The organism is Streptomyces sp. NPDC045021 (assembly GCF_056432645.1).
Genome location: NZ_JBWKIQ010000014.1, coordinates 112265 through 205105 on the forward strand (window position 1 = coordinate 112265; position 92841 = coordinate 205105).

Genomic DNA, 92841 nt, shown 5'->3' on the forward strand with positions numbered 1-92841 from the left:
GGCTCGCTCGTCGACAAGTCGCTGGTCCTCGCCGACCTCACCGACGACGGCGCCCGCTACCGGATGCTGGAGACCATCGGTGAGTACGCGGCCGAGCGGCTCCACGAGTCCGGCGAGCGCGCGGCGGTCGAGCGCCGCCACATCAGCTGCTTCCGCGAGTACATCAGGACCGCGGACCCGGAGCTGCGCGGCCACGACCAACTGCTGTGGCTGGCACGGCTGGAGCGTGAGCACGAGAACGTACGGGCCGCGCTGCGCCGTGCGGTCGACCTGGGCGACGAGCAGGAGGCACTGCAACTGGTGCTGTCCTGCGGCTGGTTCTGGGAGATGCGCAACTACCACACGGAGCAGCTGACCTGGCCGGCCGTCGTGTCGGCGATGGGGCCCGACCCGTTCGCCGAACCGCCCACCCTGGAGCCGGTGGAGCGGGGTCCGCTGGACGCGCCGCCGCCGATGGGCCGCGAACAGCTGTACGAGGCGCGCCGCTGGGTGCGGATGATGGAACTCGTCTCCAACGACGGGGACATGGAGAACCGCTGGGGCGACCCGGATGTCGCGAGGGCCGGACGGGCGGTCCTGGAGGCCTATCCGCCGAACCTGCCGCAGACCGCCCGGCGGCCCGGACTGATGAGCCCCTTCGCGGCGTTCCTGTCCGGGGAGTTCGACCGGCTGCAGGAGCTGGTGGACAACCTGGTGCTGAGCTGCCGGGAGTTCGGGGGGCCCTGGGAGCTGGCGTTCGCGCTGCAGATCCGGGCCAAGATGATGAACGACGTACTGGAGAAGCTGGACCAGTCGATGGCGGACGTCCGGGAGAGCCGGGACCTGTTCCGCCAGGTCGGCGACCGCTGGGGGATGACCGAGGCGCTCGCCGCCGAGGCCGAGGCGACCGCGAACGGCGGCCAGTGGGAGCGCTCGGCCGAGTGCTGCCGTGAGGCGATCGGGATGGCCCAGGAGCTGGGTTCGTACCAGCAGGTGCCGATCCTCAGCGTGCGGCTCGCCGAGATGATCATCAACATGGGGGACATCGACGAGGGCGAGTCGATGCTCCGGGCGGCGATCGAGGACGCCGCGTCGTTCGGCGCGGTCGCGGGCGGCGCCGCCTTCTACGGGCGGATCCTGCTGGTCGCGCTGCTGGGCCGGCGGGGGGACCTCGACGAGGCGCACCTGCTGATCGACGAGATGATGGCGGTTCCGCCGGTCGGAGTGCCGCAGTTCATCCACGGCATGCTGCACGGCATCAAGGGCTGGCTCATCTGCCGCGGCGGCGACCCGGAGCGGGGCATGCTGCACCTGCGGGAGGGTCTCGACCACCTGGGCCAGAGCGTGCTCACCGAGGTCATCGCCCCGCGGATCGGCATGCTGCTGGTGCCGGTGGCGGTGACGATCCTGGTCGCCCGGGTGCACTCCGGATCGGCCCCGCAGGGCGGGGCCGCCACGGCGGTCCGGGCCGCCACCATGCTCGGCGCGCACGACGTGCTGCGGCCCTCCGCCCCCTCCCCGCTGGAGAAGGTGGAACTGGCGGACGCCCAGCGGGAGTTGCGCGAGCTGCTCGGCGACGCCGCGTTCGAGACCGCATACGCGGCGGGCGACGGTCTCTCCGCAATGGAGACCATCGCCCTGATGCGTGACGGGGACTGACACGGAGGCCGGCCCGGACCGGGCCGGCCGGTGCCGGTCACGTCTTGTTGCGGAACTTCCGCACGGCCAGCGGAGCCGTCACCACGGTGATGCCGACCGTCCAGGCCAGGGTGATCAGGACGGAGTGCGCCACGGGCCCGCCGTTCATCAGGTTCCGGGCGGAGTCCGCAAGGTTCGACAGCGGATTGACGTCGGTGAAGCTCTGCAGCCAGCCCGGCATCGTGGTCGTGGGTGCGAAGATCGACGATCCGAACTGCAGCGGCATCAGGACAAGCATGGCCACCCCCTGTACGGCCTGCGCGGTCTTCATCGTCAGCCCGAGCAGGATGAAGATCCACATGAGTGAGGCGCCGAAGACCATCGAGAGCGCGACCGCGGCCAGCAGGTGGAACACGGACGTCGAGATGGACAGGCCCAGGATGAATCCCATGATCAGCAGGATCGTGGTGGCGACCAGCATCCGGCCGATCTCCACGATGATCTTGGCGATCAGTACCGAGGACCGGGCGATCGGCATGGTGCGGAAGCGGTCCATCACGCCGGTGCTGAAGTCCTGGTTGACACCGGTGCCGACGGCCATCGCGATGTTCATGCCCATCATCGCCATCAGCCCGGGGATCACGTAGTTCACGTAGTCCTGCTGGTGGCCCTTGCCGGAGATCGCGCCGCCGAAGACGAAGACGAAGAGCAGCGTGAAGATGATCGGCATGAGCACGGCGTCGAACATCGACTCCGGGTCTTCCTTGATCTGCAGCATGTTGCGGCGCGCGAGCGCCCCGATGTGCCGCAGATTGGCGCGTACGCCTATCCGGCCCTCGCCGGCCTGCGCCTTGACGGGCGCGGTGGTGGTGATGACTGCGGCGCTCATGCCGCTACCCCCTCTTTCACTTCGGACTTCTCGGAATCGGCGTCGGAGTCGGAGTGCTCCGTGGCGCCGGTCCGCGCGCCCTGGTCCGTCTTCTGGCCGGTGATGGAGAGGAACACCTCGTCCAGGCTGGGGAGATGCGTCCCTATCCCGGCGATGGAGAAACCGCGCGCGCCCAGCAGTCCGACCACCGAGGTCAGTTGCTCGTCGCTGAGGATCGGCACGTTCAGCACGCCGTCCTCGTGGTCGATGGTGGCGCCGGCCACCCCGTCCAGGCCCGCTTCGGCGAGCGCCGCGGACATCGCGGGCAGCGTCACCGTGTCGCTCGGCCGGATCTGCAGGGTCCGCCCGCCGACCTTGGCCTTCAACTCGTCGACCCGGCCGTTGGCGATCACCCGGCCGCGGTCGATGACCGTCAGCTCGTCGGCGAGCTGCTCGGCCTCCTCCATGTACTGCGTGGTCAGCAGGACCGTCGCGCCCTCGGCGACCATCCGCTTGACCTCGGCCCACACCTCGTTGCGGGTGCGCGGGTCCAGGCCCGTCGTCGGCTCGTCCAGATAGAGCACCGACGGGTTGCCGATCATGGAGGCCGCCAGGTCCAGCCGGCGCCGCATACCGCCGGAGTACCCGCTCGCGGGCCGCTTGGCGGCCTCGGTGAGCGAGAACCGCTCCAGCAGCCCGTCGGCGCGGGACCGCGCGTCCTTGCGGGACAGATCGAGCAGCCGCCCGATCATGTACAGGTTCTCCCGGCCGGAGAGCTTCTCGTCCACCGAGGCGTACTGCCCGGTCAGACCGATCACCCTGCGCAGCTGCCGGGGCTGCCTGAGTACGTCGTATCCGGCGACGCGGGCACTGCCCGCGTCCGGCTGGATCAGGGTGGAGAGCACCCGTACCAGCGTTGTCTTGCCGGCGCCGTTCGGCCCCAGCACACCGAGAACGGTGCCCTGCCGTACATCGAGGTCCACACCGTCCAGGGCCTTTGTCTCGCCATAGTGCTTGACCAGCCCCCGTACCTCGACGGCGGCGCCCACCGTGTCACTCTGTCGCGTCGTCATGCACCAACCATGGCGTGGCCCACTGACAGCGGACCGACAGGACACCGACACCGCCCCCATGGGGCTGACACGGCGATCACACGGGGATCACACCGGTGTCAGACGGTCGGAACGGTGAGCAGGTGCTGTCCGGTGGAGGTGATGACGTCGAAGCCGGAGATGTCGGCGGGGGAGAGGCCCGCCGCGCCCTGGACGGTGAGCGGTGCGGGTTGCTCGGTGGTGCCGTACCCGGCCGCCGGGACCGACCAGGTGGCGACGGTCTGCCGGCTGCCGTCCCGGCCCACAGCGACAAGACTGCAGGTCAGAGGGCCATTGACGCCGGAGAGCCGGAGATCGACCTGGGTGCCCCACTTCTTGCCGGTGACGCCGACGGTGGCATTGGCCCCGGTGGCCGGGTCGCCCGCCGTGAACTGCGCGGCAGCGACCGGCGTCGCGGTGTCCTGCTGGGTGACGAGGACCCCGACAGCGGATCCGCAGAGGGCCAGCACTCCGCAGGCCGCCAGCGCGAGCACCAGCCGCCGGCTGCGGCCGGGCCGCCGCCGCGCGGTGCGGTGCGTCGCGGGCTGTGCCGGGGGCTGCGCGACCGGCCGGCTGGCCGCCGGCTGGGCATACGGCTGCACGGGCTGGGGGAACGGCTGGGCGGGCGCCCGCGCGGACGTCGCTCCGGACGGCCACTCCCGCACCGGCTCCGGTACGCCGCCGCTCTGCCGCAGCTCGCCGAGGAGCGGTACGAGTCCGCTCAGCTCGTCCAGCTGCCGTCCGCACTCCTCGCAGTCGACGAGGTGCAGCTCGAAGCGCGTCATGGCGTCGTCGTCCAGCGCGCCGATGAGGTAGGCCCCGACGTCCAGGTGCGGGTCGAGGGGCGCCCCGGGCCCGGGTGCGTACTCGGTCATGAGGTGGTCACCCCTCTCTCCTCCAATGCGTTCCTGAGCGCCCGCAGGGCGTAGAACACCCTTGAGCGCACTGTGCCGGCCGGTACGCCCAGCTCGTCCGCCGCCTCGGTCACCGTACGACCCGCGAAGTACGTCTCGATCAGCACCTGCCGGTGGGCCTCGGTCAGATCGCCGAGCGCGTCGGAGATCGTCATGAGCCGCAGCGACCGGTCGAGTTCGTCCTCGGCGGGCAGCTGGTCGAGTGCGGCCGGCGGAGCCTCGGGCGGACGGGACTGGCGGCTGCGATGGCCGTCGATCACGATACGTCGGGCGACGGTCACCAGCCAGGGCCTCAGCGAACGGGCCGCCGGATCGAGCCGTCCCGCGCTCTTCCAGGCCCGCAGCAGCGTCTCCTGGACGACGTCCTCCGCCAGATACCGGTCACCGCCCACCAGGTGCAGCACAAATCCGAGCAGCGCGCCCGCGTGTTCGCGGTACAGCGCTCGCATGAATTCTTCTTCCGGGAGCGGCCCGGTGGGATCCCCGTCCACGGCGGCATCCTGTCGTACCGGGCGCCGCGGCGCGAGTGTCTGCGATGAGTGGTTGCGCATCAGTACCCGTTCGACCCGGTATCGGTGGGTGCGGGCGTCTGCGCCGCGCCGCCTGCCTTCTTGCCGTCGGGAGCCACCGCGAACCAGGTGCCGTCGACGCCCTGGCCATGGGTGTCGCCGGCCTTGGCGTCACCGCTGTAGCGGTACAGCGGCCAGCCGCCGAGGGTGGCCTGCTTGCTGCCGTCGGCGCGGGTGACCGTGCCGACGAGGTGCAGGTCGACGCCCTTGACGGTGGTGACCGCGGCGACCGGCGGCCAGGTGGCCGCGCACTGTCCGGTGCAGTTGGACGTGGGCGGAGCGGCCTTGTCCTTGTCGAACCGGTAGAGGGTGAAGCCCTGGGCGTCCGTGACGATCGCGCCGAGCTTGGCGTCCTGCGCCGCCGCCAGCCCCGCACCGGCCGTTGTCGACGAGGACGAGGCCGGGGGAGGCGGGGTGGTGGTGCCGCTGCTGCCGGAATTCGAGGATCCACATGCGCTGAGTGCCAGCAGCGCGGCGGCGGCGAACGCGCCGGCCGCTGCCGTCCTGCTGGTGCGGGTGATGGGCATGATGACTTCCCGTACTGTGCGGGGGTCGCCGCCGTGGGCGGCGCTCACCCTGTAGTACGCATCCCGGGCCCGGACGACTCACCCGCCGGCGAACAAGTCGTCCGGATCCGGAACGGCCTGCTCCCTAGTGGAAGCTGTGCTCCTCGGTCGGGTACGCCCCGCCGGTCACGTCCTCGGCGAACGCCTTCGCCGCGTCGCCCAGCGCCGACCGCAGCTGCGCGTACTGCTTGACGAAGCGCGGCACGCGGTCGCCGGTCATGCCCGCCATGTCGGTCCACACCAGCACCTGGGCGTCGCACTCGGGCCCGGCGCCGATGCCGATGGTCGGGATGTGCAGCGACCGGGTGACCTCGGCGGCGAGCCCGGCCGGCACCAGCTCCAGGACGACTGCGAAGGCGCCCGCGTCCTGTGCCGCCTTGGCGTCACGGAGCAGCTGGTGGGCGGCCTCGTCGCCGCGGCCCTGGACCCGGTAGCCCATGGCGTTGACGGACTGCGGGGTCAGGCCCAGGTGCGACATGACCGGGATACCGGACTCGACGAGCAGCTCGGTCTGGGCCAGCGAGCGCTGGCCGCCCTCCAGCTTGACCGCCTGGACACCGGCCTCCTTGACCAGTCGGGTGGCGCTGCGCAGCGCCTGGACCGGCCCTTCCTGGTACGAGCCGAACGTCAGGTCGCCGACGATCAGGGCGCGACTGGTGCCCCGCACGACGGCCGCGGACAGCATCGTCATCTGGTCCATGGTGACCGGGACGGTGGTGTCGTAGCCGAGGTGGCAGTTGCCCATCGAGTCGCCGACCAGCAGCACCGGGATCCCGGCCTCGTCGAAGACGGAGGCGGTCACGGCGTCGTAGGCGGTGAGCATGGGCCACTTCTCGCCGCGGTCCTTGGCGGCGGTGATGTCGCGGACGGTGATGCGGCGCGTGCCCGTGCCCCCGTACAGCGCGCGGACGCTGTCGGATTGCTTCTGGGCAGCCGGAATCTGCGTCATTGCAACGGCTCCTTCAGTCATCTCGAGGCACCCTGACGGCGTCCCCGGATCCCTTCCATGCTGGCACGTGTGGCGGCCTACGCAAAGAGCCCCCCTATTTTTACCCCTGCTTTACGATACGAGACGGTCCCGTATCGGAAATGAGGGCTAGCGTGGGGCCATGTCCATATCCTCGAGTCAGACCCGAGCCATCCCCGAGGCGATCCACCGCCGTCGATGGGCGGTGCTCACCGTCCTGCTGTTCAGCCTCCTGGTGGTGGTGCTGGACAACTCGATCCTCAATGTGGCGATGAAGACGATCGCCCAGCCCGCCCCCACCGGCCTCGGGGCGACCCAGAGCCAGCTCGAGTGGGCGATCAACTCCTACACCCTGGTCTTCGCGGGGCTGCTCTTCACCGCGGGTCTGCTCGGTGACCGGCTGGGCCGCAAGAAGGTGCTGCTCTTCGGCATGCTCGTCTTCGGCGTCGGCTCCGCGCTCTCCGCGGTCTCCGACTCGTCGGGGCAGCTCATCGCCTTCCGGGCGCTGATGGGCTTCGGCGGCGCGTTCATCATGCCCGCGACCCTCGCGATCATCATGAACGTCTTCGAGCGCGACGAGCAGCCGAAGGCCATCGGCATCTGGACCGGTGTGGTCGGCCTGGCCATCGCGATCGGCCCGATCACCGGCGGTGCGCTGCTGGAGCACTTCTGGTGGGGCTCGGTCTTCCTGATCAACGTGCCGATCGTGGCGGTCGCCCTGGTCGCGATGGTCATCATCGTGCCCGACTCGAAGGACCCCAACCCGGGCCGTCTCGACCCCGTCGGCGTGCTGCTCTCCATCGTCGGCCTGGTCCTGCTGATCTACGGCATCATCAAGGGCGGCCAGCTGGGCGACTTCACCAGGCCCCAGGTGTGGCTGACGATACTGGCCGGGCTCGTGGTGATCGCCGCCTTCGTGGTCTACGAGAAGCGCAGCGACCACCCCGCCTTCGACGTCACGTACTTCCGCAACCGGCAGTTCTCCGCCTCCGTCGCCGCCATCGGCCTGGTCTTCTTCGCGCTCATGGGCGTGACGTTCTTCGTCGTCTTCTACACGCAGAGCGTGCGCGGCTACAGCGCCCTGGAGTCCGGCGTGCTGCTGCTGCCGCTCGCCGCCGCCCAGATGATCTTCGCGCCGCGCGCCCGGCTGGTCGTCGACAGGTTCGGCCCCCGCGCGGTGTGCGCGATGGGGCTGGCGCTGACGGCCGTCGCGTTCCTCGGCTTCCTGCTGCTCGACCAGGACACCCCGATCTGGATCCTGGAAGTGCTCTTCTTCCTGATGGGTACGGCGATGGCACACGTCATGCCGCCCGCCACCGTCATGATCATGTCGTCGCTGCCGCGCGAGAAGGCCGGCTCCGGATCCGCCGTCAACAACACCTTCCGGCAGGTCGGCGGCGCGCTCGGGGTGGCCATCCTGGGCTCGCTGCTCTCCACCACCTACCGGGACGGCATCGACAGCCACCTCACCGGCCTCCCGGCGCCCGCCAGGCACGCGGCCGGCGAATCCATCCAGGCCACCTACGGCGTCGCCGAGAACATGGGGCCCGCGGGCAAGGCGCTGCTCCAGCCCGCCAACAACGCGTTCATCCACGCCATGCACATCACCGCGATCGGGTCCGCGTCCGTCGCGATGGTCGGCACCCTGGTGGTGTTGGCCTTCCTGCCGCGCAAGGACGCCGTGCCGAAGCAGGGCGGAGAGCGGGCCCCGGAGGCGGTCGGAGCGGAGCGATGACCGAGGCGGGTACCGAATCCGCGCCGCGCGGCCGCCCGCGCAGCGCCGCCGCCGACAGCGCGATCACCGAGACGGTGCTCCGGATGCTGGAGGAGGGGGTCACGATAGGCGAGCTGTCCATCGAGGGCATCGCCCGCGACGCCGGGGTCGGCAAGGCCACCGTCTACCGGCGCTGGCCGGGCAAGAACGCGCTGCTGATGGATGTTCTGAACTCGATCGACGAGCCGACGCCCGACCTGGCGGGCGAATCGGTACGGGACGACCTGGTCGCCATGGTCGACGCCATCCGGCGGCGCGGTCTGGCCAAGCGCTCCTCGGCCGTGATGCGCAACATCCTCCTGCAGTTCCAGCAGGTCCCCGAGTTGTGGAGGCAGTACCACGACACCGTGGTCGTCACCCGCCGCGACGCCATGCTCCAGGTGCTGGAGCGCGGGGTGCGAACCGGCGAGATCCGGGCCGGACTCGACCTGGAACTGCTCGGCGACATCTTCGCCGGCCCGATGCTGAGCCGCGCCATGATGCGGCCGGGCGCGTCGCTGGAGGACGGGCTCTCGGAGCTGATCGTCGACACGGTCCTGGAGGGCGCGCGCCCGCGTTGACCGCGTTGACCGTTATGTACGCGTCTTGTCACAGGGGACGGTGGCGGCGGGTTCCGGTGGAACCCGCCGCCCCTTCCGGCCCGTCGGTTCTTATGTCGATCCCTTAGGGTCGGCATTGCACTCGGCAAGGCAGTGAGGACCCCCCATATGACCCAGGCGCACATGACCGACGCAGCCACGGACGGCCCCGAGCCGAACCGTTCAGCCTCAGGAGCGCGACGGCGTTTCGGCTGGCAGCGCGACGGTATGTGGCGCAGAGGCATCATCACCGCGGCGCTCGCGGTGATCCTGGCACTGGTGTTGTTCCTCCACTCCGACGTACCGAACCGGATCGGCAACCTGGGCAGCCTGCTGGAGACGTTCCTGCCCTGGCTGGGCCTGGCCCTTCCGGTGCTGCTGGTGGTGGCGCTGGTCCGCCGCTCGGCGACGGCGCTGATCGCCGTACTGCTGCCGGTCCTGGTGTGGTTCAACCTTTTCGGCGGACTGCTCACCGACAACGAGAAGTCCGGCGGCAACCTGACGGTGCTCACGCACAACGTGAACGCCGACAACCCGGACCCGACCGGTACCGCGAAGGACGTCATCGCCGCCGGCGCCGACCTCGTCGCGCTGGAGGAACTGGCGTCCGGTCAGGTCTCCACGTACCAGGCGGCGCTCGCCGGCGCCTACCCCTACCACTCGGTGCAGGGCACCGTCGGCCTGTGGAGCAAGTACCCGATCCAGGGCGTGCACACGGTCGACATACGGCTCGGCTGGACGCGGGCGATGCGGGCCGCCGTCTCCACCCCGCACGGCCAGATCGCGGTCTACGTCGCGCACATGCCGTCGGTGCGCGTGAAGTTCAACGCGGGCTTCACCGCCGGGCAGCGCGACAGCGCGGCCGACGCGCTCGGCGAGTCCATCGTGCAGGAGCCGTTGAGCAAGGTCGTGCTGCTCGGCGACCTCAACGGCACCATGAACGACCGCTCGCTGGCGTCCGTCACCTCGCAGATGCGCTCCACGCAGGGCGCGGCGGGCAACGGCTTCGGCTTCAGCTGGCCCGCCGACTTCCCGATGGCCCGCATCGACCAGATCATGGTCAAGGGCATCGAGCCGATGTCGTCCTGGACGTTGGGGAAGACGGGCAGCGACCACCTTCCGGTCGCCGCCCGCCTGCAGATCTGAGCCGGGGAAGGTCAGTTCTCCGCGCGGCCCGTCTCTCGCCACCGCGAGGTGATCGGCAGCCGCCGGTCCTTGCCGAAGCCCTTGGCCGAGATCTTGGTGCCCGGCGGGTACTGCCGGCGCTTGTACTCGGCCGTGTCGGTCATCTTCAGGATCCGGGTCACCAGTTCCGGGTCGAAGCCCGCGGCGATGATCGCGTCCCGGCCCTGGTCCCGGTCGACGTAGAGCTCCAGCACCCGGTCGAGCACGTCGTAGTCGGGCAGTGAATCGGTGTCGACCTGGCCGGGGCGCAGCTCCGCGCTGGGCGGCTTGCTGATCGAGTTCTCGGGGATCGGCGGGGTCTCGCCCTTCGCCGCGGCCGACGCGTTCCGCCAGCGGGCGAGCCGGAAGACGGTCGTCTTGTAGACGTCCTTGATGGGTCCGTACGCGCCGACCGAGTCGCCGTACAGCGTCGAGTAGCCGACGGCCAGCTCGCTCTTGTTGCCCGGCGCGAGCACGATGTGGCCCTCCTGGTTGGAGATGGCCATCAAGGTGGTGCCGCGCAGCCGGGACTGCAGGTTCTCCTCGGCGAGGCCGGTGAGTCCCAGCGAGGCCATGTACGCGTCGAACATCGGCGCGATGCGGACGGTCCGCAGGTGCAGTCCGGTGCGGCGGGCCAGTTCCTCGGCGTCGCCGATCGAGTGCTCCGAGGAGTACTGGGACGGCATCGCGACGCCGTACACGTTGGCGGGCCCGACCGCGTCGCAGGCGATGGCGGCCACCAGCGCGGAGTCGATGCCGCCGGAGAGCCCGATCAGCACCGACCGGAAGCCGTTCTTCGTCACGTACGCGCGCAGTCCCGTGACGAGGGCGCTGTAGACCTCCTCGTCGTCGGTGAGCCGGTCGGCGTAGCCGCCGGCCACCTCGGGCTCGTAGCGCGCGACCGGCTCGGCGGAGAGCGTGACGTGCTCGATCTCCAGACCGTCGTCCAGGACACCGGACGGCACGGCGCCGGCGGCGGGCAGGTCCAGGTCGACCAGGACGCACCCCTCCTCGAACTGCGGGGCGCGGGTGATCACTTCGCCGGTCGGCGAGACGACGATCGAGTCGCCGTCGAAGACCAACTCGTCCTGGCCGCCCGTCATCGCCAGATAGGCGAGCGTGCAGCCGGCCTCCTGGGCGCGCTTGCGCACCAGCTCCAGGCGGGTGTCGTCCTTGTCCCGCTCATACGGCGAGGCGTTGACCGACAGCAGCAGCCCGGCGCCGGCGGCGCGGGTGGCGGGCACCCGGCCGCCGTCCTGCCACAGGTCCTCGCAGATCGCGAGCGCGACGTCCACGCCGTGCACACGGATCACCGGGAGGGTGTCACCGGGGACGAAGTAGCGGAACTCGTCGAAGACGCCGTAGTTGGGAAGGTGGTGCTTGGCGAAGCGCAGCGCGATCCCGCCGCGGTACAGCACCGCCGCCGCGTTGCGCGGGGCCCCGGCGGGCTGCCCGTAGCGCGGTTGGGCCTTCTCGCTGCGGTCCAGGTAGCCGACGACCACGGGCAGCTCCCCGAAGCCCTCGGCGGCCAGCCGGCCGGCCAGCTCGACCAGCGCGGACCGGCTGGCCTCGACGAAGGAGGACCGCAGCGCGAGGTCCTCCACGGGGTATCCGGTCAGCACCATCTCGGGGAACGCCACCAGGTGGGCTCCACGCTCGGCCGCATGCCGGGTCCAGTGCACTACCGACTCGGCGTTCCCGGCGATGTCACCGACGCAGGAGTCGATCTGATTCAAGGCGAGGCGAAGTTGAGGCACCCCTCCAGTGTAATCGTCACTCCGACGCGATGTCCTGGCCGGGAGGCGTGTCCGGCAGCACATCGCGTCGGCCCGGCACGTCCGGTCAGGCGCCGGGCGCGACGGCGGTCCGCAGCCAGACGGCCGTGTCGGACGGCAGCAGATCGCCGGCGAGCGGGCCGCTGGCCAGCAGGACGGCGGTGTTCAGCGGCAGCGCGACAGCCTGGTCCGAGAGGTTGACGACGCAGGTGAAGACGTCTGTACGGCGGAACGCCAGCACTCCGGGAGCGCCCTCCAGCCAGCGGATCGGGCCGTCCCCGAGACCGGGCTCGGCCCTGCGCAGCCGCAGCGCGAAGCGGTACAGCTCCAGCATCGAGGCGGCGTCACCGGTCTGTGCCCCGGCGCTGCGGTCCGCCCAGTCGGCGGGCTGCGGCAGCCACGGCGGCTGCGCCGCGCCGTCGGGACTGAAACCGAACGGGGGCTCCTTCCCCGACCACGGCATCGGGACGCGGCAGCCGTCCCGCCCCGGCACGCTGCCGCCGGAGCGCAGGTACATCGGGTCCTGGAGCCGGTCGGCCGGAATGTCCTCGACCTCGGGCAGCCCCAGCTCCTCGCCCTGGTAGATGTAGACCGACCCCGGCAGCGCCAGCGTCAGCAGCGCGGCGGCGCGCGCCCTGCGGGTGCCGAGCGCCAGGTCGGTCGGGGTGCCGTGGGCCTTGGTCGCGAAGTCGAAGCCGGTGTCGGACCGGCCGTAGCGGGTCACCGTGCGGGTGACGTCGTGGTTGGAGAGCACCCAGGTGACGGGCGCGCCCACCGGCTCGTGCGCGGCGAGCGTCGTGTCGATGGACGCGCGCAGCAGCGCCGCGTCCCAGGGGCAGGACATGAAGTCGAAGTTGAAGGCGGTGTGCATCTCGTCGTGCCGCAGATACCGCGCGAACCGCTCCGCGTCGGGCATCCACACCTCGCCGATCAGGGCGCGGCTGCCGGGGTAGGAGTCGGCGATCCGGCGCCAGGAGCGGTAGATGTCGTGCAGCTCGTCGCGGTCGTCGTAGGGGTGCTGGCCGTCCCGGTCCTCGGTCAGGTCCGGCAGCGCCGGGTCCTTGACGGGCAGGCTCGCGGAGTCGATGCGCACCCCCGCCGCGCCGCGGTCGAACCAGAAACGCAGCACGTCCTCGTGCTCGCGCCGCACGTCCGGGTGGTCCCAGTTGAGGTCCGGCTGCTGGCTGTCGAACAGGTGCAGGTACCAATCGCCGGGGGTTCCGTCATCGTTGACGGTCCGCGTCCAGGGCACACCGCCGAACTGGGACGGCCAGTTGTTGGGCGGCAGCTCGCCGTGCTCGCCGCGGCCGGGCCGGAACCAGAACCGTTCCCTGGCCGGGCTGCCGGGGCCGGCCGCCAGCGCCTCGCGGAACCACGGGTGGGCGGACGACACATGGTTGGGGACGATGTCGATGATGCTGCGGATCCCCAGGTCGAGCGCTTCGGAGATGAGCTTCTCGGCCTCGGCCAGGGTGCCGAACACCGGGTCGATGTCCCGGTAGTCCGCGACGTCGTAGCCGCCGTCGAACATCGGGGAGGGGTACCAGGGGTTGAACCAGAGGGCGTCCACGCCCAGCTCGCCGAGGTACGGCAGCTTGGCCCGGACACCGGCGAGGTCTCCGATCCCGTCGCCGTTGCCGTCGGCGAAACTACGCGGGTACACCTGGTAAATGACCGCGTTGCGCCACCAGTCGCCCGCAGCGGGGTGGTGGTCGGAGACGGGCGGGCGGGTGTCTGCCACGGAGACGTCCTTTCGGGCAGGAGGGACCCCGCCGCCGGCCTTCGAGCGGGGATGGGGCATGGGACCGGCGGCGGAGTTCTGAGGGGTTCAGTCCTGGCGAAGCGCTGGTCAGCCCTTGAGGCTGCCCGCGGTCAGACCGGACATGATGTTGCGCTGGAAGAGCAGGAAGATGGCGATCGTCGGCAGTGCGGAGATGGCCAGCGCGGCGATGAGGACGTTCTGCGGCACGCCCTGCGACAGGGAGTTGATCCCGATGTTGATCGGCTGCTTGTCCGTGTCGGGCTGCACGAGCATCGGCCAGAGGAAGTCCTTCCACACGTTGACCACCGCGAAGATGGACACCACGCCGAGGATCGGCCGGGACATCGGCAGCACGATCGACCACAGGGTCCGCAGCGGACTCGCCCCGTCGATCGCGGCCGCGGCCATCAGGTCCTCGGGAATCGAGTCGAAGAACCGCTTCAGAAGGAAGATGTTGAACCCGTTGGCGACCGTGGGCAGCCAGATCGCCCAGGGCGTGCCGATCAGGTTGATGTGCAGCAGCGGCAGGTCGAGCACGGTCAGGTACTGCGGCACGATCAGGACGGCGGCCGGGATCATCAGGGTGGCCAGCATCATGCCGAGGATCAGGTTCCCCAGCACCGGCCGCAGCTTGGAGATCGCGTAGGCCGCGGCCACGTCGAAGACCAGCTGGAAGGCGAGCGCGCCGAATGCGTAGTACATCGTGTTGAAGAGCAGCCGGGCGATCTTCAGCTGGCTCCACGCCGTCTTGTAGGTGCCCGGCTTCGGGTCCTTGGGGAAGAGCGTCGGCGGATTCTGGAGCACTTCCTGCGCGGATTTGAAACCGCCGGAGACCATCCAGTAGAGCGGTCCCAGGAAGACCAGGGTGAAGACCACGACGACCAGGGAGAGAACGGTCCAGTAGATGAATTTCCCGCGGGGCCTGTTCAGCGCGGCCGCGGATATCAGGGTCCGCTGCTGTGGTTGGTTCGCTGCCATGTCCTTCTCCCCGTCCTAGTCGCTGTCGCGGCTGAGCCGCGCGTACAGGCCGGAGAATCCGCCGAGTACCACCAGCATGATGAGTCCGAGCGCCGAGGCGCTGCCGAAGCTGTCGTACCGGAAGGCGTACTGGTACACCATGTAGACCACGGTCCCGGTGGAGTTCTCCGGGCCGGCGCCGCCGGTGAGCAGATAGACGTTGGTGAACTCCTGCATCGTCGCCACGATCTGGAGCAGGAGCATCAGCGACAGGACCGACCGGGTCTGCGGGATGGTCACGTGCCAGATCTTGCTCAGCAGCCCGGCGCCGTCCAGGTCGGCGGCCTCGTACAGCTCACCCGGCACGTTCTGCAGCGCCGCCAGGTAGATGAGGGTGGCGCCGCCGGCGCTCATCCAGGTGGCCGCGATCACCACGGAGATCATCGCGGTGCTCGACGAGTCCAGCCAGGCCTGTTCCGGCAGGTGCAGGAAGTGCAGGATGTGATTGAAGAGACCGTATTCCGGGTTGTAGAAGTACTTGAAGAGAAGCACCCCGGCGACGGGGGGCAGCATCACCGGCAGATACACCAGGATGCGCAAGTACGCCTGCGCGTGCCGGAATTCGTTGAGGACGATGGCGATGACGAACGGCACCGCGAATCCGATCACCAGGGCGTAGAGCGTGAACTGCATCGTGTTGCGCCAGGCCGGCCAGAACCCCGGGTCGTTCCAGACGGTTTCGAGGTTCTTCCAGCCCACCCAGGTGGTCTCGCCACGTCTGGTCTTCTGGAAGCTCATGATGACTTCGCGGATCATCGGATACCAGGAGAAGAATCCGAAGCAGAGCACCGCGCCGATCATGAATGCGTGCGCCTGCAGATCGCGGCGCAGTCTCCGGCCGAACCCCGCGCGGGCATTCTCGTCCGGAAGTCCGGGCCGGCGCCTGGAACCCTTCGGCGACGAATGCCCGGTACCGCGTTTGGCCTTGTTGTGGGAGACGGTGGTCGCCGCCATGGGAACTCCTCGACTGGGGCCGGGGGCACCCCCGGTGGGCACAGCGGATACTGATCGGCGGTCGGTTGCCGCGGTGCGGGGGCCGGCGCTCCGGCCGGCCCCCGCGCACGCTGCTACTGGCTGGCCGTCAGCAACGTGTTGACCTGCGTCTCAGCGGTGGAGAGGAGCTTGCCGACGTCGGCGTTCTTGTTGGTCAGCGCACCGGACATCGCGTTGTCCAGAACCGTGTAGATCTTCTGGGCGTTCGGCGGCTCGGGCTTCACCGGGACCTGGGCGGCCACGTAGGTGGCGAAGTTCTCGACCGGTACGGTCGCGCTCGCGGCCTTGGTGGAGGTGTCCTTGTCCTTCGACGCGCCGGTGAAGAAGAACGGCTGCGGCAGTCCGACCGGGATGCCGTCCGTCTTGTTGCGGGCGTAGTTGAACTGGCCCTTCTCCAGGGTCAGGAACTTGAAGTTGACCCAGGCGATGCCGGCCTTGATCTGGTCGGGCGTGGCCGACTTCTTGAACATGTAGTCGGCGCCGCCGAACAGCGAGGTCTTGCCGCCGGGGATCGGCGCCATGCCGAGGTCCTCGAACTTGGCCTGGTACTGCTGGACGACGAGCGGGATGTCGTCAGGAGCACCGACGTACATACCGACCTTGCTGGTGCCCATGGCCTTCTGGACGTCGCCCCACGCGAGTCCGGGAGTGGCGGGCATGCTGTTGTCGGTGAAGCGCATGTCGTGCAGGGTCTGCAGGAGGGTCTTGCTCTCGTCCGTGTTGAAGGCGGCCTTCTTGCCGTCGTCGGAGGTCACCTGGCCGCCCAGGCCGTAGAGCTCCGAGGTGAAGTGCCAACCGCCCTGGTTGCCGCCGGCGTTCTCGATGAAGCCGTGGATGCCCTGGCTGCCCAGCTTGTCCTGGATCGTCTTGGCCGCGGCCCGCACGCCTTCCCAGGTGGTCGGGGGCTTGTTGGGGTCGAGACCGGCCTGGGAGAAGATCTTGCGGTTGTAGATCAGGCCCATCTGGTAGTTCGACGTGGGCAGGCCGTACAGCTTGCCGCCGTCCTTCAGTACGTTCATGACGTTGGGGTCGATGTCGTTCAGGTTCGGGACGGTCTCCGGCGTGACGTACGCCGAGATGTCAGCGGCCTGGCCCGCGTCCAGTACCTGGTCCTTGTCGGTCATGTACGTGTAGAAGGCGTCGGTTTGCGTGCCGCCCTTCATCATGGCCGTGAACTTCGCCGGATCCTCGCACGGGAAGGCGTCCTTGCTGTTCACCGTGACGTTCGGGTACAGCGCCTTGAACGCGGCTATGTCGTCCGTCCACTGCTTGCGCTCGGCCGCCTTCGTGGTGGGCGGCATGCAGTCGACGCTGATGGTGACCTTGGTGCTGGGGTCCAGCTTGGCGCTTGCGCTCTTGTCGCCTGAGCCGGGGTCGTTGGCGCTGTCCTTGCTGTCGGAACATGCCGCGGCGGTCATACCGACGCCGGCGACCAGCATGACGGCCACCAGTGTCCGGTAGCGGTTTGTCTTCATTGATCAACCCTTCCCCTGAACCACTGCGCGACGATGCTCCGCGCTCTGAGATCTGCGAACCCTGCGCGGTTGCGTGGCGCGGGGTGTGCGCCGCCGTCTCGGGTGGCCTCAAGGTACTGAACCCGATAGATGTCCGCAAGATTTCGCGCGAAGCTCGCAAAGACACGACTTGATTACGAAGCCGTTTCCCAGCCAGTGGTGTCGGGGAGGGTTGCCAACGACTGCCGGAGCCCGGACGGGCCTCAGCGGGCGGTCGCTTCCACCTCCGGCTGCTGGGGGGCGGCGGCCCGCGGCGCGGGGCCCGTGGAGCCGCGTACGACGAGCTCGGGTTCGAAGAGCAACTCGTCGTGGTCGACGGGGGTGCCGCTGATCTGGCCGCTGAGCAGGTCGACGGCGGCCCGGCCCATTGCCTCGATGGGCTGGCGCACGGTGGTGAGCGGCGGATCGATGCAATTCATGAACATCGAGTCGTCGTAGCCGATGACCGAGAAGTCCTGCGGCACCGACAGCCCGCGGCGCCGGGCGGACCGGATGGCGCCCAGCGCGATCGGGTCGCTGGCGCAGATGACGGCGGTGACGCCGCGCTGGATCAGCCGGCTGGCCGCGGCCTGCCCGCCCTCCAGCGTGAACAGCGCGTGTTCCACGGCGGTGTCGGGGAGTTCGGCGCCGCGCTGCGAAAGCCAGCGGCGGGCCGCGGCGAGCTTGCGCCGCGACGGCACATGGTCGGGCGGGCCCAGGATCAGGCCGATCCGGTCATGGCCGAGCGATGCGAGATGGGTCATCCCCTGTTCCACCGCGACGGCGTCGTCGCAGGACACCCTCGGGAAGTCGAGATCGTCGATGGCGGCATTCATCAGCACAGTGGGCAGATTGCGCTCGGCGAGCCGGGCGTAGTGCTCGTGCGACGACTCGGCCTGGGCGTACAGGCCGCCGAAGAAGATCGCCCCGGAGACGTGCTGCTGCAGCAGCAGCTCCACGTAGTCGGCCTCGGACACCCCGCCGACCGTCTGGGTGCAGAGCACGGGCGTGAAGCCCTGCTGCGCCAGGGCTCCGCCCACCACCTCGGCGAAGGCCGGGAATATTGGATTGGAAAGCTCCGGGAGCACGAGCCCGACAAGCCGGGCACGCTCCCCGCGCAGCTGGGTCGGTCGTTCGTAACCGAGCACATCGAGTGCGGTCAGCACTGCGGCTCTGGTCGCATCGGAGACTCCGGGCTTCCCGTTCAGCACTCGGCTGACGGTCGCCTCGCTCACCCCGACCTTCTTTGCCACCGTGGCAAGTCGTCGTGTCATGCCGTCAATTCTAGTACAGGTTACGCAAGTTTCTTGCGGGAAATTTGCGCCAATCCTGCAAGGCCCGGTGTCCGGGGATCACCCCGGCCACCGGTGATCCGTTACTGCCGGTAGCCGAGGACCGTCATCATGCCCACCTCGGCGTGGTAGACGTTGTGGCAGTGCATCATCCACAGCCCGGGATTGTCCGCGTCGAGGTCGACGGTGAGTTTCTGGCCGGGCAGCACGATAGCGGTGTCCTTGCGGGCGCCGCCGCCCGGCAGCGAAAAGGTGTGCCCGTGCAGATGGACCGGATGCCACATCCGGGTGTTGTTCGCGAACGACAGCCGGACCCGTTCGCCCTGCCGCACGTCATGGCGGACCGCCGGATCGTACGCAGCGCCGTCGAAGGCCCAGTTGTAGGCCGGCATGCTGCCCGTCAGCCGTACCTGGACCGTGCGGTCCGGCGTCTGGCCGGGGTCCTTCAGGGCCACCGACGGATCGGCCCGCAGATCGCCGGCCTGGAGGAGTTCGCCGGACAGCTCCTGCGGGCGGGCGGCGGCGGTCGGCGCCGCCCCGCTGCCGGTGCGCAGCACGTCCAGCGCCGCCGCGCCCTTCCCCTCAGCGAGGGCGACCAGCGGGAAGACGCCGTCACCTGCCGTGACCAGCACGTCGTACCGCTCGCCCATACCGATCAGCAGCGCGTCGGTCTCCGCGTGCACGACGGGGTAACCGTCGGTGTGCGTGACGGTCATCCGGTGCCCGCCGAGCGCGACACGGAAGGCGGTGTCGCCGCCCGCGTTGATGAAACGGATCCGGATCCGGTCGCCGCGCTTGGCGGTGAAGCCGCGCGGGGCCTGCGGGACGCGCCCGTTGACGAGGTAGTACGGGTACTTCACATCGCCCGGGTCGCCGTCGAGCAGGTCGCTGGAGGCGCCCACCAGCATGCGGGTCGGCCCGGCCGGGGCGGCCGGGTCCGGGCTCGCCGGATCGTCCATGCCGGCCATGCCACCCGCGCCACCCGTGCCGGAATGGTCCGTCCGGCTCCGGCCGCTGCCGCCGGCATTCGTACTCGCGCCCTTGGTGAGCTCGGCGAGGACCGCCTCCGGGGTGCTGCCGTCGACGCCGTCCACCCAGTCGTCCAGGACGACGATCCATTCCTTGTCGTACTTCAGCGGCTCCTTCGGGTCCTCGACGACGAGCGGCGCGTACAGCCCCCGGTCCAGCTGCGTGCCGGAGTGCGGGTGCAACCAGTACGTGCCCGGCCGCGCGACCGCGAAGCGGTACGCGAACTGTGCGCCGGCCTTGATGGGTGCCTGGGTCAGCCCCGGCACCCCGTCCATGTCGTTGCGCAGGGCGAGCCCGTGCCAGTGCGCCGACGTGGCCTGCGGCAGATGGTTGGCGAGCGTCGCGGACAGGGTGCCGCCCGCCGTCACCCGGATCGCCCTGCCCGGCAGTTCGCCGCCGTACGTCCAGGTCCTGACCGTGGGCCCGCCGAGGTCGACGACACCTTCGACGGCGGTCAGCCGGACGTCACTGACCGGTCCGCCGCCCGCTCGGGCCTTCTCCGCGGCGGCGACCTCCGGCCCGTCGGGCGCGAGGTAACCGTCGCCCGCGACCTCGGAGTTGCCGCGCCCGGGATGTCCTGACGCTTCCATGCCGCCGGAACAGCCGGCGAGCAGACCGCCCCCGACGACGGCGATTCCCGCGCCGAGCACGGCGCGGCGGTGGTAGGTACGCATAGCTGAATACCCCTCATGGGTGTCGATGGATGGGCAGGACGGAACGCGCGACCGTCCCCGGGGCACAGGCGCCCGGGGTGGCCAGGGCGGCGTCCTATATGCGCAGCACCGGCAGGCGGGAGAGGGGTATCGCTGTGGCGGCGGTACCGAGCGCGGCGAGGCAGATCGTCAGCGGGCTCGTGCCACCCGCCGGATGGCCCACCGTGTGCATGGCAAAAATCCCGAGGAGGAGGGCGGCGAACAGCAGCAGCCGGCGCGTCATCGCATACCCCTCTCCGGTATGGGAACCTGACAGGACCCTACACAAGCGCACCGACAACAGGACGTTGGTCCCGCCGGGTGTCCGCCGGATCACCGTCCCCCGTTACGCAGGGCGCAAAACAGCAGGCAGTATGGGCACAGCAGTACGCCCACACCGGCTCGTGTGTTCGGACGAGGTCCGAAACGCGCCAGAAACCGTGTGGTGGGATGCTCATGTGCCCGAAGTGCCCCGCGGCGCGGGAGCAGGCAGCCTGATCAGCGAGGATGGGTGGAAATGGATAAGCAGCAGGAGTTCGTGCTCCGTACACTTGAAGAGCGCGACATCCGCTTCGTGCGGCTGTGGTTCACCGACGTGCTCGGCTACCTGAAGTCGGTCGCCGTCGCCCCCGCCGAACTGGAGCAGGCCTTCGACGAGGGCATCGGCTTCGACGGCTCGGCGATCGAGGGCTTCGCCCGGGTCTACGAGTCGGACATGATCGCCAAGCCCGACCCCAGCACGTTCCAGATCCTGCCGTGGCGCGCCGAGGGCCCCGGGACCGCCCGGATGTTCTGCGACATCCTCATGCCGGACGGCTCGCCCTCGTACGCCGACCCGCGCTACGTCCTCAAGCGCGCGCTGGCCAAGACCTCCGACCTCGGGTTCACCTTCTACACCCACCCCGAGATCGAGTTCTTCCTGCTCAAGGACAAGCCGCTCGACGGCAGCATCCCCACCCCCGCCGACAACTCCGGCTACTTCGACCACACTCCGCAGAACGTCGGCATGGACTTCCGCCGCCAGGCGATCACCATGCTGGAGTCGATGGGCATCTCGGTGGAGTTCTCCCACCACGAGGGCGCCCCCGGCCAGCAGGAGATCGACCTCCGGTACGCCGACGCGCTGTCCACCGCCGACAACGTCATGACGTTCCGGCTGGTGATGAAGCAGGTCGCGCTGGAGCAGGGCGTGCACGCGACCTTCATGCCCAAGCCGTTCTCCGACTTCCCCGGCTCGGGCATGCACACCCACCTCTCGCTCTTCGAGGGCGACCGCAACGCGTTCTACGAGTCGGGCTCGGAGTTCCAGCTCTCCAAGGTCGGCCGCTCCTTCATCGCGGGCCTGCTCAAGCACGCCGGCGAGATCTCCGCCGTCACCAACCAGTGGGTGAACTCCTACAAGCGCATCTGGGGCGGCTCGCAGCGCACCGCGGGCGCCGGCGGCGAGGCCCCCTCGTACATCTGCTGGGGCCACAACAACCGGTCCGCGCTCATCCGCGTCCCGATGTACAAGCCCGGCAAGACCGGCTCCACCCGCGTCGAGGTCCGCTCCATCGACTCCGGCGCCAACCCCTACCTCGCCTACGCGGTGCTGCTCGCCGCCGGCCTGAAGGGCATCCAGGAGGGTTACGAGCTCCCGCCCGGCGCCGACGACGACGTCTGGGCCCTCTCCGACGCCGAACGCCGCGCCCTGGGCATCGAGCCCCTCCCGCAGAACCTGGGCGAGGCCATCACCCTGATGGAGCGCAGCGAACTGGTCGCGGAGACCCTCGGCGAGCACGTCTTCGACTTCTTCCTGCGCAACAAGAAGCAGGAGTGGGAGGAGTACCGCTCCGAGGTCACCGCCTTCGAGCTCCGGAAGAACCTGCCGAACCTGTAAGCGCAGGTCAGCAGGGGTTCCCCTCGCTGTAGCGACATCCGGGCCAGCGGCACTCTGCCGCTGGCCCGGAGTGGTCTCACAGCTCCTGGGCCGTCTCTGGGCCGTCCGGCACGGATCCGGTGGCTTCGTAGACGCTGTCGACGGCCTTCCGCGTCCGCCCCTCGCTGCTGGGCATCAGGTGCGTGTAGACCCGGAGCGTGAACCCCGGATCGCTGTGGCCGAGGTAGTGGCTGAGCGCCTTCACGTTCTCGCCGGCGTCCAGCAGGACCGACGCGTAGAAGTGCCTGAGAGCGTGCATGCCGTGCTCGCGGGCCGCTTCGTGGGTCTCGCCCTTCTCCGGCACCGGGATCACCCCTGCCGAGACGAGGGCGGGTTTCCACATCCGGGTGTTGAAATCGTTCCGCCTGACCGCGCCCCCGTCCGTCCTGGAGAACATGAGCCGCTTGGTCAGGGGCGGGCCGTCCGGCGTGAGCCAGGGGAGCGTGACCGCGACGGGCGGGAAGCGCTCCGCGTGAGCCTTGAGCACCCGCCCCACACGCTCGGGCAGGGGTACGTCACGTTCCTTGCCACGCTTCGGCGGCGCGAACACCAGCTTTCCGTTGATCAGCTTCACCTGGTAGCCAACGTGCAGCCATCCCGTGAGGAACCCGATCTCATCGATCGGGAGCCCGAAGATCTCCCCTTGCCGCAGGCCGCACCCGCCCCCAAGGTCCGTCATCGCCTGAAAGCGGTCCGGCAATCCGGCGCGAACAGCGAACAGCCGATCGGCCGCCCACGGAGTTACCCGCGGGGCGGTCGATTGCGGTGCCCGGACGGATTTCGCGCGGCACGGATTCTTCGGCAGGTGTCCGTCGTCCACGGCCGCGGAGAGCACAGCCGAGACGCTGCTGAAGATGACACGACGGTAGGACGCGACGGGGAGTGCGCTCTCCAGTCTGCTCAGCCACTCCCGGATGTGCTCCGGCAGGAAGGATCCGAGCGGGCGGGACCCGATGTACGGGAAGGCGTGCAAGCGGAGTTGGACCTCCACCACGGTGCGGGTAGTCATATCCGTGGCCTGCGACGCAATCCACTTCTCTCCGTACTGCTGGAAGGTAGTTCTGCCGGCGGCTGGGTCGATGTACCGCCCGCGCGACATGTCCGCCTCGATCCGCGCAAGCCACTGCTCCGCCTGCCGCTTCTGCTTGTCCGGGAAGGACTGACTCTTCTCGGTGCCGTCCGGACCGACGTACCGGGCCCGGTAGCGGAGCCCGATGCCGTAGCGGTCGCTTTTGACGCGGCGGGGAATCCCAACTGCGTCTTTCTCGGTCTTGTACCAGCGGTCTTGGATGTGGCCAGCCATGGTGAGCTGATCCTTTCGGCGTGGTGGTGAAGCGGACGTGAGCGCAGATCGGCCGGACAGCCTGTTGGCTGACCGGCCGATCTGCGGTGGGGGAGAGGCGTTAGGAGGTCTCCCGCGCCTTGCGGTCAGCGACCCATGCGTGGACAGCGACGGGGTCGTAGCGCAGGTGTTTGCCAACCCGGAATCCGGGCGGCCCAACGCGCTTGCGGCGCCATTCGTAGACAGTCGCGATGCTCGGGAGCTTGAAGATTCGCTGGATGTCTTCGGGGGTGAGGTAGCAGTCCGGGAGCCCGGAGCGCAGGGCGGTACGCGGGTCACTCTTGGTGGGCGTTGCCATGGTTCGGTGTCTCCTCGGGCCGTTTGCGGAGCGGGGGCGGGGGCGTTGCGCCTGTCCGAGGTGGGGATTTCTGCGTCATTGCGTCATCGGCGTCATTCGCGCTTCTGACCTGCGGTTTTGTGTGACGTAGCGGTTGGGGTGTGCGTCATGGGTGCGTCATTGCATGACGCAGATGACGCAGGATGACGCAGGCGCTTCCGTCTGCGTCATGGCTGTCACCGCAGGTCAGGGCACGTGTTTCGGTCCGCATGACGCAGATGACGCAGGATCTTCCTTCTTAGGAAAAAAAGAAGGGGCTGTCTGTTGTGGTCCGGTGCGCCTTCGAGCGTGAGGAAGGAGCCGCTGCGCGGCGCGACCTCTGAACGGCGTTCCGCCGAACAGCAAGAGGAGCACCCCCCGGGGGGGGCTGGTGCTCTTCTTGCTTGTCCGGGTGAGCGCGTGAATCGCGGGTCAGAATGCCTGCTGCTGCTCGGGTGGGGGCGGGGCGGCGGGGCGGGTCATTTCGAGGTAGCGGCCTTCGCTGGTGCGGCCGGTGTCGATGACGACGCCGCGTGCGGCGAGCGTCGGTTGGAGGCGCTTGAGGCGGTCGGAGAGGACTTTGCCGGTGGTCGGCCACCCTTTGGGCAAGGGCCGGCAGTCGTCACCGCTGTGCAGGCGGCTGAGGCAGTGCAGCCACTGCGTGGACGTCATCCGCTGCTCCGCGCCCGGGTCGAGGGTCTCGGCGTGCTTGAGGACGGTCTGCGCGAGCAGGTCGCCCTCGATCACGTCGTCGTTCAGCTCGTCCAGGCTGGACAGGTAGGCGGTGAGCGCTCCGAGGCCGGCTGCAGCGTCGAGTTGCGCGCACAGGTGCGCGAAGTCCGCCATCCGCAGGTCGGTGGGGGTCTCCACGTCCATGGCGCGGACCTTGACGGTGAGGTCCAGGAGCGAGCCGAGGATGACCGGCAGCACTTCCGCGTACTCCGCCCACAGCTCTGCCTCGGTGCGCCGGATGCGGGGCCGCACCAGGCGCAGTGGCAGGAGGCGTTCGGCGAGGTCGGGGCGGATGACGCCAACGTCGATGCCGGTCAGCAGCAGGGGGCGACGGAAGCCGAGGCGGAAGACGTCCCCGTCACTGAACAGGGCGCGCTTGACGCTCTCGGCGCCGGTCACGATGCAGCACATGGCGTCGGACAGGTCCGGGGTCATGTGGGAGAGGTTGTCCAGGGCGGTGATCCATCCGGCCGCTACTGCTGTGATCAGGTCGCCTTCGTCCTTCGGGGCCCGGCGCAGGTCACCGCACATGCCCTCGATGATCCGCAGCAGCATTCGCCCGGCGGTGGACTTCCCGGCCCCCTGGGGGCCGGTGAGGAACGGGGCGGGGACGGGCGCGGACGGCCTGAGGCAGCCGATCAGCCAGGCGATGGCCAGGCATTCGGTCTCTGCGGTGGCGAAGTTGCACAGCCGCATGAGCAGGTCGATGCCTTTGCCGCCGGTGTCTTTGGTCGGCAGGGGCAGTTCTCCGGTGAGCTGGGTCCGCCGCCAGCACACCTCCCGGGGATCGGGGGTGAGGATGTCCCAACCGCTGGGGTGGATACGGACGGACTGCCCGTCATCACGGCCCAAGTCCAGCCACGTCGCCCCATCGAACCCCGGGGCCACTCGGATGTTCACCGCGTGCGTCTCCTCGTACAGCGCGAGCGCCTCGATCAGGTCCAAAGCCTCCTTGAGGGCGGTGCCGTTGAACACGCCGACCCCGTCCCGGTACATGCCGACGATCAGTTCCTGGCGGTGGCTGCCGGTCGTGCCCTGCGAGCGCATGGGACGGGCGACGGGGTGGCCGTTGCGCTGCGCGTACACGGTCCCTTCGGCGGTACGGAAGTACCGAAAGTGCGCCTGCGCGTAATCGGTGATGATCTCGCGGGCCGGAGTCTTCTCGTCCTCGGCCATGTCACATCCCCAACCGGTTAAGAGCGTTGCTCCACGCGTCGGTGCAATGCCGGGCCGATTCACCCTTGACCTGCGCGACGGTGAACAGCCGGGCGGTATGCGCGTCGGTGAGGCAGCCGCACCGGCCGTGCACGGACAGCACCGCGAGGAACGTCCGGTACACGGTCGCGTGCACCGCCTCCCGGGCCTCGGTGATGCGCTGCTCGGCCATGGCCAGGCCACGGGCGAGGTAGGCGGGCGTGCGGTGCGGGCAGTCGCCGTCGCTGGCCCGCGCAGGCACGGCGGTGACCGCCGGTCGTGCGGCGCAGGGTTCCTTCATGGCCAGCGCGAGAACGGCCGCCGGCAGGGGTGCCGGGGTGCCGGTGCCCCAGCCGAGCCAGCGGGCGTAGGCCATGGTCGATTTGATGTCCACGCCGGGCCGTACGGCGTTCGCGGATGGCATGGTCCCTTGGTAGATCCAGTGCTCGCCCCGGGTGGTGGCTACGACGCGGGTGGCGGGCAGGGCTTCGCGGGCCCATGCGATGGCCCGAGCGTTGTCCAGGTCCACGACCGTCAGCCCCGCCCCACCAGGGTGGTAGGCGAGCGTCTGAGCCTGCCGCCAGCATGCGGCCCATGGGGCGGAGGTGATGACGTCGGTGTCGGTGGTGGCGGCGGCCCAGGCGTGGCAGACCGCCGGGCACCGGCAGGGGCCCGGCGTCTTCATGTTGGGCCGTCCTCCGCAGGCGTTGCCGGCGCAGGTCTGGCAGTTCCCGAACGGCACCTTTCCGGCCCGTAGCGGAAGCACGGGCAGGCCGGCTGCGGCGAGGTCCCGTGCGGTGTTCAGCAGCTCGTTCATGCCGCCGCCTCCGCCGTGCTCGCAAGGAACGCGCCCGCGATCCAGCGCGTGTACGCGGGGGGCAGGGCTTCGCGCAGGTTGAAGTGGTCGGCGGACCAGTCGATCCCCTTCGCCTGCTGGATCTCCGGCACGGTGCCTTTGCCGCCGCCCTTGCCGTACGCGGCGATGTAGGGGCCGTCGTAGTACGCGCCGTGCCGCCAGCCGCGCACGCGTCCTCGGTGGGCGGGGTGGGTCGGCCGGGGGGTGCTCCACCCGCCGAGTTCGAAGTACCGGTGCATGAGCACGGCAAGCCCGAACTGTTCGCCGCACAGTCGCAGGTCTTTGCGGACCTCCGAGCCGGCGACGTTCTCCATCGCGTAGGGCCGCCCGGTGGCGTCGAGCGCGGTGCGGGTCGGGGCGATCAGCCGGGGGTGCTCGCGCCCCAGCAGCGCATTGCGGGCGGCGTTGCTGCCCTTGGTGGGGGCGCCCTCGCCCTGGCAGGGCGGGGAGGCGTGGATGAAGTCGTACTGCGCGCCGTGGGCCCGGATGTACTCGACGGCGTCGCCCTGGATGAAGGCGTCGCCGCAGTAGTCGGGCATGGGACGCAGGTCGATGCCGGTGACGTGGAAGCCGGCCTGCTGGTAGCCGCGCGTCGCGCCGCCGATACAGCAGAACGCGTCCAGAACGCGGGGGCGCCGGATGTTCGTAGGTTGGGTCATGCTGGATGTCTCCTGTTCTGTGATGAGAGCGGGTGAGCCGGGGCGACCGCGAATCTTTGGCGAGAGAGGCGGTCGCCCCGAGCGTCATTTGCGGGCGAGTCGGAGCGTGATGCCGCTTCCGATCCCGATGGGGCCGATCGCGCCGGCCACCAGTGCGGCGGTGTGGACGGCGAACTGGAACAGGGCCAGGGCGGCGGCGATGGTGCCCATGGCGCCGAGCGCTGCGGCCATCCCGACCGCGAGCGGCATCAGGTAGGTGCGGGCCGACCGGGGGGCGGGAACGGTGGTGTGGACGACGACGATCGGTCGCCCTTCGCGCTGTGCCTGGCGGTAGATCTCAGCGGGGATGTGCGGGGCGATGCCGGGTATCGGGGGCGGCGGACGATGGCGCATGGTGGTGCCTCCTGAGGCTTTGTGGTGCCGGGTGGAGACGTGCCGCGGGCCGGTCCCCCGGCGTGACGGGGACCGGCCCGCGATGCTCACCGCGGTCACGGTGAGTAGCTGTAGTGGGTAGTGCCTACTGGCTACTGCCTAGTGGCAAGTAGCCAGTAGAAACAGCCCGTGAGAGGCGAGAATGGGCAGTAGACGGGCTTCTACTGGCAAGGTGGGCAGTAGCCACTACCCAGTAGGCAGTAGCCGCCAGTGACCGCCTCAGGCGTGATCCGGATGGACGTAGACCGAGCGCGGCCCGTTCTCCCGGTAGATCAACTCACCGCGCTCCGCGGCTGCTTTGAGCGCGTCACGGACGGCCTGACGGCTACGGCGGACCAAGTCCGCGACAGCCGAAGGCTTCATGCCCATGGGCCCGGTGGACTCGATCGCGTCGATCGCTTCCGCCAACCACTCCGGCCCACCCGCAGATGCGCCGGCGTCCTCGGCCGGCTGGAGCGCGGACAGGTTCAGCCCCGGACGGGCGGGCGGCTGCTCCGTCCCCGGATCAGGGGTCGGTTCGGCGGTGGTGCCGAACTGCGCGTCGATCTCCCGCATGAACTGCGCCGCCAACGCGTCCGCTTCACCGTTGTCCGTGCCGCGCAGCGCCGACAGGTTCAACCCGCCCCCGGCCGTGGCCGGTCGTACCGGCGCTTCGGCGTCGACGCCTTCAGTGAGGTGGTCGCGCATCCATGCAGTTCGGGTGACATCCCACCGCCGGGCGTAGGCGGGGCCGGCGGCCCGGGCGGAGGTGTCGTCCAGGATCGGGTGGCGGTCGGAGGTGGCGGCGACGATGTCGCGGATCTGATTGGGCAGGATCCGCCAGTTCTTGAACAGCGCGACCGGTGATTCCGGGGTGCCCATGAACCCCGACCCCTTGTAGGGGGCCTGATCCACCCGCAGGCCACGGCTACCCGGGAACTGTTTGCCCAGGTCCATGCCCTCCGTCTCCCCACCCGTCAACGCCACCCGCACTTTCGCTTCCCGGCGGATCATGAGGTTGCCCAGCACGGATCCTGTGGCGCCGAGCGCGGTCAGGACGGTGCGTAGACCCATGGCGCGGGCGATGCGGATCACCTCCAGCATCTTCTCCGCCAAGGCCCGCATGGTCTTGTCGCTGCTGGCCAGGATCTCCGCACCTTCATCGATCACGATCATGATCTGAGGGATCTTCGCGCTGATCGGCAGCAGGTCTGTGTTCGCTTGCGACAACAGGTCCTGGTACGCCATCTTGCGATGCTTCGCGATCTTCACTGCGGCATCGAGCATGGTCAAGGCCTCGTTGTACGTCCCGGCCAGCCAGTCCACCCCGGGGCGCATTCCGTCGGTGGTCTGGCCCTGGGAGTCCAGGGCGGGGCGGACCCAGGGGAGGCCGGCGGATCCGGCGTTGAGGTCGATGACCCAGGTGAGGATGTCGGTGGCGCGGGCGAACCCGGCCAGGATCACGTGGACCATGTTGGTCTTGCCCGACCCGGTCGGCCCCACCACCAGCGCGCACTGTTCGCGCAGGTAGGCGCTGATCTGCTCCGCGTTCGTCCGGTAGCCCCAGGGGATGCCGGTGTAGATCGACAACGGGGCATAGTCGGTCGGGTAGGTCAGTTCCGCGGCCAGCACGTTGGCGGTGGTCACGTCGATCAACACCCGCCCCTGATGCACCCCGGGCAGCGCGGTGGCGGTGCAACCGTGCGGCAGGTTCGCATCCGCACTCAGCCGCGCCGACTCACCCGCGATCCGGTCATACGTCGTCCCGCCCGGCGGGAGTTCCGCGTCGATGGTGAACCCGGTTCCGGTGGGCCACATCTCGACCGCCAGAACTCGGAGCATGATCCCGCAGACCCGGTTGACGCGGTCCACCCACTCCGCGGCGATCGCCCGCCGCTCGGCGCTGAGTTCTGCGGCGACCTGGCGTGCTTCGACCGCGAGCGCTTCCTCTTCGCGGGCTTCCTCGTACAGGTTCGTTGACCGCGTGGCGGCTCCCATGCCGACACCGATGGTGGCGAGGGAGCCGATCGCGGCCCAGGTCAGGGGGCCGGTGGTCATGGCCCAGGTGGTCCATCCGGCGGCGATGAGCCAGGACGCGGAGCGGGCGGCGATGGTGCGGCCGGCGTTGCGCCACCGCACCCCCGCCACCGTGTGTCCTACCGCCCCGGCCACCCCGATCACCAGCGCCCACCCCGGCGGCATTCCGGTGGCCGCGCCGGTCGTGGCGACGGCAAACGCCCCAGTGGTGGCGGACAGGGCCCCGCTCACGGGGCCGTGGCCTGCTGTCCAGTCCAGCGGAATGCCCCCTGTTCCCTGCTGCTTCGTCATGCTCTTGCCGGTCGTGGTGGTGCTCATACGTTCCAGCCCTTCTCGGCCTCAGGCCCGTTGCGGGGGTCTTCGTGGCGGGCGATGTCCTGCTCGTGCGCGGTGCGGAACACCTGCGGCAGTTCCTCGGCCGCGGCAGCCGCAGCCATCAGGGCCTGGAAGATCTCGCCGAACCCGGCGGCGACCTCCTTCTCCAGCGGGAACTCGGTGTCGGAGCGCTCCGCGAGGATCCGCAGCGTGTTGGCCACCGCGGTCAGCGCCTCGGGGAGCTGATCGACCATGGCCAAGATCTCCATGCACCCGTCCGGCTCGTAGGAGGAGGCGGAGGACTCCATCTCGGAGGCGAACTGTTCGAAGTTGAACCCAGACACGTGCACTCCCTCAGGGACGATGTGCTGCGGCGTACTCGGAACGTGCTGGTCAGGGCGCTCCACCTGATCGCCGACCTCATTCGGGTCCTGCTGCGCTGCGCCCTCAGCCGCGGCTTCCTCGGCCTCCTGCTGCGCACGGATCTCCGCATCACGGGCGGCCTTGTCGCGCTGGGCGTTGGCGACGATGCGCCGGAACAGCCGGCGGCCCGGGTAGAGCAGCCACCGCCACCCGATCCTTCGACCCAACGGCGTGGACAACGCCCCCAGCACACCCAGCGGCGCGGCCAGCGCTGCGGCCAGGAGCCGGCGTCCTTGCATGCGGGCTGCGGAGCGGGCCATCGCGCGCCGCGCCCGCCGGCGTGCTGGAGCGCTACGGACCGCGGACCGTTGGGCGACAACTGTCTGTCCGGCGTTGTGGTCGCGGGCCGCGCGGGTCTTGGCCGCGAGCGCGGTCCGTGCCTGGCCTGCGCGTCCCAAGCCTTTGGCAAGGGTCTGAGCCGCCCGGCCCCTGCCCGCCGATTTCGCGGCGCGGTGGTCTGCCTTCGCGCCCCGGCGGTTGTCGGCGACCGCCCGGCGGGCGGCGGTGCTCTGCGCGCGCTGACTGGCACGGGTCGGCGACCCGCTGTTCTGCGCGGTGCGCAGCGCCTTGACCTGCGCTACCCGCCCCGTACCGGCAGACCGGCCAGACCCGTGCCCCGTAGTAGCGGCCCGGTTGGCCCGGTTGGTCTTGCGGTGCTTGGCCGCCGCGGTCCCGCCGGACCTCAGACCGGACGTTCCCGCACGGGACGTGCCGGACCGGCCACGGCCCTTGCCTGCGCCCGCCGCACCAGAACGGCCCTGCGCCGGCACCCGTCCAGCACTGCCGGTGCGAGTGCCTCGGCCGGTCGCTGCGGCCCGGGAGGTGATGCGCCTGCGGGCGGCGCGGTCCCGACGGTGGTTGCGGGTGGCTGCCACCGTGCCGACAACCACCGCCCCGGTCATAGCGAGCATCACGCCGAGCGGCCCGCCCGCCAACGCGGCGGCGGCGAACACGCCGACTGTGGTGTTCGCGCTGGTCACGGCCAACGGCACGGCCGGAACACCGCCCACGGTGTGCGCGACTGCGGGTGCGGTCGGGGCGGGTGTTGAAGCGGCGGTCGTGTCGGGGGGATTGGGGGGTGGGGCAGTCTGCGGGGTTGCTACCGGTTGTGTGCTGACCTCGGTCATGCTGAGAGCACTCCTTAGGGAGAAAGGGGGCCCGACCGGTGCTGTAGGAGGCTGTTGGTCGGGCCCCGCCACGGGGGAAGGTGCAGTTCAAGCGGTGCGCTGTTCGTCGGGGTACGCGCAGGGCACGCACATGCCGAGCGAGGCCGGGATGCAGTACCCGGCATCGGTGCGGCAGATCGGGCAGGTGCGCCGGGCGGCCATCGCTTTGGCCAGCGCCATGCGTTTGCCGGGGGTCATGGGCCGGACGGGCTTGGCGTCCGCGACCGCGTACAGGAACCCGACCAGAGGACTGCGCCGGTAGCGCGGTCGCATGATCTGCGCCCGCACCGGCTGCCCACCGGGGCGCAGGCCTTGGGCCCGTAACTGTCGGCGGGTCGCCATCCCCTCCGGCGCGAGCCGCCAGGGGTAGGTGGGTATGCCGTGCACCGCGCCGGTCGGGTCGTAGCACGCGCCGAACGAGGCGGTCATAGCGCGACGTCCGGGCCATCGTCCGAAAGCTCGTTGGGGACGGAGACCAGGTGCGGGCGCTGGGGGATTGCGTCGGCTTCTGCGTGCGGGTGGCGGGTGATGCCGTCGGCTTCCAGGCGCTTGTAGACCTTGTGGACGTAGGAGGTGGAACGGGTGGACATCACGGCCGCCGGGGCGAGGGGGATGCCGTCCTCCCAGCACGCCCGGATCACATCCAGCGCGTCCTCGGCCGACAGCTTCACCTCTTCCTCCACCGAGGTGGATGCCGGGGGGACGGTGAGCGCATGCACCTGCTGTGCACCACAGATGACCAGCAGCGATGCGGGAGCCACTACCAGGACCGGCTCAGCGACTGGAAGGGCGGCGGGCGGGGTGGAAAGGGTGGTGGACACGGGGTGGACGGGTGGGCTGTCCACTCGGTCCACCTCGGCGGTCAGGGTGCTGATTTTGGCGAGGATCGCGCGCCGGTAATGCGTGATTGCTTCGGCGAGAACGATCAGGAGAACCGGGGGAATGGAGTGCAGCACCAGCCCCGCCGGGTCGAGTTGCCGCGGGACGCCGAACGCGGTGCCGGCGGGCCACAGCGAGGCCCAGCAGTTCATGACCCAGGTGCCCAGGCCGGCGAACCACCGCAGCGCGGATGCCCACCCCGAGGGGTGCACCCCGTACTCCGACAGCCGCCCATCCACGATCAGGACCGCGCCCAATGCGACGGCCACCATCGGATCCAGCAACCAAGCGATCCACACGGACACGTGGTGCTGGATCGCGAACAAGGTCACGTTCGTCGCGGTGAAGGTCAACGCCACCACGGCGACCGTGACCAGCACCTTGGTCAGCCCGGCCTGAAGGCGGTTCAGGGAGTCGACCTGTGCGGAGGGCAGGGCGTTCAGCATCACCGTTCGCCATCCATCGTCTGCTGGATGCGGAGAGTGGCGTTCAGTACGACCGGCGATGTGGGGTCGTCGTCGGAGAGGCTGTACTCGCTCCACTTCCACTCAGCGTCCGGCAGCGCCCCGTATCCCAGAGCGGCCAGAACCTGCTGACGCTCGGTGAGCGTCGGTGCCGGTGCCGCGCGCTTCCAGTAATGCTCCGGCCACAGATCGACCGTCGTACCTGCGAGCGGCACGTACAGGTGCCAGTGGCCGCCGTTGTTGGACAACATTGCCGAGCGGGGTGTGGGTTCCATCAGGCCACCTCCGTCGAACCGGCCAGGCCCTGGTTCTCCAGCTCCCGGCGGGCGACTAGCACCCGCCGGCGGGCCCGGCGGATCCGCCGCTCATCGAACGGCGACGGCGCCCGATCCAGCACGGCAATCTGCGCATCGAGCAACTCGATGTCCGCCAGAATCGCCGGCATCTCTACGTCGATGGCCGCAAGGTCAGCAGCCGACGGCTCACGGTCGAAGTCAGCGGCGGTAACAGCCGCCTGAGCAGTGCCGATGTACCTCATGGGTCGTGGTTCCTTCCAGAAGAACGGCCCGAACAGCGGCCCCGGTGTTCCAGCACCGGGGCCGCACGCCGTAATTGGGTGAGTGGAGCGCCCCGGGCGGGATTCGATCCCGCGCCCTCACGGCTGGATACCGGGGCTGAACTGGTGATCTGCGTCATCGTTGCTGCTCTGACGCCAGCAGGGCGGCGCGTGCCGGGTGGCACCCCGCAAGGGGTGTTCTCCAGAGCCAGCACGCAGGAAAGTGGCCGCCAAGACGACATCACCCGGTCGCCACGGAGGCGGGGAATCGAACCCCGCCAATCAAGCTCACTGTTGAGTTCTCAAAGGTCAGACGCTTCCTTCGACCCCGTTTCACGGGAGGCCTCTGGGCGTTGCGGTCCTGCGGGTGCGCCAGTACAGACGACCTATGTAGGTAACATAGGTCACTTGCTTGAACGTCAAGCTACCTAGGTTGGTTTCTGTGTGTCAAGGCCTCTCGCCCCGAATGGGCAAATGACCTAGGTCAGGTACGCTCTAGGGATGGATGCGAAGCCTGAGAAGAAGCCCAACGCCAAGGAGATCGCTGCCTCGTTCCGCAACGACATCGCTGACGGGGTGTACGGCCCCGGTGCGCGGTTGCCGGGTGCCAAGGGCTACGCCGGAAAGCTCGGTGTAGCGCTCATGACTGTGCAGAACGCGTACGGACGGCTCGCGGAAGAAGGGCTGGTTGAGGGCCGGCAAGGGAGCGGCACCTACGTCGTCGATCCGGCGGCGGGGGAGCCCACTGCGCAGCAAGCGGCTTCGAGCATCCGCGAGCTTCAGGCTGAGCTGACGCACGTCACGTCCCAGCTCTCCGAACTGCGTAGCCGGGTGGAAGCCCTGGAAGGCGGCGGTTCCGTCAATCCGGCTGGACCCGCCGTCTGAGCCCGTCCGTTGAATCCCGGCTGTGTTCATATCGCCTCCTCTGCACTCAGTACGTGCGGTCTGTTGGTCTGCGTCGATAGGCTGGAAACTGCCTCTGCAACCTTTGTAACCGGGCTGCCTGACTGACCGACAGATGCTCAATGTGGCCACCCGCGGGCGGTCACATAAGCCTCATGGGGAGGACCGCGTGGGACAGCGTCCGAACGATCTGACACCGCACGCCAGCCCTCTGCACTACCTCGGTGCGGAGATGCGTTCGTGGCGGAATCAGCGCGGTCTGTCCCTGGGGAAACTGAGCAAGCTCATCCGGTTCAACACCAGCTACATGGCCCGTGTGGAGCGCGGCGGCCAGGGTGCGTCTGTCGAGCTGGTGAAGGCGTACGACCGGGAGCTCCAGGCCGGCGACTCGCTGAACCGGCTCCAGCGCTCGATTCTTGAGGGCGCCAGCCTGGACGCGCTGCTTCGTGGCCATGTGGCTAATCCGGGGACCCATGTGGCCAAAGAGCCTGTGGCCCTGGCCGCGCGAGCGGCCTTAGAGGCACCGTCGGAGGAGGGGATTTCCGTCCCCGTTCGTACCGACGACGGAAGGATCATCTTCGTGTCACTGTCTCGCCGCGCCATGATCGGGGCACTTGGAGCGGGAGCCGCGCTTGCTGCCACGTCTGACCTTCCGGCAGCCGCAAGCGTTCCCCGGCAGCCCAACCTCCTGTTGTCTGGCGCGGACCCGATCGAGCACCTTCGGGAGACCCGGCGGGTGCTCATCGACAACGACAACCTGTTCGGCCCACACCGTGTGATTCCGTTGGTGCAGCAGCAAATTGCCGCCATCAAGTCTCTGAGGGCCGATAGGCGAGGTATCGACCGTCGCCAGCTCATCCAATTGCAGACCCAATACTCGGAACTCTGCGGATGGCTCTACCAGGACGTCGGGGACTTCCGCGCCGCTCAACACTGGATGCATGAGGCGCTGGAGGCGTCGCATATGTCCGGCGACCCGGAATTGACGGTCTATGTGCTGGCCCGGCGCGGCCAGCTCGCAGGCGACATGCGGGACCCCATCGAAGCCGTCGACGTGGCCGAGGCTGCCGAGGACCTGGCCGCCCCTCGTAGCCGGCTCGCTGCCGTGGCCGCGACCTATGCCGCTCACGGGCACGCCTTGCGCAACGACGCAGCAGCTTGCCAACAGGCGTACGACCATGCGCGTGATCTGTTGGGGAGCATGGACAGTGACCCAGCTTCCCCCTGGGGGGTGTGGCTGGACGCTCCCTACATAGAGGTTCAGCGTGCCCACAGTCTCGCCATTCTCGGGGACCATCGCGCCGCGGCAGAGGGGTTCCGCAGCGCGATCGTCAGGCTTCCCCCCGGGTACCACCGTGACCGCGGGGTCTATCTGGCCCGAGAGGCTGCAGCTCATGCGGGGGCTGGAGAAGCGGAGCAAGCGGCCGCGGTAGGCGCTCAGGCCCTGAGTATCGGGATCGAGACCGGGTCCGCGCGAATCACTCAGGAGCTGGCCCGGCTCGATGGCGATCTCGACAAGTGGCGGGCGGTACCCGCCGTTGCAGACTTCAAGAGCGCGATGGACGACGCTCTGATCCACCAGACATGATCTCGGCGTCCAAGCGCCCGCAACGAACCCTCTAGGAGACCCGCTATGCCCCGCCCGTATGTGCTCCTGAGCGCCGCCACCTCAGTTGACGGCTACCTGGACGACTCCAGCGCCGAGCGATTGCTCCTCAGCAACAGCGCCGACTTCGACCGGGTGGACCAGGTGCGCGCGGAGTCGGATGCCATCCTCATTGGCGCCGGCACGATGCGCGCCGACAATCCACGCTTGCTGGTCAACAGCGCGGAACGGCGTGCCGCCCGGGTGTCCGCCGGCAAGCCTGAGTACCCGCTGAAAGTCACTGTGTCGGCGAGCGGCAACCTCGAAGCCGACCTGAAGTTCTGGCACCACGGCGGCGAGAAACTGGCCTACACGACAGACACAGGAGCGGAGAAGCTGCGCGAGCGCTTGGCAGGCCTGGCCGACGTCGTGTCTACCGGCGCTGACATCGACTTCGGCAGGCTTCTCGACGACCTAGGAGCCCGGGGAGTCGAGCGGCTGATGGTGGAAGGCGGCGGACAGATCCACACCGCGTTCCTCTCCCAGGGTCTCGCTGACGAAATTCACCTCGCCATTGCGCCCCTCGTAGTCGGTGACCCGCAGGCACCCCGGTTCCTTCAGGCTGCCAATTATCCGGGCGGGTCCACTCACCGGATGCATCTGGCGGAGGCCCGAACCATCGGTGACGTAGTGCTGCTCCGTTACCTTCCCAAGCAGGAGAGCAACGCGTGACAACGACCGACGATCGACACTGGATGACCGCGGCAATCGAACTGTCCCGCCTTTGTCCGCCGGCAGAGGGCGCCTATTCCGTGGGGGCCTTCATCGTCGACGAACACGGCGAGGAAATGGCGCGAGGGTACTCACGGGAGACCGACCCGCACGTACACGCCGAGGAGTCAGCGTTGGCAAAGCTCCCGTCCGATGACGCCCGGCTCGCGGGCGCCACGCTGTACAGCACCTTGGAGCCTTGCAGCCAACGGAAGTCGCGCCCTCGCACCTGCACGGAACTGGTTATCGCGTCCGGGATTCGCAGGGTCGTCATCGCGTGGAGGGAGCCGCCTCTTTTTGTCGGCGATTGTATCGGCGTGGAGACGCTGCGCGAAGCGGGTGTCTCGGTTATCGAACTTTCGGATATGGCAGCCCAAGCGCGTGCCGTGAACGCGCATCTTCCTGGCTTGACTAGCTAGGTGATCAAATCCTTGCTGCTCAACGCGATCGGCTCGTCCACCCACAGTGATGCCTGATGGCCCTGCCTCACCCCGGCCCTCGGGATCGTGTGCGACTTCTAGGAGCCGCCCGGCCGATCATGCGGCTCGTTAGGGTGCCGGTGTGTCGACACGGGCACCCTCGATGATCTGGCGGCGCTTGCGGACACGCTGCTTACATAAGTACTTCAGACAGGGAATTCGCAACCCCTTGCATTCCATTTATTTGCCATCGACAGTAGCTAAATTTCTTTCCTCCCGCCTCAGCTCGCTCTCGAAGTCGTTCTATAAGAATTTCTCGCGGCTCAAATCGACCAATGGCGAAAATCGCGTAGGAATATTCGGAATGCAAGAAGTTCTCCCCATAGCGCCGTAGTCGATTGTCTTCACCCACGACCTCTTGAGAATAGATGCAATAGAAAGCTACGGTTACATCTCCGCGAAGAAGAACAAAATGGGGCGAAGATAGAGATCTAGTATTTTGGGGGCGCACCTGATCCTCCCCATAAAAATTCTCCACCTCGCTTTTGAGCTGCGACACAAAAGCTCTGTGAGTTGCTGCGATCACACTCGGGTCTCGACGCGCGGCGGGGTCGTAGGCGGACATTACCTCTAGTGCAGATCGAGCCTCTTCGGGCGGAGCCGCTTCAATGGCGATTACGGCCTCATGCCGTCTTGCCTCTAGGTTGACCTCATTGTCACCGAATTTAGCCCGAGTGATCGGTGATCCAGTTATGGACATCACGACCAACACGGCGCCAATGGCGATAAGCGCTGTAGGGCCGGACTCGACCTCGCGGAAGAACACTGCCGTTCCGCCTCCGCCGATCATCGCAACACCGACCAGGGCGGCGCTAAATCGCTCCCATGACGAAAGCGGCCTAGACCGGCTCTCCTCGCGCGGTCCCTCCGGAGTGGTGGCTTCGTCCTCGCCCATGGCGTGAGCGTAGGTGCAGGAGGCTGCACGTGGGCGGTGTTCCATTAAACCTGCTGGCTTTGGGGTGGCCACGTCATGGAACCGGACAGCCCTCGCTCGGCCAGCCCACCGTCACCTCATCAAGGTCCACGTGGAGCATCTCAGTTGGGGCTCCGAGAACATGATCGGTGGCGGCCTCCTGTTCAGGGATCCTCAACCTGGCTTGGGTCGATTTGGGCATACCCGCCGCTCTTTTGCGGAAGCCAGAGTTGGGTTGTTGCGGGAGATGTCGAGGATGTAGAGGTTTCCTCAGCCTCCCGACTCTGTCGTTCCCGCCCCTCCCGATCGAGCCGCCGAGCTTCGCGTCGAGCGCCCAGTTCATCATCGATCTCTTCAATCGCCCGGCTAAGCGCATAGATCGCATGATTCAGCTCCGCGTCGTTAACGCGCTTCCCGGCCTGCCTCATTTTACTCCGCTCCTGCCCTTCGAGATCCCTTCTAATGTCAAGCAACTCGGAGAGGTCGTAGTCGCGGTATCGGCTATCGCTCAAAGAGAACACCTCATTCGAAGTGATCAATAGTCATATGTGCCGGCGGATGGCGGGGTAACGTGCACCGGGAGTGGCGGTTTCTACATTACCCTCCATGGCGTAACTCTGCGCACATAGTTGATGTGGCGTCGAAGGGGCCGCGGCCACAGCCAGCACCGGTAGAGGGTCGTCCCCTGGCCATGCATGATCTGACTGCAGGGGAATTTCAAGATTCGTGCAGTATCCGCGAGAACTTGGACAGAACACCCATCCCTGGAAACCGCCCTCCGACAGGATTTTCCGCCCGGGGGCTCAATGTGAGACAGGGTCACTGCGGGGCCGTCTGGGGGCCGTCCGAGGTCAACCAAGGACCACAAACAACAACCATTGACAACGGCTTTCAGGCCGCTCACCGCGGATTCCGTAGCTTTCTCCCGCGCCATGTAGGGCGGGGTGTCAGTTCCTGCGCAACAAGAAGCAGGAGTGGGAGGAGTACCGCTCCGAGGTGACGGCCTTCGAGCTCCGCAAGAACCTCCCGAACCTGTAGGCGCAGGTCGACGAGGGACTCCTCGCAGCGACGGCAACGGGCCGGCGGCATCATGCCGTCGGCCCGTTGCCGTTTCGCGGCTCGTGGTGGCTACGCGGCCGGCTCGATGTTCTGGTTGACGTGGAAGAGGTTGTGCGGGTCGTAGGTCCGTTTGACTGCCGCGAGCCGGTCGTAGTGGTCGCCGTAGGTGGCCCTGACCCGGTCCTGGCTCTCGCCCTCGCCGAGGAAGTTGACGTAGCCGCCTCCCATCGAGTGCGGGTGCAGGTCGTCCCAGTAGTTGACGGCCCACTCCTTGACGGCCCCGGCGTTGGCCGGGTCGGGGTCGATGCCGGCGATGACGCCGGACCACGTGGCGTCCCGGTAGGCCCACGCGGTGTCGCCCGGGGCGAGCTGGTGCGCGGCTCCGTCGACCGGGTAGAGGTGCATGGTCGACAGATCGGTGGGGAGGTTCTCGGCGTACTTGGCGTGCACGTCGATGGCGTCGTCCGTGATCCGGTCGAAGAAGTCCCCGCGCCAGTACCACTGCAGGCCCTTCGGGAGCAGCTCGTCGAACATGCTCTGCATCATGGGGTAGGGCATCGGGGTCGAGAAGTGGAAGGCCGGCGGGCCCGCGTCGTTCACCGGGGCCAGGGCCTGCTCCATGCTGTCCGGGTCTCCCGTCCAGCACCACACCACGCCGCACATCTTGTGGCCGTGGATCTCCTCGGGGAACGGGGGACCGGGCGGGACGGTGAGTGAGGCGAAGAAGCCGTTCAGGTCCTCGGGCGCCTGCGGCAGGAAGTCGCGGTACCAGCGCAGCACCTCGTGGACGTGGTCGACCGGCCAGAGGCTGATCGCGAGACCCACGGTGTGCACCGGATGCAGCCGGAAGCGGAACGAGGTGACGACGCCGAAGTTCCCGCCGCCGCCGCGCAGCGCCCAGAACAGGTCCGGGTGCTCGTTCTCGCTCGCGGTGACGAAGCTGCCGTCTGCGAGCACCACATCGGCGGCCACCAGGCTGTCCATCGTCAGACCGTACTTGCGGGTGAGGTGGCCGTGTCCGCCGCCCAGGGTGAGCCCTCCGACGCCGGTCGTCGACATGATGCCGGCGGGCACGGCCAGCTCGAACGCGTGGGTGGCGTGGTCGAGGTCGCCGAGCTGGCTTCCGCCGCCCACCCGGGCGGTCTTGGCCGCGGGGTCGACGCGCACCCAGCGCATGGGCGACAGGTCGACGGTGACGCCGTTGTCGACGAGACCGAGGCCGGGGCCGCTGTGCCCGCCGCCCCGGACCGCGAGGTCCAGGCCCTGGTCGCGGATGAAGTCGACCGCGGCCATCACATCGGCCGCGTCGGAGCACTGCACGATGGCAGCCGGGCTCTTGTCGATCATGGCGTTGTAGACCTTGCGGGCCTGCGGGTATTCCAGATCCTGTGGGCCGATGACCGGACCGCGCAACGCGGTCCGCATCGCTTCAAGAGTGCTGCCGTCCATGGCCATCTCCTCGGCGAGAATCGGACCGCCTCCCCACCCGGCCGTTCACCGGCCGGGTCGCCGGTGAGCGGTTGTGCGCCGACGCCCATGAACCGTCCGTCAGCCGTGGGGCATCGCGGCCCCCACAGCCGATACATCCAGGATCCCGCCGGTCGGGAAGGATCGCATGTCCGCCGGATGCCCGGCTCCGGCAGGAAGAGCACCATGGGGTCATGGACGGACGCATCGGCGACATCAGCCCGGCCGGACGCCTCGCGGAACCCACCGAGGGCATCAGCCAGGAGGAACTCGCCCTCGCCGCCCGCAACCACGGCCTCCCGCTGGAGGCACTGCGCTACGACGTGACCCCGCCGGGACTGCACTACGTACTGATCCATTACGACATTCCCGCCGCCCGGGAGGACGACTGGCGGCTCACCGTGGGAGGCAGGGTCCGGACGCCGCTGGCGCTGGACCTGGAGACCCTGCGGTCCTTCCCCGCCGTCACCCACCGCGTGACGATGGAGTGCGCGGGCAACGGCCGGGCCCGGCTCACCCCGCGGCCGGTGAGCCAGCCCTGGCTGGTCGAGGCGGTCGGAACGGCCGAGTGGACCGGGGTGCCGCTGCGGGTGCTGCTCGCCGAGGCCGGGGTGGAACCGGACGCCGTCGAGGCGGTTTTCGGCGGAGCCGACCACGGCGTGGAGCGCGGTGTCGAGCAGGAGTACCGGCGGAGTCTGCCGCTGGCGGTGGCTGCCGGCGCCGATCCGGACGTGCTGGTGGCGTACGGCATGAACGGCGGGCCGCTGCCGCCGCAGCACGGCCATCCGCTGCGGCTGGTGGTTCCCGGCTGGTACGGGATGGCGCACGTGAAGTGGCTTCGTGAGATCACGCTGACCGACACCCCGTTCACCGGATTCCAGCAGGCGGTGGCGTACCGCTACCGGCAGCAGGCCGACGATCCGGGCGAACCGGTCACCCGGATCGCCCCGCGGGCGTTGATGATTCCGCCGGGGTTCCCGGACTTCATGTCCAGGGTCCGCGTCGTACGCCCCGGCACGGTGCTGCTGGAGGGCCGGGCCTGGTCCGGGATGGCCCCGGTCACGAAGGCCGAGGTGAGTACGGACGGCGGGCGCACCTGGGCCGAGGCCGAGCTCGCCCCGCCGGACGGATCGGGCTGGGCCTGGCGGGGGTGGCGGGCGTCCTGGACGGCCGCGCCCGGCAGCCATGTGCTCAGCGCCCGGGCCACCGACGCGGAGGGCAACACCCAGCCCCTCGCCCAGCCGTGGAACCGCGGCGGCTTCGGCAACAACCTCGTCCAGCGGATCACCGTCCACTGCCTTCCGGACGATCCCCGGGACGACCTTCCGGACGACTGACGCGGGCCGTCGGCGTTCCCGCGTTCAGCCGATGTAGGCGGGCGCGAGGGCCGCCGGCGTCAGGGTGCGGGGGGTGCCGGTGCCGTCGGCGGGGACCGTGTAGAGGTCCGCGCCGAAGTCGCCCGGCAGCGAGTACGCGACGGTGCGGTCGTCCGTCCAGACGGCCTGGTCGTCGACGCTGCGGGTCTCGGCCAGCGGGGTCTCGCGCATGGTGGCGAGGTCGAGGGCGTAGAGCCGCCAGGGGGCGTCGGGGGACAGGCCCGGGACGCGCTTCTTGAAGACCAGGCGGGTGCCGTCGGGCGACAGCGACGGGCATTCGACGTTCGCGCGCAGCGTCGTCACGGTGCGGGCCGCGATGTCACCGTGCACGAGGTACGTGGAGCCGCCGGTGGCGAGCGTCGCGTAGAAGTGCCGGTCGTCGGCGAAGGTGACGCCCCAGAAGTTCACGTCGGTGGCGCGGTAGCGGTGGCCGTCCTTGAGGATCGTGTAGTCCTCCAGGCTGGCGTCGAGCGCGCCGGTCCTGAGGTCGAGGATCGAGGTGCGGGTGGAGAAGTTCGTGCCCGCGTAGGAGTCGCCGCCGACGAAGACCGTCCAGGCGGCGAGGTGGCCGCTGGGCGAGACCCGGGCGCGGGTCGGGATCCCGGTCAGCGGATAGCGGCGGGTCTCCTTGAGGTGGGCGTCGAGGACGACGGCGCGGTAGGTGTCCTGGACGGTGCCGTGCACGGACTGCAGGCAGATCCCGGTGCCTGCGGCGGCGTGGAAGCGCAGGCAGCGGACGCCCGAGGCGGTACGGGTCGCCCCGGGCGAGGCGGCGGGCACGGTGGCCAGCTCGTCACGGTGCGGGCCCCACGCCATGTTGCGGAAGACCATGAGACGCGGCCCGGCCGGGGCCAGCGACACCGCGCCCTGGACGACCGGCGGGCCGCCGGCCTGTTCGGTGTTCCTGCGGGCGGCCCGGTCCGAGGCGTGCCAGATCGCCGCGCCCGCCACGCAGGCGAGCACGGCGACCGCCGCGACGAGGATCAGCAGCCGGTTCCGGGTGGTCATGGCGCCGGCTCCACTCACGGTCAGCTGGTCCAGATGCCGGTGATGTCGGAGGCCGAGGCGGCGTTCCCCGCGTGCGAGGTGCCGTACATGTCCTCGATGGTGCGCAGCACGTTGTAGTGGTTGTACGTGGTCGACGAGGTGCTGCCCGGGATGACGCTCTGTCCGTACAGGACGGTGGGGATGCGGTTCCCGGCGAGCCGGTTGTCCTCGTCGAAGGTGACGATGAGCAGGCTGTTGTGGGTCTTGGCCCACGTGGCGTAAGCGCCCAGATTGTTCTTGATCCAGGTGTCACCGGTGCCGACGGAGCAGTCGTGCATGTCGCTGCACAGGTTCGGCACGACGAAGGAGACCTGCGGCAGCGTCGTGTAGTCCGACGGGAACTGCGCGAACGTCTTGGCGCTGGAGGTCGGCACGTTGCTGAAGCCGAACCAGGGGTTGTGCTTCTGCGCGTACTTGCCGCTGCTGCAGGTGGTCGAGCCCTGGCTGGGGAGCGTCTCGTTGTAGCTGCCCCACGTCTTGCCCGCCGCGATCAGCTCGGAGCCGAGGTTGGGCGCGGAGCTGAAGCCGGGGGTGATGCAGCTGTCGCCGGTGATGCCCTGGTTGCTGCCGGAGAAGATCTGGTAGTAGTTCGGCTGGCTCGGGTGCGTGACGCCGTACGAGGAGGTGAGGTTCGCGCCGCCGGTCTTCAGCGAGTTGATGTAGGGGGCGCTGGAGCTGCCGATCACCTGGTTGTACGCGTGGTTCTCCATCATCACGACGATCACGTGGTCAGGAGTGGGGACGGCGCCCGCGGCATGCGCGGTGGACGCGCCGCCGAGGCCGGCCCACAGGCCGACGGAGGCGCCGGCCAGTCCGAGGGCTGCGGCGAGGGCGGTGAGGGGACGACGCGGTACGGATATCGACAAGCCGGGCACGGCTTACCTCCGGTGGAGGGGGGTATGGGGGCGCGGAGCGCTGTCAGCGTAGGAGTGGCCGCCGGAACTGAGAAGATCCGCCGACGTGAATGGCCGGGAAACGAATGGTGCGGCCCCGCCGGGACCGGCGCCGCCGTCGCGGAACGGCGGGCGAACCGTCCGGCGCACGCCGTTCCGGGTCGGCGGCCTGGCGGTTACGCTCAGCTGGGACCTTGATCGCAGGCATGACGGACCGGAGGCGAGATGTCGCTGCCGCAGGGGCGCCGGAGCAGTACGTTCTCCCGGCTGCTGCGCCACGGGTTCACCGATCCGGCGGCGGCCGAGGTACTGGTGGAGGCCGCGGGGCTGACCGCGGTACGGACCGACCCGGTGCTCCTGGACGCGCTCGGCGCGACGGCGGACCCCGATCAGGCGCTGCTGGGCCTGGTCCGGCTGGTGGAGGTGCTGGACGAGGGCGAGCGGCGGACGCTGCTGGACACCCTGACCAGCGCCAAGCCGCTGCGCGACCGGCTGCTCGGCGTGCTCGGCGCCTCCGAGGCGCTCGGCGACCACCTCGGCCGTCACCCGCGCGACTGGCACGCGCTGGTGACGTACGAGTCCTCCGACCTGCACCCCGGCGTTGCCGAGTTCGAACGGGGGCTGGCCTCGGCCACCGACCCGGACCTGCTGCGCGCCGCCTACCGGCGCTGCATGCTGGCCATCGCCGCCCGTGATGTGTGCGGCACCAGCGATCTGGTGCAGACGGCCGCGGAGCTGGCCGACCTGGCCACCGCGACCGTGCGCGCGGCGCTCGGCATCGCCGCCGCCGAGGCGCCGCAGGACGCGGCGCTGTGCCGGCTCGCGGTGATCGGCATGGGCAAGTGCGGCGGCCACGAGCTGAACTACGTCTCGGATGTCGACGTGATCTTCGTGGCGGAGCCGGCCGAGGGCGCCGAGGAGGTCGAGGCGATGCGGGCCGCGACGCGGCTGGCCGCCCGGATGATGCGGGTCTGCTCCGACACCACGGCCGAGGGCACCATCTGGCCGGTCGACGCCAACCTGCGGCCCGAGGGAAAGAACGGCCCGCTGGTACGCACGCTTTCCAGCCATGTCGCCTACTACAAGCGGTGGGCCAAGACCTGGGAGTTCCAGGCGCTGCTCAAGGCCCGGCCGATGGCGGGCGACCGCGAGCTGGGCCTCGCGTACGTCGAGGCGCTGTCGCCGATGGTGTGGCAGGCCGCCGACCGCGACCACTTCGTCACCGACGTCCAGCAGATGCGCCGCCGCGTCGTGGAGGGCATCCCCGCCGCCCACGTCGAGCGGGAGCTGAAGCTCGGCCCCGGCGGGCTGCGCGACGTCGAGTTCGCCGTCCAGCTGCTCCAGTTGGTGCACGGCAGAACCGATTCTTCACTGCGCAGCGGCACCACGCTCACCGCGCTCGCCCAGCTCGCGGCGGGCGGCTACGTGGGCCGCGCGGACGCGGCCTCGCTCGATGCCGCCTACCGCTTCCTGCGCCTGATGGAGCACCGGATCCAGCTCTACCGGCTGCGCCGGACCCATCTGGTGCCGGAGGACGAGGCGGGGCTGCGCCGGCTGGGCCGGTCGCTGGGATTCCGTGCCGACCCCGTCGCCGAGCTGAACCGGGAGTGGAAGCGGCACGCCGTCGAGGTGCGCCGGCTGCACGAGAAGCTCTTCTACCGGCCGCTGCTCGACGCGGTCGCCCAGCTCGAACCGGTCGAGACCCGGCTCAGCAACAGCGCTGCCATGCAGCGCCTGCAGGCGCTCGGGTACGCCGATCCGGCCGCCGCCTACCGGCATCTGGAGGCGCTGGCCAGCGGCGTCAGCCGCAAGGCCGCCATCCAGCGCACGCTGCTGCCCGTCCTGCTCGGCTGGTTCGGCGACTCCGCCGACCCGGACGCCGGGCTCCTCGGCTTCCGCAAGGTCTCCGACGCGCTCGGCAAGACCCCCTGGTACCTGCGGCTGCTGCGGGACGAGGGCGCCGCCGCCGAGCACCTGGCCCGGGTGCTCTCCTCCGGCCGGCTCGCCCCCGACCTGCTCATGCGGGCCCCCGAGGCGGTGGCCCTGCTCGGCGCCCCCGAGGGGCTGCGACCGCGGACCGCGGCGGCGCTCGAACAGGAGGTGCTGGCCGCGGTCGGCCGCGCCGACAGCCCCGAGCAGGCGGTCACCGCGGTACGTGGCGTGCGGCGGCGCGAGCTGTTCCGGACGGCGGCGGCCGATGTCACCGGCGAGCTGGACGTGGACGCGGTGGGCACCGCCGTCACCGACATCAACACGACCACCGTCGTGGGCGCGCTGCGGGCGGCGATGAAAGCCGTCGACGCGGCGGAGGGGCCCTTGGTGACCCGCTTCGCCGTCATCGGCATGGGCCGCTTCGGCGGCCGCGAACAGGGCTACGGCTCGGACGCCGACGTGATGTTCGTCCACGAGGCGTTCGAGGGGGTCGACGAGTCGAGGGCCGCAGGACAGGCCCTCAAGATCGCCAACGAGCTGCGCAGACTGCTGCAGATCCCCACCGCCGACCCACCGCTGATCATGGACGCGGATCTGCGCCCCGAGGGCAAGAGCGGCCCGCTGGTACGCACCCTCGGCTCCTACGCCGCGTACTACCGGCGCTGGTCGCTGGGCTGGGAGAGCCAGGCGCTGCTGCGCGCGGACCCGATGGCCGGGGACCACGGGCTGGGCGAGCGGTTCATCGCGCTGATCGACCCGCTGCGGTACCCCCCGGGCGGGCTCGAAGAGGACGCGGTCCGCGAGATCCGGCGGCTCAAGGCCCGGATGGAGTCCGAGCGCATGCCGCGCGGCGCCGACCCCACCACCCATGCCAAGCTCGGCCGCGGCGGCCTCTCCGACGTCGAGTGGACCGTCCAGCTCCTGCAGATGCAGCACGGCGGGCGGCTGAGCGAACTGCGCACCACCCGCACCCGCCGGGCGCTGTCCGCGCTGCGCGCCGCCGGACTGGTCGGCGTCGAGGACGCGGCCGTCCTCGACGAGGCGTGGGTGCTGGCCTCCAGGGTTCGCAACGCGGTGATGCTGGTACGCGGCCGCCCCGGGGACACCTTCCCCGGCGACGGCCGGGAGCTCGCCGCCGTGGGCCGCTGCCTCGGCTACTCGCCGGGTCACGTCGGCGACATGGTCGAGGAGTACCGCCGGACGACCCGGCGGGCCCGCGCGGTCGTCGAACGGCTCTTCTACGAGTACGAGGCGTGACGTCCGCTACGGGGTGTGACGTCCGCAATGAGACGCGGCGACTGCTACGAGGCGTGACGACTGCTACGAGACGTGACGACTGCTACGAGACGTGACGACCGCCGCTGTGCGTGACCGTCAGCGGCGGCGGGCGGTGGCCGGGTACCGCGGCAGGCGGTAGACGAAGCGGCCGTAGAGCGCGTGGACCAGTGCGAAGCCGGCAGCCAGGCACACGGCGCCCCCTATGGCGTCGAGCCAGAAGTGGTTGGCCGTCGAGATGATCACGACCAGGGTCGCCAGCGGGTACAGGACGCCCAGCACCTTGGCCCACAGCGGCCGCGCGAGGACCGCGATGGTGATGCCGCACCACAGCGACCAGCCGATGTGCATGGACGGCATCGCGGCGTACTGGTTCGACACGTGCGCCAGGTCGCCGGAGGCCATCGAGCCCCAGGTGTGGTGCGCCTTGACCGTGTCGATGAAGGTGATGCCGTGCATCAGCCGGGGTGGCGCGAGCGGGTAGAAGTAGAAGCCGACCAACGCGAAACCGGTGGTGATGAACAGGACCGTGCGGGCCGGGCCGTAGCGCCCCGGATGCTTGCGGTAGAGCCACACGAGGACGCCGACGGTGATGACGAAGTGCAGCGTCGCGTAGTAGTAGTTCATGCCGACGATCAGCCATGTCACCGAGTTCACGGCGTGGTTGACGCTGTGCTCGACGGCGAGCCCGAACTGGTTCTCCAGCTTCCAGATCGCGTTCGCGTGCCGCATCGCCGCCGACTGCTGCTCGGGCACGGCGTTCCGGACGAGCGAATACACCCAGTAACTGACCGCGATCAGTGCGATCTCGAACCACAGACGCGGTCTGCGCGGAGTGCGGAGCCTCGACACGAGGGTATGGCGGGGTGCCGCAGGGCCCTCGCTCGGCGCTCCATCGGAATCAGTGGAACCGATGGAGCGCGGCGGGGTGGCCGTACGGCCAGCCAGGATCTTCGCGGTCGGTTCCCCCATGGATGAATAGTCTGCCAGACATGGGGGACCTTGCCGATCAGACCCCGGATGGATCCTGTGCATTCGATGTCTGCCTTCCGGCCGACTGCTGGACCAGAAGCGCGGGCGTCTGACCGCTCGGAACCGCGGCCGTTGAACCGCGAACGACCAGCTCGGGGAGGAAAACGAACTCGCTGTGCGGGGCGGGGGTGCCGCCGATCTCCTCCAGCAGCGCCCGCACCGCCGCCTGCCCCATGGCGGCCACCGGCTGCCGGATGGTGGTCAGCGGCGGATCGGTGAAGGCGATCAGCGGGGAATCGTCGAAACCCACGACGGAGACGTCTCCGGGCACCGACAGACCCTGCTGCCGGGCGGCCCGGATGGCGCCGAGCGCCATCATGTCGGAGGCGCAGACGATCGCGGTGCAGCCGGAGGCGATGAGGGCCGTCGCGGCCGCCTGGCCGCCCTCCAGCGTGTACAGCGAGTGCTGGATCAGTTCCTCGGACTGCTCGGCGGTCAGGCCCAGCACGTCCGCCATGCTGCTGATGAAGCCCTGGATCTTGCGGAGCACCGGCACGAAGCGCTTCGGTCCGACCGCCAGTCCGATTTTCTCATGTCCGAGTGCCGCCAAATGGGTGACGGCCAGCCGCATCGCGCCGCGGTCGTCCGGAGAGACGAACGGCGCCTTGATCTTGTCCGAGAAGCCGTTGATCAGGACAAACGGCACGCCCTGGCCGTGCAGCCTGGCGTACCGCTCGGTGTCGGCGGTCGAATCGGCGTGCAGGCCCGAGACGAAGATGATCCCGGCGACGCCGCGTTCCACGAGCATCTCGACCAGCTCGTCCTCGGTCGAGCCGCCCGGCGTCTGGGTGGCCAGCAGCGGGGTGTACCCGTCGCGGGTCAGTGCCTGACCGATCACCTGCGCGAACGCGGGAAAGATCGGGTTCTCCAGCTCCGGGGTGATCAGGCCGATCAGACCCGCGCTGCGCTGCCGCAGCCGGACCGGTCGTTCGTAGCCGAGCAGATCGAGCGCGGCCAGCACGGATTCACGGGTGGTGGCGGATACGCCGGGCTTGCCGTTGAGGACGCGGCTGACCGTTGCTTCGCTGACACCCGCCTGGGTTGCGATGTCAGCAAGCCTTGCGGTCACAGCACCGGATGCTAGGGGACGGATGGCCGCCACGTCAGATCGCCCACCAAATCGTGGTGTCCGCGGGGATGACGGCGTTGGCTCCGTCCGCCGTGAATCCGGCGCCGGAGAGCAGCGCGCGGCCCGGCGCCGGGATGGTGACGGGGGCTCCGGAGACGTTGGCGGTGCAGACGAACGAGCCGTCGGCGCTGTCCCGGCGGAACACCAGCACGCCCTCCGGCGCCTCCAGCCAGGTCACCTCGCCACCCGCGCCCAGGGCGGGGTGTTCACGGCGCACGGCCAGCGCCTCGCGGTAGAACTCCAACGTCGAGGAGGGGTCGCCCTGCTGGGCCTCGACGCTGAGACCGGCCCAGGCGTCGGGCTGCGGCAGCCAGCTCGGGCCGCCCTCGACCGGCCCGAAGCCGTACGGTGCCCGGGTGCCCGACCACGGCAGCGGTACGCGGCAGCCGTCGCGGGTGCCGTCCTGGCCGGCGTTGCGGAAGAACGCCGGGTCCTGACGCACCTCGTCCGGCAGGTCGGTGACCTCCGGCAGGCCCAGCTCCTCGCCCTGGTACAGGTAGGCGGAGCCGGGCAACGCCAGCATCAGCAGGGTCGCGGCACGCGCCCGGCGCAGGCCGAGCGCCTCGTCGCCGTCGGCGAAGCGGGTGGAGTGCCGCACCACGTCGTGGTTGGACAGCACCCAGGTGGCGGGCGCGCCGACCGAACCCATCGCGGTCAGCGAGGTGTCGATGACGCGGCGCAGCGCGGCGGCGTCCCAACCGGACGTCAGGTACTCGAAGTTGAACGCCTGGTGCAGCTCGTCGGGGCGCAGGTACAGGGCACTGCGCTCGACGGTCGGCGTCCACGCCTCGGCGACGGCGATCCGCTCGCCCGCATACTCGTCCAGGATCTTGCGCCAGCTGCGGTAGATCTCGTGCACGCCGTCCTGGTCGAAGTACGGCATCGACGCGGTGCCCAGCAGCTTGAGCTGCTCGTGGGAGCCGATGTCGGGCAGGCCCGCCGCCTTGACCATGCCGTGGGCGACGTCGATCCGGAAGCCGTCGATGCCCAGGTCCAGCCAGAACCGCAGGATCGAGCGGAACTCGTCGTGCACGGCCGGGTGGTCCCAGTTGAAGTCCGGCTGCTCGGGGGCGAACAGGTGCAGGTACCAGTCGCCGGGGGTGCCGTCATCGTTTACGGTCCGCGTCCAGGCCGGTCCGCCGAAGATGGACTCCCAGTCGTTGGGCGGGAGTTCGCCGCTGTCGCCCTTTCCGGAGCGGAAGTGGAAGCGCTCGCGGATCGGCGATCCGGGACCTTCGCGCAACGCCTGCTTGAACCACTCGTGCTGGTCGGAGCAGTGGTTCGGGACCACGTCCACGATGACCCGCAGGTTCAGCTCGTGGGCGGCCCGCACCAGGTCGTCGGCGTCGGTCAGGGTGCCGAACATCGGGTCGACGGCGCGGTAGTCCGCCACGTCGTAGCCGCCGTCGGCCTGCGGGGAGGCGTAGAACGGCGACAGCCACACGGCGTCCACCCCGAGCGACTGGAGGTAGGGCAGGCGGGCCGTGATCCCGGGCAGGTCGCCCATCCCGTCGCCGTTGCCGTCGGCGAAGCTGCGCGGGTAGACCTGGTAGATCACCGCGTCACGCCACCAGTCTCTGCGCCCGGCGTCGGCGGCGTTGTCGGCGGCGGAGCGGGGCGCGTCGGTGAGGTGCTGGCTCATGGATTCCCTTGATGTGTGCGGGGAACGACAGGTGGCGTTGGTGTGCGCGTTGCCGCTGCGATGGACCGGGAGGCGGGTCAGGACTTGGCGGCGCCGGCGGTGAGGCCGGAGACCAGGTGGCGCTGGACCAGGAAGAAGACGAGTGCGGCCGGGATGGCGATGATCACCGCGGCGGCGGTCATCGAACCCCACTGGGCACGCTGGTCGGTGACGAAGGTGCCGATGCCGACGGCCAGGGTGTAATTCTCGTTGCTGGACATGAACTTGCTGGCATAGGCGACCTCGCCCCACGCGGTCAGGAAGCTGTAGAACGCGGTGACGGCCAGCCCCGGCCGGGCCAGCGGCAGGATGAGCCGCCAGAACGTGCCGAACGGCGTCAGACCGTCGATCCGGCCCGCCTCGTCGATCTCGTGCGGGATGGTGTCGAAGTACCCCTTCAACATCCAGGCGCAGAACGGCACGGAGATCGTGCAGTACGTCAGGACCAGGCCGGCGTAGCTGTCGAGCAGGCCGAGCCGTCCGAGCAGGTTGTACAGCGGCACGATGAGCACGGCCATCGGGAACATCTGCGTGGTCAGGAAGGTCCACATCAGCTGCTTGTGACCCGGGAACTTCATCCGCGAGATGGCATAGCCGGCGCTCGCCGACAGCATGACACCCACCACGGTCGTCGCGGCCGCGACGATCACCGAGTTGAGGAACCACTTCGGGAAGTTGGCGTGCAGGATGGTCCGGTAGTTCTGCAGGCTCAGGTGGTGCAGGATCTCGCCCGGGTCGGTCCACGCGTTCGACGGTCCGAACGAGATGAACGCGATCCACAGGGCGGGGAAGACGGCGATCGCGGTGGCGGTCAGGAGCGCGCCGTGCAGGCCGATCGAGGCGAGGGGGCTGCGCTCACCCCGCTTGCGGCCCGGCCGGGCGGCGGCCACGGCGTCCGTGCGGGGGGCGTCGGCGGTACCCGTCTGGCTGGTGGAGACTGTCGCACTCATCGTCATGGCTCCTTACGCCTGCTCGGTCTTGGCCTGGTAACGCCGGTAGAAGGTCGAGAAGACCAGCAGGACGGCGAGGATGACCATGCCGTACGACGCGGCACCGGAGTAGTCGGACACCCCGGTGAACGCCCGGCGATAGGCGTAGGTCACGAGGATGTCGGTGTCCCCGGTGGTGTTCTGGCCCAGCAGCAGGAAGATGATCGGGAACATGTTGAAGGTCCAGATCACCCCGAGCAGGATCACGGTGCTGCTCACCGGGCGCAGCCCCGGCACCGTGACGTTGTGGAACCGCTGCCAGGGGGTCGCACCGTCCATCTCGGCGGCCTCGTAGAGCTCCTTGGGTACGGACTGCATGCCGCCCAGCAGGGCGACCATCATGAAGGGCACGCCCACCCAGACGTTGACCATGATGACCGCGACCTTCTGGGCGAACGGGGTGCCCAGCCAGTTCTGGGCCGGCAGGCCGACGTGGGTGAGGATCGAGTTGAACACGCCGTACTGCGAGTTGAGCATCAGCCGCCAGGCGAAGACGCCGACGAAGGCCGGTATCGCCCAGGGCAGGATCAGCGCGAGGCGGTAGAAGAGCCGGAACTTCACCGGACGGTTGAGCAGCAGCGCCATGCCCATGCCGATGGCGTAGGTGAAGGCGACGCAGGTCACCGTCCAGATCACGGTCCAGGTGAGCCGTGGGTAGAAGTCCCCGTCCGCGCCGGAGATGATCTTCCAGTAGTTGTCGAAGCCGACCAGGTGGTACGACGCGGGGATGTGGACAGGGCCGATGTTCGTGGCGACGTTCGACTCGGTCGCGTTGGTGAACGACAGATAGGCGCCGTACCCCAGGGGGTAGAGGACCAGGACACCGATCACGACGACGACCGGGGCGACCATGGCCCAGGCGTACCAGTGCTTGTCCCACGACCGTTTGAACGACGTCGCGAGTCCGGCGCGCGGGGCCTTGCCTCGCGGTTGTTTGTCAACGGTTGCGGTGGTCATCGCTCATCGGCTCTTTCCACGAATACGGATGATGCTGCGGTCGGCGTGTGGCTGGGTGGTGCCGCGGCCCCGGAGCGCCCCTCGGAACGGGGCGGGCGGGGTGGCTCGTTCCCCGGGGCCGCGCGTTCGGCCCGGCCCGGACGGCCGGGCGCGTGGGCCCCTGCCCTCCCGAAGGAGGACGGGGGCCCCGGCCGACCGGACCGGAGTCTGGTGCCGGTGGAGCGGTGGCTACTTGGCGACCGTGAAGCCCGGCAGAAGCTTGCCGAATTCGGCGGCGGCGGCGTTCAGGCCGGCCTGGACCGAGACCTGGCCCTGCAGGATCTTCACGTACTGCTGCTGGAGCGGGGTGAAGAGGCTGCCGACCTGGGGGAGCGCGACGCGCGGGCGGGCGGTGTCCATGATGCCCTTGAAGCCGGCGATCTTCGGGTCGGCGGTGACCGCGGGGGTGTAGGCCGAGGTACGCGTCGGCAGGGTGCCGGTCTTGGTCGCGATCGTGACCTGGCTGGCCGAGGAGGTCATGAACTCGGTGAAGAGGTAGCTGGCGTCCAGGTTCTTGGAGCCCTGGTAGACCGCGAGGTCGTGGCCGCCGGTCGGCGCCTGCGGCTTGCCGGTGGAGCCGGCCGGGACCGGGGCGTAGCCGAGGTTGGACTCCTTGCCCTTGAAGGCCGAGCCGCTGACGTCGTCACTGACCGACCAGGGGCCCTGCACCAGCATGGCGACCTTGCCGTTCTTGAACGAGGTCTGCATGTTGTCGTAGGCGCTGGCGAAGTCGACCTTCTCCGAGGAGGTGTCGTAGATCTCCTTGGCCTTGGTGACCGCCTTGACCGCCTCGGGGGAGTTGACCGTGATCTTCTTGGCGGACGCGTCGGCGAGGTCGGTGCCCTCGCCGAAGAGCATCGGCATCAGGAAGTACGTGTCCGGGTTGAGGTAGGTGCCGGTGATCCCGGTCTTTTCCTTGATCGTCTTCGAGACGGAGATGAACTCGTCCCAGGTGGTCGGCGGCTTCGCGATGCCGGCCTTGGCGAAGATCTCCTTGTTGTACAGGAGGCCCAGGGTGTCGGTGACCGACGGGACGCCGTAGGTCTTGCCCTCGTACTTGGTGGTGTTGAGCGGGCCCTGCGTGAAGTCCGCGGTGTCCTTCAGGGCGGCGGTGCCGTCCAGCGGGGCGATGTAGTGCAGGGAGGCGTACTCCGGGATCAGGCCGACGTCGGCCCTGACCACGTCGGGGGCGCCGTTGCCGCTCTGCGCCGCCGTCTTGAACTTCTGCTCGACGTCCGCGAACGGGACGTTGACGTACTTGACCTTGATCTTCGGGTACTTCGCCATGAAGTCCTTGATCAGGGCCTGGTAGACAGGCGCCTCGTTGGTGGCGTCCGAGGTGTCCCAGTACGTGATCTCCCCGGAGACGCCGGCCGGGTCCTTCGCCGCGTCGCTGGTGCTCTTGTTGTCGCTGCTGCCGCCACAGGCGGTGGCCCCGAGAACGATGGCCGCGGCCATCGCCACGGCGGATATGCCGCGTCGCATACCTGTCTCCTTGATGAGGGTAAAACCCGGTTCACCCTGGAGTGGGTGATGCGCGCCGCTTGTGCTGTGCGGCTGCTCGGGCTGGGCAGGAACGTAACAGCGATGTAAGTCCTTGCGAAAGAGTCTGCAAGAAAGATTCCGCAAGGTCAGCCGAATGTGACGTCCCCGTTACCTGCAGATGTCCGGTGCAGGCCGGGGGGCTGAAGAAGTCCGTTGCAAGGTCTTGCTGCAAGGGGCGGGCAGCGATAGCGTCCGCAGCGCCCGGCGGTGCCGCCGGGCGGCCGCGGGACTCGGCGCGTAGTGCCCCGGCACGAGCTTTTCCGTACCGAGGAGACCCGCCCGTGTCCGTACCCGCACACATACGACGTGTGGCAGCGACGGTGGTGTCGGCGCTGCTGCTGGCCACCGTGCCGGCCGCCGTGCCCGCCCTGGCCGCCGCGCCACCCGCCCCACCCTCCGACGCGGCGCTCGCCGCCCAGCCGGCCCGCCACGACCTCACGCGTGAGCAGTTCTACTTCGTCCTGCCGGACCGGTTCGCCAACGGCGACACCCGCAACGACACCGGCGGCCTCACCGGCTCCCGGCTGGTCACCGGCTACGACCCCACCGACAAGGGCTTCTACCAGGGCGGCGACCTCAAGGGCCTGACCGGGAAGCTCGACTACATCAAGGGGCTCGGCACCACCGCCATCTGGATGGCGCCGATCTTCAAGAACCAGCCCGTGCAGGGCACCGGCAAGGACGCTTCGGCCGGCTACCACGGCTACTGGATCACCGACTTCACCCAGGTCGACCCGCACTTCGGCACCAACGACGACCTGAAGAAGCTCATCGCCGCCGCCCACGCCAAGGGCATGAAGATCTTCTTCGACGTCATCACCAACCACACCGCCGACGTCGTGGACTACAAGGAGAAGGCGTACTCGTACCTCTCCAAGGGCGCGTTCCCGTACCTGAGCAAGGACGGGACGCCCTTCGACGACACCGACTACGCTCCCCCAACCTCCGGCCGGGAGGGGCCCCCAGCCGCGGCGGGCAAGGACTTCCCGGCCGTCGACGCCGACTCCTTCCCGCGGACGCCCGTCGTGGCCCCGGAGAAGAAGAACCTCAAGGTGCCGGCCTGGCTCAACGACCCGTCGATGTACCACGACCGCGGCGACTCCACCTACGCGGGCGAGAGCACCGACCAGGGCGACTTCTCCGGCCTCGACGACCTGTGGACCGAGCGCCCCGAGGTCGTCGAGGGCATGACGAAGATCTACGAGAAGTGGGTCGAGGACTTCGCGATCGACGGCTTCCGGATCGACACCGTCAAACACGTCGACCTGCCGTTCTGGACCCAGTGGGCCACCGCGCTGGACACGTACGCCGCCCAGCACGGCCGGAAGAACTTCTTCATGTTCGGCGAGGTCTACTCCGCCGACACCGCGATCACCTCGCCCTACGTCACCCAGGGCCGGCTCGACGCCACCCTGGACTTCCCCTTCCAGGACGCCGCACGCGCCTACGCCTCCCAGGGCGCCTCCGCGGCCAAACTCTCCGGCCTGTTCGCGCAGGACTACCGGTACACCACCGACAAGGCCAACGCCTACGAGTCGGTGACCTTCCTCGGCAACCACGACATGGGCCGCATCGGGACCTTCCTCAAGCAGGACAACCCCGGCGCCACCGACGCGGAGCTGGTGCGGCGCGACCGGCTCGCCAACGAGCTGATGTTCCTCAGCCGCGGTAACCCCGTCGTCTACTACGGCGACGAGCAGGGCTTCACCGGGGCGGGCGGCGACAAGGACGCCCGGCAGACCATGTTCGCCTCCAAGGTCGCCGACTACCTCGACGACGACGAGCTGGGCACCGACCGCACCCACGCCAGTGACGCCTACGACACCGGGGCGCCGCTGTACCGGACCATCGCCGCGCTCTCGAAGCTGACCAAGGAGAACCCGGCGCTGCGCGACGGCGTGCAGACCGAGCGGTACGCGGCCGACGGCGCGGGCGTGTACGCGTACTCCCGCACGGACGCCAAGACACGGACCGAGTACCTCGTCGCGGTGAACAACGCCGCCGAGGCGAAGACCGTTGTGGTACCGACCGGTGCGGCCGGGGCGGACTTCGGCGCGCTCTACGGCGCCACCGGCACCGTGCACAGCGGCGCCGACAGCAAGGTCACCGTGACCGTTCCCGCGCTCTCCTCCGTCGTCTACAAGGCGGCCGAGCCGCTCGGCGCCCCCGCCACCCGGCCGTCGATCGCGCTGCACGCCCCTGCCGCCGGCGCCACCGGCACCGTCGAGCTCTCCGCCGACGCGACCGGCGGGCAGCTCGACCGGGTGGTCTTCGCCGCCCAGGTCGGCAACGCCAAGTGGCAGGTGCTCGGCTCCGCCGACCACGCCCCCTACACCGTCACCCAGGCGCTCGACGCCGCCGTCCCCGCCGGAACCGCACTGCGCTACAAGGCCGTGGTGATCGACTCCGCCGGGCACACGAGCAGCGCGACCGCCGCCACCACCAGCGGCGCACCCGTCCAGCAGACGCCGCCCAGCGCCGTGTCCCGCGACTACGCGGTCGTGCACTACAAGCGCACCGACGGCGACTACACCGACTGGGGCCTGTACACCTGGGGCGACATCGCCGACGGCGAGGGCACCACGTGGCCGGCCGGCAAGCCCTTCACCGGGCGCGACGCCTACGGCGCCTTCGCCTACGTCAAGCTCAAGCCGGGCGCGTCCAGCGTCGGCTTCATCGCCGTCGACAAGAACGGCGTCAAGGACACCGACGCCGACCGGTCCGTCGATCTCACGAAGACCGGCGAGGTGTGGATCACGCAGGGCAGCACCGAGGTGCTGAACGCGCCACCCACGGGCGCCTACCCGCCGCAGGACACCACCAAGGCCGTCCTCCACTACCAGCGCGCCGACGGCGACTACACCCACTGGGGCCTGCACACCTGGACCGGCGCCGCCACGCCCACCGACTGGACCAAGCCGCTCCAGCCGACGCGGATCGACGCCTATGGTGCGGTGTACGAGGTGCCGCTCGCACCGGGCGCCACCTCGCTGAGTTACATCCTGCACAACGGCGACGCCAAGGACCTGCCCTCCGACCAGTCCCTGGACTTCGCCTCCAACGGGCATGAGGTGTGGCTGTTGGCCGGAACGCCGAAGTACCTGCTCCCGCAGCCCAAGGGCACGGGCGCCGACCTCGACCTGACCAAGGCGCAGGCCCAGTGGATCGACCGCGACACCGTCGCCTGGCACACCGACGCGAGCGCGTCCGCCAGCCAGCAGCTCGTCTACGCCCCCGACGGCGGCATCACCGTCAAGGACGGCGCCCTGTCCAGCGAGGGCCACTGGCTGCGCCTGTCACCGGTCGCGGACGGCCTGACCGCCGCCCAGAAGGCGAAGTACCCGCAGCTGAAGGAGTACGCGGCCTTCACCGTCGACCCGCGCGACCGGGACCGGATCGGCGCCGCGCTGCCCGGCCAGCTCATCGCCACCCAGCGCGCCGCGAACGGGGCGCTGCTCGCCGCCACCGGCGTGCAGACGCAAGGAGTGCTCGACGACCTGTACGCCGCGAAGGCGCAGCGCGCGACGCTCGGCCCGGTCTTCGACCACGGCCGGCCCACCCTGTCGGTCTGGGCACCCACCGCGCACAGCGTCGCCGTGGAGATCGACGGCAGGACCGTCCCCATGCGGCGCGACGCCGGCAGCGGCGTCTGGTCGGTGACCGGCGGGCGCGACTGGACGGGCCAGCAGTACCGGTACGCGGTCACGGTCTGGGCGCCGAGCGTCCAGAAGCTGGTCACGAACCTGGTGACCGATCCGTACTCGGTCGCCCTGACCGCCGACTCCGTCCGCAGCCTCCTCGTCGACCTGGCCGACCCGAAGCTCGCCCCCAAGGGCTGGCAGCGGCAGGCCAAACCAGCGGCGGTGCCGTTGGCCCAGGCGCAGATCCAGGAGCTGCACATCCGTGACTTCTCCGTCGCGGACACCACCGTCCCGGCCGCGCAACGCGGCAAGTACACCGCCTTCACCGCCACGGGCTCGGCGGGCATGACGCATCTGCGCGCGCTGGCGAAGGCCGGCACGGACTACGTGCACCTGCTGCCCGCGTTCGACTTCGCGACCGTCCCGGAGAAGGCCGCCGACCAGGCGGTCCCGGAGTGCGACCTCGCCTCCTTCCCCGCCGACTCCGAGAAGCAGCAGGAGTGCGTGGCCAAGGCCGCGGCCAAGGACGCCTACAACTGGGGCTACGACCCGTACCACTACACGGTTCCCGAGGGCTCCTACGCCACCGACCCGGACGGCGCCGGCCGCACCACCGAGTTCCGGCAGATGGTGCAGGGGCTGAACAACGCGGGGCTGCGGGTGGTGATGGACGTGGTCTACAACCACACCTCCGCCTCCGGCCAGGCCGACACCTCCGTCCTCGACAAGATCGTGCCCGGCTACTACCAGCGGCTGATGGCCGACGGCAGCGTCGCCAACTCCACCTGCTGCTCCAACACCGCGCCGGAGAACGCGATGATGGGCAAGCTGGTCGTCGACTCCATCGTCACCTGGGCGAAGGAGTACAAGGTCGACGGCTTCCGATTCGACCTCATGGGCCACCACCCCAAGGCGAACATCCTCGCGGTCCGCAAGGCGCTGGACGCGCTGACGCCCGCCAAGGACGGCGTCGACGGCAAGAAGATCATCATGTACGGCGAGGGCTGGAACTTCGGCGAGGTCGCCGACAACGCCCGCTTCGAGCAGGCCACCCAGGCCAACATGGCCGGCACCGGCATCGCCACCTTCAGCGACCGGGCCCGCGACGCCGTACGCGGCGGCAGCCCGTTCGACGCCGACCCCGGCGTGCAGGGTTTCGCCAGCGGCCTCTACACCGACCCCAACTCCTCGACCGCCAACGGCACTCCCGCCGAGCAGAAGGCCCGGCTGCTGCACTACCAGGACCTCATCAAGGTCGGGCTGAGCGGCAACCTGAGCACGTTCTCCTTCACCGACTCCGCCGGCAAGCAGGTGCGGGGCTCCGAGATCGACTACAACGGCCAGCCCGCCGGATACGCGGCGGCGCCCGGCGACGCGCTCGCCTACGTCGACGCGCACGACAACGAATCGCTCTACGACGCCCTGGCGTTCAAGCTCCCGGCCGCCACGACGGCCGCCGACCGGGCCCGGATGCAGGTACTCGCCGAATCGACCGCCATGCTCTCCCAGGGCCCGGCGCTCTACCAGGCGGGCAGCGACCTGCTGCGCTCCAAGTCCCTGGACCGCAACTCCTTCGACTCCGGTGACTGGTTCAACGCCATCCACTGGGACTGCGCCACGGGCAACGGCTTCGGCCGCGGCCTTCCGCCGGCCGCCGACAACCAGCCCAAGTGGCTGTACGCCAAGCCGCTGCTCAACTCCCCGGCCCTGCGCCCCGGCTGCACCGAGATCACCGGCGCCTCCGCCGCTTACCAGGACCTGCTCAGGATCCGCTCCACCGAACCGGCCTTCGCCCTCACCTCCGCGGCCCAGGTCCAGGACCGGCTCTCCTTCCCGCTGTCGGGCCAGGACGAGACCCCGGGCGTCATCACCATGCGCCTCGGTGACCTGGTCGTGGTCTTCAACGCCACGACCACCCCGCAGAGCCAGCGGGTGACCGCCCTGTCGGGCACCCCCTACACCCTGCACCCGATCCAGTCCGCGGGCTCCGACCCGGTCGTCAAGCACTCCGCCTACGACGCAACCACCGGATCCTTCACGGTCCCGGCCCGCACGGTAGCGATCTACACCAAGCACTGACCGCCAGGAACAGCAGACAGGGCCCGCCTCCCCTCCAGGGAGGCGGGCCCTGTCAGTCCGCGAGCCGTTTCTCCAGGAGGGTTACCGCGTAGGCGCTGCCCTTGCCGCCGTTCTTGAAGGGCTGTTCGCCGGTCACCGTGTAGCCGGCCGACTCGTAGTACGCGCGCAGGCGTGGGTTTGTCGATACGCAGTCCAGCCGGCTCAGCCGGCGGCCCGTTCGGGCGATGCGGTGTTCCGCGTGGGCGAGCATCGCGCGGCCGAGGTTCGGCGGGGCGGTGGTGCGGTCGGTCATCAGGCGGTGGATGTAACCCGCGACCGGGGGCTGCGGGCCCCAGGCGGGTTCGTCGTCCCACCACAGTTCCCAGCCGCCGACCGGGGCGCGGCCGCCGGTGTCGGCGAGCCAGACCCCGCCCTCCTTCATGCGCAGCAGGAAGTGGTCCTCGCTCTTCTCACCGGGCTTCCACTGGTCGATGCCGTGCTGCCGCATCCAGCGGGCGGCGCCGTCGTACAGGGCGACCAGGGCGGCCGCGTCGTCCTCGGTGGCCTGGCGGAAGATCACACCGTCTCGTTCAAGATCGCTCATGGGCGCCATTGTCACCCGGAGCCCCCAGCCGGAACCGGCCACCCCCGAGGGGGCGTCCAGGGGATCATGAACGCCACCTCCGTCACGATCCGTGACGCCCGTCCCGGCGACCTGGACGGTATCGCCGACGTACACCGCAGGGCCCGGGCCACCTACTACGAGGGGCACCTCCCCGAGGAGGAGTACAACGGCCCCGAGGAGCTGAGCCGCTGCCGGGCGGGCACCGAGCGGGCGATCGGGTCGGCCGACCGCAGGGTGCTCTGCGTGCTGCGCGAGGACCGGATCGTCGCCTTCGCGGTGCTCGGATTCCGGCCCGGCGAGGAGAAGCTCTTCCAGTTCCATGTCGACCCGGACCTCTGGCGGGCGGGCCTCGGCAGCGCCCTGCACCGGGCCTGCGTCACGGCCTGGCAGGACGTCGCCGTGTCCGCCGTCCGGCTGGAGGTCTTCGGGCCCAACCTGCGAGCCCAGGCGTTCTACGCCCGCCAGGGCTGGGTCGAGGAGAGTCACGTGGGCGACCACGTCACGATGACGCTCCCCGTACCCGGCCGGGATTTGTCAGACACGGCCTAGCCCAGCGCGTCCAGCGTCGTGCCGGTCGTCAGCCGTCCCGTCAGCTTGGCGTTCGCGCCGCGTTCCGCGCGGACGGCGAGCAGCGGGCCGTCCGCGCTCGCGCGGACACCGCCCGACGCCGAGACCTTGGTGACGTCGCGGCTGCCGGCCGCGAGCAGGAACCAGTGGCCGGCCGGGGACTTCCACATGACGCCGGCCAGCACATGCTGGCCGAACCGGCTGCACGCGTTGGTGTCCCGGGCCTCCGCGGCCACCGCCGCGGGCGCGGTCGGCGCCGAGCCGGGCGGCTGGAACTGCACCATCGCCGTGCCGGGGCCGCGCCAGGTGTCCGCGCGCGTGCAGACCCAGGACGCGGCGGCGCCGCCCTCGGGCAGCTTCTGCTCGGCGAACTCCCAGTTGTCGACGGCCCGTACGCCCTGGCCGCGCAGCGCCCCCAGCCGGCAGGCGCTGTGCGCCCAGTTCAGCAGGGCCTGCGACCCGGTCGCCTCGCGCGGCTGCCGGGCCGGGGCGGAGGAGCCGCCCGACGGAGGCGTGTACGTGAGATGGACCGGCGTCAGATCGCCCAGATCGGTCAGTAGGAAGGTGTGCTGCTCCGCGATCCTCGCCGAGGAACGGAACTGCAGCACCGGCCACACCGTCCCGCACGCGCCCGCCGAAGCGCCCGCGCCCGGGGTGCGGACCGGGTCCGTGACACCGTCGGCCGCGACGTGCAGCGGCTGCACGACCCGGTTGGGCTGGAGCAGGTCGCGGGTCTGCGTCTCGTCGACCCAGGGGGCGGTCAGAAAGCGGGTGTTGCCGTCGACGCGGCCGACGACGACGGCCGCACCGGTGGCGACGTCCGCGTCGTCCACCCGAGCGAAGTCCAGCGCCGCGAAGCCCTTCCCGTCGTGCGGCTCGGCGTACCGGACGATCCGCATCCCGTCGTAGAGCACGACCACGGCCGCCTCGCCCACATCGCCCGCGTACAGCAGCTGCGGGGGCTGGGCGGGCAGGCCGCGCGACGTGCCGGGGGTCGCCGAGACCTGCACGCGCTCCCCGGGCCGCGACCACACGGCGAGCGCGCGGCGCAGCAGCTCGGTGTCGTCCTTCCGGCCGCCCCGGGCGGGCCAGGCGGTGAAGTCCATCCGTGACGTGTGCTCCCACAGGGCGCCGTCGGCCCGCACCAACGCCGTCGGCTCCAGTGGGCCGGCGGCAATGGCGGGCGTTCCGGAGGCGTACGATCCGGGGCCGCCGTCGTCGGAACCGGCCAGCGGCAGCAGTACCGCCGCGACCACCACGGCCGCGACCGCGACGCCCGCGGCCCGCATGTGCTGCCGTCTGCGCAGCAGGTCGGTCGGCCGGGCCTGCACCGTGCACGGGTCGAACTCGCCCCCGCCGAGCAGCGCCCGGACCGGCTCGCCGCCCGCACCGGCGGCCGCGGCCGCCTCGGTGACCGCCGTGCCGGCATCGGCGACGCCCGCCGCGGCCAACACCTTTCGGACCTCGCGTTCGGCCAGCCCCTCCAGGGCGCTCAGCGCGAACGCGGCACGGGCGGGGCTGCCGAGCTCGGAGAGCGAACGGTCCAGGGCGAGTTCGTCCGTGCCGCCCGCTTTGGGGTGCAGCCGCAGCCCCCACACGTGCGGCAACGGCAGCCAGCCGCGGGCCGCGTGGGCCCGCTTCCGCCACCCGTCCTCCGCGCCGTACGCCACCGCCCCGCGCAGCACCTCTTGACGCACCAAGGAGTACGCCGCATCCGGCGGGCCGCCGCGCGGCCCGGCCGCACCGGCGGCGACCGGTTCGGGCGCGCGCCGGCCGCGGGGCAGCGCCCGCTGTACGAGGGTGTGCGCGGCCAGCACCCTGCGGTGCCGGCCGAGGACGGCCGGCAGCGTCAGATAGGCGAGCCGTACGAGGTGCGGATAGTTCTCGACGATCGAGGCCTCGGCCTCCTCGACCTCCACGGCCTCGGCTTCCAGGGGCCTCGCGCTCTTCGGTGCGGCCTTCGCAGGGCTCTTCGCCGGGCTGTTCACCGGGCCTCACCTCGCGGCGCAGCTACGGGCCGGCCGCCCGGCGCGGTACCCGACCCGGTACCCGCGCGGGTGTGCGGGGAGTGCCCCCCGAAAGAGCGCAGAACTGTCGCTTCCCATGTGTCCACACGCCGTCAAACGAGTGAATGGTGCGATGGTCACCCATGCGGGGTACGCCGCCCGGCCGGGCGCGGGCCGTGCGCGGGCCGGGGCGGGTCGTGGGGCGGCACCCCGGGAGCCGCGCACTATGCGCGATCCTCCCTCGCACGGCGGCGCGTCGCCGTTCAGCGTGACGTCCGATTTCCGCCGGATCCGGGCCGCTTCCGGAGCGATCGTTGATCCATGACCAGCACCCACGAAGCCACGGCGACCAACACCCACGAGGCCACGGCCTTCCGCACCACCGCCATCGACCCGGCCCTGCTCACCCGGCTGCGGGACACCGACGACGCGGGCCGGGCACCCGAGTTGAGCACCGACGAGGAAGGCGGCGCCCCGCTGCGCTGCTGCCTGCGGCACGCCGCCCCCGGAGACCGGATCGCGCTGCTCTCCTACGCCCCGCTGCGCCACTGGGCGGCGGAGACCGGCGCGAACCCGGGCCCGTACGTGGAACTGGGGCCGGTGTTCGTGCACGCCGACGCCGACCGCTGCCCCGGCCCGCCGACCGGCGCCGGCTACCCGGCGGCGATGCACGGCGCCGGCCGGGTCTTCCGTGTCTACAGCGCAGACGGCCGCATCCTGGGCGGCCGGCTCGTCCGGCTCACCGACGACGAGGTGGCGGCGGGCGCCGCGGACGCGGAGCTGGCCGCGATGTTCACAGACCCCGAGGTCGCCCTGGTGCACGTCCGCGCGCTGGAATTCGGCTGCTTCCTGTTCGCGGTGCGCCGGGCAGCGTGAACCCCGTCGCCGTGAGCCGTGAACTAGTGGCCCGCGGTGAGCTTGACGACCACGACTGCCGCGCCGATCGCCGTGTCCAGCGTGCCGGCGACCAGCGCGGCCACCAGGCCGCCGCCCATCCGGACGCCGCCGACGAAGCCCCAGGCGAAGAGCCCGACGACATCGACGGTGGCGGCGGCGATCAGGGCGGTGTGCAGGGACATCGCCCCGGTCGCTGACACGCCGATCAGGATCAGCGGGCCGACGGCGCTGAGCAGCAGCGGGCTGCTGACGTAGAGCAGGCGGCGGAACTCCGGCCAGGTGGTGGAGCGGTGGTGGACGGCGCGATGTCCCTGGTCGTCGGCGACGAGGGTGGCCAGCCACAGGCCGAGCGAGGTGGCGGTGACGGAGACGGCGGCATCGCCATCCGCGAGGCCGTCGACCATCGTGAGGCCGACAACGACGGCGATCATGGTGATCGTCGCGTAGATCCGCTCCTTGAGCCGTTCCGCCACGACCTCGGTGGCGGATGCGGAGCCGGCGGGGACTCCGGGGGGAGGTGTCTCGTGCATCCGGTCAGTCGAGCACGGGGGCGGCCGCCCGCCGGGCGGCGGCGCGCACGGACCTCAGGAACTCAGGAAGGAGTCAGGAACACTCAGGAACGGTCCAGGTAGGCCAGTACGGCCAGCACCCGGCGGTTGTCGTCGTCGGACAGCGGCAGGTCGAGCTTGGCGAAGATGTTGGACGTGTGCTTGGCGACGGCCCGTTCGGTAACCACCAGCCGCTCGGCGATCGCGACATTGGACCGGCCCTCGGCCATCAGCCCCATCACTTCGCTCTCGCGGGGGGTCAGCTTTCCCAGCGGCTCGTTGCGCACATTACGGGCCAGCAGCTGCGAGATCACCTGCGGGTCCATCGCCGTACCGCCGCCGGCCACCCGCCGCACCGCGTCGATGAACTGGTCCGCGTCGAACACCCGGTCCTTCAGCAGGTAGCCGACCCCGCCGCTGCCGTCGGCGAGCAACTCCCGGGCGTACAGCTGCTCCACGTGCTGGGAGAGCACGAGCACCGGAAGGCCCGGGATCTCGCGCCGCGCGTACAGCGCGGCCTGCAGCCCCTCATCCGTGAACGACGGCGGCAACCGCACATCCACCACCGCCACGTCGGGCCGCAACTCCACCAGCGCGCGCTGCAGTTCCGGCCCGTTGTCGACCGCGGCGGCGATCTCGAAGTCATACGCCTCCAGCAGCCGGACCAGCCCGTCGCGCAGCAGGAAGAGGTCTTCGGCGAGGACGACGCGCACGGCAACTCCAGGGTGGCGGGGGGCGGGGCGGTGCTGGGCCCCGCCGCGCTGTCGGCGGGGCCCTCCCGGCGCAGCCAGCGCTGATGGGATACGGCCACCGTAGCGGCCGCCACTGACAGCCGGCCCGGGACGGCCGGCCCGAAGTCAGCTGCGGCGCCGATCCGTCACCCGATCCGTTTCCCCCAGTGGGCGGTCCTGCGGCCCTCCTGGTTCATGCAGAACTTCACCGGCGACCACGCGCACGCCCGGACCGTTCGAGCGGACGGGACCATCCGCACCGCGGCCGGCGAGGGTCGCGTCGGGTTCGTCGACGCCGACGACATCGCCGCCGTCGCCGTGACGAGGTCCATCCCCCGGCTGGATCGAACTGTGGGACGAGCACGGGATCCTCGAGTTCCCCTTCGCGGTTCTCCTGGTCCATCTCCCGATGCGTCTCGCGTTCCAACTCCCGCTCCGCGAACGCGCGGAAGAACACCTCGCCGGCCGGCAGCGGATGACGCGTGAGCAACTGCGGACCCAGCTGGCCGCCTTCACCGCCAGAGTCCTGGAGCCCCGCACCGCGCCCCGTCCCGCACGCGACAGTGAATCTTCATCCGGCTCTTAACCCCACCTCACACGGCTGTCACACCGCTGCCCCACAGTGAAGGGCATGTCCGTCCCGCCGCCGCCCGCCTCCGAGCAGAGTCCGGTGGCCGCGGCGAACGAGGCGATCCGACGCTTCGTCAGGGAGCGGTCCGGCGGTACCTGGACCCGCGCCGAACTGGCCGAACTCGACCGGCTGCGCCGGGCCTGGCGCAGCGCGCGATCCGGAGACCGAAGCGGCCCCTGAGCCGATACGGGGGCCGGGGGCCGCTCCTGCCGGGCGATTCCGGGGAGCCGGCCAAAGGCCGCGGTCTCTGGGCCCTAGTTCGGCCGGCCGGCCGCCGGGGCGGCGAGCGCGCACGGCAGTTCCATGGTCACCATGGTCGGGCCGCCCGCCGGGCTGTTGACGGCCAGGACACCGTCGAAGGCGCCGAGGCGGCGTTCGATGCCCTGCAGGCCGGTGCCGCGGGAGACGTCGGCGCCGCCGCTGCCGTCGTCGGTGACGGAGGCACGGAGCATGCCGTCCTCGTGCCGCAGGTCGATCCAGATGCGCCCGGCGCCCGAGTGCTTGGCGGCGTTGGTGAGGAGCTCGGAGACCGTGAAGTAGGCGGCCGACTCCACCGGAGCCTCGAAGCGGCCGGACAGCTCGACGTTGACCTCGGTCGGGATCGGGCCGCGCAGCGCCAACGCCCTGACGGCGTCGCCGAGTCCGCGCTCCGCGAGGACCGGCGGGTGGATGCCGCGCACCAGGTCGCGGAGTTCGGTGAGGGCGTCGGCGGAGGACTGCCGGGCCTCGGAGAGGATCTTCCGGGCCTTCTCCGGGTCCTGCTCGATGAGGTGCTCGACGATGCCGAGGCTCATCCCCATGGCGACGAGCCGGGCCTGCGCGCCGTCGTGCAGGTCCCGTTCGATGCGTCGGAGCTCGGCGGCGGAGCTGTCGACCGCGTCGGAGCGGGTCTCCGCCAGCCGGGCCACCCGCCGCTTGAGCGCCTCCTCCTGCGCCGCCGGGGTGGGGGCGAGGAAGGCCCGGGTGAGCAGGGCGTGGCGGTGCAGCAGCGTCGGGGAGAAGCGCAGGCCGAGCAGGATCCAGACGGTGCCGAGCAGGGCGGCGAGGACGGCCGTCGTCTGGTCGGAGACCGGGATGAACGCGTACCAGTAGGTGCCGCCCGCCGACACGATCGGCCGCCACACAGAGGCGGCGAGCACCCAGCCGAAGGCGCCCTCCACGAACAGCCCGGCCGTGATGAACGCGAGGATCGCGCCCGCCGTCATGTCGACGAGCAGCCACTGCAGGTCACGCCAGGTGGCGGGGTCGGTCAGCACCCACTCCAGGCGCCGCCAGCTGCCGGCGACCCCCGGCCGGAACTCCGGAGCGGGGCGGTACGGGCGGGCGATCTCGACACCCGACCAGCGCAGCGCCAGCTCCCGGCGGTGGTCGGCCCGGTCGCGCACCCTGGCGATCATCCATGGAGTGGTGAAGATGCCGATGCCGAGGCTGATGAAGGAGATCGACAGCACGGCGAACACGAAGAGAACGATCGACTCGATGAGGCCCAGCACTGCCAGGGCGAGCCCTCGTATGCCTGCCAGCCCCGCGTTGCGGATGTTCATGGCCGCCCTCCCCGTTCGTTCGACCGTATGCGTCGCCATCTTGGCACCACCCACTCTGCCGACGGCGTCCGCGCAGGTCACTGGCGGTGGCCCCCCAGTGGGGTGTACCTGGCAACACCATCGGGCTCGGGGGTCTGGACGGCTGGGGCGGGCGGCCGCGGATTTCTACCTTCAAGGGGTCGGAAAAATCTACCGAATCCTTGGGGGAGTGACGAGATGAAGGACAATCTCGCGGCACGGCTCGGCGCCTGGAGCGCCGGCCACCGCAAGACGGCGATCATCGGCTGGCTGCTGTTCGTGGTGGTGGCCTCGGTCATCGGCGGCATGGTCGGTACGACGCAGATGAAGTCGTACGAGAACGGCGCCGGCGACTCGGCCGCCGCCGACAGGATCCTGTCCGAGCACGGTCTTGAGCACCCTGCCGGCGAGATGGTCCTGGTCCGCTCCGAGGGCCCGGGGCAGTGGAAGGAGGCGGCGCAGGCGGTCGCCCAAGGGGTCCGCGCCACCGGCGAGGTCGGGGCGGTGCAGGCCGCGCTGCCGTCCAAGGACGGTCGCTCCGCGCTGATCCGCTTCGAGATGAAGGGCAAGCAGGAGGACGCGGGAGACCGCGTACAGCCGGTGCTCGACGCGGTCGAGAAGGTGCGCGACGGCCACCGGGACGTCCAGGTCCACGAGTTCGGGGACGCCAGCGCCGGCAAGTGGCTCGGCGACGTCATCAGCAAGGACTTCGCGAAGGCCGAGTGGACCGCAGTACCGCTCGCGCTCGGCATCCTGCTGGTCGCCTTCGGCGCACTGGTCGCCGCGCTGCTGCCGGTCGGGCTCGCCGTCACCGCGTTCATCGGGGCGAGCGGCCTGCTGGCCGTCGGCAGCCACAAGTTGCACATCTTCGAGTCCACCAGCTCCGTGATGCTGCTGATGGGCCTGGCCGTCGGCGTCGACTACTGCCTGTTCTACCTGCGGCGCGAGCGGGACGAGCGGGCGGCGGGACACGACGCCGAGACCGCGCTGCGGATCGCCGCGGCCACCAGCGGCCGGGCGGTACTGGTCTCCGGGCTGACGGTGATGGTCGCGATGGCGGGCATGTTCCTGTCCGGTCTGCTGCTCTTCAAGGGCTTCGCGATGGCGACCATCCTCGTCGTGTTCACTGCGATGCTCGGCTCGGTGACGGTGCTCCCCGCCCTGCTGTCGCTGCTCGGCGACCGCGTCGAGCGGGGCCGGCTGCCGCGCTTCGGACGCGCCTCCCGGGCCCGCCGCGCGCTCAAACAGCGTCGTCCCGCTGGTCGAATCTCCGGCGCCGTGCTGCGGCCCGTCATCGCCTGCCCCAAGACCTTCGCGGTGCTGGGCGCCGGAGTGCTGCTGGCGCTGGCCGTCCCCGCGCTGGGGATGCACACCGAATCGCTGGGGATGGACAAGCAGGTCCCGGCGGACGCCCCGCTGCGCACCGCGTTCGAGCAGATCACCACGGCCTTCCCGGGCGGTCCCGCGCCGGCCAGGATCGTCGTGCAGGCCAAGGACATCGAGGCGCCCGGCGTCCGGTCCGCGATCGCCGGCTTCACGTCAAAGACCGCCGCGTCGGCCGAGTTCGGCAAGGGCGTCACCACGGCGGTCCACGCGGACCAGGACATCGCGGTGATCGAGGTGCCGCTCGCCGGCGACGGCAGCGACGCCGTCTCGAAGCACGCCCTGGCCACCCTGCGCGACGACCTCGTGCCGAACACCTTCGGCCCGGTCGCCGAGCACGCCTACGTCACCGGGGACCTGGCCGGTTCCGTCGACTTCAACGCCCAGCTGAAGAGCGGCATCGTCCCGGTCTTCGTCTTCATCATGGGCGTGACGTTCCTGCTGATGCTGTTCAGCTTCCGCTCGGTGACGGTCGCGGTCACCTCCATCCTCCTCAACCTGCTCTCGGTGGGCGCCGCGTTCGGTGTCATGACCGCGGTCTTCCAGCACGGCTGGGGCGCGTCCCTGGTCGGCACGGAGTCGGTCGGCGCGATCGAGGGCTGGATGCCGCTGTTCGTCCTGGTGGTCCTGTTCGGCCTGTCGATGGACTACCACGTGTTCGTCGTGTCCCGGATCCGTGAGGCCCGCGACCGGGGGATCAGCACCACCGAGGCGGTGCGCGAAGGGGTGCGCTCCACGGCTGGCGCGGTCACCAGTGCCGCCGCGATCATGGTCGCGATCTTCGCCGTCTTCGCCACGCTGTCGATGCAGGACATGAAGCAGATGGGCGTCGGCCTGGCCGTGGCCGTGTTCCTGGACGCCACGGTGGTGCGGGTGCTGCTGCTCCCGTCGGTGATGGTCCTGCTCGGCGAGCGCAACTGGTACCTGCCCCGGTGGCTGCGCTGGCTGCCGAAGGTGTCCCACGGCGAGGAGGCCGTCCCGGCCCCGCCGGCCCGGGACGCGTATGCGGCGGGCGCGCCCTCCGGCGTTCGCTGAGGTCCGCCGGCGACAGCACAACGGCTGAGGGGCCCGTCGACTCGACGGGCCCCTCAGCCGTTCAGTACCTACCGGTGAAACTTCCGCACTTACCGGTGAATCTTCCGCTGCGGCGGGATCAGACCTGGCCGGCCTTCTCCAGCGCGGTGCAGCAGGTCTCGACGATGAGGCGGGTCACCACGTACGGGTCGACGTTCGCGTTCGGACGCCGGTCCTCGATGTAGCCCTTCTGCTCGACCTCGACCTGCCACGGGATGCGGACCGAGGCGCCGCGGTCGGAGACGCCGTAGCTGTACTCGTTCCACGGGGCGGTCTCGTGCAGGCCGGTCAGGCGCTCGTCGATGCCGGCGCCGTAGTTCTTGACGTGGTCGAGCGGCTTGCTGCCCTCACCGAGCGACTCGCAGGCGGTGATGATCGCGTCGTAGCCCTCGCGCATGGCCTTGGTGGAGAAGTTGGTGTGCGCGCCCGCGCCGTTCCAGTCGCCCTTGACCGGCTTCGGGTCGAGGGTGGCGGAGACGTTGAAGTCCTCGGCGGTGCGGTAGAGCAGCCAGCGCGCGATCCACAGCTGGTCGGAGACCTCCAGCGGAGAGACCGGACCGACCTGGAACTCCCACTGGCCGGGCATGACCTCGGCGTTGATGCCGGAGATCGCCAGGCCCGCGGCGAGACAGTTCTCCAGGTGCTTCTCGACGATGTCGCGGCCGAAGATCTCGTCGGAGCCGACACCGCAGTAGTAGCCACCCTGCGCGGCGGGGAAGCCGGCGACGGGGAAGCCGAGCGGCCGGGCACCGTCGAAGAAGGTGTACTCCTGCTCGATGCCGAAGATCGGCTCCTGGTCGGCGAACTGCTCGGCGATCGGGGTGAGCAGCGCACGGGTGTTGCTCTCGTGCGGCGTCATGTCGGTGTTGAGCACCTCGCACATCACCAGGACGTCGGCTCCGCCACGGATCGGGTCCGGGCAGGAGAACACCGGCTTGAGCACGCGGTCCGACGCGTGACCCACGGCCTGGTTGGTGCTGGAACCGTCGAAGCCCCAGGTCGGGAGCTCGGCGCCGTCGGCCAGGATCCTCGTCTTGGAGCGAAGCTTGGCGGTCGGCGAGGTGCCGTCGATCCAGATGTACTCAGCCTTGTAGGTCACGGGGCGCCATCCTTAAGCCACTGTCTTCGCGGGTGCAGTAGTGCACTGGAACGAGGGGTGTCGGCCGAACGCCGTTGATCGAGCCGGTGGCAGCATGGCAAGAACGTTTTTCCCGGCTGTGTCCCTTGTGTTAACCCCGTGTGAACGCGCCCCTGTGACCTGCGCCCAATCCCAGCAGAAGAGCTGCCAGGTGCCCGGCGTCGGTGAACGTACGCCCCTCGCGCACCAGGGGTCGCACGGCGAGCCCCAGCACGCCCGCCGCCGCGACCACCCGTGCGGCGCGGTGCGGGAGCGAGACGGCGGCGGCCCCGGCCACCGCGTTCAGGCCGTAGCTGGCCCCGACGTCCACCGCCGACCGCGTCTCCTTCGAGGCGTCCGCCGCGCGGAGCCCGCCGTATACCAACAGGCTCGCTCCGAGGTGGCCGACGGCGAACACCGTGGCCGTCCGGCGCGACCCCCAGACGGTCTCGGCCCCGCCCAGGATGGCGAGGAGAATCGCCCCGTATGCCGGATCGAGCGGCCGTTCCACCAGAAAGGCACTGGTCAGGAGGGTGTGCCAGCGACCGGCCCGTAGGTTGTCGACATTGGTGGAGTGCGCGCGCAGCAGCGCCTCGCGGTCCGCCTCCGGCAGCGGCCGCAGCGCGTAGGCACCGGACTGCACGGCGGCCACATAGGCCGCGGCCGCCCAGGGCGCCCTGCGGGCGGGGCCCCGGGTGCCGGAGCGGCGTCCGGGGCCCTGGGTGCCGGGGCGGCGTCCGGGGAGATCAAAGGTGGGCACCGGTCCATCATCACTGAGTACGCTGCCGGAATGCCGCACATAGCCGTGGACTACTCCGCCACCCTCACCGACACCTTCGACCGCCAGGGCTTCGCACAGGCACTGCATCCCCTGGTCGCCAAGATCGCGGACGCGCAGGTGTCCGGCTGCAAGACCCGCTTCCGCCCGCTGGACGAGATCGTCATCTCGGACGGCGGGACCGACGAGGCGATGATCCACATCCAGGTCGCGCTGCTGGACGGCCGCACCCCCGAGACCAAACTGGAGCTGAGCACCGCGGTCCTCGCGCTCGCCCGCGAGCACACCGCCGCGACGCCCGGCCTGACCGTCCACAGCTCCGTCGAGATCCGTGACCTCGACCGCGCCAGCTACCAGCGGCACTCCTCATGACGTTCCGCGTCGGACTGCTCGGCACCGGCCCCTGGGCGGAGATCGCCCACGCACCCGCCCTGAGCGGCCACCCGGAGGTCGAGTTCACCGGCGTGTGGGGCCGCAGGCCGGAGGCGGCCGCCGAACTGGCGGCACGTTTCGGCACCCGTGCCTACGACGACGTGGACGCGCTGATCGCGGACGTGGACGCGGTCGCGATCGCGCTGCCGCCGGACGTCCAGGCCCCGCTGGCCGCCCGCGCCGCCGCGGCCGGCCGCCATCTGCTGCTCGACAAGCCGCTCGCGGCGACCGTCGGCGAGGCCCGCGCGGTCGTCGCGGCCACCGAGGCGTCCGGTGTCGCGTCCGTCGTCTTCTTCACCGTCCGCTTCGACCGGACGACGGGGGAGTGGGTCGACGAGCAGGCCGCCGCGGGTGGTTGGTTCACCGGCCGTGCCGACTGGCTCGGCTCGGTCTTCGCCGGTGGCGACAGCTCGTTCGCGGCCTCCCCGTGGCGCCGCGAGAAGGGCGCGCTGTGGGACGTGGGACCGCACGCCCTGTCCGTACTCCTGCCGGTGTTCGGCGAGGTCACCGACATCGCGGCCGTCAGGGGCAGCGGCGACACCGTCCACGTGGCGCTGCGCCACGCGGGCGGGGCGGCCAGCACGGCCACCCTCAGCCTGACAGCGCCGGAACCCGCCGCCGGTGTCACCGTCGAGCTGCGCGGAGAGCGCGGCGTGCACACGCTCCCCGAACTCGGCGAAGGCGCGGTGGAGGCGCTGCGACGGGCCATCGACGCCCTGATCACCGCCGCCCGCACCGGCCGTGCCCACCCCTGCGACGCGCGCTTCGCGCTGACCGTCACCGAGACGCTCGCCGCGGTGGAGGAAACGCTCGCCAAGCACTGACGGAAGCTGACGGGCCGGACGCCGGGCGGGTTCCGCGAACCCCCCCGGAGTCCGACTCCGGCCACGCCCATTTGGCGCCCGACTCCGGCCACGCCCTTCCGACGCCCGACTCCGGCCACGCCCCTCCGGCGCCCAACTCCGCCCCGGCACCCCGCCGCCCCGCCCGACTCCGGCCCGCCACCCTGACCGGCGCCCGACTCCGGCCCGGCACCCCGCCCGGCTCCGGCCCAACGCCCTTCCGGCCCTAGCCGTCCGCCGCCCGCGTGTCTATCGTCGAAGGCATGGCTGCGGACTGGTGGTCGATCGAGATCTTCAACGCCAGGACCTCCGCCGCACGGTGGCGCGACGCCCACGCGGAGTCGCTCATCGAATCGGCGGTCACCAACGGGGCGTTGAGCTGGGAGTGGCACGCCCACTCCTGGGGCGTCGTGCTCGAGGTCCGCTTCCGCGAGGAATGGCAGTGGGAGTCCTGGCGTCAACTGCCCGGCACGGTGGCCGCCCTCGACGCCGCCCCCGACCCGGTCAACGGCCTCCTCGTGCACCGCGGACAGGGCGGCGCGTCGGGCGACCGCTCGCCACGCCGACCCCGCATCACACCGAGCGCGGGAGCCGTCGTCCTGCCGGAACCCGAGCCCGGTGACCGCTGCCCCGAACTGCTGGGCAACGCCGCCCAGCCCTCCGGCGGGCTGTTCGCGGCGGCGTCGCGGCCCTAATGCCCTGATGCCCTAATGCTTGACCAGCCCGTCCCAGCCCCACTTCGGCACCGGCCCCGGGTTGCCCGCTTCGACGCCCGGCTGCGAGACCGAGCGCGCGATGTGTGTCCCCCACTCGATGTACTCGGCGAAGCGCCGCTGCAGCAGCTCGTCGTCGGGCAGCTCCTTCTCAGCCGTGGCGATCATCAACTCGGCCCAACGGGCGCGCTGTTCCTCCGTGATGGACAGCCCCAGGTGGTTACGGATCAACCCGTGGTGGCCGCCCAGCTCGGCGCTGTAGCCGGCGGGGCCGCCGAACACCTCCGACATCCACACTGCGACATGCTCGACGTGCGTCGGCGTGAAGTGCGCGAAGACCGGTGCGAGCAGCGGATCGGCGCGGACCACCACGTAGAAGGACTCGGTCAGCCGGCGCAGGCCGTCGATCCCGCCCAGCGCCTCGTAGAAAGAGCCGCGCTCCGTGCCCGCGCCCGTGCCGCCGGACGCTTCCGAACCGGCGCTCATGCCCGGCCCCCGGAGACCACTGAGGTGCGCTCGTAGTGCTTCATCTCCTCGATGTCGCCGATGTACGGGCGGATCGCGGCAAGGAACGGAGGGAACTGCGGACCGCCGCGAAAGCCCTGCTCATGGGCTTCCACCGAGGTCCATTCGATACGCAGGACGTAGCGGTCGGGCTCCTCGACGCTGTGCGAGAGCTCGTAGCCCAGACACTGCGGCGCGAGGTCCAGCTGCTCGGCGGCGGTCGCGTAGGCCTTCTCGAATTCGGGACGGCGCCCCGGGTCGGTGATGCGGTAGCGGATGTATTCGACGGTCATCGTGCATCCTTCTTCGCTCAGGATCGGGGATCCCGCGACGGGATCTCGGCGGGATCTCCGGCCAGGATCACCCGCCAGGGCCCGGAAACCACGGTCTTTCGCGGTCGGCGGATCAAGCGGATGGCGGGAATCCGCCCTATGGCGCCGGACCGCGGGAAGAAGCCGCGCGCCCCGGGCCTTGTAACCGGGTATGACGGCAATGAAGGCAATCGTGCACACCAGCAGCGGCGGACCGGAGGTCCTGTCCCTGACCGAGCGCCCGATCCCCGAACCGGGGCCGGGAGAGGTACGGGTCAGGATCCATGTCTCCGGCGTCAACCCCACGGACTGGAAGTCGCGCCAGGGCGCGACGGGCGGGCCGGCCGACGGGGCCGAGCAGGTGCCGAACCAGGACGGTGCCGGGGTGATCGACGCCGTCGGCGAGGGCATCGCCTCCGAGCGCGTCGGGCAACGGGTGTGGATCTGGGAAGCCGCCTGGCAGCGCAGCGAGGGCACGGCGCAGGAGTACGTGGTGCTCCCGGACCGGCAGGCCGTGCTTCTGCCCGACAGCGCGTCCTTCGACCTCGGCGCGAGCCTCGGCATCCCGGCGCTGACCGCGCACCGCACCCTCACGGTCGCGGACGGCGGACCCGACCGCCTCGCCCCCGGCGCCCTCGAAGGCCGCACCGTTCTGGTCGCGGGCGGCGCGGGCGCGGTCGGCAACGCGGCGATCCAGCTGGCCCGCTGGGCCGGAGCCACGGTGGTGACGACGGTCAGCAGCACGCGGAAGGCCGAGCTGGCCCGCGCCGCCGGCGCCCACCACGTCATCGATTACCGCACCCAGGACGCCGCCGCGACCATCCGGCTCCTGGTGCCCGACGGCGTCGACATCGTCGTCGAGGTCGCCCCCGCCGCGAACGCCGTCATCGACCACGCCGTCGCGGCGCCCAACGCGGTCATCGCGTTCTACGCCAACAACGGCGGCGACGAGATCACCGTCCCGGTCCGGGAGGCGATGGTCCCCAACCTGCGCTGGCAGGGCATCCTCGTCTACACCGTCCCGGAGCGCGCGAAGGCCGACGCCGTCGCCGATGTGTCGGCCGCCGTCGCGGACGGCGCGCTGCGCGTGGGCGAGGACGCCGGGCTGCCGCTGCACCGCTTCCCGTTGGAGAAGACGGGCGACGCGCACGCTGCCGTCGAGAACAACGCGGTCGGCAAGGTCCTCATCGACGTGACCGCCGGATGAGCGGCACGCCGCAGTAGCCGTACGGCTCGCCGCACGGCTCGCTCTACGGCTCGCCGGTGGTACGGCTCAGTAGGTGACCGTGATGCGCCGGGCGGGTCCGTCTACCCGGATCCGCCCGCCGTACGGAATGACGACCTGCGGGTCGGTGTGCCCGAGGTCCACGTCGAACACCGCCATCGTCTCCGGCGCGTACTCCGCCAACGCCCGCAGGACCGCGGCCCGTTGGTCGGCGCGGTACCGCTCGCGGCCCGCAGCGTCGAGATGGTCCTCTCCGAGGATGTTCCAGGCCCTGGCCCGTCCCATCAGCAGTGCGGGGAACTGCCGCAGCAGCCCGCGCTCGCCCATGTTGCGCAGGATCCGGTAGACCTCCGCCGCCTGCGGCATCTCCTCCGACGTCTCCAGGAACAGCACCTCGCCCCGGTGGCTTTCGGCCGGCGCCGTCTCCCGCCCCGCCATCAGCAGCCACGACAGGATCTCCAGGTTCCCGCCCCAGCCCGTGCCGTCCACGACGCGGTCCGGCCGATGCCAGGTCCAGCCCTCGCAGGGCGTCATCCGCGGCGCCTCGTCGAAGGTCGCCGGATCGTCCCAGGACCGGTTGACCTCGTTGAACTCGCCGGCCGGCGCGAGCTCGTACTCGCCCGAGGTGAACAGCGCGGCCCGCAGCGAGTCCGCCGTCACCGGGTGCATAGCCCCGGGCCGCCCGAGCTCCACCATCACGGAGCCGCCGTGGTAGCCGACGATGCCGAGGCCGTACAGATGGTGCAGCAAGGTGGTGTTGTCGCTGTAGCCGAAGAACGGCTTGGGGTTGGCGCGGAGCAACTCCGCGTCCAGGTACGGGAGTACGGTGATCTGGTCGTCGCCGCCGATGCTCGCGATCACGGCCTTGATCTGCGGATCGGCGAACGCGGCATGCAGATCGTCCGCCCGCTCCCGCGCGGTGGAGCCCATCTTCCGGGTCGCCGGATACTCCACGACCCGCAGGTCGAACTCCTTCTCCAGCCGGCTCAGGCCGAGTTCGAACGGCAGCGGCAGCAGGCCCGGCAGGCCGGACGACGGGGACAGCACCGCCACGCGGTCGCCGGGGCGGGGCTTGGCGGGGTACCGGAGGCTGGTCATCGATCGAGGGTAGTGGCGGGGGCCCGGGCCGGTCGAGGCGATTGCGGGGTAGCCCCGGCCGGTGGAGGCGATTGCGGGGCGGCGCGTACCCCCGAGGATGAGGCCGAGGCCGCGTTCCCGTTCCCCGTGCGGCGCCGTCCGACGGCGACGCCCAGCAGCACGACGAGCGCCCCCACCGGCTGGTTCCACGTCATGCCCTCGCCCAGCAGCACCGCCCCCGCCACCACCGCGACCAGCGGCATCAGATACGTGACGGTGGACGCGGCAACCGCCCCCGCGCGGCGGATGATCCGGTAGTTGAGCAGATACGCCACCCCGGTGCCCAGCGCGCCGAGCAGCAGCAGGGCGACGACGGCGGACGGCGTCCAGCCGTCGGGACCGGTGGCCGGCAGCCCGCCGGAGACGAGCGGCGCCAGGACGGCGGCCTCCACCGTCGCGACCACGACCTGGGCGGCGGAGAGCGAAACGGTGGACTCGGGACGCCCGGCCAGGAACCGCTGTGCGTACGGGAAACCCACCGCGTAGCAGCCGGCCGCCGCGAGGCAGGCCAGCTGGCCCGCCAGGTCCGAGCCGTCGGCGCCGCGCCACACCCCGAGGACCACCAGCACGCCCGCGAAGCCGATCGGCATCCCGAGCAGCCGGCGTGCGCCCGGCCGCTCGCCGGGCAGCACGACGGACACCACCAGCATCGTCAGCAGCGGCGTCGCGGCGTTGAAGATCCCGGCGACGACCGAGGAGACCCGCTGCTCACCCCAGGCGAACAGCGTGAACGGAGCGACGTTCACCAGCGCCCCGGTCACCGCCAGGTGCCCCCACACCCTGGCGCCGCGCGGCAGTGCGCCGCCGGTGGCCCGCAGCCACACCAGCAGCGTCACCGCGCCGATCACCAGCCGCACCAGCGTCACGTAGGCGGGCGGCAGGACGCCCACCCCCACCTTCATCATCAGGAAGCTGCTGCCCCAGATCACGGAGAGCAGCACGAGCGCGTCCCACCAGCGCTCCCGGCCCCGGCTCTGTCCCTGTCCCGGTCCGTGTCCGCCACGCGTTTTCATGATGTCCATGCCGGAAAAGTAGGGGCGGGACGTTTTGGTGGGCGCCGAAGTGTCGCGGGCGGATGATGGGCACCATGACCGGCTCGCACACACCCACCACCCTGGCGACCCTGGCCGCACTGCTCGCCGACGAGACCCGCGCCTGCGTCTGCCTCGCGCTGCTCGACCGCCGTGCCTGGACGTCCGGCGAACTGGCCCGGCACTGCGGGGTCGCGCCGTCGACCATCAGCGAGCACCTCACCCGGCTCGTCGACGGCGGCCTGCTCGTCCAGGAGCGGCAGGGCAGGCACCGCTACGTCCGGCTCGCCGACCCCGACACGGCCCGCATGATCGAGGACCTGGCGGCCCACGTCACGCCGCCGAAAGCGCCGGCCGGCGGGCTGCGCGCCCACTCGGCGGGCCAGGCCCTGGCCAGGGGCCGCACCTGCTACGACCATCTGGCGGGGCGGCTCGGCGTCGCGATCACCGACGCGATGACCGAGCGCGGCCTGCTCAGCCAGGACGCCGGCTTCTCCCTCACCGGGCCCGGCCTGGCCTGGCTCACCGGCCTCGGCGCCGACCTGTCCGCGTACGACGGCCCCACCCCGCCCTCCCGCCGGCCCCTCGCCCGGCCGTGCCTGGACTGGACGGAACGCCGCCCCCACCTGGCGGGCACGGCCGGCGCCGAGCTGTGCCGCCTCGTCCTCGACCGGGGCTGGGCCACCCGTATCGGCACCCGTCGCGCCGTCCGCGTCACCCCGCTGGGCCTGGACGAACTGCACCGGACGCTGGGCATCGAACCGGAGCGCCTGGAGGCCGCGTGACCACCGGCACACCTCCGCGCCGGGCCCCCGGCACCAGGCTGTCGGACAATGGAGCTGGATCATCCCGATCCGCATCTCGATCCATGTCCCGATCCGTGTCCTGATCTGCCTCCCGACCTACGTCCTGATCTGTAACCCGATTCCCGATCAGTGCCCCGATCCGCGCCGCCCCCATCAGCCGCTCGTATCAGCCCCCATCCGCCGCCCCGAACCGCCGCAGGGAGAGACTTGTCCGCCGTCCGCGCCGTGCTCGCCCTGCTGGGGACGGGCGCCGCCCTGCTGGTGACCGGGTGCTCCGCGACGAACGACGCCGAGAGCGCCGGGCCGACGCCCGTCGCATCCGCTCCTGCCAAGCTGTGGCCCGACCGGCCGCCGGCCACCGAGCCGCCGGGCGACCCGGGAACCGAGCGACCCGTTCGGGTGCCCGGCATACCCAAGGTGACCTCCGGGGACATCAGGAGCGTGGACCCGGTCGCCGTCATCCAGGCCGAGATGGCCGCGGCTCCGGACGCGCTCTCCGGGGCGGACGCGCTCGACGAGGACACCGCGGCGAAGGCCGCCGCCTGCACGGCGGGCGCCGCCGGACGCGCGGGATGCCCGATCCGCACCCCCGAGTACTACGACCTGACGGGCGACGGGAAGGCCGACGCCGTCCTCGGCATCGACATGGCGGACGGCTTCCTCGCACTGCGCTGCTACACGCTCGACCACGGCGTGCTCACCCGCATCCTCGCCACCGTGACGAAGCCGATGTCCGTGGAGGTGGCCGGCGGGAACCTCATCGTTCAGGAGCCCACCCCCTCCGAGGGGTACGAGCAGCACACGGTCTACACCTGGGACCCGCAGGCGCGGGCCATGGCGATCCAGAGCGACGACTACCGGCGCGCCACCCCGCCGGGCCAGGGCGGCCGGCGCGGGAACGGTCCCGTCAGCGACGAAGCCGACTCCTCGTGGAAGCGTTCCCGATGACGCCGCGCGGGCGGCTGCCGTCCTGGACGGCGACCCTCTACTGGAAGGCCGCTGTCTTCATCACCGCGATGTGCTGCGTCGTCGCGGTGGTGCTCGGCACGCTCGTGCACGTCATGGTCACGCGGCAGACCGTCCACCAGGCCCGTACCGCCGCCCTGAGCAGGCTGGACACCGCCACCCAGGCGTACATAGCGGGCGACCCGCTGCGCCGCGGCGCAGGGCTGAACCCGCCGGACCTGCCCGACCGGCTCCGGGACCTCGCGCTGCGCGGCGAGCGCGGCACCATGTTCGGCGACTCCGACGGCCGCCGCACCATGTGGGCGGCTGGTCCGGCCGGCGGAAAGGCGTTGGCCGTACAGCTCGACTACACCCGCAGCGCGGAGACCATCAGAGGGCTGGACCGGGCCATCATCCTGTCGTCCGCCCTGGCCATCGGTGGCACCCTGCTGATCGGGATCTTCGCCGTCTCCCGCGTCACCCGGCGCCTGCATCGGACGGCGGCCGTCGCCCGCCGGATCAGCGCGGGCGACCTCGACGCCCGGGTGGCCGATCCCCGCACCGCCGGTCCCACCAGCGCCCAGGACGAGGTCGCCGCCGTCTCCGCGGCCCTGGACGCCATGGCCGCCTCGCTCCAACTGAGGCTGCAGAGCGAGCAGCGCTTCACCGCCGACGTGGCCCATGAGCTGCGCACCCCGCTGGCCGGTCTGCACGCCTCCGCCGAACTGCTGCCGCCCGGCCGTCCCACCGAACTGGTCCAGGACCGGGTCCAGGCGCTGCGCCGGCTCACCGAGGACCTGCTGGAGATATCCCGGCTCGACTCCCGCACCGAGAAGGTCGAACCGGACGCCCACTACCTGGGGCTGCTCGCCGAACGCGCCGTCGCCGCCTCGGGGTCGTCCGCCGAGGTCCGCGTCGTCCGCGACATCTGCCTCATCACCGACCAGCGCCGCCTCGAACGGGTCCTCGGCAACCTGGTCGCCAACGCCGACCGGCACGGCCGGCCCCCGGTGGTGCTCACCGTCGACGGCCCGGTCATCACCGTCCGGGACCACGGCGACGGCTACCCCGGCTATCTGCTCGACCACGGCCCGCAGCGCTTCCGTACCGAGCCCACCAGCAACACCAACAAGGGCCACGGCCTGGGTCTGACGATCGCCGTCGGCCAGGCCCGCACGATCGGGGCGGAACTGCGCTTCACCAACGCTCCCGACGGCGGCGCCGTCTCGACCCTGATCCTCCCGACGCCGGAGGAGAACGCGGACCAGGACCCGGATCCGGGGGCGGGCCCGCTGTCCTGACGTCACGGCGCGCACGGCTCATCCGCCCGCCCGCCAGTCAGCCGGCCAGACCTCACCCGGTTCCGTGGGCCTCATCCAGTTCGGCAGTTCGGCCGGTTCGGGCAGCGGCCTCTGCCGGGGCCGGAACGCCGCCGCGGGACTCCCGGGCCAGATACCCGGCCATGCAGAGCGACGCGATGCCGGCGAACGACATGGCTGCCCCCACGGACGCCACCTCGGCGACCGCGCCGAAGACCGCCGGACCCACCCCCTGCACGGTCATCATCCCGGAGGAGAGCAGCCCGAACGCCTGCCCGCGGCTCGCCTCCGGGAGCGCGTCGAGGAACGAGCGCTGCAGGCCCAGGCTGTACGCGAACCCGGTGCCGGTGACCAGTAGGAGGACCGCGCAGAGCGGCCACGGCGGATTGAAAACGAAGCCGAGCAGCGGCAGGCCGAGGACCGCGACCAGCACGGCGACCAGCCGTTCGCGGGTCGCGGGCCGGACGAAGCGGCCGACGACCAGATTGCCGACGAGCATGCCGATCGGCAGGCACGCGAGCAGGAACCCGGCGGACCCGTCGGGGAATCCGCGCCGGCCCGCGAACGGGACGACGAGACTCTCGGCGCTGGCCGCGAAGGCGGACGGCAGCCACTGCGCGAGCAGCAGTTTCCGCACCCGCCGGTCGGCGAACAGCGCCCGGTTGCCCGACCAACTGTTCCGCACCAGCGACTTGGACCCCGGGCCGGACCCTTGGCCGGACTTCTGACCGGACCTCTGACCGGGCCCGTGCTCGGAACCCTGCTGGGAACCCTGCTCGGAACCCGTGTCGGACTCCTTGTGGGGGGCCGGCAGGTCGGGCAGCCGCAGGCGTACGGCGATCGAGGCGATGAGGTACGCGCCCGCGCTCAGCAGCAGTGCGTGCCGCGAGCCCAGGAACGTCACGGCGATCCCGCCGCCCGCGAGTCCGAGCAACTGCGCCCCGGACGACGACATGCTGGACAGCGACCGCCCGAGCACGTACGCGTCGCCGGTCAGCGTCTCGGCGACGAGGCGGTTGGAGGCGCCCTGGAAGACGGGCGTCAGGAAGGCCACGGCGGCGACGAGTACCAGGATGAAGAACACCGGCAGATGGGCCAGCGCCATCGCCGTGGCGGCGGCGAACTCCAGCAGGTACCCCGCGGCGATCAGCCGTCGCGGCCGGACCCGGTCGGCGAGCGAGCCGAGCAGCATCGAGCCGGCGAGCTGCGGGATGAAACCGATGCCGAACGTCAGGGCGCCCATGAGCGGTGAGCCGGTGGTCGCGAAGATCAGCACCGAGAGGGTCAGGATCCGCAGGGCGTCGGCGGTGATCGTCACCGTTCTGGTGACGAAGAGCAGCCGGAAGCGCTGGTCCGCCAGCACTTCCCGGTAGGTGGTCCGCCGAGGCGGGGCAGGGGTGAATGTCGAACGGGTCATGGAGGGAAGCCTGTTCCCGGCGCCCCCGCCGGGGCGACTCTTACGTCAGGGGACGTAAGGCCGCCGCGTCGCCGGCGTAGGCTCTGGCCATGCGGCGATTCGAGCTCGGCACCGACGACCTGCTGCGCAGCCGGTTCGGGCTGTCGCCGGCCTTCGAGCTGTGCAACCTCCTGGGGTATCTGGAGGGCCGGACCCGGCAGCGGCTGCCGGCCGCCTGGTCGGCCCGGCTGATGCCGGTCTTCCAGCGGCTGCGCCGCGACACCGACCTGGACGCGGCGCTCGCCCTCCACACCCGCACCTTCGGCGCCAACTTCGTCGCCCTGCCGCCCCGCGGCCTCGCCCAGACCTGGGACGACGACCTCGCCGCGATCCGCGCCACGAGCCTGTCCCAGGCCCACGAGGAGGCCGAACAGTGCCTCGCCGTACGCCCTTCCCGCGACCCTCGGGTGCTGGCGACCCTGCGCGGCGACGCGGTCGTCGAGCGCGTCGCCGACGCCCTGGACCAGGCCTGGCACGGCCTGCTGGCCCGCGACTGGCCGCAGTTGCGCGCCATCTGCGAGCGCGATGTCATCCACCGGGTCGGCCAGCTCGGCCGATCGGGCTGGGCGGCCACCCTCGACGGCTTCCACCCCGACATGCGCTGGCGCGACAGCGGTATCGACATCCTGCGGACCTCGTCGTCATCGGCCAGCGTCACCACCCCCGCGGGCGAGGGCCTGCTGCTCATCCCGTCGGTCTTCGTCTGGCCCCACCTGGCCACCTACATCGACGACCCCTGGCCGAAGGCGATCATCTATCCGGCCCGCGGCACGGCCGCGCTGTGGGAGACACCCGACTCCGTCGAGCCGGACGCCCTCGCCGGCCTCCTCGGCCGTTCGCGCTCCCGACTGCTGGCCGCCCTGGACCAGCCCGCGAGCACCACCCAACTCGCCCAGAGCCTGCGCCTCGCCCCCGGCGCGGTCGGCGACCACCTGACCGTCCTGCGCAAGGCCGGCCTCCTGCACCGCGCCCGCTCCGGCCGCTCCGTCCTCTACTACCGAACCCCCCTGGGCGACGCCCTCACCGCAGGCACCGACCAGGCCCCGACCGACTGACGGAGAAACTCATCGCGTCACCGATGAGTTTCCCCGTCAGTCGGCGTCTACAGGCCGGGAATGCTGCATGCCTGTGCGTACGGGCCAGGCGCAGCAGGGGCACGTGCAAGGCGCGGGCCGCTGAGCAGTAGGGGGCCGTTCGCGACTGATCTGAACTGGTCGGTAACACAGCGAGAAAAGTGCTGCAGCTACCTAGCGGTAACCACGTGTGGCGTGTCACATTCCTCGCGCCACCGGCCGGCGGCCCACCCTCACCCAGAGCCTCCCGACCCCCATGCGGGAGGCCGTCCGCAGGAGTTCCGCCGTGCCTGAACGCTGTCACAGCACCAGCAGAACGAAGCGACTGCTTGCCGCAGTCCTCGCGCTACCCCTCCTCGCCGCCGGCCTGCTGGCCGGCGCGGCCCCCGCTCAGGCCGTCACCGGCCCGATCGTCAGCGTGTCGATGGGCGACAGCTACATCTCCGGAGAGGCCGGTCGCTGGAAGGGCAACAGCGACACCGCCGGCGGCAGCCGCGACGGTACCGACCGCGCCTGGACCGGCGGCAGCAGCTACGACCCCACCACGGTCTACGGCAGCACCTACGCGAGCGGGTGCGACCGCTCGGACTCCGCCGAGATCAACAGCCTGGCCGGAGCGGTCAACATCGCCTGCTCCGGCGCCACTACCGCCAACATCTTCCGGGCGAGCAACGGCGGCCAGTCCTTCAAGGGCGAGGCGCCGCAGGCCGACCAGCTGGCCTCGATCGCCGCGAACAACAACGTCAAGCTGATCACCCTCTCGATCGGCGGCAACGACCTCGGCTTCTCGGACGTCATCGCGACCTGCGTCAAGGACTACCTGTTCTGGTACTCCTACTGCCACACCAGTCAGCAGAGCGCCATCGACTCCAAGATGAGCGCGGCCATGGCGGGGGTCGGCAAGTCGATCGACGAGATCCGCGCCGTGATGGCGGCTGACGGCTACGCGGTGGGCGACTACCGGATCGTGCTGCAGTCCTACCCGTCCCCGATCCCGCGCAGCACCGAGATGCGCTACCCGGAGGGCGGCTGGAGCCGGGCCGGCACGGGCGGCTGCCCGTTCTGGAACGGCGACGCCGACTGGGCCCGTGATTCGATGGTCCCGCAGATCTCCAATGCGCTCGCCGGGGTCGCGACCGCCAAGGGCGTGCAGTTCATGGACCTGCGCGACATGCTGCAGAGCCGCGAGGTCTGTGCCACGGCGTCCAGCCTCGCCACCCCGAGCGCGGCGCCGTCCGCGACCACCAGCGAGTGGGCGCGCTTCGTCGACGCCGGCCTGAGCAGCTCCCAGGGCACCGTCCAGGAATCGATGCACCCGAACTACTACGGGGAGCTCGCCCTCGGCCGCTGCCTGACCCTGCTGAACGCCCAGCCCACCGGTAACTACTACTGCCGCAACACGGCGGGCCGGGACTCCACGGGGATGTACCTGAACGCCAAGTGACGCGCCGCCACCGGCGGAGGCGGCCCCTTCCAGTACAGCACTGAGCCCTGGCGCTCTCCGCGAGGAGGGCGCCAGGGCTCAGTCACTGCTTCTGACTCTTCGTCAGGCCGGACCGTTTAGAGGTCGAAGTACATCTCGAACTCGTGCGGGTGCGGGCGCAGGGCGATGGGGGCGATTTCCTGGGTGCGCTTGTAGTCGATCCAGGTCTCGATCAGGTCGCTGGTGAAGACACCGCCGGCCTGCAGGTACTCGTGGTCGTTCTCGAGGGCTTCGAGGACGGCGGGGAGCGAGGTCGGGACCTGGGGGACGCCCGCGTGCTCTTCGGGGGCGAGCTCGTAGAGGTCCTTGTCGACCGGCTCGGCCGGCTCGATCTTGTTCTTGATGCCGTCGAGGCCGGCCATCAGGAGCGCCGAGAAGGCCAGGTACGGGTTGGACGACGGGTCCGGCGCGCGGAACTCGATGCGCTTCGCCTTCGGGTTGGCGCCCGTGATCGGGATGCGGATAGCGGCGGAGCGGTTGCGCTGGGAGTAGACCAGGTTGACCGGGGCCTCGAAGCCGGGCACCAGACGGTGGTACGAGTTCACCGTCGGGTTGGTGAAGGCGAGGAGCGACGGGGCGTGCTTGAGGATGCCGCCGATGTAGTACCGAGCGGTGTCCGAGAGGCCCGCGTAGCCCTGCTCGTCGTAGAACAGCGGCACGCCGTCGGTCCACAGCGACTGGTGGACGTGCATGCCCGAGCCGTTGTCGCCGAAGATCGGCTTCGGCATGAAGGTCGCGGTCTTGTTGTTGCGCCAGGCGACGTTCTTCACGATGTACTTGAAGAGCATGAGGTCGTCGGCCGCTGCGAGCAGCGTGTTGAACTTGTAGTTGATCTCGGCCTGGCCGGCCGTGCCCACCTCGTGGTGCTGACGCTCGACCTGCAGGCCGGACTTCTCCAGCTCCAGGGAGATCTCGGCACGGAGGTCGGCGAAGTGGTCGACAGGCGGGATCGGGAAGTACCCGCCCTTGTAGCGGACCTTGTAGCCGCGGTTGTTGTCCTCGGAGCCGGTGTTCCAGGCGCCGGCCTCGGAGTCGATGTGGTAGTACGACTCGTTGGCGTTGGTGGCGAAGCGCACGCTGTCGAACACGTAGAACTCGGCCTCGGGGCCGAAGTACGCGGTGTCGGCGATGCCGGACGACGCGAGGTAGGCCTCGGCCTTCTTCGCCACGTTCCGCGGGTCACGGCTGTACTGCTCGCCGGTGATCGGGTCGTGGATGAAGAAGTTGATGTTGAGCGTCTTGTCCTTGCGGAACGAGTCCAGGCGCGACGTGGTGAGGTCAGGGACGAGTGCCATGTCGGACTCGTGGATGGCCTGGAAGCCGCGGATCGACGACCCGTCGAACATCAGCGTCTCGGTCGGGTCGAAGGCGCCGACCGGAACCGTGAAGTGCTGCATGACTCCGGGCAGGTCACAGAAGCGGACGTCTACGAACTTGACGTCCTCGTCCGCGATGAACTTCTTGACGTCGTCGGCGTTCTGGAACATCCAACTCCTCCTAGACCCGGCTCGAAGAGTCCGGGATGGCAACACGAGGCGCGGCCAGTGCGATGGCGCACGCTGGCCCCGACCATAGGGATCGGGGATTTCCCAAGCATGACCCATTTGTTTCGACGAGGTTAACCGCAACGTCGTAGGCGGCGCGTGCGGGCCGGGAAGGCACCGTACGGGTGACGCGGGGCGGCACAGTACGGTGGACGGGTGGACAACAGGGATGCACTCGGGTCGTGGCTCTCGGGACCGCGCGCGGCGGCTGAGCAGATGGGCACGGATTTCGGCTACCGGGGTGAACGGCTGGGACTGCCGAAGGACGGGCCGGGTTCGCTGGCCACGGTCGGCCGGCGGTTCGCCGCGGTGTTCATCGACTGGATGCTCTGTCTGGTGATCGCATACGGCCTGATCGCCCATCGTGACGTGCAGGGGTCCAATCCCTGGACACTGGCGCTCTTCGGCGTCCTGAGCGTACTGACCCTCGGTACCGTCGGCAGCACACCCGGTAAGCGGCTGCTCGGCCTGCGGGTGGTCCGGGTGGACGGCGGCCGGCTCGGAATCGGCCCGGTGGTGCTGCGCACGGCCCTGCTGCTGGTGGTGATCCCGGCGCTGGTGTGGGACCGCGACGGCCGCGGGCTGCACGACAAGGCCGCGAAGGCCGTCCAGGTACGGATTTGACGTAACGGCCGTCCAGGTCCGGATGTAACGGCCGTCCAGGACCGGAGCACGGCGGCTGAGCTGGATCCCGGGGACAGAACATGAACGCCCTCGTGGGCCGGGCCAAGCCTGTACGGCTTGCCCGGCCCACGAGGGCGTTGTGGTCGGTGTTCGGGGGGTCAGCGGCCCTTCGGCATCCGCATGCCCTTCGGCATCGGACCCTTCGGGATCGGCATGTTGCTCATCAGGGTGCCGAGCGACCGCAGACGGTCGTTGACCTCGGTGACCTTCGGTCCGGCCAGCACGCGCGGCAGCTTGAGCAGCGTCGTACGCACCTTCTTGAGCGGGACCTGGCCCTCTTCGTTGCCCACGATGATGTCGGTGATCGGCACGTCGAAGACGACGCGCGCCACCTTCTTCTTCTCGGCCGCCAGCAGGGCCTTCACCCGGTTCGGGTTGCCCTCGCCGACCAGCACCACGCCGGCCTTGCCGACCGCGCGGTGCACCACGTCCTGGCTCTTGTTCATCGCGACCGCCGGGGTCACGGTCCAGCCGCGGCCCACGTTGTCCAGCACCGCCGCAGCGGCACCCGGCTGGCCTTCCAGCTGCCCGAAGGCGGCCTTCTCGGCCCGGCGGCCGAAGACGATGGCCATCGCGAGGAACGCGAACAGCAAGCCCAGGATGCCCGCGTAGATGGGGTGGTCGATCAAGAAGCCGAGGGCGAGGATGACACCGAAGGTGACGATTCCCACAGCCGCTACGACGAGCCCGACCTTGGAGTCGGCCCGCCTGGTCATCTTGTAGGTCTGAGCGATCTGCTGAAGACGCCCAGGGTTCTCGGATGTTTCCTTCCTCGCCATGCGGCACAGGATACGTGGCCCGCGCGCCGGTGGCCGCATCGGTGGCCATCAAGAGGCCGGCCGGTCCGTCAGAAGGAATCCAGCCCCGGGTTCAGAAGGAATCCGGCCCTGCGTTCAGAAGGAATCCGGCCCCGTGTTGCGGCCGGCGGTGGGCGCGTTCAGCGCCTCGATCACGTGTTGGACCTCGCGCCGGTCCTTGGCCCGGCGGCGGTCCTCGACCACGGCCGACCAGGCGTTGCGACGGGCGGTCTGCTGGCCCCCGCCCAGCAGCAGCGCCTCCATGGCACGCAGGGCTCCGGTGACGGTGACTGTGGGGTGAAGGGTGCTCTGGCGGAGTTGTGCGGGCTCGACCTGCATGGGGGTCCCCCTCAGGACGCCTCGGAATCGCATGAGTGTGCGTGAACCAGGCTCGCCACATTGTGTTACCAGCCCGTGACCGCACGGTCAATCTCGCATGAAACCCTGACGCGCCCCTGATTCCGCTTCGCCGCGCCGTATGCCTGGCGAGAGGGCGAGAGGTGGTGACGCGGTGCGGAGCCGCACCGCGTCACCGTGAGGCGTCTCACACGGTCTGGGCCGCCACCGAGTGCTCGCCGGTCTCCCGGCGCCGGTCCATCGCCTGCTGGAACAGCCGGCCCGCACGATACGACGAACGGACCAGCGGCCCGGACATGACGCCGGCGTAGCCGATCTGGTCGGCCTCGTCCTTGAGCTCCACGAACTCGTGCGGCTTCACCCAGCGCTCGACGGGGTGGTGCCGCGGCGACGGCCGCAGGTACTGGGTGATGGTGATGAGCTCGCAGCCGGCGTTGTGCAGGTCCCGCAGCGCCTGGCTGACCTCCTCGCGCTCCTCGCCCATGCCCAGGATCAGGTTGGACTTGGTGACCAGTCCGGCCTCGCGGGCCTTGGTGATCACCTCTAGGGAGCGCTCGTACCGGAAGCCGGGGCGGATCCGCTTGAAGATGCGGGGCACCGTCTCGACGTTGTGCGCGAGCACCTCGGGCCGGGACGAGAAGACCTCGGCGAGCTGCTCGGGGACCGCGTTGAAGTCCGGGATCAGCAGCTCGACCTTGGTGAAGCCCTCGGCCCGCTCGGCGGTCTGCGCGTGGATCTGGCGGACGGTCTCCGCGTAGAGCCAGGCGCCGCCGTCCTCCAGGTCGTCGCGGGCGACGCCGGTGATCGTGGCGTAGTTCAGGTTCATCGTGACGACGGACTCGCCGACGCGGCGCGGCTCGTCGCGGTCCAGCGCCTGCGGCTTGCCGGTGTCGATCTGGCAGAAGTCACAGCGCCGGGTGCACTGGTCGCCGCCGATGAGGAAGGTGGCCTCGCGGTCCTCCCAGCATTCGTAGATGTTGGGACAACCGGCCTCCTGGCACACGGTGTGCAGACCTTCGCTCTTCACGAGCGCCTGCATCTTCGTGTACTCGGGGCCCATCTTCGCCCGGGTCTTGATCCACTCGGGCTTGCGCTCGATGGGGGTCTGAGCGTTCCGGACTTCCAGGCGCAGCATCTTGCGTCCGTCGGGTGCGACAGCGGACATCGTCCGGTACTCCCCTTCCACCAGCGTGTCTTCGAATCTTCGGCGAACCCCAGGGTACGCCCGTTGTTTGTACCTGTACGAACAGAGCCAACCAACAGGCTCATGGGGGCATTCCCCCAAGGGGGTGAGGGCCGGAGAGGCCCGCACGGCCCGGTCGGGGGGCCTACACCGCCCGCGGGAGCGGCGCCGCGGTTTCCAGCACCGCCCGCAGGTGCTTCTCGATCACCGGCACGACGTCGGTGACGGAAATGTCGCGGCCCAGCTCGTTGGAGAGCGAGGTGACCCCCGCGTCGCGGATGCCGCACGGCACGATCCGGTCGAACCAGGTGTTGTCCGGGTCGCAATTCATGGCGAAGCCGTGCATCGTCACGCCCTTGGCGACCCGGATGCCGATGGCCGCGAGCTTGCGGTCCTCGCGGCGCTGGCCGGCGTTGGACGGGGCGTACTCGGGGCCGTTCAGCCGCGGGTCGAATTCCTCGTCGGCGAGGCGGGGATCGAAGTCCAGGGTCAGGCCGCCCGCCGGGCGCTGCTCGACGGGGTCGCCCAGCACCCACACGCCGCTGCGGCCCTCGACGCGGGTGGTCTCCAGGCCGAACTCGGCGCAGGTCAGGATCAGCGCGTCCTCCAGCCGCCGGACGTGCGCGACGACGTCGACCGGACGCGGCAGCTTGAGGATCGGGTAGCCGACGAGCTGGCCGGGGCCATGCCAGGTGATCTTGCCGCCGCGGTCGACGTCGACGACCGGGGTGCCGTCCAGCGGGCGCTCGTTGTCGGCGGTGCGACGGCCCGCGGTGTAGACCGGCGGGTGTTCGAGGAGGAGGCAGGTGTCGGGGATCTCGTCCTCGAAGCGCGCGGCGTGCACCCTGCGCTGCTCCTGCCATGCCTCCTGGTACTCGACGGCGTCCGCCCCGAAGCCCAGGTGGACAAAGTGCAGGTCAGTCACGTCAGCTCCTCGTAGTCGCCTCGATAGCGCCCCTGCAACTGTACGACCGGGGCGGAGACGGGTCCCCAAGGGGACCAGGGGAGCGGGCAGGTAGAGGGCTGGGAGCGGGCTGGGGGAGGGGCTGGGGAGGGTTCGGCGGGTCGGAGCGGGGGGCGGGTTCGGGGCCGCGTGGAGTGATGCTGTTAGCACGGACAGTGACCAGAAGATAGGGCTTTGCAAGTCAATGGGTCGGACTGTCACCCATTCGGGGGAATCTGGGGCTCAGGCGGTGAGTGCGGCACTACAGGCCGTTACATTCACGCCGTTCTGGAGTCCTTCGAAGGAAGTGGACCGCACAGTCGATGACGGACCGATCCCCGCAGCGTTCGCCCAACCGCCAGCTCGCCACCCTGATCACCGAGGCCGGCTTCTCCAACGCGGGGCTCGCCCGCCGGGTCGACCAGCTCGGCATCGAGCACGGCCTGGACCTGCGCTACGACAAGACCTCCGTGACGCGCTGGCTGCGCGGCCAGCAGCCGCGCGGCACCACCCCCGCGCTCATCGCCGAGGTCTTTACCCGCCGGTTGGGGCGGCGGCTGTCCGCGCAGGACCTCGGGCTCGACGCGTGCGCGCCGGTCTACGCGGGCCTGGAGTTCGCCGCCGGCCCCGAGGAAGCGGTCGACATCATCAGCGGACTGTGGCGGAAAGACACCGGTAGCCAGACCGAGCTGCGCAAGATCGCGTTCACCCCGGCGGGGTTGGTGGTGCCGAGCCGCGACTGGCTCATCGGGCGGGCGGACGAGCATGTGGCGCACGGGGTCGGAGCGGGGGCCGGAGCGGGGGCCGGGGCCGGCGGCGGGGTTGGGGTCGGAGCCGGTGGTGGGGCGGGGCCGCCCGGGGGTGCTTCCGGGGGGCCGGAGCCGGAGCCGCAGCGGGCCGGCCGGGCCCGCGTTCCCGCGCAGACGCGCGGCCACGGTCCGGGCCGCGCCGCGGCCCCCCGCCAGCGCGTCACCATGGGCGACATCGCCGCGCTGCGCTCCGTCGGCGAGCTCTTCCGCACCCTCGACAACACCTACGGCGGCGGCCACGCCCGCCAGGCGCTCGTCCGGTACCTCGAGCACGAGGCCGAGCCGATGCTGCGCGGCACGTACGGCGAGGCCCTCGGCCGGCGGTTGTTCGGCGCCGTCGCCGACCTGACGCGGCTGGCCGGTTGGACCTCCTACGACATCGGCGCCCACGGGCTCGCCCAGCGGTACTTCGTCCAGGCCCTGCGCCTCTCCCAGGCCGCCGGGGACCGCGTCTACGGCGGCTACGTGCTCGTCACGATGAGCCGCCAGGCGGTCTACCTCGGCCACGGGCGCGAGGCGGTCCAGCTGGCGCGGGTGGCGCAGCAGGGGGTCGGCACGAGCGCGCCCTCCGGCGTGCAGGCCCTGCTGCACGCGGCCGAGGCGCGCGGGCACGGTCTGCTCGGCGAGGTGCGGGCCTGCTCGGCCGCGCTCGCGCGCGCGGAGCGCTCGCTGGAGGCGGCGCGGTCCGGGGACGAAGTCCCTTACTGGGCGCGGTTCTTCGACGAGGCGCAGCTGGCGGACGAGTTCGGCCACTGCCACCGGGACCTGCAGCAGTACCGGGCGGCGGCCCAGTACGCGGAGCGGTCTCTGCAGTTGCGGGGGCCGGCTTACGCGCGGAGCCGGTTGTTCTGCCGGGTGGTGCTGGCTTCGGCGCGGTTGGGGTTGGGGGAGGTGGATCTGGCGTGTGCGCTGGGGGGAGAGGCGATGCAGCAGGCGACCGAGATGCGGTCGACTCGGGCGGTGGAGTATGTGCGGGACTTCGGGCGGCGGTTGGAGCCGTTTCGGGAGACGGGGGCGGCGCGGGGGTTTTATGAGCGGGTCGTCCTGGAGCAGGAGCAGGGTGGAGAGGTGGTCGTCGACGAAGACGGGCCGGGCGTCGGGTCCTGCGGGGGTGGGGGTGAGGTTCAG

The 92841-nt window shown here is 70.3% G+C and carries 80 protein-coding genes and 2 pseudogenes (1 of these 82 running past the window's edge); 29 read left to right on the forward strand and 53 right to left on the reverse strand.

Annotated elements, in window-relative coordinates:
* On the forward strand, nt 1–1638 hold the end of the coding sequence (locus tag AC07DC_RS33725; RefSeq protein ID WP_478918298.1) for an AfsR/SARP family transcriptional regulator. It extends 1725 nt beyond the left edge of the window; only the last 1638 of its 3363 coding nucleotides appear in the window; the start codon falls outside the window, past its left edge; it ends in the stop codon at nt 1636–1638.
* Between the two features lie 37 nt (nt 1639–1675).
* Here AC07DC_RS33725 and AC07DC_RS33730 read toward each other — a convergent pair whose 3' ends face one another.
* The 6 genes from AC07DC_RS33730 to panB form a co-directional block, all read right to left on the reverse strand.
* Nucleotides 1676–2506 carry an ABC transporter permease gene (locus AC07DC_RS33730; protein WP_478918299.1) on the reverse strand — a complete coding sequence of 277 codons (831 nt, stop codon included), beginning with the start codon at nt 2504–2506 and terminating at the stop codon, nt 1676–1678.
* On the reverse strand, nt 2503–3558 hold the full coding sequence (locus tag AC07DC_RS33735) for an ATP-binding cassette domain-containing protein (RefSeq protein WP_478918300.1): 1056 nt from the start codon (nt 3556–3558) through the stop codon (nt 2503–2505). Before AC07DC_RS33735 ends, AC07DC_RS33730 begins: the two co-directional genes overlap by 4 nt.
* Nucleotides 3559–3656: 98 nt before the next feature.
* Complete coding sequence (locus AC07DC_RS33740) at nt 3657–4451, reverse strand: anti-sigma factor family protein (protein ID WP_478918301.1); 795 nt, start codon at nt 4449–4451, stop codon at nt 3657–3659.
* Nucleotides 4448–5041, reverse strand: a complete 594-nt coding sequence (locus AC07DC_RS33745) for a sigma-70 family RNA polymerase sigma factor (protein WP_478918302.1) — start codon at nt 5039–5041, stop codon at nt 4448–4450. Before AC07DC_RS33745 ends, AC07DC_RS33740 begins: the two co-directional genes overlap by 4 nt.
* Nucleotides 5041–5586 (reverse strand): COG4315 family predicted lipoprotein, encoded by a 546-nt coding sequence (locus AC07DC_RS33750; RefSeq protein WP_478918303.1) that lies wholly within the window; start codon nt 5584–5586, stop codon nt 5041–5043. The genes AC07DC_RS33745 and AC07DC_RS33750 overlap by 1 nt, the downstream gene beginning before the upstream one ends.
* A 124-nt stretch (nt 5587–5710) precedes the next feature.
* On the reverse strand, nt 5711–6574 hold the full coding sequence (panB, locus tag AC07DC_RS33755) for a 3-methyl-2-oxobutanoate hydroxymethyltransferase (protein WP_478918304.1): 864 nt from the start codon (nt 6572–6574) through the stop codon (nt 5711–5713).
* Between the two features lie 160 nt (nt 6575–6734).
* Between panB and AC07DC_RS33760 the strand changes: the two genes are divergently transcribed.
* From AC07DC_RS33760 to AC07DC_RS33770, 3 genes are all read left to right on the forward strand, one after another.
* Complete coding sequence (locus AC07DC_RS33760; protein ID WP_478918305.1) at nt 6735–8327, forward strand: MFS transporter; 1593 nt, start codon at nt 6735–6737, stop codon at nt 8325–8327.
* Nucleotides 8324–8926, forward strand: a complete 603-nt coding sequence (locus tag AC07DC_RS33765) for a TetR/AcrR family transcriptional regulator C-terminal ligand-binding domain-containing protein (protein WP_478918306.1) — start codon at nt 8324–8326, stop codon at nt 8924–8926. The genes AC07DC_RS33760 and AC07DC_RS33765 overlap by 4 nt, the downstream gene beginning before the upstream one ends.
* A gap of 246 nt (nt 8927–9172) precedes the next feature.
* A complete protein-coding gene (locus tag AC07DC_RS33770; protein ID WP_478918385.1) occupies nt 9173–10090 on the forward strand; it encodes an endonuclease/exonuclease/phosphatase family protein in 918 nt (305 codons plus the stop codon).
* Between the two features lie 11 nt (nt 10091–10101).
* On the opposite strand, the gene AC07DC_RS33775 is transcribed toward AC07DC_RS33770, so the two are convergent.
* From AC07DC_RS33775 to AC07DC_RS33810, 8 genes are all read right to left on the reverse strand, one after another.
* On the reverse strand, nt 10102–11865 hold the full coding sequence (locus tag AC07DC_RS33775; RefSeq protein WP_478918307.1) for an NAD+ synthase: 1764 nt from the start codon (nt 11863–11865) through the stop codon (nt 10102–10104).
* An 85-nt stretch (nt 11866–11950) separates the two neighbouring features.
* The gene (locus AC07DC_RS33780) at nt 11951–13684 is read right to left on the reverse strand and encodes a glycoside hydrolase family 13 protein (RefSeq protein WP_478918308.1); all 1734 of its coding nucleotides are present in this window, start codon (nt 13682–13684) and stop codon (nt 11951–11953) included.
* 48 nt (nt 13685–13732) lie between these two features.
* On the reverse strand, nt 13733–14623 hold the full coding sequence (locus AC07DC_RS33785; RefSeq protein WP_478918309.1) for a carbohydrate ABC transporter permease: 891 nt from the start codon (nt 14621–14623) through the stop codon (nt 13733–13735).
* A 15-nt stretch (nt 14624–14638) separates the two neighbouring features.
* Nucleotides 14639–15616 carry a carbohydrate ABC transporter permease gene (locus AC07DC_RS33790; protein WP_478918310.1) on the reverse strand — a complete coding sequence of 326 codons (978 nt, stop codon included), beginning with the start codon at nt 15614–15616 and terminating at the stop codon, nt 14639–14641.
* Nucleotides 15617–15729: 113 nt separating this feature from the next.
* Nucleotides 15730–17130 carry an ABC transporter substrate-binding protein gene (locus AC07DC_RS33795; protein ID WP_478918311.1) on the reverse strand — a complete coding sequence of 467 codons (1401 nt, stop codon included), beginning with the start codon at nt 17128–17130 and terminating at the stop codon, nt 15730–15732.
* A 242-nt stretch (nt 17131–17372) separates the two neighbouring features.
* Entirely contained in the window at nt 17373–18422 is a 1050-nt protein-coding gene (locus AC07DC_RS33800; protein ID WP_478918312.1) for a LacI family DNA-binding transcriptional regulator, read from the reverse strand.
* 101 nt (nt 18423–18523) lie between these two features.
* Nucleotides 18524–20143, reverse strand: coding sequence for a multicopper oxidase family protein (locus AC07DC_RS33805; protein WP_478918313.1), 1620 nt, complete (start codon nt 20141–20143; stop codon nt 18524–18526).
* A gap of 94 nt (nt 20144–20237) precedes the next feature.
* The gene (locus AC07DC_RS33810) at nt 20238–20405 is read right to left on the reverse strand and encodes a hypothetical protein (RefSeq protein ID WP_478918314.1); all 168 of its coding nucleotides are present in this window, start codon (nt 20403–20405) and stop codon (nt 20238–20240) included.
* A gap of 273 nt (nt 20406–20678) precedes the next feature.
* On the opposite strand from AC07DC_RS33810, the gene AC07DC_RS33815 reads away from it, so the two are divergent.
* On the forward strand, nt 20679–22040 hold the full coding sequence (locus AC07DC_RS33815) for a glutamine synthetase family protein (RefSeq protein WP_138353765.1): 1362 nt from the start codon (nt 20679–20681) through the stop codon (nt 22038–22040).
* 76 nt (nt 22041–22116) lie between these two features.
* On the opposite strand, the gene AC07DC_RS33820 is transcribed toward AC07DC_RS33815, so the two are convergent.
* The 12 genes from AC07DC_RS33820 to AC07DC_RS33875 all read right to left on the reverse strand — a co-directional run bounded on the left by AC07DC_RS33820 (nt 22117) and on the right by AC07DC_RS33875 (nt 33411).
* Nucleotides 22117–23382, reverse strand: a complete 1266-nt coding sequence (locus AC07DC_RS33820; RefSeq protein WP_478918315.1) for a site-specific integrase — start codon at nt 23380–23382, stop codon at nt 22117–22119.
* Nucleotides 23383–23482: 100 nt separating this feature from the next.
* The gene (locus tag AC07DC_RS33825) at nt 23483–23719 is read right to left on the reverse strand and encodes a helix-turn-helix domain-containing protein (RefSeq protein ID WP_478918316.1); all 237 of its coding nucleotides are present in this window, start codon (nt 23717–23719) and stop codon (nt 23483–23485) included.
* A gap of 450 nt (nt 23720–24169) precedes the next feature.
* Nucleotides 24170–25645, reverse strand: coding sequence for an ATP-binding protein (locus tag AC07DC_RS33830; RefSeq protein ID WP_478918317.1), 1476 nt, complete (start codon nt 25643–25645; stop codon nt 24170–24172).
* A 1-nt stretch (nt 25646) separates the two neighbouring features.
* Entirely contained in the window at nt 25647–26480 is an 834-nt protein-coding gene (locus tag AC07DC_RS33835; RefSeq protein WP_478918318.1) for a bifunctional DNA primase/polymerase, read from the reverse strand.
* On the reverse strand, nt 26477–27178 hold the full coding sequence (locus tag AC07DC_RS33840; protein WP_478918319.1) for a DNA cytosine methyltransferase: 702 nt from the start codon (nt 27176–27178) through the stop codon (nt 26477–26479). Before AC07DC_RS33840 ends, AC07DC_RS33835 begins: the two co-directional genes overlap by 4 nt.
* An 84-nt stretch (nt 27179–27262) precedes the next feature.
* Complete coding sequence (locus AC07DC_RS33845; RefSeq protein WP_478918320.1) at nt 27263–27571, reverse strand: hypothetical protein; 309 nt, start codon at nt 27569–27571, stop codon at nt 27263–27265.
* Nucleotides 27572–27829: 258 nt separating this feature from the next.
* Nucleotides 27830–29944 (reverse strand): hypothetical protein, encoded by a 2115-nt coding sequence (locus AC07DC_RS33850; RefSeq protein ID WP_478918321.1) that lies wholly within the window; start codon nt 29942–29944, stop codon nt 27830–27832.
* The gene (locus AC07DC_RS33855) at nt 29941–31491 is read right to left on the reverse strand and encodes a hypothetical protein (RefSeq protein WP_478918322.1); all 1551 of its coding nucleotides are present in this window, start codon (nt 31489–31491) and stop codon (nt 29941–29943) included. Before AC07DC_RS33855 ends, AC07DC_RS33850 begins: the two co-directional genes overlap by 4 nt.
* 87 nt (nt 31492–31578) lie before the next feature.
* Complete coding sequence (locus AC07DC_RS33860; protein WP_478918323.1) at nt 31579–31959, reverse strand: RRQRL motif-containing zinc-binding protein; 381 nt, start codon at nt 31957–31959, stop codon at nt 31579–31581.
* On the reverse strand, nt 31956–32855 hold the full coding sequence (locus AC07DC_RS33865; RefSeq protein WP_478918324.1) for a hypothetical protein: 900 nt from the start codon (nt 32853–32855) through the stop codon (nt 31956–31958). The genes AC07DC_RS33860 and AC07DC_RS33865 overlap by 4 nt, the downstream gene beginning before the upstream one ends.
* Nucleotides 32855–33148 carry a DUF6303 family protein gene (locus AC07DC_RS33870; protein WP_478918325.1) on the reverse strand — a complete coding sequence of 98 codons (294 nt, stop codon included), beginning with the start codon at nt 33146–33148 and terminating at the stop codon, nt 32855–32857. The genes AC07DC_RS33865 and AC07DC_RS33870 overlap by 1 nt, the downstream gene beginning before the upstream one ends.
* Complete coding sequence (locus AC07DC_RS33875; protein WP_478918326.1) at nt 33148–33411, reverse strand: DUF6284 family protein; 264 nt, start codon at nt 33409–33411, stop codon at nt 33148–33150. The genes AC07DC_RS33870 and AC07DC_RS33875 overlap by 1 nt, the downstream gene beginning before the upstream one ends.
* Nucleotides 33412–33930: 519 nt before the next feature.
* On the opposite strand from AC07DC_RS33875, the gene AC07DC_RS33880 reads away from it, so the two are divergent.
* From AC07DC_RS33880 to AC07DC_RS33895, 4 genes are all read left to right on the forward strand, one after another.
* Complete coding sequence (locus AC07DC_RS33880) at nt 33931–34314, forward strand: GntR family transcriptional regulator (RefSeq protein ID WP_399656778.1); 384 nt, start codon at nt 33931–33933, stop codon at nt 34312–34314.
* Between the two features lie 187 nt (nt 34315–34501).
* Nucleotides 34502–35920 carry a helix-turn-helix domain-containing protein gene (locus AC07DC_RS33885; RefSeq protein WP_478918327.1) on the forward strand — a complete coding sequence of 473 codons (1419 nt, stop codon included), beginning with the start codon at nt 34502–34504 and terminating at the stop codon, nt 35918–35920.
* Between the two features lie 45 nt (nt 35921–35965).
* Nucleotides 35966–36649, forward strand: a complete 684-nt coding sequence (locus AC07DC_RS33890; RefSeq protein WP_478918328.1) for a RibD family protein — start codon at nt 35966–35968, stop codon at nt 36647–36649.
* Nucleotides 36646–37107: a cytidine/deoxycytidylate deaminase family protein gene (locus AC07DC_RS33895; RefSeq protein ID WP_478918329.1), complete on the forward strand. Its 462-nt coding sequence runs from the start codon at nt 36646–36648 to the stop codon at nt 37105–37107. Before AC07DC_RS33890 ends, AC07DC_RS33895 begins: the two co-directional genes overlap by 4 nt.
* Before the next feature lie 193 nt (nt 37108–37300).
* Here the strand turns inward: AC07DC_RS33895 and AC07DC_RS33900 are convergent, their stop codons facing one another.
* The gene (locus tag AC07DC_RS33900; protein ID WP_478918330.1) at nt 37301–38062 is read right to left on the reverse strand and encodes a hypothetical protein; all 762 of its coding nucleotides are present in this window, start codon (nt 38060–38062) and stop codon (nt 37301–37303) included.
* 969 nt (nt 38063–39031) lie between these two features.
* Here AC07DC_RS33900 and AC07DC_RS33905 point away from each other — a divergent pair.
* Nucleotides 39032–39118, forward strand: a pseudogene (locus AC07DC_RS33905) (glutamine synthetase); the annotation flags it as partial.
* Nucleotides 39119–39208: 90 nt separating this feature from the next.
* Here the strand turns inward: AC07DC_RS33905 and AC07DC_RS33910 are convergent.
* Nucleotides 39209–40588 carry an FAD-binding oxidoreductase gene (locus tag AC07DC_RS33910; protein WP_478918331.1) on the reverse strand — a complete coding sequence of 460 codons (1380 nt, stop codon included), beginning with the start codon at nt 40586–40588 and terminating at the stop codon, nt 39209–39211.
* 212 nt (nt 40589–40800) lie between these two features.
* Here AC07DC_RS33910 and AC07DC_RS33915 point away from each other — a divergent pair, with 212 nt between their 5' ends.
* Entirely contained in the window at nt 40801–41943 is a 1143-nt protein-coding gene (locus AC07DC_RS33915) for a sulfite oxidase (protein ID WP_478918332.1), read from the forward strand.
* 24 nt (nt 41944–41967) lie between these two features.
* Here AC07DC_RS33915 and AC07DC_RS33920 read toward each other — a convergent pair whose 3' ends face one another.
* The gene (locus tag AC07DC_RS33920) at nt 41968–42990 is read right to left on the reverse strand and encodes a TolB family protein (RefSeq protein ID WP_478918333.1); all 1023 of its coding nucleotides are present in this window, start codon (nt 42988–42990) and stop codon (nt 41968–41970) included.
* A gap of 20 nt (nt 42991–43010) precedes the next feature.
* Nucleotides 43011–43895, reverse strand: a complete 885-nt coding sequence (locus tag AC07DC_RS33925) for an alkaline phosphatase family protein (protein ID WP_478918386.1) — start codon at nt 43893–43895, stop codon at nt 43011–43013.
* A gap of 252 nt (nt 43896–44147) precedes the next feature.
* Here AC07DC_RS33925 and AC07DC_RS33930 point away from each other — a divergent pair, with 252 nt between their 5' ends.
* Nucleotides 44148–47111: a bifunctional [glutamine synthetase] adenylyltransferase/[glutamine synthetase]-adenylyl-L-tyrosine phosphorylase gene (locus AC07DC_RS33930; protein WP_478918334.1), complete on the forward strand. Its 2964-nt coding sequence runs from the start codon at nt 44148–44150 to the stop codon at nt 47109–47111.
* A 117-nt stretch (nt 47112–47228) separates the two neighbouring features.
* Here the strand turns inward: AC07DC_RS33930 and AC07DC_RS33935 are convergent, their stop codons facing one another.
* From AC07DC_RS33935 to AC07DC_RS33960, 6 genes are all read right to left on the reverse strand, one after another.
* A complete protein-coding gene (locus AC07DC_RS33935; protein ID WP_478918335.1) occupies nt 47229–48101 on the reverse strand; it encodes a phosphatase PAP2 family protein in 873 nt (290 codons plus the stop codon).
* Nucleotides 48102–48138: 37 nt separating this feature from the next.
* Nucleotides 48139–49230, reverse strand: a complete 1092-nt coding sequence (locus AC07DC_RS33940; protein ID WP_478918336.1) for a LacI family DNA-binding transcriptional regulator — start codon at nt 49228–49230, stop codon at nt 48139–48141.
* Nucleotides 49231–49264: 34 nt separating this feature from the next.
* On the reverse strand, nt 49265–50932 hold the full coding sequence (locus AC07DC_RS33945) for a glycoside hydrolase family 13 protein (RefSeq protein ID WP_478918337.1): 1668 nt from the start codon (nt 50930–50932) through the stop codon (nt 49265–49267).
* A gap of 77 nt (nt 50933–51009) precedes the next feature.
* A complete protein-coding gene (locus AC07DC_RS33950) occupies nt 51010–51921 on the reverse strand; it encodes a sugar ABC transporter permease (RefSeq protein ID WP_478918338.1) in 912 nt (303 codons plus the stop codon).
* 12 nt (nt 51922–51933) lie between these two features.
* Nucleotides 51934–52917, reverse strand: a complete 984-nt coding sequence (locus tag AC07DC_RS33955) for a carbohydrate ABC transporter permease (RefSeq protein ID WP_478918339.1) — start codon at nt 52915–52917, stop codon at nt 51934–51936.
* A 228-nt stretch (nt 52918–53145) separates the two neighbouring features.
* Nucleotides 53146–54441, reverse strand: coding sequence for an extracellular solute-binding protein (locus AC07DC_RS33960; RefSeq protein WP_478918340.1), 1296 nt, complete (start codon nt 54439–54441; stop codon nt 53146–53148).
* A 341-nt stretch (nt 54442–54782) separates the two neighbouring features.
* Between AC07DC_RS33960 and pulA the strand changes: the two genes are divergently transcribed.
* Complete coding sequence (pulA, locus tag AC07DC_RS33965) at nt 54783–60221, forward strand: pullulanase-type alpha-1,6-glucosidase (RefSeq protein WP_478918341.1); 5439 nt, start codon at nt 54783–54785, stop codon at nt 60219–60221.
* A gap of 52 nt (nt 60222–60273) precedes the next feature.
* Here the strand turns inward: pulA and AC07DC_RS33970 are convergent, their stop codons facing one another.
* A complete protein-coding gene (locus AC07DC_RS33970) occupies nt 60274–60804 on the reverse strand; it encodes a GNAT family N-acetyltransferase (protein WP_478918342.1) in 531 nt (176 codons plus the stop codon).
* Between the two features lie 66 nt (nt 60805–60870).
* Here AC07DC_RS33970 and AC07DC_RS33975 point away from each other — a divergent pair, with 66 nt between their 5' ends.
* Complete coding sequence (locus AC07DC_RS33975; protein WP_478918343.1) at nt 60871–61374, forward strand: N-acetyltransferase family protein; 504 nt, start codon at nt 60871–60873, stop codon at nt 61372–61374.
* Here AC07DC_RS33975 and AC07DC_RS33980 read toward each other — a convergent pair.
* Nucleotides 61371–63380 (reverse strand): hypothetical protein, encoded by a 2010-nt coding sequence (locus tag AC07DC_RS33980; protein WP_478918344.1) that lies wholly within the window; start codon nt 63378–63380, stop codon nt 61371–61373. The two genes, AC07DC_RS33975 and AC07DC_RS33980, sit on opposite strands and share 4 nt — an antisense overlap.
* Before the next feature lie 339 nt (nt 63381–63719).
* Here AC07DC_RS33980 and AC07DC_RS33985 point away from each other — a divergent pair, with 339 nt between their 5' ends.
* Complete coding sequence (locus AC07DC_RS33985; RefSeq protein ID WP_478918345.1) at nt 63720–64274, forward strand: DUF1203 domain-containing protein; 555 nt, start codon at nt 63720–63722, stop codon at nt 64272–64274.
* A 23-nt stretch (nt 64275–64297) separates the two neighbouring features.
* Here the strand turns inward: AC07DC_RS33985 and AC07DC_RS33990 are convergent, their stop codons facing one another.
* Together AC07DC_RS33990 and AC07DC_RS33995 are read right to left on the reverse strand one after the other, a co-directional pair.
* On the reverse strand, nt 64298–64825 hold the full coding sequence (locus AC07DC_RS33990) for a hypothetical protein (RefSeq protein ID WP_478918346.1): 528 nt from the start codon (nt 64823–64825) through the stop codon (nt 64298–64300).
* Nucleotides 64826–64908: 83 nt separating this feature from the next.
* On the reverse strand, nt 64909–65556 hold the full coding sequence (locus tag AC07DC_RS33995) for a LuxR C-terminal-related transcriptional regulator (RefSeq protein ID WP_478918347.1): 648 nt from the start codon (nt 65554–65556) through the stop codon (nt 64909–64911).
* A 174-nt stretch (nt 65557–65730) separates the two neighbouring features.
* On the opposite strand from AC07DC_RS33995, the pseudogene AC07DC_RS34000 reads away from it, so the two are divergent.
* Nucleotides 65731–65895 (forward strand): annotated as a pseudogene (locus AC07DC_RS34000) (ergot alkaloid biosynthesis protein); the annotation flags it as partial.
* A gap of 310 nt (nt 65896–66205) precedes the next feature.
* A complete protein-coding gene (locus AC07DC_RS34005; protein WP_478918348.1) occupies nt 66206–66385 on the forward strand; it encodes a hypothetical protein in 180 nt (59 codons plus the stop codon).
* A 74-nt stretch (nt 66386–66459) separates the two neighbouring features.
* Here AC07DC_RS34005 and AC07DC_RS34010 read toward each other — a convergent pair whose 3' ends face one another.
* Complete coding sequence (locus AC07DC_RS34010; protein ID WP_478918349.1) at nt 66460–67749, reverse strand: sensor histidine kinase; 1290 nt, start codon at nt 67747–67749, stop codon at nt 66460–66462.
* A gap of 216 nt (nt 67750–67965) precedes the next feature.
* Between AC07DC_RS34010 and AC07DC_RS34015 the strand changes: the two genes are divergently transcribed.
* Nucleotides 67966–70185 carry an MMPL family transporter gene (locus AC07DC_RS34015; protein ID WP_478918350.1) on the forward strand — a complete coding sequence of 740 codons (2220 nt, stop codon included), beginning with the start codon at nt 67966–67968 and terminating at the stop codon, nt 70183–70185.
* Nucleotides 70186–70303: 118 nt separating this feature from the next.
* Here AC07DC_RS34015 and glnII read toward each other — a convergent pair whose 3' ends face one another.
* Nucleotides 70304–71323, reverse strand: a complete 1020-nt coding sequence (glnII, locus tag AC07DC_RS34020) for a glutamine synthetase (RefSeq protein ID WP_478918351.1) — start codon at nt 71321–71323, stop codon at nt 70304–70306.
* Between the two features lie 130 nt (nt 71324–71453).
* Nucleotides 71454–72101: a rhomboid-like protein gene (locus AC07DC_RS34025; protein WP_478918352.1), complete on the reverse strand. Its 648-nt coding sequence runs from the start codon at nt 72099–72101 to the stop codon at nt 71454–71456.
* A 30-nt stretch (nt 72102–72131) separates the two neighbouring features.
* On the opposite strand from AC07DC_RS34025, the gene AC07DC_RS34030 reads away from it, so the two are divergent.
* The 3 genes from AC07DC_RS34030 to AC07DC_RS34040 all read left to right on the forward strand — a co-directional run bounded on the left by AC07DC_RS34030 (nt 72132) and on the right by AC07DC_RS34040 (nt 74088).
* Nucleotides 72132–72491: a 5-carboxymethyl-2-hydroxymuconate Delta-isomerase gene (locus tag AC07DC_RS34030; RefSeq protein ID WP_478918353.1), complete on the forward strand. Its 360-nt coding sequence runs from the start codon at nt 72132–72134 to the stop codon at nt 72489–72491.
* Entirely contained in the window at nt 72488–73375 is an 888-nt protein-coding gene (locus tag AC07DC_RS34035) for a Gfo/Idh/MocA family protein (RefSeq protein WP_478918354.1), read from the forward strand. The genes AC07DC_RS34030 and AC07DC_RS34035 overlap by 4 nt, the downstream gene beginning before the upstream one ends.
* Nucleotides 73376–73656: 281 nt before the next feature.
* Nucleotides 73657–74088 carry a hypothetical protein gene (locus AC07DC_RS34040; protein ID WP_478918355.1) on the forward strand — a complete coding sequence of 144 codons (432 nt, stop codon included), beginning with the start codon at nt 73657–73659 and terminating at the stop codon, nt 74086–74088.
* Nucleotides 74089–74100: 12 nt separating this feature from the next.
* Here AC07DC_RS34040 and AC07DC_RS34045 read toward each other — a convergent pair whose 3' ends face one another.
* On the reverse strand, nt 74101–74592 hold the full coding sequence (locus tag AC07DC_RS34045; RefSeq protein ID WP_478918356.1) for a group II truncated hemoglobin: 492 nt from the start codon (nt 74590–74592) through the stop codon (nt 74101–74103).
* The gene (locus tag AC07DC_RS34050) at nt 74589–74903 is read right to left on the reverse strand and encodes a putative quinol monooxygenase (protein ID WP_478918357.1); all 315 of its coding nucleotides are present in this window, start codon (nt 74901–74903) and stop codon (nt 74589–74591) included. The genes AC07DC_RS34045 and AC07DC_RS34050 overlap by 4 nt, the downstream gene beginning before the upstream one ends.
* Nucleotides 74904–75114: 211 nt before the next feature.
* Here AC07DC_RS34050 and AC07DC_RS34055 point away from each other — a divergent pair, with 211 nt between their 5' ends.
* Nucleotides 75115–76128: an NADPH:quinone reductase gene (locus AC07DC_RS34055; protein ID WP_478918358.1), complete on the forward strand. Its 1014-nt coding sequence runs from the start codon at nt 75115–75117 to the stop codon at nt 76126–76128.
* Between the two features lie 66 nt (nt 76129–76194).
* On the opposite strand, the gene AC07DC_RS34060 is transcribed toward AC07DC_RS34055, so the two are convergent.
* Together AC07DC_RS34060 and AC07DC_RS34065 are read right to left on the reverse strand one after the other, a co-directional pair.
* Nucleotides 76195–77244, reverse strand: coding sequence for a S66 family peptidase (locus AC07DC_RS34060; RefSeq protein WP_478918359.1), 1050 nt, complete (start codon nt 77242–77244; stop codon nt 76195–76197).
* Nucleotides 77241–78305 (reverse strand): EamA family transporter, encoded by a 1065-nt coding sequence (locus AC07DC_RS34065; RefSeq protein WP_478918360.1) that lies wholly within the window; start codon nt 78303–78305, stop codon nt 77241–77243. Before AC07DC_RS34065 ends, AC07DC_RS34060 begins: the two co-directional genes overlap by 4 nt.
* A 65-nt stretch (nt 78306–78370) precedes the next feature.
* On the opposite strand from AC07DC_RS34065, the gene AC07DC_RS34070 reads away from it, so the two are divergent.
* The 3 genes from AC07DC_RS34070 (at nt 78371) to AC07DC_RS34080 (ending at nt 81366) form a co-directional block, all read left to right on the forward strand.
* The gene (locus AC07DC_RS34070) at nt 78371–79099 is read left to right on the forward strand and encodes an ArsR/SmtB family transcription factor (protein ID WP_478918361.1); all 729 of its coding nucleotides are present in this window, start codon (nt 78371–78373) and stop codon (nt 79097–79099) included.
* A 228-nt stretch (nt 79100–79327) separates the two neighbouring features.
* Nucleotides 79328–80068 (forward strand): hypothetical protein, encoded by a 741-nt coding sequence (locus AC07DC_RS34075; protein ID WP_478918362.1) that lies wholly within the window; start codon nt 79328–79330, stop codon nt 80066–80068.
* Entirely contained in the window at nt 80065–81366 is a 1302-nt protein-coding gene (locus tag AC07DC_RS34080) for an ATP-binding protein (protein ID WP_478918363.1), read from the forward strand. Before AC07DC_RS34075 ends, AC07DC_RS34080 begins: the two co-directional genes overlap by 4 nt.
* Nucleotides 81367–81418: 52 nt before the next feature.
* Here AC07DC_RS34080 and AC07DC_RS34085 read toward each other — a convergent pair whose 3' ends face one another.
* A complete protein-coding gene (locus AC07DC_RS34085; RefSeq protein WP_478918364.1) occupies nt 81419–82801 on the reverse strand; it encodes an MFS transporter in 1383 nt (460 codons plus the stop codon).
* A gap of 89 nt (nt 82802–82890) precedes the next feature.
* Between AC07DC_RS34085 and AC07DC_RS34090 the strand changes: the two genes are divergently transcribed.
* Nucleotides 82891–83895 carry a winged helix-turn-helix domain-containing protein gene (locus tag AC07DC_RS34090; protein ID WP_478918365.1) on the forward strand — a complete coding sequence of 335 codons (1005 nt, stop codon included), beginning with the start codon at nt 82891–82893 and terminating at the stop codon, nt 83893–83895.
* Nucleotides 83896–84199: 304 nt separating this feature from the next.
* Nucleotides 84200–85357, forward strand: a complete 1158-nt coding sequence (locus AC07DC_RS34095; RefSeq protein ID WP_478918366.1) for a GDSL-type esterase/lipase family protein — start codon at nt 84200–84202, stop codon at nt 85355–85357.
* A gap of 116 nt (nt 85358–85473) precedes the next feature.
* Here AC07DC_RS34095 and glnA read toward each other — a convergent pair whose 3' ends face one another.
* Nucleotides 85474–86883, reverse strand: coding sequence for a type I glutamate--ammonia ligase (glnA, locus tag AC07DC_RS34100; protein WP_478918367.1), 1410 nt, complete (start codon nt 86881–86883; stop codon nt 85474–85476).
* 213 nt (nt 86884–87096) lie between these two features.
* On the opposite strand from glnA, the gene AC07DC_RS34105 reads away from it, so the two are divergent.
* A complete protein-coding gene (locus tag AC07DC_RS34105; protein ID WP_478918368.1) occupies nt 87097–87564 on the forward strand; it encodes an RDD family protein in 468 nt (155 codons plus the stop codon).
* A gap of 158 nt (nt 87565–87722) precedes the next feature.
* Here the strand turns inward: AC07DC_RS34105 and AC07DC_RS34110 are convergent, their stop codons facing one another.
* From AC07DC_RS34110 to lipB, 4 genes are all read right to left on the reverse strand, one after another.
* Complete coding sequence (locus AC07DC_RS34110) at nt 87723–88403, reverse strand: DUF4191 domain-containing protein (RefSeq protein WP_478918369.1); 681 nt, start codon at nt 88401–88403, stop codon at nt 87723–87725.
* A 114-nt stretch (nt 88404–88517) separates the two neighbouring features.
* The gene (locus AC07DC_RS34115; RefSeq protein WP_478918370.1) at nt 88518–88760 is read right to left on the reverse strand and encodes an SCO2195 family GlnR-regulated protein; all 243 of its coding nucleotides are present in this window, start codon (nt 88758–88760) and stop codon (nt 88518–88520) included.
* Nucleotides 88761–88965: 205 nt separating this feature from the next.
* Complete coding sequence (gene lipA / locus AC07DC_RS34120) at nt 88966–89943, reverse strand: lipoyl synthase (RefSeq protein WP_478918371.1); 978 nt, start codon at nt 89941–89943, stop codon at nt 88966–88968.
* A 163-nt stretch (nt 89944–90106) separates the two neighbouring features.
* Nucleotides 90107–90886, reverse strand: a complete 780-nt coding sequence (lipB, locus tag AC07DC_RS34125; RefSeq protein WP_478918372.1) for a lipoyl(octanoyl) transferase LipB — start codon at nt 90884–90886, stop codon at nt 90107–90109.
* Nucleotides 90887–91227: 341 nt separating this feature from the next.
* On the opposite strand from lipB, the gene AC07DC_RS34130 reads away from it, so the two are divergent.
* The coding region (locus AC07DC_RS34130; protein ID WP_478918373.1) for a regulator at nt 91228–92841 on the forward strand (1614 nt) is incomplete at its 3' end.

Coding starts and splice junctions, on each gene's coding strand:
- AC07DC_RS33960 (WP_478918340.1), bottom strand. CDS start 54,441: ATGCGACGCGGCATATCCGCCGTGGCGATGGCCGCGGCCATCGTTCTC.
- AC07DC_RS34015 (WP_478918350.1), top strand. CDS start 67,966: ATGAAGGACAATCTCGCGGCACGGCTCGGCGCCTGGAGCGCCGGCCAC.
- panB (WP_478918304.1), bottom strand. CDS start 6,574: ATGACGCAGATTCCGGCTGCCCAGAAGCAATCCGACAGCGTCCGCGCG.
- AC07DC_RS34110 (WP_478918369.1), bottom strand. CDS start 88,403: ATGGCGAGGAAGGAAACATCCGAGAACCCTGGGCGTCTTCAGCAGATC.
- AC07DC_RS33765 (WP_478918306.1), top strand. CDS start 8,324: ATGACCGAGGCGGGTACCGAATCCGCGCCGCGCGGCCGCCCGCGCAGC.
- AC07DC_RS33835 (WP_478918318.1), bottom strand. CDS start 26,480: ATGAACGAGCTGCTGAACACCGCACGGGACCTCGCCGCAGCCGGCCTG.
- glnA (WP_478918367.1), bottom strand. CDS start 86,883: ATGTTCCAGAACGCCGACGACGTCAAGAAGTTCATCGCGGACGAGGAC.
- AC07DC_RS33790 (WP_478918310.1), bottom strand. CDS start 15,616: ATGGCGGCGACCACCGTCTCCCACAACAAGGCCAAACGCGGTACCGGG.
- AC07DC_RS33815 (WP_138353765.1), top strand. CDS start 20,679: ATGGATAAGCAGCAGGAGTTCGTGCTCCGTACACTTGAAGAGCGCGAC.
- AC07DC_RS33870 (WP_478918325.1), bottom strand. CDS start 33,148: ATGGAACCCACACCCCGCTCGGCAATGTTGTCCAACAACGGCGGCCAC.
- AC07DC_RS33785 (WP_478918309.1), bottom strand. CDS start 14,623: ATGGCAGCGAACCAACCACAGCAGCGGACCCTGATATCCGCGGCCGCG.
- AC07DC_RS33800 (WP_478918312.1), bottom strand. CDS start 18,422: ATGACACGACGACTTGCCACGGTGGCAAAGAAGGTCGGGGTGAGCGAG.
- AC07DC_RS33950 (WP_478918338.1), bottom strand. CDS start 51,921: ATGAGTGCGACAGTCTCCACCAGCCAGACGGGTACCGCCGACGCCCCC.
- AC07DC_RS34030 (WP_478918353.1), top strand. CDS start 72,132: ATGCCGCACATAGCCGTGGACTACTCCGCCACCCTCACCGACACCTTC.
- AC07DC_RS34115 (WP_478918370.1), bottom strand. CDS start 88,760: ATGCAGGTCGAGCCCGCACAACTCCGCCAGAGCACCCTTCACCCCACA.
- AC07DC_RS33855 (WP_478918322.1), bottom strand. CDS start 31,491: ATGACCGAGGTCAGCACACAACCGGTAGCAACCCCGCAGACTGCCCCA.
- AC07DC_RS33770 (WP_478918385.1), top strand. CDS start 9,173: ATGTGGCGCAGAGGCATCATCACCGCGGCGCTCGCGGTGATCCTGGCA.
- AC07DC_RS33780 (WP_478918308.1), bottom strand. CDS start 13,684: ATGCCCCATCCCCGCTCGAAGGCCGGCGGCGGGGTCCCTCCTGCCCGA.
- AC07DC_RS34065 (WP_478918360.1), bottom strand. CDS start 78,305: ATGGACATCATGAAAACGCGTGGCGGACACGGACCGGGACAGGGACAG.
- AC07DC_RS34050 (WP_478918357.1), bottom strand. CDS start 74,903: ATGACCGTCGAATACATCCGCTACCGCATCACCGACCCGGGGCGCCGT.
- AC07DC_RS33805 (WP_478918313.1), bottom strand. CDS start 20,143: ATGCGTACCTACCACCGCCGCGCCGTGCTCGGCGCGGGAATCGCCGTC.
- AC07DC_RS33875 (WP_478918326.1), bottom strand. CDS start 33,411: ATGAGGTACATCGGCACTGCTCAGGCGGCTGTTACCGCCGCTGACTTC.
- lipA (WP_478918371.1), bottom strand. CDS start 89,943: ATGTCCGCTGTCGCACCCGACGGACGCAAGATGCTGCGCCTGGAAGTC.
- AC07DC_RS33810 (WP_478918314.1), bottom strand. CDS start 20,405: ATGACGCGCCGGCTGCTGCTGTTCGCCGCCCTCCTCCTCGGGATTTTT.
- AC07DC_RS33825 (WP_478918316.1), bottom strand. CDS start 23,719: ATGGCAACGCCCACCAAGAGTGACCCGCGTACCGCCCTGCGCTCCGGG.
- AC07DC_RS34085 (WP_478918364.1), bottom strand. CDS start 82,801: ATGACCCGTTCGACATTCACCCCTGCCCCGCCTCGGCGGACCACCTAC.
- AC07DC_RS33915 (WP_478918332.1), top strand. CDS start 40,801: ATGGACGGACGCATCGGCGACATCAGCCCGGCCGGACGCCTCGCGGAA.
- AC07DC_RS33900 (WP_478918330.1), bottom strand. CDS start 38,062: ATGGGCGAGGACGAAGCCACCACTCCGGAGGGACCGCGCGAGGAGAGC.
- AC07DC_RS33865 (WP_478918324.1), bottom strand. CDS start 32,855: ATGCTGAACGCCCTGCCCTCCGCACAGGTCGACTCCCTGAACCGCCTT.
- AC07DC_RS33760 (WP_478918305.1), top strand. CDS start 6,735: ATGTCCATATCCTCGAGTCAGACCCGAGCCATCCCCGAGGCGATCCAC.
- AC07DC_RS33990 (WP_478918346.1), bottom strand. CDS start 64,825: ATGCACGAGACACCTCCCCCCGGAGTCCCCGCCGGCTCCGCATCCGCC.
- AC07DC_RS33830 (WP_478918317.1), bottom strand. CDS start 25,645: ATGGCCGAGGACGAGAAGACTCCGGCCCGCGAGATCATCACCGATTAC.
- AC07DC_RS33910 (WP_478918331.1), bottom strand. CDS start 40,588: ATGGACGGCAGCACTCTTGAAGCGATGCGGACCGCGTTGCGCGGTCCG.
- AC07DC_RS33840 (WP_478918319.1), bottom strand. CDS start 27,178: ATGACCCAACCTACGAACATCCGGCGCCCCCGCGTTCTGGACGCGTTC.
- AC07DC_RS33735 (WP_478918300.1), bottom strand. CDS start 3,558: ATGACGACGCGACAGAGTGACACGGTGGGCGCCGCCGTCGAGGTACGG.
- AC07DC_RS33730 (WP_478918299.1), bottom strand. CDS start 2,506: ATGAGCGCCGCAGTCATCACCACCACCGCGCCCGTCAAGGCGCAGGCC.
- AC07DC_RS33795 (WP_478918311.1), bottom strand. CDS start 17,130: ATGAAGACAAACCGCTACCGGACACTGGTGGCCGTCATGCTGGTCGCC.
- AC07DC_RS34060 (WP_478918359.1), bottom strand. CDS start 77,244: ATGACCAGCCTCCGGTACCCCGCCAAGCCCCGCCCCGGCGACCGCGTG.
- AC07DC_RS33945 (WP_478918337.1), bottom strand. CDS start 50,932: ATGAGCCAGCACCTCACCGACGCGCCCCGCTCCGCCGCCGACAACGCC.
- AC07DC_RS33750 (WP_478918303.1), bottom strand. CDS start 5,586: ATGCCCATCACCCGCACCAGCAGGACGGCAGCGGCCGGCGCGTTCGCC.
- AC07DC_RS33930 (WP_478918334.1), top strand. CDS start 44,148: ATGTCGCTGCCGCAGGGGCGCCGGAGCAGTACGTTCTCCCGGCTGCTG.
- AC07DC_RS34040 (WP_478918355.1), top strand. CDS start 73,657: ATGGCTGCGGACTGGTGGTCGATCGAGATCTTCAACGCCAGGACCTCC.
- AC07DC_RS33985 (WP_478918345.1), top strand. CDS start 63,720: ATGACCAGCACCCACGAAGCCACGGCGACCAACACCCACGAGGCCACG.
- AC07DC_RS33820 (WP_478918315.1), bottom strand. CDS start 23,382: ATGGCTGGCCACATCCAAGACCGCTGGTACAAGACCGAGAAAGACGCA.
- AC07DC_RS34035 (WP_478918354.1), top strand. CDS start 72,488: ATGACGTTCCGCGTCGGACTGCTCGGCACCGGCCCCTGGGCGGAGATC.
- AC07DC_RS33920 (WP_478918333.1), bottom strand. CDS start 42,990: ATGACCACCCGGAACCGGCTGCTGATCCTCGTCGCGGCGGTCGCCGTG.
- AC07DC_RS34045 (WP_478918356.1), bottom strand. CDS start 74,592: ATGAGCGCCGGTTCGGAAGCGTCCGGCGGCACGGGCGCGGGCACGGAG.
- AC07DC_RS33740 (WP_478918301.1), bottom strand. CDS start 4,451: ATGACCGAGTACGCACCCGGGCCCGGGGCGCCCCTCGACCCGCACCTG.
- AC07DC_RS33970 (WP_478918342.1), bottom strand. CDS start 60,804: ATGAGCGATCTTGAACGAGACGGTGTGATCTTCCGCCAGGCCACCGAG.
- AC07DC_RS34070 (WP_478918361.1), top strand. CDS start 78,371: ATGACCGGCTCGCACACACCCACCACCCTGGCGACCCTGGCCGCACTG.
- AC07DC_RS33860 (WP_478918323.1), bottom strand. CDS start 31,959: ATGACCGCCTCGTTCGGCGCGTGCTACGACCCGACCGGCGCGGTGCAC.
- AC07DC_RS33935 (WP_478918335.1), bottom strand. CDS start 48,101: ATGGGGGAACCGACCGCGAAGATCCTGGCTGGCCGTACGGCCACCCCG.
- AC07DC_RS34005 (WP_478918348.1), top strand. CDS start 66,206: ATGTCCGTCCCGCCGCCGCCCGCCTCCGAGCAGAGTCCGGTGGCCGCG.
- AC07DC_RS34010 (WP_478918349.1), bottom strand. CDS start 67,749: ATGAACATCCGCAACGCGGGGCTGGCAGGCATACGAGGGCTCGCCCTG.
- AC07DC_RS34090 (WP_478918365.1), top strand. CDS start 82,891: ATGCGGCGATTCGAGCTCGGCACCGACGACCTGCTGCGCAGCCGGTTC.
- AC07DC_RS33880 (WP_399656778.1), top strand. CDS start 33,931: ATGGATGCGAAGCCTGAGAAGAAGCCCAACGCCAAGGAGATCGCTGCC.
- AC07DC_RS34080 (WP_478918363.1), top strand. CDS start 80,065: ATGACGCCGCGCGGGCGGCTGCCGTCCTGGACGGCGACCCTCTACTGG.
- AC07DC_RS33890 (WP_478918328.1), top strand. CDS start 35,966: ATGCCCCGCCCGTATGTGCTCCTGAGCGCCGCCACCTCAGTTGACGGC.
- AC07DC_RS33850 (WP_478918321.1), bottom strand. CDS start 29,944: ATGAGCACCACCACGACCGGCAAGAGCATGACGAAGCAGCAGGGAACA.
- AC07DC_RS33845 (WP_478918320.1), bottom strand. CDS start 27,571: ATGCGCCATCGTCCGCCGCCCCCGATACCCGGCATCGCCCCGCACATC.
- AC07DC_RS33975 (WP_478918343.1), top strand. CDS start 60,871: ATGAACGCCACCTCCGTCACGATCCGTGACGCCCGTCCCGGCGACCTG.
- AC07DC_RS33955 (WP_478918339.1), bottom strand. CDS start 52,917: ATGACCACCGCAACCGTTGACAAACAACCGCGAGGCAAGGCCCCGCGC.
- AC07DC_RS33745 (WP_478918302.1), bottom strand. CDS start 5,041: ATGCGCAACCACTCATCGCAGACACTCGCGCCGCGGCGCCCGGTACGA.